The 111,646-nt window shown below is 60.3% G+C and carries 113 protein-coding genes and 1 tRNA gene (2 of these 114 running past the window's edge); 61 read left to right on the forward strand and 53 right to left on the reverse strand.

The window, feature by feature from the left end; all coding sequences use genetic code 11:
- From aroB to mtnK, 8 genes are all read left to right on the forward strand, one after another.
- On the forward strand, positions 1–184 hold the final stretch of the coding sequence (gene aroB, locus ABDK74_RS04490; protein ID WP_346002864.1) for a 3-dehydroquinate synthase. 1,508 nt of this gene lie to the left of the window's left edge; 184 of the gene's 1,692 nt are visible here — the last part of the coding sequence; the start codon falls outside the window, past its left edge; the stop codon is at positions 182–184.
- A 316-nt stretch (positions 185–500) separates the two neighbouring features.
- Positions 501–1,640, forward strand: coding sequence for an OmpA family protein (locus ABDK74_RS04495; protein ID WP_346002865.1), 1,140 nt, complete (start codon positions 501–503; stop codon positions 1,638–1,640).
- 170 nt (positions 1,641–1,810) lie between these two features.
- The gene (locus tag ABDK74_RS04500) at positions 1,811–2,374 is read left to right on the forward strand and encodes a GtrA family protein (protein WP_346002866.1); all 564 of its coding nucleotides are present in this window, start codon (positions 1,811–1,813) and stop codon (positions 2,372–2,374) included.
- Positions 2,375–2,456: 82 nt separating this feature from the next.
- Entirely contained in the window at positions 2,457–5,096 is a 2,640-nt protein-coding gene (gene alaS, locus ABDK74_RS04505; RefSeq protein WP_346002867.1) for an alanine--tRNA ligase, read from the forward strand.
- Positions 5,097–5,213: 117 nt separating this feature from the next.
- The gene (locus ABDK74_RS04510; protein WP_346002868.1) at positions 5,214–5,897 is read left to right on the forward strand and encodes a carbonic anhydrase; all 684 of its coding nucleotides are present in this window, start codon (positions 5,214–5,216) and stop codon (positions 5,895–5,897) included.
- A 47-nt stretch (positions 5,898–5,944) separates the two neighbouring features.
- On the forward strand, positions 5,945–6,757 hold the full coding sequence (locus ABDK74_RS04515; protein WP_346002869.1) for an endonuclease/exonuclease/phosphatase family protein: 813 nt from the start codon (positions 5,945–5,947) through the stop codon (positions 6,755–6,757).
- 72 nt (positions 6,758–6,829) lie between these two features.
- The gene (locus tag ABDK74_RS04520; protein ID WP_346002870.1) at positions 6,830–7,528 is read left to right on the forward strand and encodes a hypothetical protein; all 699 of its coding nucleotides are present in this window, start codon (positions 6,830–6,832) and stop codon (positions 7,526–7,528) included.
- Positions 7,525–8,712, forward strand: coding sequence for an S-methyl-5-thioribose kinase (gene mtnK, locus ABDK74_RS04525; protein WP_346002871.1), 1,188 nt, complete (start codon positions 7,525–7,527; stop codon positions 8,710–8,712). The genes ABDK74_RS04520 and mtnK overlap by 4 nt, the downstream gene beginning before the upstream one ends.
- Before the next feature lie 41 nt (positions 8,713–8,753).
- Here the strand turns inward: mtnK and ABDK74_RS04530 are convergent, their stop codons facing one another.
- The 3 genes from ABDK74_RS04530 to rpsD all read right to left on the reverse strand — a co-directional run bounded on the left by ABDK74_RS04530 (position 8,754) and on the right by rpsD (position 11,548).
- Entirely contained in the window at positions 8,754–10,301 is a 1,548-nt protein-coding gene (locus ABDK74_RS04530; protein WP_346002872.1) for a peptide chain release factor 3, read from the reverse strand.
- A gap of 187 nt (positions 10,302–10,488) precedes the next feature.
- Positions 10,489–10,767, reverse strand: coding sequence for a hypothetical protein (locus ABDK74_RS04535; protein WP_346002873.1), 279 nt, complete (start codon positions 10,765–10,767; stop codon positions 10,489–10,491).
- A gap of 163 nt (positions 10,768–10,930) precedes the next feature.
- Positions 10,931–11,548 (reverse strand): 30S ribosomal protein S4, encoded by a 618-nt coding sequence (gene rpsD, locus ABDK74_RS04540; RefSeq protein ID WP_194254326.1) that lies wholly within the window; start codon positions 11,546–11,548, stop codon positions 10,931–10,933.
- A 365-nt stretch (positions 11,549–11,913) separates the two neighbouring features.
- Between rpsD and ABDK74_RS04545 the strand changes: the two genes are divergently transcribed.
- Together ABDK74_RS04545 and ABDK74_RS04550 are read left to right on the forward strand one after the other, a co-directional pair.
- Entirely contained in the window at positions 11,914–12,384 is a 471-nt protein-coding gene (locus tag ABDK74_RS04545) for a BON domain-containing protein (RefSeq protein WP_194254325.1), read from the forward strand.
- A 99-nt stretch (positions 12,385–12,483) separates the two neighbouring features.
- Positions 12,484–13,698, forward strand: coding sequence for an MFS transporter (locus ABDK74_RS04550; RefSeq protein ID WP_346002874.1), 1,215 nt, complete (start codon positions 12,484–12,486; stop codon positions 13,696–13,698).
- On the opposite strand, the gene ABDK74_RS04555 is transcribed toward ABDK74_RS04550, so the two are convergent.
- A complete protein-coding gene (locus ABDK74_RS04555) occupies positions 13,652–15,049 on the reverse strand; it encodes an MATE family efflux transporter (protein WP_346002875.1) in 1,398 nt (465 codons plus the stop codon). The two genes, ABDK74_RS04550 and ABDK74_RS04555, sit on opposite strands and share 47 nt — an antisense overlap.
- Positions 15,050–15,134: 85 nt before the next feature.
- On the opposite strand from ABDK74_RS04555, the gene cysS reads away from it, so the two are divergent.
- From cysS to ABDK74_RS04575, 4 genes are read left to right on the forward strand one after another with little or no spacing between them, the layout of a single operon-like run.
- A complete protein-coding gene (gene cysS / locus ABDK74_RS04560) occupies positions 15,135–16,493 on the forward strand; it encodes a cysteine--tRNA ligase (RefSeq protein ID WP_346002876.1) in 1,359 nt (452 codons plus the stop codon).
- Positions 16,494–16,495: 2 nt separating this feature from the next.
- A complete protein-coding gene (locus ABDK74_RS04565) occupies positions 16,496–17,272 on the forward strand; it encodes an RNA methyltransferase (RefSeq protein ID WP_099285569.1) in 777 nt (258 codons plus the stop codon).
- Between the two features lie 4 nt (positions 17,273–17,276).
- Positions 17,277–18,269 carry an ion channel gene (locus ABDK74_RS04570; protein ID WP_228120905.1) on the forward strand — a complete coding sequence of 331 codons (993 nt, stop codon included), beginning with the start codon at positions 17,277–17,279 and terminating at the stop codon, positions 18,267–18,269.
- 13 nt (positions 18,270–18,282) lie between these two features.
- A complete protein-coding gene (locus tag ABDK74_RS04575) occupies positions 18,283–19,167 on the forward strand; it encodes an aldose 1-epimerase family protein (protein ID WP_346002877.1) in 885 nt (294 codons plus the stop codon).
- 49 nt (positions 19,168–19,216) lie between these two features.
- Here the strand turns inward: ABDK74_RS04575 and gltX are convergent, their stop codons facing one another.
- From gltX to alkB, 5 genes are all read right to left on the reverse strand, one after another.
- Complete coding sequence (gene gltX / locus ABDK74_RS04580; RefSeq protein WP_346002878.1) at positions 19,217–20,551, reverse strand: glutamate--tRNA ligase; 1,335 nt, start codon at positions 20,549–20,551, stop codon at positions 19,217–19,219.
- Positions 20,552–20,649: 98 nt separating this feature from the next.
- Complete coding sequence (locus ABDK74_RS04585; RefSeq protein WP_346002879.1) at positions 20,650–21,111, reverse strand: hypothetical protein; 462 nt, start codon at positions 21,109–21,111, stop codon at positions 20,650–20,652.
- On the reverse strand, positions 21,108–22,322 hold the full coding sequence (locus tag ABDK74_RS04590) for a nicotinate phosphoribosyltransferase (protein WP_206033143.1): 1,215 nt from the start codon (positions 22,320–22,322) through the stop codon (positions 21,108–21,110). The genes ABDK74_RS04585 and ABDK74_RS04590 overlap by 4 nt, the downstream gene beginning before the upstream one ends.
- Positions 22,322–23,710 carry a class II 3-deoxy-7-phosphoheptulonate synthase gene (locus ABDK74_RS04595; protein ID WP_206033432.1) on the reverse strand — a complete coding sequence of 463 codons (1,389 nt, stop codon included), beginning with the start codon at positions 23,708–23,710 and terminating at the stop codon, positions 22,322–22,324. The genes ABDK74_RS04590 and ABDK74_RS04595 overlap by 1 nt, the downstream gene beginning before the upstream one ends.
- A gap of 47 nt (positions 23,711–23,757) precedes the next feature.
- Positions 23,758–24,411 (reverse strand): DNA oxidative demethylase AlkB, encoded by a 654-nt coding sequence (gene alkB, locus ABDK74_RS04600; protein WP_346002880.1) that lies wholly within the window; start codon positions 24,409–24,411, stop codon positions 23,758–23,760.
- Positions 24,412–24,620: 209 nt separating this feature from the next.
- On the opposite strand from alkB, the gene ABDK74_RS04605 reads away from it, so the two are divergent.
- Complete coding sequence (locus ABDK74_RS04605; RefSeq protein ID WP_346002881.1) at positions 24,621–25,034, forward strand: hypothetical protein; 414 nt, start codon at positions 24,621–24,623, stop codon at positions 25,032–25,034.
- 66 nt (positions 25,035–25,100) lie between these two features.
- Positions 25,101–25,925: an alpha/beta fold hydrolase gene (locus tag ABDK74_RS04610; RefSeq protein ID WP_206033137.1), complete on the forward strand. Its 825-nt coding sequence runs from the start codon at positions 25,101–25,103 to the stop codon at positions 25,923–25,925.
- A gap of 6 nt (positions 25,926–25,931) precedes the next feature.
- Here ABDK74_RS04610 and ABDK74_RS04615 read toward each other — a convergent pair whose 3' ends face one another.
- From ABDK74_RS04615 to ABDK74_RS04625, 3 genes are all read right to left on the reverse strand, one after another.
- A complete protein-coding gene (locus tag ABDK74_RS04615; protein WP_346002882.1) occupies positions 25,932–27,971 on the reverse strand; it encodes an FUSC family protein in 2,040 nt (679 codons plus the stop codon).
- A gap of 80 nt (positions 27,972–28,051) precedes the next feature.
- The gene (gorA, locus tag ABDK74_RS04620) at positions 28,052–29,446 is read right to left on the reverse strand and encodes a glutathione-disulfide reductase (RefSeq protein WP_346002883.1); all 1,395 of its coding nucleotides are present in this window, start codon (positions 29,444–29,446) and stop codon (positions 28,052–28,054) included.
- Between the two features lie 29 nt (positions 29,447–29,475).
- Complete coding sequence (locus ABDK74_RS04625; protein WP_194254312.1) at positions 29,476–30,363, reverse strand: ferredoxin--NADP reductase; 888 nt, start codon at positions 30,361–30,363, stop codon at positions 29,476–29,478.
- Positions 30,364–30,498: 135 nt separating this feature from the next.
- Here ABDK74_RS04625 and ABDK74_RS04630 point away from each other — a divergent pair, with 135 nt between their 5' ends.
- Positions 30,499–33,006, forward strand: coding sequence for a helicase-related protein (locus ABDK74_RS04630; protein WP_346002884.1), 2,508 nt, complete (start codon positions 30,499–30,501; stop codon positions 33,004–33,006).
- Positions 33,007–33,045: 39 nt separating this feature from the next.
- Here the strand turns inward: ABDK74_RS04630 and ABDK74_RS04635 are convergent, their stop codons facing one another.
- The 10 genes from ABDK74_RS04635 to ABDK74_RS04680 form a co-directional block, all read right to left on the reverse strand.
- Positions 33,046–33,660, reverse strand: coding sequence for a helix-turn-helix domain-containing protein (locus ABDK74_RS04635; protein WP_194254311.1), 615 nt, complete (start codon positions 33,658–33,660; stop codon positions 33,046–33,048).
- A gap of 251 nt (positions 33,661–33,911) precedes the next feature.
- On the reverse strand, positions 33,912–34,691 hold the full coding sequence (locus tag ABDK74_RS04640) for an META domain-containing protein (protein ID WP_346002885.1): 780 nt from the start codon (positions 34,689–34,691) through the stop codon (positions 33,912–33,914).
- 12 nt (positions 34,692–34,703) lie between these two features.
- On the reverse strand, positions 34,704–35,966 hold the full coding sequence (serS, locus tag ABDK74_RS04645) for a serine--tRNA ligase (RefSeq protein ID WP_346002886.1): 1,263 nt from the start codon (positions 35,964–35,966) through the stop codon (positions 34,704–34,706).
- Positions 35,967–35,990: 24 nt separating this feature from the next.
- Entirely contained in the window at positions 35,991–36,776 is a 786-nt protein-coding gene (gene tatC / locus ABDK74_RS04650) for a twin-arginine translocase subunit TatC (RefSeq protein ID WP_346002887.1), read from the reverse strand.
- Positions 36,773–37,384: a Sec-independent protein translocase protein TatB gene (gene tatB / locus ABDK74_RS04655; RefSeq protein ID WP_346002888.1), complete on the reverse strand. Its 612-nt coding sequence runs from the start codon at positions 37,382–37,384 to the stop codon at positions 36,773–36,775. The genes tatC and tatB overlap by 4 nt, the downstream gene beginning before the upstream one ends.
- Positions 37,385–37,393: 9 nt before the next feature.
- Positions 37,394–37,993 carry an SMC-Scp complex subunit ScpB gene (gene scpB / locus ABDK74_RS04660; RefSeq protein ID WP_346002889.1) on the reverse strand — a complete coding sequence of 200 codons (600 nt, stop codon included), beginning with the start codon at positions 37,991–37,993 and terminating at the stop codon, positions 37,394–37,396.
- Positions 37,990–38,748 carry a ScpA family protein gene (locus tag ABDK74_RS04665; protein WP_194254305.1) on the reverse strand — a complete coding sequence of 253 codons (759 nt, stop codon included), beginning with the start codon at positions 38,746–38,748 and terminating at the stop codon, positions 37,990–37,992. Before ABDK74_RS04665 ends, scpB begins: the two co-directional genes overlap by 4 nt.
- A 10-nt stretch (positions 38,749–38,758) precedes the next feature.
- A complete protein-coding gene (locus tag ABDK74_RS04670; protein WP_346002890.1) occupies positions 38,759–39,913 on the reverse strand; it encodes an SPOR domain-containing protein in 1,155 nt (384 codons plus the stop codon).
- Positions 39,910–41,718, reverse strand: a complete 1,809-nt coding sequence (argS, locus tag ABDK74_RS04675; protein WP_346002891.1) for an arginine--tRNA ligase — start codon at positions 41,716–41,718, stop codon at positions 39,910–39,912. Before argS ends, ABDK74_RS04670 begins: the two co-directional genes overlap by 4 nt.
- Positions 41,719–41,761: 43 nt before the next feature.
- Positions 41,762–42,937, reverse strand: a complete 1,176-nt coding sequence (locus ABDK74_RS04680) for a deoxyguanosinetriphosphate triphosphohydrolase (RefSeq protein ID WP_346002892.1) — start codon at positions 42,935–42,937, stop codon at positions 41,762–41,764.
- A gap of 177 nt (positions 42,938–43,114) precedes the next feature.
- On the opposite strand from ABDK74_RS04680, the gene ABDK74_RS04685 reads away from it, so the two are divergent.
- Positions 43,115–43,459, forward strand: coding sequence for an iron-sulfur cluster assembly accessory protein (locus tag ABDK74_RS04685; RefSeq protein ID WP_346002893.1), 345 nt, complete (start codon positions 43,115–43,117; stop codon positions 43,457–43,459).
- A 4-nt stretch (positions 43,460–43,463) separates the two neighbouring features.
- Complete coding sequence (xth, locus tag ABDK74_RS04690) at positions 43,464–44,240, forward strand: exodeoxyribonuclease III (protein ID WP_346002894.1); 777 nt, start codon at positions 43,464–43,466, stop codon at positions 44,238–44,240.
- Between the two features lie 36 nt (positions 44,241–44,276).
- Here the strand turns inward: xth and ABDK74_RS04695 are convergent, their stop codons facing one another.
- Positions 44,277–44,549 carry a hypothetical protein gene (locus ABDK74_RS04695; protein ID WP_346002895.1) on the reverse strand — a complete coding sequence of 91 codons (273 nt, stop codon included), beginning with the start codon at positions 44,547–44,549 and terminating at the stop codon, positions 44,277–44,279.
- 338 nt (positions 44,550–44,887) lie between these two features.
- On the opposite strand from ABDK74_RS04695, the gene ABDK74_RS04700 reads away from it, so the two are divergent.
- Positions 44,888–45,439 carry a hypothetical protein gene (locus tag ABDK74_RS04700; RefSeq protein WP_346002896.1) on the forward strand — a complete coding sequence of 184 codons (552 nt, stop codon included), beginning with the start codon at positions 44,888–44,890 and terminating at the stop codon, positions 45,437–45,439.
- A gap of 89 nt (positions 45,440–45,528) precedes the next feature.
- Here ABDK74_RS04700 and aspS read toward each other — a convergent pair whose 3' ends face one another.
- The 3 genes from aspS to ABDK74_RS04715 all read right to left on the reverse strand — a co-directional run bounded on the left by aspS (position 45,529) and on the right by ABDK74_RS04715 (position 49,908).
- Positions 45,529–47,325, reverse strand: coding sequence for an aspartate--tRNA ligase (aspS, locus tag ABDK74_RS04705; protein WP_346002897.1), 1,797 nt, complete (start codon positions 47,323–47,325; stop codon positions 45,529–45,531).
- Positions 47,326–47,418: 93 nt separating this feature from the next.
- Positions 47,419–48,990: an FAD-dependent oxidoreductase gene (locus tag ABDK74_RS04710; protein ID WP_346002898.1), complete on the reverse strand. Its 1,572-nt coding sequence runs from the start codon at positions 48,988–48,990 to the stop codon at positions 47,419–47,421.
- A 144-nt stretch (positions 48,991–49,134) separates the two neighbouring features.
- Positions 49,135–49,908: a DUF2076 domain-containing protein gene (locus tag ABDK74_RS04715; RefSeq protein WP_346002899.1), complete on the reverse strand. Its 774-nt coding sequence runs from the start codon at positions 49,906–49,908 to the stop codon at positions 49,135–49,137.
- A 154-nt stretch (positions 49,909–50,062) separates the two neighbouring features.
- Between ABDK74_RS04715 and ABDK74_RS04720 the strand changes: the two genes are divergently transcribed.
- Positions 50,063–50,938 carry a glycine--tRNA ligase subunit alpha gene (locus ABDK74_RS04720; protein ID WP_346002900.1) on the forward strand — a complete coding sequence of 292 codons (876 nt, stop codon included), beginning with the start codon at positions 50,063–50,065 and terminating at the stop codon, positions 50,936–50,938.
- Positions 50,931–52,985: a glycine--tRNA ligase subunit beta gene (gene glyS, locus ABDK74_RS04725; protein WP_346002901.1), complete on the forward strand. Its 2,055-nt coding sequence runs from the start codon at positions 50,931–50,933 to the stop codon at positions 52,983–52,985. Before ABDK74_RS04720 ends, glyS begins: the two co-directional genes overlap by 8 nt.
- Positions 52,986–53,128: 143 nt before the next feature.
- Here the strand turns inward: glyS and rodA are convergent, their stop codons facing one another.
- The 5 genes from rodA to ABDK74_RS04750 form a co-directional block, all read right to left on the reverse strand.
- The gene (gene rodA, locus ABDK74_RS04730; RefSeq protein WP_346002902.1) at positions 53,129–54,316 is read right to left on the reverse strand and encodes a rod shape-determining protein RodA; all 1,188 of its coding nucleotides are present in this window, start codon (positions 54,314–54,316) and stop codon (positions 53,129–53,131) included.
- Positions 54,313–56,316, reverse strand: coding sequence for a penicillin-binding protein 2 (gene mrdA / locus ABDK74_RS04735; protein ID WP_346002903.1), 2,004 nt, complete (start codon positions 56,314–56,316; stop codon positions 54,313–54,315). The genes rodA and mrdA overlap by 4 nt, the downstream gene beginning before the upstream one ends.
- A 63-nt stretch (positions 56,317–56,379) precedes the next feature.
- A complete protein-coding gene (locus ABDK74_RS04740; RefSeq protein WP_346002904.1) occupies positions 56,380–56,997 on the reverse strand; it encodes a hypothetical protein in 618 nt (205 codons plus the stop codon).
- A complete protein-coding gene (mreC, locus tag ABDK74_RS04745) occupies positions 56,952–57,881 on the reverse strand; it encodes a rod shape-determining protein MreC (RefSeq protein ID WP_194254290.1) in 930 nt (309 codons plus the stop codon). The genes ABDK74_RS04740 and mreC overlap by 46 nt, the downstream gene beginning before the upstream one ends.
- 17 nt (positions 57,882–57,898) lie before the next feature.
- Positions 57,899–58,948 (reverse strand): rod shape-determining protein, encoded by a 1,050-nt coding sequence (locus ABDK74_RS04750; RefSeq protein WP_194254289.1) that lies wholly within the window; start codon positions 58,946–58,948, stop codon positions 57,899–57,901.
- Positions 58,949–59,280: 332 nt separating this feature from the next.
- On the opposite strand from ABDK74_RS04750, the gene ABDK74_RS04755 reads away from it, so the two are divergent.
- Complete coding sequence (locus ABDK74_RS04755; protein WP_194254288.1) at positions 59,281–59,535, forward strand: YMGG-like glycine zipper-containing protein; 255 nt, start codon at positions 59,281–59,283, stop codon at positions 59,533–59,535.
- Between the two features lie 47 nt (positions 59,536–59,582).
- Positions 59,583–60,089, forward strand: coding sequence for a hypothetical protein (locus ABDK74_RS04760; protein ID WP_194254287.1), 507 nt, complete (start codon positions 59,583–59,585; stop codon positions 60,087–60,089).
- A 25-nt stretch (positions 60,090–60,114) separates the two neighbouring features.
- Here ABDK74_RS04760 and ABDK74_RS04765 read toward each other — a convergent pair whose 3' ends face one another.
- The 3 genes from ABDK74_RS04765 to ABDK74_RS04775 form a co-directional block, all read right to left on the reverse strand.
- Positions 60,115–60,882 (reverse strand): sulfite exporter TauE/SafE family protein, encoded by a 768-nt coding sequence (locus tag ABDK74_RS04765; protein WP_346002905.1) that lies wholly within the window; start codon positions 60,880–60,882, stop codon positions 60,115–60,117.
- A 167-nt stretch (positions 60,883–61,049) separates the two neighbouring features.
- Complete coding sequence (locus ABDK74_RS04770; protein ID WP_346002906.1) at positions 61,050–62,621, reverse strand: 2-isopropylmalate synthase; 1,572 nt, start codon at positions 62,619–62,621, stop codon at positions 61,050–61,052.
- A 209-nt stretch (positions 62,622–62,830) separates the two neighbouring features.
- Positions 62,831–63,658, reverse strand: coding sequence for an N-acetylmuramoyl-L-alanine amidase (locus tag ABDK74_RS04775; protein WP_346002907.1), 828 nt, complete (start codon positions 63,656–63,658; stop codon positions 62,831–62,833).
- A gap of 568 nt (positions 63,659–64,226) precedes the next feature.
- Here ABDK74_RS04775 and ABDK74_RS04780 point away from each other — a divergent pair.
- Positions 64,227–67,046, forward strand: a complete 2,820-nt coding sequence (locus tag ABDK74_RS04780) for an Rne/Rng family ribonuclease (protein ID WP_346002908.1) — start codon at positions 64,227–64,229, stop codon at positions 67,044–67,046.
- Positions 67,047–67,138: 92 nt separating this feature from the next.
- Here the strand turns inward: ABDK74_RS04780 and ABDK74_RS04785 are convergent, their stop codons facing one another.
- The gene (locus ABDK74_RS04785) at positions 67,139–67,498 is read right to left on the reverse strand and encodes a hypothetical protein (RefSeq protein ID WP_346002909.1); all 360 of its coding nucleotides are present in this window, start codon (positions 67,496–67,498) and stop codon (positions 67,139–67,141) included.
- Between the two features lie 35 nt (positions 67,499–67,533).
- Positions 67,534–69,087 (reverse strand): exodeoxyribonuclease VII large subunit, encoded by a 1,554-nt coding sequence (gene xseA / locus ABDK74_RS04790; protein ID WP_346002910.1) that lies wholly within the window; start codon positions 69,085–69,087, stop codon positions 67,534–67,536.
- Between the two features lie 66 nt (positions 69,088–69,153).
- Between xseA and purD the strand changes: the two genes are divergently transcribed.
- Both purD and ABDK74_RS04800 read left to right on the forward strand, forming a co-directional pair.
- On the forward strand, positions 69,154–70,383 hold the full coding sequence (purD, locus tag ABDK74_RS04795; protein WP_346002911.1) for a phosphoribosylamine--glycine ligase: 1,230 nt from the start codon (positions 69,154–69,156) through the stop codon (positions 70,381–70,383).
- A gap of 7 nt (positions 70,384–70,390) precedes the next feature.
- Positions 70,391–71,389, forward strand: coding sequence for a hypothetical protein (locus tag ABDK74_RS04800; RefSeq protein WP_346002912.1), 999 nt, complete (start codon positions 70,391–70,393; stop codon positions 71,387–71,389).
- An 11-nt stretch (positions 71,390–71,400) separates the two neighbouring features.
- Here ABDK74_RS04800 and ABDK74_RS04805 read toward each other — a convergent pair whose 3' ends face one another.
- From ABDK74_RS04805 to polA, 3 genes are read right to left on the reverse strand one after another with little or no spacing between them, the layout of a single operon-like run.
- Positions 71,401–73,059 (reverse strand): ABC transporter substrate-binding protein, encoded by a 1,659-nt coding sequence (locus ABDK74_RS04805; RefSeq protein ID WP_346002913.1) that lies wholly within the window; start codon positions 73,057–73,059, stop codon positions 71,401–71,403.
- A complete protein-coding gene (locus ABDK74_RS04810) occupies positions 73,060–73,668 on the reverse strand; it encodes an SCO family protein (RefSeq protein ID WP_346002914.1) in 609 nt (202 codons plus the stop codon).
- Positions 73,669–73,681: 13 nt separating this feature from the next.
- Positions 73,682–76,501, reverse strand: a complete 2,820-nt coding sequence (gene polA, locus ABDK74_RS04815; RefSeq protein WP_346002915.1) for a DNA polymerase I — start codon at positions 76,499–76,501, stop codon at positions 73,682–73,684.
- A 146-nt stretch (positions 76,502–76,647) separates the two neighbouring features.
- Here polA and ABDK74_RS04820 point away from each other — a divergent pair, with 146 nt between their 5' ends.
- Both ABDK74_RS04820 and ABDK74_RS04825 read left to right on the forward strand, forming a co-directional pair.
- Entirely contained in the window at positions 76,648–77,577 is a 930-nt protein-coding gene (locus ABDK74_RS04820) for an alpha/beta fold hydrolase (RefSeq protein ID WP_346002916.1), read from the forward strand.
- Between the two features lie 86 nt (positions 77,578–77,663).
- A tRNA-Arg gene (locus tag ABDK74_RS04825) sits at positions 77,664–77,740 on the forward strand.
- Positions 77,741–77,746: 6 nt separating this feature from the next.
- Here the strand turns inward: ABDK74_RS04825 and xerC are convergent.
- The 8 genes from xerC to ABDK74_RS04865 all read right to left on the reverse strand — a co-directional run bounded on the left by xerC (position 77,747) and on the right by ABDK74_RS04865 (position 81,352).
- A complete protein-coding gene (gene xerC / locus ABDK74_RS04830; RefSeq protein ID WP_346002917.1) occupies positions 77,747–78,838 on the reverse strand; it encodes a tyrosine-type recombinase/integrase in 1,092 nt (363 codons plus the stop codon).
- Positions 78,835–79,074, reverse strand: coding sequence for a transcriptional regulator (locus tag ABDK74_RS04835; protein WP_346002918.1), 240 nt, complete (start codon positions 79,072–79,074; stop codon positions 78,835–78,837). Before ABDK74_RS04835 ends, xerC begins: the two co-directional genes overlap by 4 nt.
- Before the next feature lie 271 nt (positions 79,075–79,345).
- Positions 79,346–79,522: a hypothetical protein gene (locus ABDK74_RS04840; RefSeq protein WP_346002919.1), complete on the reverse strand. Its 177-nt coding sequence runs from the start codon at positions 79,520–79,522 to the stop codon at positions 79,346–79,348.
- A complete protein-coding gene (locus ABDK74_RS04845) occupies positions 79,519–79,767 on the reverse strand; it encodes a hypothetical protein (protein ID WP_346002920.1) in 249 nt (82 codons plus the stop codon). The genes ABDK74_RS04840 and ABDK74_RS04845 overlap by 4 nt, the downstream gene beginning before the upstream one ends.
- A 123-nt stretch (positions 79,768–79,890) precedes the next feature.
- Entirely contained in the window at positions 79,891–80,283 is a 393-nt protein-coding gene (locus tag ABDK74_RS04850; RefSeq protein WP_346002921.1) for a hypothetical protein, read from the reverse strand.
- Positions 80,280–80,486 (reverse strand): hypothetical protein, encoded by a 207-nt coding sequence (locus tag ABDK74_RS04855; RefSeq protein WP_346002922.1) that lies wholly within the window; start codon positions 80,484–80,486, stop codon positions 80,280–80,282. Before ABDK74_RS04855 ends, ABDK74_RS04850 begins: the two co-directional genes overlap by 4 nt.
- Complete coding sequence (locus tag ABDK74_RS04860; protein ID WP_346002923.1) at positions 80,483–80,821, reverse strand: hypothetical protein; 339 nt, start codon at positions 80,819–80,821, stop codon at positions 80,483–80,485. Before ABDK74_RS04860 ends, ABDK74_RS04855 begins: the two co-directional genes overlap by 4 nt.
- 87 nt (positions 80,822–80,908) lie before the next feature.
- A complete protein-coding gene (locus tag ABDK74_RS04865) occupies positions 80,909–81,352 on the reverse strand; it encodes a helix-turn-helix domain-containing protein (RefSeq protein ID WP_167383450.1) in 444 nt (147 codons plus the stop codon).
- Here ABDK74_RS04865 and ABDK74_RS15890 point away from each other — a divergent pair.
- Positions 81,351–81,590 carry a helix-turn-helix domain-containing protein gene (locus tag ABDK74_RS15890; RefSeq protein WP_408874466.1) on the forward strand — a complete coding sequence of 80 codons (240 nt, stop codon included), beginning with the start codon at positions 81,351–81,353 and terminating at the stop codon, positions 81,588–81,590. The two genes, ABDK74_RS04865 and ABDK74_RS15890, sit on opposite strands and share 2 nt — an antisense overlap.
- Complete coding sequence (locus ABDK74_RS04870) at positions 81,587–82,012, forward strand: hypothetical protein (protein ID WP_346002924.1); 426 nt, start codon at positions 81,587–81,589, stop codon at positions 82,010–82,012. Before ABDK74_RS15890 ends, ABDK74_RS04870 begins: the two co-directional genes overlap by 4 nt.
- Here the strand turns inward: ABDK74_RS04870 and ABDK74_RS04875 are convergent.
- Together ABDK74_RS04875 and ABDK74_RS15895 are read right to left on the reverse strand one after the other, a co-directional pair.
- Positions 81,975–82,265 (reverse strand): hypothetical protein, encoded by a 291-nt coding sequence (locus ABDK74_RS04875; RefSeq protein ID WP_346002925.1) that lies wholly within the window; start codon positions 82,263–82,265, stop codon positions 81,975–81,977. The genes ABDK74_RS04870 and ABDK74_RS04875 overlap by 38 nt on opposite strands.
- 103 nt (positions 82,266–82,368) lie before the next feature.
- Positions 82,369–82,683, reverse strand: a complete 315-nt coding sequence (locus tag ABDK74_RS15895) for a zinc ribbon domain-containing protein (protein WP_408874467.1) — start codon at positions 82,681–82,683, stop codon at positions 82,369–82,371.
- A gap of 92 nt (positions 82,684–82,775) precedes the next feature.
- Between ABDK74_RS15895 and ABDK74_RS04885 the strand changes: the two genes are divergently transcribed.
- From ABDK74_RS04885 to ABDK74_RS04920, 8 genes are all read left to right on the forward strand, one after another.
- On the forward strand, positions 82,776–83,225 hold the full coding sequence (locus ABDK74_RS04885) for a hypothetical protein (RefSeq protein WP_346002927.1): 450 nt from the start codon (positions 82,776–82,778) through the stop codon (positions 83,223–83,225).
- A complete protein-coding gene (locus ABDK74_RS04890; protein WP_346002928.1) occupies positions 83,222–84,433 on the forward strand; it encodes a hypothetical protein in 1,212 nt (403 codons plus the stop codon). The genes ABDK74_RS04885 and ABDK74_RS04890 overlap by 4 nt, the downstream gene beginning before the upstream one ends.
- Positions 84,430–84,987: a hypothetical protein gene (locus ABDK74_RS04895; protein WP_346002929.1), complete on the forward strand. Its 558-nt coding sequence runs from the start codon at positions 84,430–84,432 to the stop codon at positions 84,985–84,987. Before ABDK74_RS04890 ends, ABDK74_RS04895 begins: the two co-directional genes overlap by 4 nt.
- 225 nt (positions 84,988–85,212) lie before the next feature.
- Entirely contained in the window at positions 85,213–85,713 is a 501-nt protein-coding gene (locus tag ABDK74_RS04900) for a hypothetical protein (RefSeq protein WP_346002930.1), read from the forward strand.
- A 122-nt stretch (positions 85,714–85,835) separates the two neighbouring features.
- Positions 85,836–86,249, forward strand: coding sequence for a hypothetical protein (locus ABDK74_RS04905; RefSeq protein WP_346002931.1), 414 nt, complete (start codon positions 85,836–85,838; stop codon positions 86,247–86,249).
- A 182-nt stretch (positions 86,250–86,431) separates the two neighbouring features.
- Positions 86,432–87,283, forward strand: coding sequence for a tyrosine-type recombinase/integrase (locus ABDK74_RS04910; protein WP_346002932.1), 852 nt, complete (start codon positions 86,432–86,434; stop codon positions 87,281–87,283).
- A 42-nt stretch (positions 87,284–87,325) separates the two neighbouring features.
- A complete protein-coding gene (locus ABDK74_RS04915; protein WP_099286667.1) occupies positions 87,326–87,523 on the forward strand; it encodes a hypothetical protein in 198 nt (65 codons plus the stop codon).
- Positions 87,520–88,131 (forward strand): DUF3164 family protein, encoded by a 612-nt coding sequence (locus ABDK74_RS04920; RefSeq protein ID WP_346002933.1) that lies wholly within the window; start codon positions 87,520–87,522, stop codon positions 88,129–88,131. Before ABDK74_RS04915 ends, ABDK74_RS04920 begins: the two co-directional genes overlap by 4 nt.
- A 57-nt stretch (positions 88,132–88,188) precedes the next feature.
- Here ABDK74_RS04920 and ABDK74_RS04925 read toward each other — a convergent pair whose 3' ends face one another.
- Positions 88,189–88,812 carry a Bro-N domain-containing protein gene (locus ABDK74_RS04925; RefSeq protein ID WP_346002934.1) on the reverse strand — a complete coding sequence of 208 codons (624 nt, stop codon included), beginning with the start codon at positions 88,810–88,812 and terminating at the stop codon, positions 88,189–88,191.
- On the reverse strand, positions 88,809–89,240 hold the full coding sequence (locus ABDK74_RS04930) for a hypothetical protein (RefSeq protein WP_346002935.1): 432 nt from the start codon (positions 89,238–89,240) through the stop codon (positions 88,809–88,811). Before ABDK74_RS04930 ends, ABDK74_RS04925 begins: the two co-directional genes overlap by 4 nt.
- 116 nt (positions 89,241–89,356) lie before the next feature.
- On the opposite strand from ABDK74_RS04930, the gene ABDK74_RS04935 reads away from it, so the two are divergent.
- From ABDK74_RS04935 to ABDK74_RS04945, 3 genes are read left to right on the forward strand one after another with little or no spacing between them, the layout of a single operon-like run.
- A complete protein-coding gene (locus ABDK74_RS04935) occupies positions 89,357–89,512 on the forward strand; it encodes a CopG family transcriptional regulator (RefSeq protein WP_346002936.1) in 156 nt (51 codons plus the stop codon).
- A 51-nt stretch (positions 89,513–89,563) separates the two neighbouring features.
- Positions 89,564–89,776 carry a hypothetical protein gene (locus ABDK74_RS04940; protein WP_346002937.1) on the forward strand — a complete coding sequence of 71 codons (213 nt, stop codon included), beginning with the start codon at positions 89,564–89,566 and terminating at the stop codon, positions 89,774–89,776.
- A 23-nt stretch (positions 89,777–89,799) separates the two neighbouring features.
- On the forward strand, positions 89,800–90,018 hold the full coding sequence (locus tag ABDK74_RS04945; RefSeq protein ID WP_346002938.1) for a hypothetical protein: 219 nt from the start codon (positions 89,800–89,802) through the stop codon (positions 90,016–90,018).
- A 3-nt stretch (positions 90,019–90,021) separates the two neighbouring features.
- Here the strand turns inward: ABDK74_RS04945 and ABDK74_RS04950 are convergent, their stop codons facing one another.
- On the reverse strand, positions 90,022–90,447 hold the full coding sequence (locus ABDK74_RS04950) for a type II toxin-antitoxin system HicB family antitoxin (protein ID WP_346002939.1): 426 nt from the start codon (positions 90,445–90,447) through the stop codon (positions 90,022–90,024).
- 51 nt (positions 90,448–90,498) lie between these two features.
- Between ABDK74_RS04950 and ABDK74_RS04955 the strand changes: the two genes are divergently transcribed.
- From ABDK74_RS04955 to ABDK74_RS05005, 11 genes are all read left to right on the forward strand, one after another.
- The gene (locus tag ABDK74_RS04955; RefSeq protein WP_346002940.1) at positions 90,499–90,813 is read left to right on the forward strand and encodes an HNH endonuclease signature motif containing protein; all 315 of its coding nucleotides are present in this window, start codon (positions 90,499–90,501) and stop codon (positions 90,811–90,813) included.
- A 198-nt stretch (positions 90,814–91,011) separates the two neighbouring features.
- Positions 91,012–91,599 carry a terminase gene (locus ABDK74_RS04960; protein WP_346002941.1) on the forward strand — a complete coding sequence of 196 codons (588 nt, stop codon included), beginning with the start codon at positions 91,012–91,014 and terminating at the stop codon, positions 91,597–91,599.
- Positions 91,589–93,388, forward strand: a complete 1,800-nt coding sequence (locus tag ABDK74_RS04965) for a terminase large subunit (RefSeq protein ID WP_346002942.1) — start codon at positions 91,589–91,591, stop codon at positions 93,386–93,388. Before ABDK74_RS04960 ends, ABDK74_RS04965 begins: the two co-directional genes overlap by 11 nt.
- Positions 93,385–94,707 (forward strand): phage portal protein, encoded by a 1,323-nt coding sequence (locus ABDK74_RS04970; protein WP_346002943.1) that lies wholly within the window; start codon positions 93,385–93,387, stop codon positions 94,705–94,707. The genes ABDK74_RS04965 and ABDK74_RS04970 overlap by 4 nt, the downstream gene beginning before the upstream one ends.
- The gene (locus tag ABDK74_RS04975; RefSeq protein WP_346002944.1) at positions 94,700–95,518 is read left to right on the forward strand and encodes an HK97 family phage prohead protease; all 819 of its coding nucleotides are present in this window, start codon (positions 94,700–94,702) and stop codon (positions 95,516–95,518) included. Before ABDK74_RS04970 ends, ABDK74_RS04975 begins: the two co-directional genes overlap by 8 nt.
- A 66-nt stretch (positions 95,519–95,584) precedes the next feature.
- A complete protein-coding gene (locus tag ABDK74_RS04980; protein ID WP_346002945.1) occupies positions 95,585–96,805 on the forward strand; it encodes a phage major capsid protein in 1,221 nt (406 codons plus the stop codon).
- A 26-nt stretch (positions 96,806–96,831) separates the two neighbouring features.
- A complete protein-coding gene (locus tag ABDK74_RS04985) occupies positions 96,832–97,473 on the forward strand; it encodes a hypothetical protein (protein ID WP_346002946.1) in 642 nt (213 codons plus the stop codon).
- A complete protein-coding gene (locus ABDK74_RS04990) occupies positions 97,473–97,799 on the forward strand; it encodes a hypothetical protein (RefSeq protein WP_346002947.1) in 327 nt (108 codons plus the stop codon). The genes ABDK74_RS04985 and ABDK74_RS04990 overlap by 1 nt, the downstream gene beginning before the upstream one ends.
- Positions 97,796–98,218, forward strand: coding sequence for a hypothetical protein (locus tag ABDK74_RS04995; RefSeq protein ID WP_346002948.1), 423 nt, complete (start codon positions 97,796–97,798; stop codon positions 98,216–98,218). The genes ABDK74_RS04990 and ABDK74_RS04995 overlap by 4 nt, the downstream gene beginning before the upstream one ends.
- Positions 98,219–98,266: 48 nt before the next feature.
- On the forward strand, positions 98,267–99,226 hold the full coding sequence (locus ABDK74_RS05000) for a phage tail tube protein (protein ID WP_346002949.1): 960 nt from the start codon (positions 98,267–98,269) through the stop codon (positions 99,224–99,226).
- 51 nt (positions 99,227–99,277) lie between these two features.
- The gene (locus ABDK74_RS05005; protein ID WP_346002950.1) at positions 99,278–99,715 is read left to right on the forward strand and encodes a hypothetical protein; all 438 of its coding nucleotides are present in this window, start codon (positions 99,278–99,280) and stop codon (positions 99,713–99,715) included.
- Positions 99,716–99,918: 203 nt separating this feature from the next.
- Here ABDK74_RS05005 and ABDK74_RS05010 read toward each other — a convergent pair whose 3' ends face one another.
- Positions 99,919–100,095 carry a hypothetical protein gene (locus tag ABDK74_RS05010; protein WP_346002951.1) on the reverse strand — a complete coding sequence of 59 codons (177 nt, stop codon included), beginning with the start codon at positions 100,093–100,095 and terminating at the stop codon, positions 99,919–99,921.
- Here ABDK74_RS05010 and ABDK74_RS05015 point away from each other — a divergent pair.
- The 8 genes from ABDK74_RS05015 to ABDK74_RS05050 all read left to right on the forward strand — a co-directional run.
- Positions 100,094–100,738, forward strand: coding sequence for a hypothetical protein (locus ABDK74_RS05015; protein WP_346002952.1), 645 nt, complete (start codon positions 100,094–100,096; stop codon positions 100,736–100,738). The two genes, ABDK74_RS05010 and ABDK74_RS05015, sit on opposite strands and share 2 nt — an antisense overlap.
- Before the next feature lie 12 nt (positions 100,739–100,750).
- Complete coding sequence (locus ABDK74_RS05020) at positions 100,751–105,421, forward strand: phage tail length tape measure family protein (RefSeq protein ID WP_346002953.1); 4,671 nt, start codon at positions 100,751–100,753, stop codon at positions 105,419–105,421.
- Between the two features lies 1 nt (position 105,422).
- Positions 105,423–107,099, forward strand: coding sequence for a hypothetical protein (locus ABDK74_RS05025; RefSeq protein ID WP_346002954.1), 1,677 nt, complete (start codon positions 105,423–105,425; stop codon positions 107,097–107,099).
- 6 nt (positions 107,100–107,105) lie between these two features.
- A complete protein-coding gene (locus tag ABDK74_RS05030) occupies positions 107,106–107,861 on the forward strand; it encodes a hypothetical protein (RefSeq protein WP_346002955.1) in 756 nt (251 codons plus the stop codon).
- A complete protein-coding gene (locus tag ABDK74_RS05035; RefSeq protein WP_346002956.1) occupies positions 107,861–108,934 on the forward strand; it encodes a hypothetical protein in 1,074 nt (357 codons plus the stop codon). Before ABDK74_RS05030 ends, ABDK74_RS05035 begins: the two co-directional genes overlap by 1 nt.
- Positions 108,935–109,014: 80 nt before the next feature.
- On the forward strand, positions 109,015–109,359 hold the full coding sequence (locus ABDK74_RS05040) for a hypothetical protein (RefSeq protein WP_346002957.1): 345 nt from the start codon (positions 109,015–109,017) through the stop codon (positions 109,357–109,359).
- Positions 109,360–109,365: 6 nt separating this feature from the next.
- Positions 109,366–109,869, forward strand: coding sequence for a lysozyme (locus tag ABDK74_RS05045; protein WP_346002958.1), 504 nt, complete (start codon positions 109,366–109,368; stop codon positions 109,867–109,869).
- Positions 109,869–111,646, forward strand: the 5' portion of a protein-coding gene (locus ABDK74_RS05050; RefSeq protein WP_346002959.1) for a hypothetical protein. 1,072 nt of this gene lie beyond the right edge of the window; the window shows 1,778 of its 2,850 coding nt (coding positions 1–1,778); its start codon is at positions 109,869–109,871; its stop codon lies beyond the right edge, outside the window. The genes ABDK74_RS05045 and ABDK74_RS05050 overlap by 1 nt, the downstream gene beginning before the upstream one ends.

Consider the following 111,646-nt stretch of genomic DNA (forward strand, 5'->3'; position numbering starts at 1 on the left):
TGACTGGTTCAGGGACTCGTTCTCGGCGGAAATACTTCTGCACCACATGACTCGGGACAAGAAAATGCAGGACGGAAAGGTTGCGTTCGTCCTGCTGCGCGGAATTGGAAACGCCTTCTCCACCCGCGAAATTCCAGCAGAAACAGTGCGTAACCTGCTTGTGCGCGAGGGTTGCCGTCCGTGATGAATGTTAAAATTTCGTCATACCTCGACTAAATACCTGTTTTGCCACCACTTTTGCATAGCTGCTTTCTGCGGGAAGCTCTGGCGTCTGCTGGAGCCATGAGCTAAGGCAGCGTAGACGCGAGGCGTAGATCGTGAAGCGGGCGAAATGGATTGTGGCTTTTATGTCACTCCCCTTCCCCGAGTAGAGCTGGAACCCCCTGAGTGGCTTTGTCGCCGGGAACTCTGAGTTCTATATGCGCTTATGCATCGCGCTGGGTCCGTTGGTGAAAGCATTTTCCAACGGCTCGAACGTTAGTCACTAAGAGGACGAAAACATGCGTCTCCGCACGGCACTCCTTGCCATGACGTCGATGGTCGCCGCACCGTCGCTTGCCATGGCCAGCACGATCACCGGTCCCTATGTCGACCTGGGTGGTGGGTACAATCTGGTCCAGAACCAGCACGGTCATTTCTCGCCGACGACACAGGCTGATGGAACGAGCAACAATGCTGGTTCCCGCTCGCAGTACCGTCACCACGACGGTTTCACCGGTTTCGGTGCGTTCGGCTGGGGCTTCGGCAACGGTCTGCGCGTTGAAGTCGAGGGTCTGTACAACTACTCTCAGCTCAACCACCGCAACCACACGGCAGCAACGGGTTCCACCCGTGGCTCCGATCAGGCTTACGGCGGCCTCGTCAATGTCCTGTATGACATCGATCTCGCCAATTTCGGCCTGAACGTTCCTGTCACGCCGTTCGTTGGTGTTGGCGCTGGCTACCTGTGGCAGCACTACAACCCGACCACGACTCAGTACGACAACGGCAATGTGACCCGCATGGGCGGAACACAGGGCAGCTTCGCGTACCAGGGTATCGTCGGTGCAGCTTACGACATCCCGAATGTTCCGGGCCTGGCCGTCACGACGGAATACCGTTTCATTGGCCAGACCTTCGCAGACGGTCCGTATCGCGCCACGTCCTACAACGCTTCCGGCGTTCACAAGGGCAACGTGAACTTCGACCAGCGCTTCTCGCACCAGTTCATCCTGGGCCTGCGCTATGCCTTCGACACGGCTCCCCCGCCGCCGCCGCCGGTTCCGGTCGTTGTTCCCCCCACTCCGACCCCGGCTCGCACGTATCTCGTGTTCTTCGACTGGGACAAGTCTGACCTGACGGGCCGCGCTCGTGAGATCGTTGCCCAGGCAGCCCAGGCTTCCACGCACGTCCAGACGACGCGCATCGAAGTCAACGGCTACACGGATAACTCTGCTGCTCACCCGGGTCCGCGCGGCGTGAAGTACAACCTTGGCCTGTCCAACCGTCGCGCTTCCAGCGTGAAGGCTGAACTGATCCGTGACGGTGTCCCGGCTGCTGCCATCGACATCCACGGCTACGGCGAGTCCAATCCGCTGGTGCCGACTGGCCCGAATACCCGCGAGCCGCAGAACCGTCGCGTCGAAATCATCCTGAAGTAATTCAGACATGATCTGACGCCGGGGTTTTCGACTTCGGTTTCTGAGAAAGGCGCCCTTCGGGGCGCCTTTTTCTTTATGAAGCCATGCAGGCTGAAAACAGAACGCCCTTGCATGCTTCTTTCCCGGCACGCTAGAGCCACCCCATCCCGACATATCGGAGACATGGTCCTTTGCGACGCAGCCGTATCTTTTATCCGCGCAGCCGCCCGGAAATCATTGACCAGTTCCTGCGATTTGGGATTGTCGGGGCGCTCGGATTTCTTGTGGACTGGGGAACAGTGTCGCTGCTGCGCCCGCCAATAGGACTAGTCGCAGCAACCCTGACGGCATACTTCGTCGCGGCCACCGGAAACTGGTGTCTCAACCGCTTCTGGACTTTCCGGCTATCCGCTGCCGACAACCAGCATATGATCCTGCAGTGGCTCCGATTCCTGCTGGCGAATTCGTTCGGCTTTCTTCTCAACCGCGGAATGGTTTTCCTGCTTTACGCTACGGTTCCACTGACTTTACATTTTCCAGCACTGGCACTGGCAGCGGGCGCGCTGTGTGGCATGGTCGCCAATTTCAATCTTTCGCGACGCCTCGTCTTTCGTGCCCAGACACCGGAAACTCCGCTGGAACTCGTCCAGATGGCTGTAAAAATCCCTGCCGCCGGACTCACAGCACCGGAACCCGAACCCGATCTGTCAGGCCTGGAAAATAGTACCCTCAGAGCGCATGACCGCAATGACTGAAGGCCGCATTTCCAAGGCCGCGACAATAGTCTAGGACAGGCAGACGATTTCCATGCTTTTCCGGAACTGACGCTCCCTTATCATGACCAGCACCAACGATATCAGATCGGCCTTTCTCGAATATTTCGGTGCACAGGGCCACCGCATCGTTCCTTCGGCATCTCTCGTGCCCCAGAACGACCCGACACTGCTGTTCACCAATGCTGGCATGGTGCCGTTCAAGAACGTCTTCACCGGTCAGGAAACCCGCCCTTACTCTCGCGCTACTACGGCTCAGAAAGTCGTACGAGCGGGCGGAAAGCACAACGATCTCGACAATGTCGGCTACACTGCGCGCCATCATACGTTTTTTGAGATGATGGGAAATTTCAGCTTCGGGGATTACTTCAAGCCCGAAGCCATTGAGTTCGCCTGGACGCTGCTGACCCGCGATTTTGGGCTTCCCAAGGACAAGCTGCTCGCCACCGTCTATGCGGAAGACGAAGACGCCGCGCAACTTTGGAAGAAGATCGCAGGTCTGTCCGATGACCGGATCATCCGCATTGGCACGTCCGACAACTTCTGGCGTATGGGCGATACGGGACCATGTGGTCCGTGTTCCGAGATTTTCTACGACCACGGGGATAGCGTTTTCGGTGGTCCGCCAGGCAGCCCCGATGAGGACGGCGACCGTTTCGTCGAGATCTGGAACCTCGTGTTCATGCAGTTTCTCGATCAGCCGGATGGTTCGCGCGATTCCCTGCCCCGCCCCTCGATCGATACGGGCATGGGACTGGAGCGTTTTGCCGCGATCATGCAGGGCAAGCGCGACAACTATGATACCGATACAATGCGTGCGCTTATCGAAGCCTCGGCTGATGTGATGCATCAGGACGCGGACGGCGCTTTCAAGTCGAGCCATCGCGTTGTCGCCGACCACCTGCGCTCTACCGCTTTCCTGATTGCCGATGGCGTACTGCCGTCCAAAGAAGGGCGTGGCTATGTGCTGCGTCGTATCATGCGTCGCGCCATGCGCCATTTGCACATGATGGGCGCGAAGGAACCTGTTTTCTATCGTCTGCTCCCAGCGCTGATCCAGCAAATGGGCGCGGCCTATCCCGAGTTGGTCCAGCATCAAGCGCTTATCGCACAGACCATGAAGGGCGAAGAAGAACGCTTCACGGCTCTTCTGGAGCGTGGTCTTACGCTGCTCTCTGACGAGTTGGACCGCCTGGAAGAGACTGAAGCCCTTCCCGGCGATGTCGCTTTCAAGCTTTATGACACGTTCGGATTCCCGCTCGATCTGACGCAGGATGCCCTGCGCGAAAAGGGTCGTACGGTTGACGAGAGCGGCTTCGAGACCGCCATGGCCGAACAGCGCAAGCGGGCTCGTGCAGCCTGGGTCGGATCGGGTGATACTGCTGCCGAGACGGTCTGGTTTGATGCACGCGACAAGCACGGTCCCAGCGAATTCCTCGGCTATGTTTCGGAAAAGGCCGATGCGGAAGTACAGGGCATCTTCCGTGGTAATGACGAACTGGCTTCAGCTTCCGCCAGCGATGATACGGTTGCGATTCTGCTGAACCAGACGCCGTTCTACGGAGAGAGCGGCGGACAGGTTGGCGATCATGGAACGCTGACAGCCGCTGGCCTTCGTGTCGAGATTACAGACACGCAAAAGCGCAACGGCGATCTGATCGTCCATTACGGCAAGGTTGTCGAAGGCACGCTGAAACCGGGCATGGCGGTTCATGCCGAGATTGATCACGGCCGCCGCACGGCGGTCCGCGGCCATCATTCCGCGACCCATCTGCTGCATGAAGCCCTGCGCCGTCAGGTCGGGACGCATGTCACGCAGAAAGGCAGCCTGAATGCACCGGAGCGTCTGCGTTTCGATATCAGCCAGCCACGCCCGCTGACAGATGAGGAACTTGCCGCAGTCGAAGCCGAGGTCAATGCCCGCATTCGCGAGAACGCTCCGGTCCAGACACGCCTGATGACGCAGGACGAAGCCGTTGCGGAAGGTGCAATGGCGCTCTTTGGCGAAAAATACGGCGACGAGGTTCGCGTGGTTTCGATGGGCAAGGGCGATGACGATCGTACGGCCTATTCCATCGAGCTTTGCGGTGGCACGCATGTGGGGCGCGTAGGCGAGATCGGTCCGTTCCGTATTGTCTCAGAGAGCGGTGTCTCGGCGGGCGTGCGTCGGATCGAAGCTGTTTGTGGTCTGGCTGCGGAAGCACTGTCCCTGGAAACAGAAAGCCGCCTGAAACAGATTGCGGATCTGCTCAAGGTTCCCGTCACCGACGCGGCTGCCCGTGTGGCGGCACTGCTCGAAGAGCGCAAGTCCCTGACGTCGCAGGTTTCCGATCTTCAGCGCAAACTGGCGACCGGCGAAGGCACGAGCGCGACCGAGAGCATCAACGGCATCACACTTTCGGCACGCGATCTCGGTGATGTCAGCCCCAAAGAACTCAAGGGGCTGGCAGAGAGCATTTCCCAGCAGATCGGGTCCGGCGTTGTAGCCTTGATGTCCAATGCGGATGGTCGTGGCAGTATTGTGATTGCCGTGACCAAGGACCTGACGGCCCGTCTGGATGCGGTCAAGCTGGTCCGTGAAGCATCTGCGCTGATGGGTGGCAAAGGTGGCGGCGGACGGCCAGATATGGCTCAGGCCGGTGGACCGGATGCCAATGCGGATGCGGTCTTTGCAATGCTGCGCACGACATTGGAAGCCGCATAAGCAATCGCATCATGGTATGTCAGTGTAGTGACAAAGCATGGGTTTGACGGAATCATGCTTTACCTGTCCTGACAAAGCCTTCTAACTGCCCGGTAGTTCAAGATGAAGGAGAACACCATGGCCTGTGGTCGTGATACTCTGGCGAAACTGCTGGGCGGCGTCCGGAAATTCGAAACGGACGTTTATCCCGAGAGTGCGGAACTGTTTGAGAGTCTGGCCTCCAGCCAGTCTCCCTCCACCCTGTTCATCACCTGCGCAGATAGCCGGATCAGCCCAAGTCTGATTACCCAGACAGAGCCGGGTGAGCTGTTCATCGTACGCAATGTCGGCAATATCGTGCCCGCTTATGGCGAAATGCTGGGCGGTGTGTCGTCTGCGATCGAATATGCAGTTGGCGCGCTCAAGGTAAAGAACGTCATCATCTGCGGTCACTCCAACTGTGGCGCCATGGGCGCGCTGATGGATCTGAATTCCCCGAAGCTGGACAATCTGCCGACGGTCAAGAGCTGGATGCGCCACGGTGAAGCCGCCCGCGCAGCGCTTGGCAACCTGAAAGCAGAGGATGCCGGATCGGAAGACATTCGTTCCCTCGCCGAATACAACGTCATGCTTCAGCTTGTGCATCTTCGCACCCATCCTGCCGTTGTGCGGGCTATGGCACAGGGCGAACTGAAGCTGCAGGGCTGGTTCTACGACATTCCCAAGGGCGAGATCCTCATCATTGATGAGAGTACACGCAAGACACGCACCGTCGAGAGCGTGCTTGAGGAAATGCGCGTTACCGAAGGACAGGCCGCCTGAAACAGGCCACTGCTTCCGTGCTGGCCGGTCTTATAGGGATCGCCAGCATGGAAACGACTTCGGCGCATATTCTGAAACTCTCAACCTGGAACATGGACTGGCTGACCCTGCGCTCTACGGGCGATGGAGCACTGCCGGACGATGTTCCCGGTGGAGAGCATCGCGATTTTTCAAAACTCGCGGCATATTCCCGGCATCTGGACTCTGATGTCGTGGCTTTTGAGGAAGTGGACGGCCCGATCGCCGCTTCCCGGGTTTTCAACCCCAAAACATATCAGATTCTTCTGACGCCTGATGCGGTGGTGCAGAGAGTGGGCGTCGCCGTGCGTCGCGATCTGCATGTGACGGTCAATGAGGAACTCTCGGCCCTCAATGTCGCGGCACCAGATGCGCCCCACCAACTTCGCGGTGGTCTGGATGTCACCATCAGCGACGCACACGCCAGCCTGCGTCTGCTGGTCGTGCATCTCAAGACGGGGTGTTGGGATCAACCGCTGAACCAGCGGCAGCACTCCTGCCCCACCCTGTATCAGCAGGTTCGCGTCATGCAGGACTGGATGCTCGAACGACAGGACGAGGGCGACGCCTATGCCGTTCTGGGGGATTTCAACCGGCGCCTGACTCTGCATGATCCGCTAATGCAGCAGATCGAGACTGAAACGCCGGTGACGCTAACAACAGCGGGCAAGGCCAGTCCGTGCTGGGGCGGCGAATATTTCATCGACCATATTCTTCTCGGCAATGCGGCACAGAACTGGCTCGTGCCGAACAGCCTGCGGGTCATGACATATAAAAACGATACGACCCCTGAGGGTCTTTCAGATCACTGCCCGGTTTCAATCCGACTGGACATGCCCTGAAGGGGGCGTTGCGGACCCGAAAGTTCCGGTCCATGAAAGACTCCCCTTCCGCTGCCTCATCCGGAGCGACCGATGACTGATTTTCGATCTGCATGGCCCTTCACCCCTTTGGCCCCTCAGGTCGCGGTTCGGATCGCGCGGCCTATGCCGGACCTGTCTCCGGCGATCGAAAGTCGTGTGGCATCACACTGGAATGCCGCGCTTGCGAAACATCCCACGCTCTATAACGGGCGCGTTTTCTGTGCCGATGTCATCAACGCCGAAATCATCAGCGGGCACTGGTCGGAATACAGGCGGGTTCTGGCCCAGATGCGGGAGCCAGATCTGTATGGTGCGGATTTTCTGCGTCCACTGGCGGTCGTAGGCCTGTTGCGGACAACCGACGGGATCGTCATCGGGCAGCGTTCGGAAACATCCATTTACCTTCCCGGATACTGGCAGGGCGCTCCAGCGGGCAATGTGGAAAGCCGCGATGGGGAGGCGCAGATTGATCTGGCGGCCCAGTTGATGGCGGAATGTCTTGAAGAACTGGGGGTGTCTGAGACGGAATGTCAGATCGGAGGTTGTCTTCTGGCCTGTGAACACCCGCAGACCCATATCGTGGATGTCGGCATGGACATCATCGCCACGCTGGATTTCGAATCTCTGAAAGAACGCTGCAACCGTCTGGGTAATGCAGAATACCAGAGACTGATGTTGATCCGGCCCGATACGACACTGCCCACACCGCTCGTCCCTACATTATCCGCCATGCTGGAGCGAAACCGATGACCTACCGTATTCTGGATGCTTCAGGCTTGCGGGAGTGGCTTGCACAGCAGCCGGATCTGTCGGAGCGACTGGGAGGCGATGCTGCCAATTGGTCCATCCGTGAAGTCAGCGATGGCAATCTCAACACGGTGTTTCTGGTAGACGGTCCGGTTGGAGCGCTCTGCTGCAAGCAGGCTCTGCCTCATGTCCGCGTGGCGCCGGACTGGCCCATGCCGCTGGAGCGGGCGCTGTATGAATCGCGCTATATGCAGACTGTGGCGCCCGCCGCTCCGGGGTTGATGCCGGAATTTTTGGCTTATGATGCAGATCTGTTTCTGATCGTCATGGAATGCCTGACGGCGCATGAAGTTCTGCGATCGGCGCTGATCGCGGATCGTGCGGTTCCGGGATTTTCCGCCGTGATCGGGACCTATGTGGCCAAAACCGTGCAGGCGACGGGATGGGTAAACCAGCCGTTTGAGGCCGGAGCGCGCCTGCTGGAGCAGTTTTCCGGCAATACCGCCCTCACCCGCATTACGGTCGATCTGATCCTGACAGACCCGTACCGCGTTTGCGATCGCAACCCGGAACCGGAAGCCGGTCTGCGCGAAGACGTGAAAGCACTTCAGACCGACCGAACACTGCACCTCGCTGTCGGCCGGCTTCAGGAGCGCTTTCTGACGGCAAGGCAGGCGCTGCTTCATGGCGATCTGCACACCGGCTCGATCATGCTGGACGGTTCGGATGTCCGCGTCATTGACGGCGAGTTCGCTACGATGGGGCCGGTCGGGTTCGACTGCGGGCTTTATTTGGGCAATCTGGCGCTGCATCTCTGCGCCGCCCCCTACAAGGTTGCGTTCCTCAGAAGCGAAATGCTGGCCTTCTGGAAAAGCTTCTCAACAGAATTACGCTCCAGTCTCTCGAAAGACGGCGGCGATCTTTGGACACTCTCCGAACCTGCGGCCCGTCAGGATCTGATCGAGGCGTTCCTGAATAGTATCCTGCGCGATACGGCGGGATTTTGTGGACTGGAAATGATCCGACGGACGGTCGGGTTTGCACAGGTCGCCGACTACGAATTGTGCCGCACCGAAAAGGATCGTCTTTTGGCGCGACAGAAAGCACTCCAGATCGGACGGACACTAGTGGTGCAGAGTGCATCGCTACGGAGTTTTGCCGACATCCTCTCCCTGATGGGACTATGATAAAAAAAAACCCGCTCCTTTCAGAGCGGGGGTTTTTCTTGTCAGGCGGCTGACATGCCGATCTGTTTGATGTCATGAAACGTAAGATCGGGATTCATCTCGATGGTCCGGCGCATCATGAAAGAAGAGGTCGCGAGGAAAACCGGATCTCCATCCAGATCATCGGCCATAGCCGAGCGGTTCATATCCTGGAACATCTCGATCTTGGCGCGGTCACCCGTGATCCAGCGGGCCAGCGAGTAGGGCGTGCTCTCGAAGCCGATGGTCACACCGTATTCGCCCTGAAGACGGGACTGAAGCACGTCAAGCTGGAGCGTTCCAACCACGCCCACGATCGGCGAGAGGCCATCCTGCGGACGGAAAAGCTGCACCACACCCTCCTCGGCCAGCTCCACAAGGGCCTGACGCAGCTTCTTGGCCTTCATCGCGTCATCAAGACGGACACGGCGCAGAATTTCGGGGGCGAAGTGTGGCACGCCCGTAAAGCGCAGATCTTCGCTCTCGCTCAGCGTATCGCCAATCCGTAACGTGCCGTGGTTCGGAATACCAACAACGTCGCCACCGAACGCCTCTTCGGCAAGCTGGCGGTCACGGGCGAAGAAGAACTGCGGTGTATGCAGGGCAAACTGCTTACCGGTCCGGACATGCTTAAGGCGCATCCCACGGGTCAGACGGCCTGAACAGACGCGGGCGAAAGCCATACGGTCACGATGGTTCGGGTCCATATTGGCTTGAATCTTGAAAATCAGCGCCGTGACCTGATCTTCGGAAGCCTTGACCTCGCGTGTTTCGGTCTGCTGCGCACGAGGTGGGGGACCATAAGCCACAAGCGCGTCGAGCAGGTCCGTCACACCGATTTCCTTCATGGCCGAGCCAAAGAAGACCGGGGACAGATGGCCCGCGTCGAAGGAGTCCCGATCGAACAGGGGAAGTGCGGCTTCGGCAAGCTCGACTTCCTCGCGCATCTGGATGATGCGGGGATCGTCTTCGCCGACAGGCTCTTTCGTATGCACTTCCTGCGTCCGCAGATCGTAAGTGCCAATGAACTTGGCTGCACGCCCGATCGGCCATGTTGCCGGAGACGTGTCCAGCGCAAGCGTATTGGCGATTTCGTCGAGCAGCGCAAAACAGTCCTGCGCTTCACGGTCCATCTTGTTGATGAAGGTGACGATGGGAATGTCGCGCAGGCGGCAGATTTCGAACAGTTTGCGGGTTCGGTCTTCGATACCTTTGGCGGCGTCGATGACCATGACCGCGCAGTCCACGGCCGTCAGGGTGCGATAGGTGTCTTCGGAGAAGTCTTCATGGCCCGGCGTATCGAGCAGGTTGAAGACGCAGTCGCCATATTCGAAGGTCATGACCGATGTCACGACGGAAATGCCACGGTCGCGTTCGATCCCCATCCAGTCGGACTTCGTGCGACGACGTTCGCCCTTGGCGCGGACATTGCCCGCCATCTGGATCGCACCACCCGCTCGCAGGATGCGTTCGGTCAGGGTCGTCTTACCGGCGTCAGGATGGGAAATGATTGCGAACGTACGCCGACGAGCGATCTCGCGGCTGATTTCAGCGCTCTGCGCCTCTGACATGATGCCTCCGATGACAACAGCAAATCCGGGAGAAGTCCGGGACCGGCTCCCTCGCAGTGTCCGGGGTCAGATAGCACGTCTGACAACAGTGGGGGACACCCGGAAAATGTGCTTTTCCGTTGGGAGGCGCAATGTGGAGAAACCGGCTTTTTCCGTCAAGGGAGAAAGGCGCTGCTCCCGTGCGAACTTACCAGCGAAACCCCAGTGTATGCCCTGTGAGACTGCGAACGACATTACGCACGGAATCCACGGTCTTTCCCGCCGCCGTACGCTCCATCACAGGCGGAATGACCCGACAGCGTCTGGGCGTCCAGACAATGTTTCCATCCTTGCAGTGGACGGGATGCGGCCCCGCTGGTGGCGGATGATAGTGCATGTCGGGTGCAATGAAGGTGTTGATGCCGCGTGCCTGCGCAGAAACGCATACACCCGCGAAAATCAGAATGATCCATAGCCCAGACCGCATGTGCCTCTGCCCCACTCCCTGCGACACAGACAGCATCACTCGGCAACAGAACGATACACCACTACCGCCTCCTTCCAGCCAGAATAAAAAAATGCCGGATGGGAGAACCCATCCGGCATTTTCCGGTCGCATTCCGATCCGGGCCCAAAAGCCCGGTTCAGGATCAGCGGGAGTAGAACTCGACAACCAGGTTCGGTTCCATCTGCACCGGATACGGCACGTCCGTGAGAACCGGAATACGCAGGAACGTACCCTTCATCTGGCGGTGATCGACTTCAACGTATTCCGGCGTGTCGCGCTCACCCGTCTGCACAGCGTCGAGCACAATGGCGAGCTGCTTGGAGGAGGAACGGACTTCGATGACGTCGCCTTCCTTCACGAGGTAAGACGGGATGTTCACCTTCTTGCCGTTGACCGTGACGTGGCCGTGGCTGATGAACTGACGCGATGCGAACGGCGTGATCGCGAACTTCAGACGGTACACAACGGCGTCCAGACGACGCTCCAGCAGACCGATCAGGTTCTCGGACGTATCGCCCTTGCGACGGACGGCTTCGTCATAATACTTGCGGAACTGCTTCTCGCTGATGTTGCCGTAGTAGCCCTTGAGCTTCTGCTTGGCCATCAGCTGGATGGAGAAGTCGGACGGCTTCTGCTTGCGGCGCTGACCGTGCTGGCCGGGGCCGTATTCGCGACGGTTGACCGGGGACTTGGCACGGCCCCACAGGTTGACGCCGAGGCGGCGGTTGATCTTGTACTTGCTCTCAAGACGCTTTGACATGGGTTGACCCCTGTACTCATCAGAACCGCCCCATGCTGCATGGCGGTCCGTTTTGTTGTGCCGGTAGGCTCTCTCCCGGATTGGAAAGAGCGGGCGCGCACCCAGATGCCGAACCGGCGGGGTTGCAGACTCCCGCACTGATGGACCGGCCGGTACGTCCACGTTTCCGGCTGTGCCGTCGCGCCTACAGGAGTCCCCGGGCGGGGTCAATCAAAACCTGCTTGCAAGCGTGGTCATTTTCTTGCAGTGGGGACCAGGAAGTTGCGCAACCATCCCTCTTCCGGTTGCGCTGACTGTCCGGATCTCCCCTTCGCTTTTTTCCGAGCACTCCTGAAGGGGAGCAACACGATTTTTCGAGTTTCCGTATGAAAATCTACCGCTTCAATCCCAAGGCCGGCCGTATCGGCGAAGGCTCCCTCGAAGGACTGGTGCAGTCCCTTGATGCGCCCCTGCCCCCCAAGCCCGGGGAGAGCGTCATCAAGCGTGCCTTCAAGAGATTCGGTCTCGCCCAGATGCATATGTCCCATCTGGTGATCGATGACCGCACGATCTATCTGCGTGGCAAGGCGGACAACGCCAAGGACCGCGACCAGATGATCCTTGCAGCAGGCAATGTCGCAGGCGTCTCCGCAGTCGAGGCCGAAATTGCCGTGCCCGCCGGAACTCCGGACCCGGATTTTCTGGAGATCAAGACAAGCAAAACGCTCGATGAGGTTGCGGACAAGCTGCCGCAGGACATCACCGGCGATGAGTTGCTGGATGCCAATCAGCCGCTTGTCACGGCCAAGGATGACATTTATCCGGGTCAGACCATCCGCCTGCCCACCGAAGACTGACCTGTTCGTCGTGGCTCCTCAAAGATGGGGTGCCACGACAGCTTTTCAGAGCCCGGCAATGGCAGGACGGTCCTGACCCCCATTCCCGGAACTCTCCTCATGGACTCCATCGAACCTCTCGACGTCGAACGGGTGCGACCGCCCCACGGCGTCGGACCGGCCATGCTGTCCCTTATGCTGGCGACATTCACCATCGGCACCGGCGAATTCGCCATGATGGGTCTGTTGCCGGAATTTTCCCATTCCCTGAACATCACCATTCCGCAGGCAAGCTGGGCCATCTCGGCTTATGCGATGGGGGTTGTCGTCGGAGCGCCGCTGATTGCGATCACTGGCGCGCGTCTGCCGCGGCGCACACTTCTGCTCTGTCTTCTGTGCCTGTTCATCGCTGGCAATATCGGCAGCATTCTGATGCCGAACCTTGCTGGCATTGAACTCATGCGGTTCATGACCGGACTGCCTCATGGCGCGTTTTTCGGCGTTTCGGCTCTGATCGGCGCATCGATGGTCGAGCGTGCCCGGCGCGGACGGGCGGTCGGACGCGTTTTGTCAGGCATCATGATCTCGACCGTTATCGGATCACCACTGTCAACATATGCTGCAAGTCATGTCGGCTGGCGCGTCACTTACGGGGTTATTGCGGCACTGGGCCTCGTGTGTTTCGTGGGAATCTGGTTCTTCGCCCCTCGTGACAGGCCGCATCCGGGCGCAACCGCACTGACCGAACTCGGCGCGTTCAAACGGCCTCAGGTTCTGTTGACGCTGCTGACCAGCGCAGTCGGGTTTGGTGGACTGTTCGGAATCTACACCTTCCTCACAACCGGACTGACGGACATCACGCAGCTTCCGGGCTGGCTCGTGGCTGTCTATCAGGTCGTGTGGGGACTGGGCATGGTGGCGGGCAATGCGTTCGGCGGGGCCATGGCGGACCGTAGCATCGACCGGACGGTGATCGTCTCCCTGACGGTCAGCATTGTCTTCATGCTGGGGTTCTGGCTGTTGCTGCCCTCTCCTTACGCCATGTTGCCGATCACGTTCCTGGTTCCGGCCGGGATCATCATGCTCTCACCTGCCCTTCAGACACGACTAATGGAAGTCGCCGGGGACGCCCAGACACTGGCGGCCTCGCTCAACCACTCGGCTTTCAATATGGCCAACGCCTTCGGGGCCTGGTTTGGAGCCATGCTGGTCAGTTCAGGGTTCGGGCTGGGGTCCGTTGGCTGGGGTGGCGCCATCTTCTCGGCGCTGGGACTGGTGATTTACGGTCTTACGATGTGGCAGGCACGGGTTTCCGCATCACGCGAAGCAGCCTGATCCCGAAGGCCACGCAGGTCGTGGCCAGCGCCAGCGCCATGCCGATCCAGAGACCTTCAACGCCGAAATGCTGATGAAAAGCCAGCCAGCCGCCGAAGACCAGGCCGACCAGACCATAACTCGCCATGGCAATCAGCATGGGCGTCACGGCGTCTCCGCAGCCCCGGAGGGCACCATTGAAGACGCATTGCAGGCCATCCGCGATCTGGTAGAGCCCGGCAATCTTGAGGAGCGTCACGACAAGCGCCGTGGTTTCAGGGTCCGGCGTACGATTCGAGAAATAGAGCGGCAGGATCTTTTCCGGCCAGATCAGTAGCAGCGAGGATGTGGCAAGGCTCCACATCAGCACGATGCCCATTCCGGTCAGAGCCGCGCGACGCCCCTGCTCCATGCGCCCTGCTCCGCGCCAGTACGCCACGCGCACATTCGTCGCCTGACCGATCGCCAGACACACCATGAACAGCAGCGAACTGACATTGACCGCCACCTGATGGGCCGCAAGACTGGGCGTTCCGAGTTCACCGGCACGCAGACTGGTGATCTGAAACATCAGGATTTCAGCAGCAGCCCCCATCATCATGGGACCACCCAGCTTCAGAAGATCCTTCATGACGGCCCATTGCACGGGCGCGGGCTTCAGGACTGCCCTGACGCGCTCATGAGTCAGGCAGAGACCGAACAAAGCAAAACTGACGACCCAGCCAGTCAGGGTCGTCGCCGTTGCGGAACCATAAAGCCCCATGGCCGGAAGTCCCGCCCAGCCGTGGATCAGCGCTGCATTGGTCAGACCGTTGCAGATCGCCATGGCCGGCATGATCCAGAGCAGCAGCGTTTCGGCGCCCAGCGCCGGCAGTGCGACACGCAGCACCCCAATAACGGCCAGATCAGGCAGAAGTGACAGCAGCAGAATATCAATGAAGCGGCTGCCATGCGTGATCACTTCCGCCGGTTCGCCGATGGAAGCGAATATGGTTTTCGAAAATGCTAGCAGCAGGGCACACGGAATGAAGACCGCGATGGCGAGCGCGAGCGTCGCGCTCATGACGCTGCGCCCGTCATGGGACGTGCGACCATGATCCTGAGCGCCGCGCCCATGTGACAGAAGCACCCCTGCCCCGCCGAGAACGGCCTGGAACGTCACCATGGTCGTGAAGAAGAACGTGCTGGACAGACCACCAATGGCAAGTTCCGTCACACCCAGGCCACCGAGCAGGATGGTATCCGTGACACCCATCGCCATTTCAGAGAGCTGTGACAGGGCCAGCGGCAGCGCAATCCGCACGAGCGTTAAGGCATGATTGCGTGGCGTTGTCGGGTCAGACGGCGGATGACTGGAAAAGGTGCTGCTCATGCCTCCCTAATACAGGCGTCAAACCTGCCGACAAGAGTAACAAAGCCTGTTGCACCCGAACCAAGGCTGGCGCATTGATCGGCATATGGCCGATCCTGCTGCACACGTGCTCCGCCTGCACGATACCCATCTTCGCGAAAAGCGACCGTTCACGCCCCTCGATCCTGAGAATGTGCGCGTCTATTTCTGCGGACCGACCGTCTATGACCGCGCGCATCTGGGCAACCTGCGCGCCATGATGTGCGCGGATATCCTCATCCGCCTGCTGCGGACGCTCTATCCACGCGTCACCTACGTTCGTAACGTCACCGACGTGGACGACAAGATCAACGCGCGCGCAAAAGAGAACGGCGAGGACATTTCCGCCCTGACCGAACGCACGACGCAGGCCTTTCATGAAGATCTCGCGTCACTCTTCATTCTGCCGCCCGATATCGAACCCCGCGCCACCCATCATATCGACGATATGCTGGAGATGATCGCGCAGCTGATCGAAACGGGACATGCCTATGAAGCCGAAGGGCATGTGCTGTTTGCGGTGCGCAGTTTCCCGTCCTATGGCGCACTGTCAGGCCGCTCGCTCGATGATATGATTGCGGGCGCCCGTGTTGAAGTCGCACCTTACAAGCGTGATCCGGGCGATTTCGTGCTGTGGAAGCCCTCTGCACCGGATCTGCCGGGTTGGGACAGCCCTTATGGGCGTGGACGTCCGGGCTGGCATATCGAATGCTCGGCCATGTCGCACCGCTATCTGGGCGAGAGCTTCGACATTCATGGCGGCGGCGACGACCTGCTTTTTCCGCATCATGAGAACGAGCGCGCGCAGTCCATGTGCTGCCATCCGCATGGCAAATTCGCCACGCACTGGGTCCATAACGGGATGCTGCTGTCGAACGGCGAGAAAATGTCGAAATCGCTCGGCAATTTCTTCACGATCCGCGAAGTGCTGGACCGTTCGCCCGCCGAACCGCTGCGTCTGCTTTATCTGGGCGCGCAGTATCGCTCCACGCTGGATTTCAGCTGGGACAAGCTTGAAGAAGCCCGTCGGGTACTGGATCGGCTGTACCGGGCACTTGAACGCGGCGATGCGCAACCGGGTGCCGCTGTTCCGGCAGCGGTCATGGACGCGCTGTGCGACGATCTGAACACGCCTTTGGCCATCGCGGCCCTCCACCCGCTGGCGGACGCCGCCATGCAGGGCGATCAGGACGCGGCCTCCAGTCTTCTGGCTGCCGGAAAGATGCTGGGCCTGTTCAATGTCACCCCCGCCGAGTGGTTCCAGTCCGGTGTGGATGCCAGTGCGATCGAAACCCTGATCGAAGAGCGCCTTGCGGCCCGCAAGTCCCGCGATTTCGCCCGTGCTGATGCCATTCGTGCGCAGCTTGCCGCCGATGGCATTACCCTTGAAGACGGCCCCGGTGGCACAACATGGCGAAAGGCGTAATCATGACCGGACGTGACGGCGGGGCGGATATCGGCCCCCTTGGAGACTTTGATCCGGTTGTGATTCTGGTGCGTCCGCAGCTTGCCGAGAATATCGGCACGACCGCGCGCGCCATGGCGAATGGCGGCCTGTTCCATCTGCGCATTGTGGCACCGCGCGACGGCTGGCCGCAGGAACGCGCCTGGTATGCGTCGTCAGGCGCGGATCGGATTCTGGATGCGGCGCAGGTTTTCGAAACCGTGGACGACGCGGTGGCGGACCTGCACCGTATTTTCGCAACGTGTCCGCGCCCGCGCCATGTGGTCAAGCCGGTCATGACCGCGCGAGGTGCCGCGGCCGAACTGCGCGTCGCCTCCACCCGCGGCCTGCGCACCGGCATCCTGTTCGGACCCGAGCGCGCAGGGCTGGACAACGAGGACATGGCCCGCGCCGATACGCTGGTCCGCTATCCGCTCAACCCGAAATTCATGTCCCTCAACCTCGCACAGGCCGTGCTCATCATGGCCTATGAGTGGTTCCTGACCGAGGACATGACGCCACCGCGCGAACTCATGACCAATGAGACGCATGTGGCGACGAAGGGGGAGATGGAAAATTTCATGTCCCACCTCATCCGCGATCTGGATGAGACCAATTTCCTCAGAAACGAGCAGAAACGCCCCGGCATGGTGCGGAACCTGCGTCATTTCTTCACCAGAGGCGAAGTCACGGAACAGGAGCTTCGCACCCTTCACGGCGTTGTCAGCGAACTGAGCAGCGCCCGCAGGAACAGGAGCTGACCCCATGATTCACTGGCGCCACCGGAAACGGATGCAAGCCCGACCTGATCCGGGGGCGCCAGAATCACAGCACGGACATCCCACCGTCGTCGAGACGGTCAACAGGATCCGGGCGCATGTTCTCGAAGAGAACGGCCGCAGCGACATCATCCGCACCGGTCTGGATGCCGGGGTTTTCGGGGATCTCTACCACACCCTCATGACCATGAGCTGGTTCACGTTCTTCTGGGCGTCCATGGGGCTGTATCTGGTCATCAATGTCGCCTTTGCCCTGATGTATTACGTCATCCCGCACAGCGTCAGTGGCGTTCCGAACGGGGATTTCCTCGACGATATTTTCTTTAGCGTTCAAACCATTTCGACCGTGGGCTACGGCACCATGGCTCCAGTCGGACGACTGACAAACACCATCGTCTCGTTCGAAGTGCTGGCGGGCATGATGCTGAACGCGCTCGCCACAGGGCTGGTCTTCGCCCGCTTTTCGCGCCCCCGCGCCCGCGTCCTGTTCAGTCATGTCGCGGTCGTCTCCTATGACGACGTGATCCCCACTCTCACGATTCGCATTGCCAACCAGCGCCGGACCCTGATTCTGTCCGCCAATATCGAGATGACCCTCACGCGCCTGATGCCGGACGAACGCGGACGTCTGGTCCGGCGTTTCGACCGCCTGACGCTCGTGCAGTCCCACATGCCGATCTTCCGGATCAGTCTGAACGCAACCCATCTGATCGATGCACAGAGCCCGCTTTATGGCCTGTCCGCCGAGACGCTGATCGATCAGAACGCGGAAATCATCATCACGATGGACGGGACGGACGAAATCTCGTCCCAGACCGTTTTCGCCCGTCATGCCTACGAAATCGGACATGTGAAACACGGCTACCGTTTTTCGGATATGATCGCCAATCGTCCGGACGGGCGCGTGGAAGTCGATTTCCGTCGTTTCCATACGACCGAGCCGGGCGATACGCCGCAAACGCCTGATCCTACCCCCTGACAGGAGACATCCCATGACGGATATCGTGACGGACGACAGACATGATTTCGGAACCGGCCTGCTGAAAGCCTCGGTCAGAAGCCATGGCGCCGAACTGGTCGCCTTGCATAACGGGACGGACGATCTGCTCTGGAACGCAGGACCGGCATGGCCGAGACAGTCGCCGGTCCTGTTTCCGATTATTGGCCGCCTCCCCGAACATGAGATTACGCTCGATGGCACGCCCGTCCGGCTGAAACAGCACGGCTTAGCGCGTGACCGGGTCTTCCGCTGGATCGCACGGACGCCCGAGGGCTGCACACTGGAGCTGGTGGACGACGCCGAAAGCCGTGCGCTCTTCCCGTCCGCGTTCAAGCTGCGACTGGTCTATCTGATCGAGAACAACACTCTGCGTGTCTCGTATCATCTGCATAATCCGGACAGCACCAGCACGCTTCATGCCTCCCTCGGGGCACATCCGGCGTTCCGCTGGCCGCTGAAAGAGGGCGTGGCAAAAGACAGCTACAAGCTGGTTTTTGAATATGACGAGCCCCTGCCCGTCCGACGCATTGACGCTGACGGACTGCTTTTGCCGGAAAAACAGCATACGCCGGTCCGGGACAACGTGCTTGCACTGACGGATGCGCTTTTTGAAAAAGACGCGCTCATCATGGAGAAGCCCGAAAGCCGGTCCGTGGACATGGTCGGGCCGGACGGAGCGGGCATCCGGTTTGTCTGGGGCGGATTTAAAGAGCTTGGCCTGTGGACGAAACCGGGAGCCGATTTCCTGTGCATCGAGCCCTGGTACGGCTATGCGACACCGGTTGGGTTCAAAGGCGATTTTTCACAAAAACCCGGCCTGTTACATCTAAAGCCGGGCGAAAGCTGGACGGCGTTCTGGTCCGTCAGAGCGATCTGAAAAAATCAGCCCCGTCGTGCTTTTCAGAAAACACGACGGGGAGACAGGCTCAGGCCTGAATGGCGTCCAGCAAACGAGCAACTGTGCGTTCGCGCCCCATCAGGCCAAGCAGGACGTGCAATTCCGGACCTGCATCTTCACCAGTCAGGGCCAGACGCAGCGGCATGAAGAGGGTCCGCCCCTTGCGGCCCGAAGCCTCCTTGAGCGTATTGGTCCAGTCCTTCCAGGTGTCCTCGCCCCATGGCTCGGCGGGAAGGGTGTCGAGGGCCTGCTGAAGGAACTCACGGTCTTCAGGCTGTGAGGGCGGGACGATCGTGCCATGCACCACGTCCCACCAATGCGGGATCTCGGCGGAGAGGTCGACGTTTCCGCGCACGGCGTTCCAGAACGTCTCGTCGGCTTCCGGCGGCAGATGCGCCTTTGCAGCCTCGAACGGCAGACTGTGCAGCGCACGGCGGTTCAGGGCGAGAAGCTGCGTCATGTCGAACCGCGCGGCCGACTTGGAAACATGCGAGATGTCATAGGCCGCAATGGCCTCGTCCATCGTCATGACCTGCGGATCATCCGACGATCCCACGCGGGCAAGATAGGAGACGATCGACATCGGCTCCAGCCCGTCCTGACGCAGGGATTTCAGCGCGAGCGAGTCGAACCGCTTGGACAGCTTCCCGCCATCAGAATCCAGCAACAGCGGCAGATGCGCAAAGGTGAAGCGGTTGGGCTTCGCACCCAGCGCCTCGGCGATATCGATCTGCACGCCGGTGTTCGTCACATGGTCTTCACCACGGACGATATGCGTGATGCCCAGATCCAGATCGTCGATCACGGAGGCCAGCGTGTAGAGGATCGTGCCGTCCCCGCGTACCAGAACCGGATCGGAAATGGCCGTCAGCTTGACCGAGCACTCATCCATGACGAGGTCGTTCCACTTGCGGCTGCCATCGCTGAGGCGGAAGCGCCAGTGCGGGGTTTTGCCGTTGGCTTCGGCGCGGGCGCGCTGGTCAGCCGTAAGCTTGAGCATGGCGCGATCATAGATCGGTGCCTTGCCGCAGCGGATACGGGCTTCGCGCTTGGCGTTCAGTTCATATTCCGTCTCGAAACACGGATAGAGACGGCCTGTTGCCTTCAGCTTTTCAATGACTTCGGCATAACGATCCAGCCGCTCAGACTGGCGGACGTACTCGTCCCATTTCAGCCCCAGCCAGGACAGGTCCTTGCCGATTGCCTCTTCATATTCGGGCTTGCCACGGCTGGTATCGGTATCGTCGATCCGCAGCAAGAATTTTGCGCCGTTATGGCGCGCGAAAAGGAAGTTGGCGACGGCAAGACGCGCATTGCCAACATGCAGGTAACCGGTCGGAGACGGAGCGAAGCGCAGTTTCATGACGTCTTAATGCCGCATGATGCGCCGCGTTTCCAGAGCGGGTTTTCAGGAAGGGTCATGCAAAGAAGGGGAACATGCCCCTTCCCTGCATCAGGTGTTCAGTGGCGGATCACTTCGTGGCGGTTTTCGTCGTCCTCGTCGTCATCATCCGGCGGCCCGGCGATTTCCTCATCATCGACGAGGCGACGCGGATCAATGGCGCGCCAGTCACGCTCCATCGGGGTCGCGCGGCTGGCCGCGAAGTCCTCGAGTTCCGTGGAGGACTTCCAGCCATCCTCGCCAGCGTCCACAACTTCGGCGTTTTCGCCGAAAGCGAACCAGTTTTCGATCACTTCCTTGCTACTCGCACCCGGAGTGCGGCAGCGCTCGATGCTGTCGCGGACGTAAGCGCGGGCATAGGCGTTGGCGTGCATCAGGTCGATGAAGTCTTTGACCACCTCGACCGTGTCATCCTCGCCTTCCGAAGCGCCGGACAGGTCGATGATGCGTACGCTCCACGTTCCCGTCTGCGGGTCGTTTTCCGGGGCGCCTTCGACAGGGTCAATCGTATCGTCGGTCATGAAATGTCCTTGGATGTCTCGTGGCTGTCACGGACCTTCTGGAGCAGGAACTCGCGTCCGAGTTTGACGCGGGGCTGCCCGTCATAGGCCACGATATCAGCCGTTGCATAGGTTTCGGACCAGCGGTCGGGAATGAAGGACCCGCTGCCGATCACGTCGATCGGGGCATGAGCGTCCCGCATCGTCGAACATTTGGCGACGTTGAAGCCGGAAGAGGCAACAATCCTGACATGATGGAACCCTGCATGATCCAGAGCCTCCCTCATCCGCCAGATCGCCGCCGCCGACACACCCGTTCCCACCAGATCGCGCAGTTCCTGATCGGAACGATAGCGGCGGATGGTGCCCGGCGTGTGACGCTCAAGCACACCATATGAGGTCTGGGGGTCCAGTCCTTCAAGGAAGCGACCGCCATGCGTGTCCAGACGGACACTCAGATGACCCTTTGCAGCACGCTCGGGGAAGCGGCGGCAGACGGCGAGCGCGTCCGTGATTTCCTGACCAAAGTAATCCACCAGCACCGTCAGCGGATCGTTCGGATAGACCTCGTCATACATCTCCGCCGCACGCAGCGTGGAGCCTGCATAACCGATCAGGGCATGGGGCATCGTGCCCAGACCGGCATCAAGACCGAAGAAACCGGCCGTGGCATCATTAGCATTGCCGATGAAGCCACGAGCGCCTTCCTTGCGGGCCGCTCGGGAGCCGACGCCCGCCGCATAGGCCATCTGTTCCTGCATCTCAAAGCCCGCGCAGTGACGGGCGTCCATGGCGAGGAACGGAATGGAGGGGAGCGCCATGGCCATCTGATAGGCGTTATGGGCTGCCACGCAGGTCGAACCGATCCGCTGGAGCACCAGCGTTTCCAGCGGCGCCAGACGGCTGAAACTGCCGGTCAGGTACAGCAGCGGCTCGCCCGCCCCGACCCACTCGCCTTCGGCATACATTTCCCGGCATTGAAGATCGAAGCCCTGCGCCTCCGCCACGTTCTTCAGCCACTGCGTGACCAGACCGCACGCCGCAATCACCGGGCGGCGGATGAACACCGCATAGGTGACGCGGGAATCCCCGAAATGCTCCACGATATGCCGCGTTCGCCCGAAATAGGCGTCCGTCCGCGCTTCGATGGTTGTCTCGTCCAGCGGGCCGAGAGTACCAAGCGCGCGCCGGAGCGCGGCCTGTGGAGTATTCTGGGGATCGGAAGCGGTCATTATTTCTTTCCTGCTCGTCCCGTCAATTCCTGAGCAAGAAGGAAGGCCATTTCAAGGGACTGTTCCGCATTAAGGCGCGGATCACAGAATGTTTCATAGCGACCGGCCAGATCATCCTCGGTGAGGCACTGGGCACCGCCGATGCATTCCGTGACGTCCTGACCGGTCATTTCGAGATGGATCCCGCCCGGACGACGACCCGCTGCCTCGAACACATCGAAGAAGCCGAGCACTTCGCCAAGAATATTGTCGAAAGAGCGGGTCTTGATCTTGCTGGCCGTGGTCGTGGTGTTGCCGTGCATCGGATCGCACAGCCAGGTCACGGTGCGGCCCGTGCGGTTCACGGCATCAAGCAGCGGCGGCAGATGCTCGCGCACCTTGTCCTTGCCCATACGCGAGATCAGCGTGATGCGACCGGCCTCGTCATTCGGGTTCAGGATTTCGAGCAGCTTTTCGAGATCCGCAACCGTCGTGGTCGGGCCGACCTTGATGCCGATCGGGTTCTGCACGCCGCGCAGGAATTCGACATGCGCGCCGTCGGGCTGACGGGTGCGATCGCCGATCCACAGGAAATGCGCCGAGCAGTCGTAATAGGCACCGCTCGTGCTGTCCACGCGGGTCAAAGCCTGTTCGTACGGCAGGAGCAGGGCTTCGTGAGACGTGTAGAATTCCGTCTCGTCGATCTGCGAGGCCGAGCCGTCAAAGCCGCAGGCCCGCAGGAAGGAGAGAGTCTCGTCGATGCGGTGGGCCAGATCCTGATAGCGCGCCGCGAGCGGAGAACGTTCCACGAAGCCCAGATTCCAGCTATGGACCTGATGCAGGTTCGCATAGCCGCCATGCGCGAAAGCCCGGAGCAGGTTCATCACGCCGGCGGACTGGAAATATCCGGTCTCCATCCGGCGCGGATCAGGAATACGGGCTTCGGGTGTGAATTCGGGGCCGTTGATGATGTCGCCGCGATAGCACGGCAGCGTCACGCCATCGATCGTCTCGGTATTGGACGAGCGCGGCTTGGCGTACTGTCCGGCCATGCGCCCTATCTTCACGACCGGAACTTTGGCAGCGAATGTCAGGACCACAGCCATCTGGAGCAGGACGCGAAATGTGTCGCGCACGATGTCAGCCGTGAACTCGTCGAAGCTCTCGGCACAGGCGCCGCCCTGAAGGACGAAAGCCTCACCGCGCGAGGCTGCGGCCAGACGGGTCTTGAGGCGACGGGCTTCCCCCGCAAAAACCAGCGGTGGATATCGATGCAGACGAGCTTCGACAGCAGCAAGCGCCGCTTCATCCGCATAGGATGGAGCCTGGACGATGGGGCGGGAACGCCAGCTTGCAGGAGACCAGGACATCGTGTTGGTGGACGTCGGGGTCTGGCTCGAGGGGTGCATCAAATGCCCTCCGGAAGGATGTGAATGCAGGAGTTGCGGGGGGCTGGTTATGGCCGAAAAAGCGCGACGTTGATAGCGCGAAACGTCAGATTGTATCGCATGGCACCTGTCTGCGGATGGAATGTTTCGCGAATGCGGGAGACCCCGTGCCATGCAAAGCGCGATGCCCCACCCCAGACCACGACATCCCCGTCCAGAAGTTCGATGACGCACTTCGGATCGCCCCGGCTCGTACCACCAAACGCAAAACGTGCTGGGATCCCAAGAGAAACCGACACGACCGGCGCTTCCGGCCGCCCCTCGTCACGGTCCTGATGCAGCCCCATGCCCGCTCCCGGCGCGTAGCGGTTGATGAGGCAGGACGCTGGATCGAAGCCGTCATATCCCGCTTCCGCTGCTGCCCGGACAGCCAAATGACGAAGTGCGTCCGGCATAGCGGGCCAGAAAAGGCCGGTCTGTGGATCGGTTCGGGTGTAGCAATATCCCGATGGATCGGCAGTCCAGCCACAGGCGCCGCAGGAGGTCATGGCGGCGGACATCGGCCCCATGCGCGTGTAGAAATGCCGGAAGGGCGCGACGGCGCTCACATCCGCAATGGCCTGATGAAGCGCAGGAGCATCCGGCAACGCAAAGCCGGGCAACCATACCGCGCCCTCTGCCAGAACGGTTTTGGGGCGCAGAGATGCGAAAAGATCCTCCATCAACCTCTCTCCGAACGGCGATAAAATTTCCCGAATTTCGGCATGACCCTGCATATGGGAACGTTGCACAGGAAAAGAACTCTTGAACCCGGCTCAAAGCAGGCCGATTATAAAACGATATGCCGCCTTGCCGATGAATGTCAGACCATGACGTTATCAGAACTCTGCAAGGCAGTTTTGTTGTCATGATCGGCCAAGGACTGGATCACATGTTGTCCTCTTCCCGTTTCTTCTGCCACGCCCTGCTGGCGACTGCCCTGCTGGCAGGGGCGGCACAGGCCCAGACCGCGACGTTCGGTCAGCCGTATGCCTCCGGCACGACCCTTCCCGTGCAGCCGAATCAGGGGCAGACGGACGCCAAGCAGCAGGCCACGACAGGCGGCGAGCATTTCCGGGCACGCGGCCATCGCAAGCCGCCTCCGGGCTATTCCGATACGCCATCCAACGATTTCGAGCATGGTCCGGACCCGGATCATGAGGCGGGTGTGGAACGTGATTCCGTAACGGGCGCAAACCTCTCCAAGTTCGGATCGTCCTATCAGGGTAGCAACAACACGCAGTCCGGCCAGCTCGGCGACGCCACCGGCAACGGCTATGTCGCGCCGCGCGGAAACGGCTGGTAAGGCACGCAACCAAAACCCCGGCAGCAAGTTCTGGTCTTCGTATGACTTCCTTCGAGGATCAGAACCATGCCGTATATCACCGCCACTGATGGAACGAGCCTTCACGTCAAGGATATGGGGGCAGGCAAGCCTGTCGTCCTGATTCATGGATGGCCCCTCACCGGGGACATGTGGGAAAAACAGACTCTGGCACTGGTGGAGGCGGGTTATCGCGTCATCACCTATGACCGGCGCGGCTTTGGCCAGTCAGGCCATCCGGTCGACTGCTACGACTACGATACCTTCGCCGACGATCTGGCGGTCATTCTCGAACAGCTCGATCTGTGGGATGCGACGCTGGTCGGCTTCTCCATGGGGGGCGGCGAAGTCGCCCGCTATCTGAGCCGACATGGTCGCTCGCGCATTTCCAAAACCGTCCTGCTCTCGTCCGTCGTGCCGTTCCTGCTCAAAACGTCCGATAATCCTAAAGGCGTGGACATTGCCGTGCTCGACGGGATCAAGCAGAAAATCCGTCAGGACCGTTTTGGCTTCCTGAAAGATTTCATTCCAGACTTCTACGGCGTCAGCATGATCCATCACCCCGTCAGTCAGGGCGTGCTGGACTGGTCCTTCCTGCTGGCCAGCATGGCTAGCCCGATGGCCACGCTGGACTGCGTGGATGCTTGGGGCACGACCGATTTCCGTCCGGATCTTCAGGCCTTTACCGTTCCGACGCTGGTGATCCATGGAACAGGTGATTCAACCGTTCCGGCGGAAATTTCTGGCGAGAAGGCCGCAGCGGCCATTCCGGGTTCGACCTGGATTTCCTATGAAGGCGCGCCGCACGGGCTGTTCATGACCCATGCCGAGCGGGTGAACGAGGATCTACTCCGCTTTCTCGCCACACCCTGAGACGCGTCAGAACGCGCCTTTGAGAAACGCCCTGCTGACCGGCATTTCAGTGCGCACGATCAGCAGGGACCCGATGGCCAGAACCAGATCATGGCGGATCGACGGGTCCTGCGACTGGCGTTCCAGCGCATAGAGTTCGTCGAGGGTCGGGTCGATGGTCGCGGTTGTGTGCGTCAGAGGCAGCTTACGGCGGGACAGGTTGCGGACCAGCCCGTCCACTGCAGCCACCGCAGTGTCCGGCAGGCTTCCGTGCTGCGCGAGTTTACGCAGCATCAGAACGTTTCGTCCGACCGTCAAAACCGAAAGCGTTCCGCGCAGCATGGCCTCCGCCCGGTCGCTGGACAGGGAGCCCGCAAAACGCACGGCGCGCTCCATGCTCTGCGTACCTTCATTGATCCAGACATATTCGTCCATCACGACACCCGGCAGCGCCAGACGTCGCAGACTACGCTTGAGCTGATAGCGCAGAACTTCACCCGCACGGGCCGGGGTAAATGGCAGAACGGCACGGAAGATGATCACGCCCGCCCCCAGGCCCAGCAGCAGGGCAATGGTGGTGTTGAACCAACCGAGTTCGTTGATACGTCCCTGATTGTCCATCCCCAGAAGGAACGGAAAGAACGTGCCATAGGACGCCGCCATGACCGCCGTGGACGGATTGCGAGCGGCCAGACCGCCTATCATCATGAAGAATCCGACCACAAGGCAGAAGAACGGATAATTCGCCGTAACCGGCATGACGATGAAGACCGGGATGATGCTCGCCAGAGCCGCAAAAAACGCACCGTAGAAAAATGCGGAACTCAGCAGCACGGTGTTCTCGAAAGTTGCGAAACGCGCGCAGACCACAGCGATAAAGGTCAGGAACACACTCCCCTGCGGCCAGGCCGTGACTTCCCAGACATAGGCGCCGAACAGTAGCGCCACAGTCGTGCGGATACCGTTGCGCATGGACGCGCGCCAGTCTGGATTTCGGGTCAGGCGATGGCGCTCCGAGACCGGCGCTCCATCCACGCTGGCCCGATAGGACCGCATCGTCTCACACAGATCGGACAGCATGACTTCCACGCCCGTCAGGATGATGCCCTCGTTCAGGGAATCCTCGTCGTCGCGGGGCAGAACGGTCTGCATACGCCCGCGACACTCCGCCAGAAGGGCCTCGGCCTGCACCAGAGCACCAATTCCGCGACGATCCGTCACCAGACGCTCCGGCAATCCGTCCAGCGCATTGGCCATGTTTTCCAGAAACGGTCGCAGGGCTTCGGGCTGGTGCGTCACGGAGGTCATGCGGGTGCGCAAACCCAGTCCACGCGACAGGACACGCGCAACCAGCCCAAGCGTGACATAGGCGTGTTCGACCTCGTTGCCTTCGCTGCGGATCTCGATGCGGCTGAATTCAATCTGGTCGCTGGAAGCCTGAAGAGACCCCAGCAGCGCGGAGAGATCATCCGTCGCGCCCGTTTTCTGGCGCAGAACGGCCGTCAGCGCCGGGATGGCACGGCTCAGAATGGCCTGAAGACGGTTCCGCAATTCTTCACGCGCGCGTCCGGCGACATTGGGAAGCGCAATCATGCCCATCGCCGTCTCGCAGATCACACCGAGGAAAATATAGGTTCCCCGCGCCATTGCGATGTTGAAAACATGGTCAGGCTCTTTCACCGCTCCGAGTGCGATGATGGTGCAGGTATAACCCGCGAGCACGAGGGCATAACCGCGGAAGTTGTGTGTCAGCGTGGCCAAGCCGGCGCATAACCCCACCCAGATGGCAAGGGCGGGCAGGAACAGCCAAGGAGACTGTGGAAAAGCCCCCATGAGCACGATGGCCATCACCATCCCGATGACGGTACCGACCAGACGCCAGCGCCCTTTGGAAATACTCTCGCCGCGCGAATTCTGGGCAACGATCCAGACGGTCATGGCGGCCCATTGCGGCTCACCGAGTTCCATCCACAACGCAATCGCCAGCGCCAGAAGCGAGGCGACCGTAGTGCGGAGGGCGAACATGACGGACGTGATGGACGGGGCAAACAGCCAGCCAAACTTCATGCCCGGTCTTGCCCTTCAGAAATTCTGTGACGGCCCGACTGCCGGGCCTCCGTGAGACCAGTACGCGCCGTCATGATGTGTCAGCCTGCTTTTCGGGGAACGTGGCGTGTGAGGCTTCGCATGGTCACGAATTCCTCTGCGCTGGTGGGGTGCAGGCCGATCGTGCGATCGAAATCCCGCTTCGTCAGCTTTGCCGTAATCGCAATGGCAAGGCCCTGAATGATTTCCGGCGCATCCGGGCCAATCATGTGGGCACCGAGCACGATCTGGCTCTTTGTGTCCACGACCAGCTTCATCAGGTTCTTGCCCTTGCGGCCCGAAAGCGCCTGGCGCATCGGTGTGAAGGTGGACGTGTAGATGTCCACGTCATGATTCTGCACGGCTTCTTCTTCGGTCAGACCAACCGTTGCGAGCGGCTGGGAGAAGAACACGGCCTTGGGCGTCGTGGCGAAGGACCATTCACGCCCCGGTTCGCCAAACAGCCGCTCGGCGAGGATATGACCTTCGGCAATGGCGGTCGGCGTGAGGTTGTAGGTGTCCGTCACGTCACCGATGGCGTAGATGCCGGGCACGTTGGTCGTCGCATCATCGGGCTTGGCCGGAATACGGCCGTCCCATGTGGCCACACCCGCAGTCTCGAGCTTGAGCGGGGCCAGATTGGGATGACGGCCCGTCGCCATAAACACGCAATCCGTCTCGATAATCTCGCCGCCTTCAAGATGCAGACGGAAAGTCTCGCCAACCTTCTCGATCCGCTCCGGACAGCGACCGGGATGCGCCTTGATGCCGTTTAGCGGCAGCAGTTCGGAAAGATGGGCGCGCAGTTCATTGTCGAAACCGCGCAGAGGATGCGACTGGCGGAAGACCAGATCGACCTTCGACCCCAGCCCTGCAAAAATGCCCGCAAATTCAAGCCCGATATAACCGCTGCCGATCACGGCGACGCGCTCGGGACGATCTGCCAGATGGAAGGCATCGTCCGAAACAATGGCGTGTTCAGCACCGGGAATATTCAGGCGCGTGGGCGTGGAGCCCGTGGCAATCACGATGTTCCTGGCCCGGATACGCTGGACCGACGCGTCCGGTGCGAGTTCGGACGGGCCGATTTCAACCGTGTGGGCGTCCACGAAGCTGGCATCGCCCGTAAACAGCGTGACCCCCGCCTTTTCCAGCATCGAGACATAGATGCGGTTGAGGCGCTCGATCTCGCGATCTTTAGCGCTGATCAGCGTGGACCAGTCATGCGCGACCGGTGCGACGTCCCATCCATAGGACGGGGCATCGGCGATCTCGCGGCCATAATCGGCCGCATAGACCATCAGTTTCTTGGGGACGCAGCCCAGATTGACGCAGGTTCCGCCCCAGTGACGGCGCTCCGCAATCGCGACGCGCGCTCCGTTCTGGGCGGCAATGCGCGCGCAGCGCACCCCGCCCGAACCGGCACCAATAACGAACAGATCAAAATCCTGCATCATTCCGGCCTTTCGTACCCTGTTATCAAACCTCACCGCTCGGCGAAGGCCTTCTCAACGACATACGAACCCTGATGGCTCATATTGCCTTCCTCAAAGCCCATACGCTCCAGCAGGGCTTCGGTATCGGCCAGCATTTCCGGCGAACCGCAGATCATGACGCGGTCATGCTCGGGGTCCAGCTTGTCGATACCCAGATCTTCGAAGATCTTACCCGTCTCGATCAGCTTGGTGATGCGATCGGTCACGGCATAGTCTTCACGGGTCACAGCCGGGTAGTAGCGCAGCTTGCCGGCAACGAACTCACCGAGGAACTCGTGCTCCGGCAGTTCGTGGCGAATGTGGTTCTCATAGGCCAGTTCGCCCGAAATGCGGACGGTATGGCTGAGGATCACGTTCTCATAGCGCTCATAGGCCTCGGGGTCTTTGATGAGGCTCATGAACGGCGCCAGACCCGTGCCCGTGGATAGGAAATACAGGTTGCGGCCCGGCTTGAGGTTATCGAGCAGCAGCGTACCAACCGGCTTGCGGCCGATCAGAACCGTATCGCCCACCTTCACATGGCGCAGACGCGAGGTCAGCGGGCCATCGGGAACGGCAATGGAGAGGAACTCCATGTTGTCTTCGTAATTGGCGGACGCGATCGAATAGGCGCGCAGGAGCGGCTTGCCTTCGACTTCGATGCCGATCATCGCGAACTGACCGTTCTCGAAACGAAGGCCGGGGTCGCGCGTCGTGGTGAAGCTGAACAGGCGGTCCGTCCAGTGATGGACCGTCAGCACCTTGGCCGGATACAGATGTGCGTATTCCTTGCTCGGCTCGGCAAGGCGATACTGCTTCGGATGGCCTTCGAACGGCACCAGGCCGGTCAGAGGCTCGTCGATCTCGGGGGTGGGGGCGGCAAAAGTCGGGTTAGACATGTCTGGTTCTGTCTCCGGGGCGGAACGGATAACAGGTCTCGGACCTGATAAGGGTCGGGTCTTTTAGCCCAATCGTCACCGCTCGGGAAACCCATGCGCGTTGAAGCGCATGCCAGAATGACGCACAAGACTCTTATGACAGACGACTCCATGCCGGACGCCCCTCTTTCCGACACTCTTTCTCCGGCCGAACGCGCCCTTCAGCGGGCCGAGGCTGAATTCGGAACTTCGCTCGACATTACATCGCGCGAGCGTCCTGCCCTGCTGCGTCAGGTCGCACGCAGGCTGGAAGGCCCGGAAGCGACCCTGTCCCATGACGGGTTGATCGAGGCATTGTGCGTCGTGCGCCGCAAGACATGGGCGTCCCAGCTCATGAATCTGTGTCGCAGGGCCGGTGAAGTCTGGGTGAGCAAGGCCGACACGCAGGAGGCGGCGGCTCGCACCCATGACCCGCGCGCCGACATGCCTGCCCTGCGCCGGATACTGGACGATGTCCTGATGACGCGCTGGCAGGAGATGGGCGATTCTCCGCGCGCCGTTCTGGAAGATGTCCGCGCCGATCTCGCCGACACCGGACTGATCCTGTCGAGCGGTCAGCTTGAAAAACTCTCACAGAGCATTGCTGCCGCCTTCGGCAGTGTCGATCTGGGCTTTGAGGACGATCTGCGGATTGCGGAAGAACGCCGCGCTCGTGAACAGGCGGACATTCAGGCCCGCGCCGAAGAACGCAGGGCACGTGAGCTTGAACGACTGCGTCAGTGGGAAGATGGACTCGTCAGCTTCGACGATCTGCCCGGCGTCCTGCACTGCTCCCGCCGCGAGGCCCTGCGCTGGATTGCGGAAAACCGGATTCCCGTCGCCCGCCGCGAAACGCGGCCGGACGGAATCGAACTGTTCTTTTTCGATCCAACAGAACTCAAGCGGCTCCGGACCTTCCTGCCGCAATGGCGTAGCGGAACGAAAGACCGGCCGGAAGTTCTGGATCTGGGCAACAAGGCGGGCAATGCGGCCATTGCCCGTGTCGCAGCGCTGGACCGGTTCGCGGCTCATTTCCGCACAGCGCGCTCCCTGAAACGCCGCATCACGCTCGTGACCGGGCCGACGAACTCCGGCAAGTCCTATACCGCTCTCAATGCGCTGGCGAATGCCGAGAGCGGTCTGGCGCTCGCTCCACTGCGACTTCTGGCGCATGAATTCCGCGAGTCCCTGCTTTCACGCGGCGTTCCGGCATCCCTGTCCACGGGCGAGGAGCGGATTGAAATGCCAGGCGCACGCCATCTGGCCGCAACCGTGGAAATGTGTCCATTTCACAACCCGGTGGATGTGGCGATCATCGATGAAGCGCAGATGCTGGCTGATCCAGACCGTGGCGCCGCGTGGACGGCAGCCATCATGGGCGTCCCGGCACGGCATGTCTTCATTCTTGGCGCGCCGGACTGCATCCCCTTGGTCAAGCGCATCGCCGAACTTTGTGACGATCCGGTGGACGAGATCCATCTCGAACGCAAAAGCCCGCTCAAAGCGGGTGAGACGCTGCATCTCGATGAGCTGAAGCCTAGCGACGCCGTCATTGCCTTTTCGCGCCGCGAAGTGCTGGATCTGCGCGCGGAACTCATGGCGCGCGGACGTCGTGTGGCCGTGGTTTACGGCGCTCTGAGCCCGGAAGTCCGGCGTGCGGAAGCGGCTCGCTTCAACAATGGCGAGGCCGACATCCTCATTGCGACGGATGCAATCGGTATGGGGCTGAACCTGTCCATCCGGCGCGTGGTGTTCAGTGCGCTGCGCAAATTCGACGGACGTCAGACGCGCGATCTGGTCTCGCAGGAAGTCAAACAGATCGGCGGCCGCGCCGGACGCTACGGCAAGCATGAAAACGGACTTGTCTGCGTACTGGCTGGTGCGGGTAGCCCGACCTTCGTCAAAAAGATGCTGAGCGCGCCTCCTGAGGTCGTTACGGAACTGCGCCCTCTGGTGCAGCCGGATTCGGATATCGTCCGAGCTGTTGCCGAAGAAATTGCCAGCGACAGTCTCTATGGCGTTCTGACGCGAATCAAACATGCCGTTCTGCGTGCGGATGACCCGAACTACCGCCTCGCCGACATGGAACAGGCGCTGGAAATCGCAGCCGCTCTGGAAGGTGTGGAAAACCTCGATCTTTCGACACGCTGGACGTATGCCATGTGTCCGATTGACGAGCGGGATAATGGGATCCAGCGTCTTGTCCAGTGGGCGGCGGATCATGCGGCCGGACGCCCGGTTCCACCACCAGGAACAGGGCGCCTTCCACATCCTGAACAGGCGGGACGTGAGGAGCTGGAGCGGGCCGAGAAGCGGCACAAGCGGCTAGTGGCCTGGCGATGGCTCGCACTGCGCTTTCCGGACGCCTATCCGGCCCGTCAGGACGCGGAAATCAACACGTCCATCCTCAATGACTGGATCGAACAGGTTCTGCGGACTCAGAGCCGGATGCGCGAAAGCCAGAAGCAGCAGCGTGTTGGCGGGCGTCCGGGGCGTGGCGGAGAGAGATCCGTGGGTGGATCGGGAGACAGGAGTTCTTTTTCGGGGTCGAAAAAGTCCGGCGGCCGGACTTTCCCTGCGAAAGGCAATAAGCGCTCAGGGCCTTCGCGCAGGCGGCCCTCATAATCCGTCCGGCCAGCTTAAGATCAGGCAGGCAGCCGTTGATCAGACTGGCTTGGGTGGACGGGGGGGCTTTGCATTCTGCCCCTCACTTTCCTTATGACGGACGCGCCGCTCAATCCATTTCTGGGCTTGAAGTTTAATGAGCGGATCAAGCTGTCGGTAGAGAGTGACCATCGTACTTTCGTCTGGCGTCAGGGTCGCCTGAATAGCTTTGTAGGCCATCCCCGTCAGCAGCACTTCCGGTTCCACCCCCAGAACGGCGGCGAGACCTCCCAGATGCTTTCCGACATGGCCTGAACGGCCTGTCTCCCAGAATGCAACGGCTGAACGCGAAATTCCGACTTTTTCAGCAAGCTGCTGCTGACTCAAACCTGCCATTTCCCGCAGAAGCCGGATACGGCGACCAAGCTCAAGCCCTGGAGAAAGTTGTGCATACGGAATGGAATCTTTGGTCAATACGGCCTCTGTCTCTCTGATCCATGCCCTGTATGCTACTTCAGAAACCTGCGTTAGAGCGGCCGGAGATCCCTCAACCCTAAAACCGACATTCCCTTCAGAAAGCGTTATGATCTCCCTCACTACACCCGCAGCCTGATCGGGGGCAGCAACAAAGGACGTCCATTTCTGCCCGAGCCCGAGCTGGAGTGTCTTTTTCATGCCTAAACCTCCGACCTAATAAAAGCAGTGCGCTCCGTCCTGCGACAAACACTCTCCACTCATCAGAGTTCTCTCACCGTAACGAGAGATATTTTGCCTGCTTGATCTATTCAAAAAGAGAGCGATAGCTGGATCAGATTAGTCCTGTTTCCCTTTTCAGGGAAAGAGGGACGATACCCCCCTGCCCTTTTAAAAAACATGCAGGACAAGATTTTTACTGAAAATCAGTCTCTTAGAAGCTGAAAAAATGATTATTGGGCATCTTGTGGGACGAGTATCATCGCAGCGCCTTCGCCACGTCCATGCAGGACGAGATGATTTTCACCCTCCCGCGACCATGACATCACAGTCGGCAGAAACGCACTGATCTGCTGTCCGTGCGCCATGAGAGGCGGCAGGCAGGCCAGACGCGTCATGGCCAGTGGTTGAAAGCGGAGCGTCTGAGCTTCAAGCGTGAAATGGCCCATCAGACGGTTACAGCCATCCGTTCCGTAAACCGTGCCATCCTGTTGCAAAGTCAGACCCGGCGCTTCAGACGTGTTGGGGAAGTTCAGGTTGCCAATACTCTGGATTCGCCATGTTCCATAAGGCGCGCGGACGACCGTTTCCGCGACACGCCGCAGCAGAAGCTGCGGGCGGTCGAGGGGCGCGCCTCCATCCGGCGTAGCGAAGAGACGCCGTCCCTCGACCGTGATTTCCGCGTTCAGCACATAATGACCGCCCGACGGCAGCACGGGATAGGTCAGGGTATAGGGAATGGGTACGCCATGATGGATTTCTGAGCGCTGCTCGGCCATGACGAGGGGAGCGCCATGCGTGGCCCCCGTGTCTTCAATCCAGACACTCAGGACCGCGCCCGACGGCAGGGCCATGCGCTCACGGTACAGAGCCTGACCGTGCAGCGTGCGCATGGTATCCGCCTGATTCGTTGCCGAATTCGCCGCCGGACTGGCGGCGTAAACAGACGCACTGGACAGGAAACACCCTGCGACCAGCAGGTTCAGGGCAAAACAGCGGAGCGTGATCATCATGCGTCAGTGTCCTCAGCCGATGCGGTTCAGCCCGCCCATGTAAGGACGCAGAACCTCGGGAATATCGATGCTGCCGTCTTCGTTCTGGTAGGTCTCCATGACCGCGATCATCGTTCGGCCAACAGCAAGACCGGAGCCGTTAAGCGTGTTGACGAAGGCCGGTCCATTTTCTGCACGATAGCGCGCATTCATGCGGCGTGCCTGAAAATCGCGCGTGTTGGAGCACGAGGAAATCTCGCGCCATGCCTTCTGGCCCGGAAGCCACGCTTCCAGATCGAATGTCTTGGCCGCACCGAACCCCGTATCGCCTGCGCAAAGCAGCAACCGGCGGAACGTGATGCCCAGACGCTCCAGAACCGCCTCGGCGGCCTGAGTCATGCGTTCATGCTCGGCCTCGCTGTCTTCCGGACGCACGACCGATACCAGCTCGCATTTGGTGAACTGGTGCTGGCGCAGCATACCGCGCACGTCGCGCCCGGCGGAACCGGCTTCGGAGCGGAAACACTGCGAGAGCGCGGTCATGCGGATCGGCAGGGCATCGGCGGGCAGAATATCGCCCATGACGGACGCCGTGAGCGGGACTTCGGCGGTCGGGATCAGCCAGCGGCCATCTTCCGTCCGGAACGAATCCTCGGCGAATTTGGGCAGCTTGTCCGTGCCATACATCGCGTCGTCATTGACCAGAAGCGGCACGCTGGTTTCGCTGTAGCCGAACTCGGACGTGTGGATATCGAGCATGAACTGGCCCAGAGCGCGCTCCAGACGAGCCAGTGCGCCACGCAGAACCACAAAACGCGTGCCGGACAGTTTGGCAGCGGTTGGGAAATCCATCAGGCCCAGCGCTTCGCCGAGTTCAAAATGCTGTTTCGGCTCGAAGGTTAGTTCGCGCTTCTCGCCACGGACATGAACGACAACGTTGTCATCTTCGCTTCTGCCGTCCGGGACGGAGGTATCGAGACGGTTCGGCAGGGCTTTCAGTACATCGTCGATGCGGGTCTGGATCGTGTTTGCGCGCTCTTCCAGCCCGGCGATCTGGTCACGCAGGGCCACGGCCTTTGCCTCGATCTCAGCGGTGTCGAGGTTCTGGCGCTTGAGCAGGCCGATTTCCTTGGCGATCGTCTTGCGGGCGGCCTGTGCTTCCTGAAGCGCGGCCAGAGCGGCCCGGCGCTCCTCGTCTTCGCTGACGAGCTGCTGTCCCACGGGTGACAGGCCCCGACGTGCGAGAGCAGCGTCAAAAGCGGCCGGGTCGGCGCGCAGGGCTTTCAGGTCATGCATGGTTCAGGGCTCCGGCAGGTGTCATCAGTCTTCATCGACGGCCATCGGTTTCGGTTCCACGAACCGGGCCGTCAGGATGGATACCTCGTACAGTGCGACGAGGGGAATGGCGAGGCTCAGCATCGTAATCGCATCCGGCGGCGCAATAACGGCTGCAACCGCAAAGGACGCAACGACAGCATAGCGGCGGAAGCGCTTGAGCTGCGCCACATTCAGCAGCCCCACACGAACCAGCAGCGTCAGGATAACGGGCAGTTCGAAACAGACCCCGAAAGCGAGGATCATTTTCGTGACCAGCGTCAGATATTCCGACACCTTGGCCTGAAGTTCGATCTGCATGCCGCCATCGGTGTTCTGCGGCGTCTGAAAGGACAGGAAGAACTGCCACGCGTAAGGGAACACAACGTAATAGGCGAGTGCCGCGCCAATCAGGAACATGATCGGCGTTGCAATCAGGAACGGGGCAAAAGCGCGTTTCTCGCTGCGATACAGGCCAGGCGCGATAAAGATCCAGGCTTGGATGGCGATCATGGGAAAGGACAGGCAGGTCGCGCCGAAAACGGCCACGCGGATATAGGTGAAGAAGGCCTCATACAGCGCGGTGTAGATCAGGTGCGGCTGTTCACCGTTTTTGCGCATGATGTTGCCGAGCGGAGCCGCCAGAAAGCGGTAGATTTCGCCCGAAAAGTGATAGCAGATGGCAAAGGCGATCACGAAGGTCACGATCGACCAGATCAGCCGTTTGCGCAGTTCCACGAGATGTTCGAGGAGCGGCATCGGCGTGTCGTTGATGCTATCGGTGTCGGTCATTCGCCGTCCTTTCCGCTCGCGATGGGGATGCGCCGACCGGCATGGATGGCCCGGACGGGCGGCAGGATATCGGGCGCGCGCCAGCGGGACCGTTCATGCTGGAGACGCCGTGCCGTGCTGGGTGGAAGAATGGACGGAGCGCCCGCGACATCTTCGTTGACATCCGGCTCCTCCTGCACGGGCAGATCCACGGCTGGCTCGAACTGCGGGCGGGCATTGTAGGGCACCGTTTCCAGATCGGTCAGGGACGATGCAGGCGGCGGCGGAAGCGGCGGGGCGGGCGGGACCTTTGGCAGTGCGGCAGCGGACGCTTTCGTCGGCACATCCAGTTCCAGACTGCGGCGGATGGAATTATCGCCGTCGATGGCTTTCGTCACGCGGTCGCGCAGGTTGAAACTCTTCAGATCCCGGAACTGGTCCCGCGCCTCGGACAGATCGGCCTCACGGACCATCTCATCCACATGGGACTGGAACTCCGAGGCCATGCGCCGCATCGCCTTCAGCCCGTTGGACAGGGTGCGGATGGCAACCGGCAGGTCCTTCGGGCGGATGAACACCATCGCCACCATCACGAACAGCGCGATTTCCGAGAAACTGAAGTCAAACATGCGACATTCCTAGCCTGTCTGCTCCGTTCCGCCTACGGCAGAACCGTGCGGGGCATCGTCTTCCGCTTCCGTGGAGGCCCGATCCAGCAGGAAATCTTCCCTGCGCGGCAAACCGGCAAGATCCGAAAGGGCAAAACTTTCCAGAAAATGCGCCGTGGTGCTCCACAGGACAGGCCGACCGGGCACTTCCTTGCGGCCTTTTGGCGCGATCAGGCTGTCTTCCAGCAGGGCGTCAAGCACGGCCTGTCCGAGCGAAACACCGCGAATGGCCTCGATTTCAGCGCGGGTGCAAGGCTGGTGATAGGCCACGATTGCCAACGTTTCCATCGCCCCCCGGCTCAGGCGACGCGGTTTTTCCACGACTTTCGTTAGAGCCGAGGCATATTCGGGGCGAGTGCGGAACTGCCAGCCACCCGCGACCAGCACCATTTCGATGGCATGATCGGTATAGAGTGCACGGACCGCCTCCACGGCCTCATCTGTTGCCACGGCAACGGACTGGGCCTTCAGAAGCTCTGCAATTGCAGACGGTTTGACGGGTTCGGGACTGGCGAAAACCAGTGCCTCCACCAGACGGCAGGCCCGATCGAGGCTTTCGGAGTCGGTCATGATGCAGGGCGCCACTCAATGACTCCGAAAGCCTCGGGCTGACGCAGTTCAAGCGCCCCGCCCTTCGCCATTTCCAAACCGGCCAGCAGCGTCCCGGCCAGTGCTGCGTTGCGTCCGTATGGCCCTTCCTCTCCGTCCAGTTCGTCCGGGTCCGGCAGGAGGGAGGTCAGGGTGTGCCAGCCGACCACGCTGTCCGTTCCGAGAAGGCGTTTGAGGCGGGACAGCGCGTCCTGCACGCTCCAGTAGCGCCGGGCGCGAGGCGCATAGACCGTGCGGCGGCCTGTTCTGCGCCGGGCGGACAGATAGGCCGTAATCAGTGCGGGCATTTCCACACGCAGGCCCGAGCGATCGATTTCGGTATGGTCCTCGCCCTGCCCGCGCCGGAACACGTCCAGACCGAGCCGAGGTTGTGCGGCCAACCACTGGGCGGCGGCGCGCATCCGTTCGAGTTCGATCAGGCGTTCCTGAAGAAGCTCAATCGCGTCTTCGGCGTCCGGGTCTTCGTTTTCGGCTGGGAGCAGGAGTTTTGATTTCAGCCACGCAAGCCATGCCGCCATGACGAGCCAGTCCGCCGCCAGTTCCAGCCGCAGGCTCCGAGCTTCCGCACGGGCCTTATCCACAACGGCCAGATATTGCTCCACCAGTTGCAGGATAGAGATTTTCGCCAGATCCACCTTCTGTTTGCGGGCAAGGTCGAGGAGCAGATCCAGCGGCCCCTCGAACCCGTCAAGCGTCAGATGCAGTGTCTCGCTCAAACGCCAGCGCTCAGAACTGGGCTGGCGTACAGGCGACGGACTGCGCGTGCAGCTTCACACAATAGGCCCGCGCGGCTTTCAGATCCGCAAATCCGCCGATCCGCAGACGCACGAACGTATGGTCGCCACGCGTGGTCTTCTCGAACAGCGGCGTATGCCCGGCGAACAGGGCCGGAGCCTGATGGCGCAGGCTGTCCCATTCCTTACGGGCCGCAGCCTCACTGTCGAGCGCGCCCAACTGCACTTCATGCGATCCGGACGGGACATCCGCCTTGGAGGCCGTTTTCTCGGAAGCAGCGGTCTTTGGCGGCGCGACGCTTTCGGGTTCAGGCACGGGAGCGGGAAGCGGCTTTTCAACTGGGCGAGCCGCGTGATGGACGGGTGTTTCTTCCTTTTTCGGTGCCACTTTTGGAGCTTCTGCCGGAGTGTTCGCAGCAGTATTCGTCGGAGCCGAAGGCTGAGCCTGCGGTTTTTCCGGAGTCGTGGCAGGCGGTGTCGCGGGCTGGGGCTGTTCCGGTGTAGCAGATGCGGTTGCATCCGGGCTGTTCACAGGCGCCGTCGCAGAAGAGGTGCTGCCCGCAGTTGCGGGAGGGGCTGCGGAAGGCGCGGTGGCAGCCGGGGTCGCATCGGTTTTCGCGGGATCTTGCGCCGGCGTTCCCGGGGGGACACCATACTGACGGGCCAGGGCCTTCGTATCGGGCTGTTCGGGGCCGGGCGCGAGGTGCGCCTCGCCGTTGCCGGTCATGTCAGTTGCGCCATCGTCACTGCTCATGATCTGCATGCCGCCAGGGTCGGCGGGACGATCCTTCACGGGACCCGGTGGTGGCCCGATAATGGGAATGCCACCGTGATGGCTGCCCATAAGCGACCAGCCACCGACCGCCAGCATCAGCACGACGCCGATACCAACCGCACCGCCGACCAGCTTGCGCGTTGCGGGATCATTGCCCAGCAGGGATGTCAGACGTCCAGCACCAGCGGCAGTCGCGGGGGCAGCGGGGCGACGGCGCGGCGTGGGTTCGTCATCATAATCGTTGCTCATGCGCTCACGCTCGAAACGCTGCTGCGGGCGTGGTCCTGAAGCCGGGCCCGCAGGTTGTTTCGGGGTGCGGCCATAATCGCCGGGATCGGAGTTTCCGCGTCCCTGATCGTTTTCCGGGCTCATCGCATTTCCTCCACCGGCACGACGCCGAGAATGGTGAGGGCACAGCGCAGCGTTCCCGCAATCGCCGAGACCAGCGCCAGCTTGGCCAGGCTGGTGGCGCGGTCGTTCTCGTGCAGGAAGCGCAGTGTCGTGTCTTCGCGGCCCCGGTTCCATAGGGCGTGGAAGTCGGATGCCAGATCAATGCAATAGGTCGCGATCCGATGCGGCTCGCGGGCCGTAGCCGCGGCTTCGACACTGCGCGGGAAAGCCGCCAGACGACGCAGGACGGCGAGTTCGACGTCCGAGGACAGGTTGGAGAGATCGGCTTCGCACAGGGCTTCCGGCGTCACAGACTCTGCGCCGAACATTGTCTCTGCCGAGCGCAGGACCGAACGGCAGCGGGCGTGGGCGTACTGAACGTAGAACACCGGATTATCGCGCGTCTGGGCGACGACGGCGTCCAGATCGAATTCCATCTGTGCGTCGGCCTTGCGGGTCAACATCGTAAAGCGCACGGCGTCCTTGCCCACTTCGTCCAGCAGATCGCGCAGGGTCACGAACGTACCGGCGCGCTTGGACATCTTCACCGGTTCGCCGTTCTTCACGACGCGCACGATCTGGCACATCACGACTTCAAAGCCGGTCTTGCCATCCGTCAGGGCGGAAATGGCAGCACGCATGCGGGAAACGTACCCACCGTGATCGGCACCGAGGACGTCGATCAGGACGTCGGCATTTTCGGCCTTCTGGGCGTGATAGCCGATATCGTTGGCAAAGTACGTATTGGTGCCGTCGGACTTGCGGAGTGCGCGGTCCTGATCGTCGCCAAATTCGGTGGAGCGGAAGAGCGTCTGCGGGCGGGCTTCCCAGTCTTCCGGCATCTTGCCCTTCGGCGGCTCCAGTACGCCTTCATAGAGCAGGCCCTTGCTGTCGAGCTTGGCGATCGCGGCATCCACGCGACCGCTGGCCAGCGTCTCGGCTTCGCTGGCGAAAACTTCGTGCGAAATGCCCAGCGCTTCCAGATCTTCGCGGATGGCCGCCATCATCTGCGTCAGGGCTTCACGACGCACGGTCTCGAACCAGACGGACGGATCTGCCGGGCCACCTTCGGCATTGGCGAGCGCGCGGCCATGCGTTTCAGCAATGCTTTGTGCGACCGGGATCAAATAATCGCCCTGATATTGCAGACCGTTCGGAGTCAGGGCACCGAATTCGTCTGCCGGGATGTCCGTGCCGATGGCCTGAAGGTAACGCCAGTATGTGGCCCATGTCAGGGCAACGACCTGCGTTCCAGCGTCGTTGATATAGTATTCGCGCGTCACCGGGCTGCCTGCGGCTTCGAGCAGGTTCGCCAGCGCGTCGCCCACCACGGCGCCACGGCAGTGACCGACATGCATCGGCCCTGTCGGGTTGGCGGAGACATATTCCACGTTCACGCGCGTCCCCTGCCCCATCGTCGAGCGGCCATAACGGTCGCCCGCCTTGAGAACGGAAACGGCCACGCCCTGAAGGACTTCAGGCTTGAGCGTCAGGTTTACAAAGCCCGGACCGGCGGCTTCGGCCTTTGCGATCCCCGGAAGTTCGGAGAGTTTTGCGACCAATTCAGCCGCAATATCGGCGGGTTTGCGGCGCGCGGGCTTGGCGGCCAGCATCGCAGCATTCGTCGCCATATCGCCGTGGGACGGGTCGCGCGTGGGGGTCAGATCGACGCGCTGCACCACCTCTTCCGGCAGGCCGGGGACGACCGATCGCAGAGCGTCGCACACCTGAACCCGGGTGCGGGCAAAGAGACAGTCAGTCGTAAGGGTCGTGGTGTCAGCGGCCATTTCAGCTCGATTCCTGTAACGCGTCTTCAAATCAGAGGCTCTATCAGCCCAGCACGGAGAGGTCCGTCAACCGTCGATGTTCTTCCATCGCGAAACGATCGGTCATTCCTGCAATATAATCAGCCACCAGACGCCTGCGCTGCACGTCATCGGCGGCTTTCGCACGGCCCCGCAACGGATCGGGCAGAAGGCCGGGATCTTCGGACAGGATATCGAAAATTTCGCGCACGGCGATCTTGGCCTTCCGCGCCATGCGGTTGACACGCCAGTGCCGGTACATGCGGGCATAGAGGAACTTGCGGATGGCCTTGTTGGCTTCACGCATTTCCGGGCTGAACGCCACGACGGGATATCCGGCATGGCGGATATCGTCGGCCGATTGCGGATTGAGCGCTTCGAGGTTGCGACGCGTCTGGTTCGTCAGGTCGGTGGCGAGCTGGTTTATGACGACGCGAATGGTTTCGTGACGCACGCGCTGGGCCTGATCGGACGCCTCACGCCCGATCAGACGCTCCATCTCGCGAGACCGGCGCAGGGCGTCTCCGACCAATGGCAGGTCTTCGATATCCTCGAAAGACAGCAGCCCGGCGCGTAGACCGTCATCGAGATCGTGGCCGTGATAGGCAATATCGTCCGACATGGCGGCCACCTGCGCTTCGGCGGACGCATGACTTTGCAGATCCAGATGATGTTTTGCGTCGTATTCCACAAAATAGGGCGTCGGGCGTTTGACCGGGCCGTTATGTTTGGCCAGCCCCTCCAGCGCTTCCCATGTCAGGTTCAGACCATCAAAGGCGTGGTACCGGGCTTCGAGCGCAGTCACGAGGCGCAGGGACTGGGTGTTGTGGTCGAAGCCGCCCCAGTCCTTCATCGCGAGCGCAAGAGCGTCTTCCCCGGCGTGGCCGAACGGCGTGTGGCCGAGATCGTGGGCAAGCGCCACGGTTTCGGTCAGGTCCTCGTTGAGGTCCAGATTGCGCGCGATGGAGCGGGCGATCTGCGCGACTTCGAGCGAATGCGTCAGGCGTGTGCGAAAAAAATCGCCTTCGTGATTGATGAAGACCTGCGTCTTGTATTGCAGCGTGCGGAAGCCTGCGGAATGCAGCACGCGATCGCGGTCCCGTTGCCAAGGCGAGCGGCCTGGGCTTTCCACTTCGGGGTAGAGTCGGCCCCTGAAATCCGTAGGGGAGCCGGAATCCTGTACCGCGTAGATCGCTACCATCAAGACATGTCCTGCGTGAGCCGTCGGGCCGGGAGAGCGCCGTTTCGGGCGGCTTACGGAGGCATTCTACGCCAGCACCGTGCCTGTGCAAGCAGGACCCCTTTGCTCTGAGAGGCGCTCTGACGATATAATCAGGACCGCAGTTGTCTTTTCAGAAGAGTCCGGGAACCAGAACCCATGTCCGACACCGTGCCTTTCAGTGTTTCCGCCAGCGCAGCCACCCGCATCAAGGAGATCATTGCCGCGCAACCCGAACCTGAGGGGCTCGCGCTGCGCGTTGCGGTGCTGGCCGGTGGGTGCAACGGGTTCCAGTACCAGTTCAAACTGGAACGCGACCAAGCCGCGGATGATATCGTCATTGAACGGGATGGCGCGCGCGTGTTTGTGGATACGACCAGCCTCGACCTGTTGGAAAACGCAGAACTGGAATTCGTGGACAAGCTGATGGGCGCACATTTCACGGTCACGAACCCCAATGCTGCCTCGTCCTGTGGCTGCGGCACCAGCTTTTCGCTAGCCTGAGTTCATGAGCAACACGCCGTTTACCTTCGCAAGCTGGAACATCAATTCCGTCCGCGCCCGCGCCCATCACGTTCAGGACTGGCTGGAGCGCCACCCGGACTGCGATCTGCTGTGCCTTCAGGAAATCAAATGCGAGGACAGCCAGTTTCCGGCCGTGTTCGCAGAAGCGGGGCTGCATGTCGCGACCTCGGGGCAGAAAGCCTATAATGGCGTGGCCCTGATTGGACGTCGGCCCTTTACGGTGACGCACCATGCGCTTCCGGGCTTCGATCATCCGTCTGCCCGTTATATCGAGGCGGAGCTTGATGGAATCACGATCGGCAATCTGTATCTGCCCAACGGCAATTCCGGCGGTGAGGACGGTTACGCGACCAAACTGGCGTTTTTCGACGCTATGGCGAAACGCGCGCGTGTTCTGCTCGATGCCGAAAAGCCTTTTGCGTTCATCGGCGATTTCAATGTCTGCCCGACGAACGAGGATCTGGCGCCCGGCGCGCTGTCACCTGACGACGCACTGGTGCGACCCGAGACGCGCGCGGCGTTCCGCAGGTTAAAATGGATGGGGCTAACGGATGCCCTGCGCACCCTTCACCCTGCGGGCCGGCATTACACGTTCTGGGATTATCAGGCGGCGGCGTTCCAGCGAAACTCGGGGCTGCGGATTGACCATGCGCTTCTGTCGCCCCGCCTGGCCGAGCGCCTGACAGCTTTCGTGATCGACCGGGACGAGCGGGCGAAGGAAAAGGCTTCCGATCACGTTCCGGTTCTCGTCACGGTCTGAGAGCACAGGGGAACATATCGTCCCCTTTGCGTCCCATCATGCGTGACGCAGATTGGGTTTGCGACTGAGATGGCCCGATTGCCACTGATATCCGTTGCCGCTCCAGCGCCAGTAGCCCGGCACCCAGTGCAGGTCTCCGCGATGGGGCGGGATCGTCTCCGGCAGCGTATGCGGAGGCGGAGGCGGCTGCCGGTATGGGCCGCTATAGGGCACAAACTGGGCATGGGCTGTTCCCGACATCGGCGCAATCGCCATCGTACCTGCAAACAGGGCGGAAACAGCCAAGATCCCTGACAGATGTTTCAGCATCAATGCTCTCCTTCTCATGACGCCTTGTCACGGAAAGATGATGAGGGAGCGTCTTGGCGCGGCTGAGGCGCATCTGTGGCGGAATCCGGGCAGATCATGATTTTGTATTGCATGCATGAGGCCCTTCCCATTTTGTAACAGAAAGATACAGAAGTTGATCTGCGACCCAAAAGACGCACAATCGGCATGAAATTTATTTTCGGCCCTTGGATTTGATTATATTATATTGACTGTGCCTTTTAAGACACATCATTCGATACTCTGCCACATCTTGCACACCTCCTTCATGCGCCAGTACCGCAGACCCTCGTATCGCTTTTTTTGTTGAGGGTTTATCGATGGCTGCTGCGCCGCCTTTCTCGCCTGCATCTTTGGGCCAATCCTGCCTTCTGCGGTCCATCCGCACAGAGTGGCGACTTGCGGTCTGTATCCTTGGCAGTGTCTGGACCGCCCCGCTTCGCGCCCAGAACCCCGCTTATTTCATGCCCGCACATCATGCCGCACGGACACGAATGCCTCATCCGGATGCCCTCAGGACTCCTGCACTGCTGGACAGCATGACAGGCCAATCCGCATCAGGCAGATTAAGCTTTGACCAGACAGGAACGTCCCCCGTGGTGCGACGGGAGTGGATGAAGCTGGATCTGTCGAACCTGTGGATGAAGCTGGATCTGTCGAACCTCTCGAAGATCGGCCCTCTGGATGTCGAACGCGCGACACAGTCACCGCTGATGGAAGAAAAAGGCGTGACGACGACTTTCGCCTACCCGTTGAAATCGCTTCCGGGCGTGGACCTGACAGCGAGTTTCTTCGGAGGGCACCGCGACACCATTCAGGGTGCCGCAGGCGGCAGTGCAGCCGTCACAGGCGGCATCCGGGTGCATTGGTGAGAGCAAACGGCCACGCATGGCGTAAAAAAACCGGCACCTCCCGTTAAGGAGATGCCGGTCAGGTAGAGACAGGGAACTCTGCCTCGGAGTTACTTGCTGGCGGTCGGCTTGGGCTTCGGCAGGTCGAGTGCCAGATGAAGCTCCTTCAGACGGGCCGGTTCAACCGGGGCCGGGGCTTCCATCATCAGGTCTTCGCCGCTCTGGTTGAGCGGGAAGAGAATGACTTCACGAATGTTCGGCTCGTCGGCCAGCAGCATCACGATACGGTCCACGCCCGGTGCTGCGCCACCATGCGGCGGGGCGCCGTAGCGGAAAGCATTCAGCATGCCACCGAAGCGCTCTTCCACGACTTCGGGACCATAGCCTGCGATTTCAAACGCACGCAGCATGACTTCCGGCAGATGATTCCGGATGGCGCCAGAAGACAGTTCCACGCCGTTGCAGACGATGTCGTACTGGTAGGCGTTGATCGTCAGCGGGTCCTGCGTGTTCAGCGCCTCAAGCCCACCCTGCGGCATGGAGAACGGGTTGTGCGAAAAATCGACTTTCCCGGTTTCCTCGTTCAGCTCGAACATCGGGAAGTCCACGACCCAGCAGAAACGGAACGCGTTCTTCTCGATCAGGTCCAGTTCTGTGGCAACCTTGGTGCGAACAACGCCGGAGAACTTGGCGACTTCATCCCCCTTGCCTGCGGCGAAGAACACGGCGTCTCCGGCCTTGAGGCCACAGGCTTCACGGATGCTCTCGACGCGCTCGGCCTCAAGGTTCTTGGCAATCGGGCCCTTGCCACCTTCTGCTTCAAAAATGATGTAGCCCAGACCACCGGCACCGCTTTCACGCGCCCAGGTGTTCAGTTTGTCGAAGAAGCCGCGCGGACGGTCGCCCGCACCTGGGGCTGGGATGGCACGGATCTGGCTACCCGAGGCCGCGATCTTGGCAAACAGGCCGAAACCGGAATCGCGGAAGGCTTCCGTCACATCCTTGATGATCAGCGGGTTGCGAAGGTCCGGTTTGTCAGAGCCATAATCGCGCATGGAATCGGCATACGGAATGCGCGGGAATGCGCCGTCCGTGATCTTCCAGCCTTCAGGCGTGAACTCGTTGAACACGCCCGCGAGGACGGGTTCAAGCACCGTGAAGACGTCTTCTTGCGTGACGAACGACATCTCGAAATCGAGCTGGTAGAACTCGCCCGGGCTACGATCAGCACGCGAGGCTTCGTCACGGAAGCAGGGTGCGATCTGGAAGTAGCGGTCAAAACCGGCAACCATCGCGAGCTGCTTGAACTGCTGCGGAGCCTGCGGCAGTGCGTAGAACTTGCCCGGATGCAGACGGGCGGGAACGAGGAAGTCCCGCGCGCCTTCGGGAGACGAGGCCGTCAGGATCGGCGTCTGGAACTCGGTAAAGCCCTGCGCGATCATGCGCTGGCGCAGGCTCGTGATGACCTTGCTGCGGAGCAGGATGTTCTGGTGCATCTTGTCACGACGCAGGTCAATGTAACGGTATTTCAGGCGCAGTTCTTCGGGGTAGTTTTCGCTGCCCGCGACCTGGAACGGCAGGACTTCGGCGCTGGAGCGAACATCCAGAGATTCGGCCAGAACTTCCACATCACCCGTCGGCAGGTTCGCGTTGCGCTGCGATCCATGACGCACCACGACCTTGCCGGTCACGGTGATGACGCTCTCGACACGCAGACGTTCGACCTTTTCCAGCAGGTCCGTCCCCGAAGGAATGACGATCTGCGTGACGCCGTAATGATCGCGCAGATCGATGAACAGCAGGCCGCCGTGATCGCGCTTGCTGTGCACCCAGCCGGAAAGGCGGACGGTCTGCCCAGCGTTCTCTTCACGCAGGGCGCTACAGTCATGGGTGCGGTATGGATGCATGGCGGGCCTCTTCAACGTCCTGTGCGGATAAGTGGGCGCAGGAAGCCGGGACGGCCCTCTCATGTCAAGTTTTCTGCGACTTCAGGAGCGCGTTCAGGCTTTTTCCTTCATGAAACCATCAAAATCGACTGCGGCCCGCGCCATGGCTGCGGCATGCCCCGCCCCGGCCAGCGCGATGGGTTTGCCGTCCTTGAGATAGGTCGCAAGGAACCTGAAACCGCGAATATCGCCTTCCAGCGCCACATTGTCGAAGCTCTCGCCCCAGCCCAGAAGCTCGATTTTCTTGCCGAACTGCTGCGTCCAGAACCACGGCATCGGGACGTTCGGGGTATCGTGCCCCATCATCGCAAGCGCCGCGATCCGTCCCTGAACTTCGGCATGACGCCAGTGCTCGATTCGCCGTGGCGCACCATCATGAAAGACGGCGGATGCATCCCCGGCCGCATAAACACCGGGATAGGCCCCGACATCATCACCCCGCGTCACGCGCATCTGACCGTTCACAACTATTGCGCCGCTCTTGTCGCGCTCCAGCCCCAGAACATAATCCGTGGCCGGGATGACCCCCACGCCCAGCAGCACAAAAGCAGCAGGCAGACGGGTTCCGTCATCCAGTTCCACGCCCGACGCCGTGCCGTCTGCGCTTTCATCGGCATAGATTTTCGTGACCCGCGCATCCGAAACGAATGCCACACCGTTTTCTTCATGAAGCTGCCGCAGACGGATTCCGATTTCACGCCCAAACTGTTTTTCCATCGGAATTTCGTTGTCGGAAACAACCGTTACCCCTACCCCACGCTGACGCAGGGAGGACGCGGCTTCCAGCCCGATGAACCCCGCACCGACGATCGTAACCGCTAGATCGGGGTCAAGAATGGCGGCAATCCGTTCGGCATCTGCTTCGCGATGCAGCGTATAGACGCCCTTCATGTCCACACCCGGAATATCCGGCTTTTTAGTCACCGCTCCTGTGGCGATCAGGACGTGATCGGCTGTCAGCGTCTTCCCATCCTGCAAGGTCGCGGTACGGCTCTGCGGGTCGAACTGCGCCACATGGCCGCGGATGCGCGTGATGTCCCGCTCGGTATAAAACTCCTCCTCCCGGACCGGAGGCGCATGGGCCTTTTCGGATTCGCTGACGAGAACGGTTTTGCTCAGGGCCGTGCGGTCATAGGGAAGATCTTTCTCTTCGCTGACCATTGTAATCGTGCCCGCAAAGCCCTCTGCCCGGAGCGTTACCGCCGCACTGACAGCTGCGGCCCCGGCACCCAGAAGCAGGACGCTATCGTCTTCCTGTCGTTTCGCAGGCGCCATACGCTGCATTGGTTTCAGACCGACCAGAACGCGTCCATCGACAATCTGGGCGGGGTAACGCGGCAGGGGATCGAGGGCCAGCGGTTCGACGAGGCTTCCATCCGTCGCGTCAAAAACTGCCTTGTGCCAGGGGCAGACCAGCACGGTGCCTTTTTCGGTCCGGCAGAACGCCCCCTGTTCCAGCGGTGCCTCTTTGTGGGGGCATTTTCCCGCGAAGGCGTGAATTTTTTCACCATCGCGGATGAGGACGACTGGCGCTCCGTCCAGCGAAAACGGTGTAATTTTGCCGTCTTCCAGCGCATCGAAGGCAGAAAGATCGCGGAAATCGGCATTCGGAGCGGAGTGGGACATCGGATGGGGCCTCCCGATCGGGAAAGAGGTCAGTCATGAGAGCGAACGCAGCATAAGGCGCCGGGTTGGCAAACATCAAAAAACCCGCCCGGACATAATGGTCCGGGCGGGTTTTTGAAAATGCACTGTCTGACAGAGACAGGATCAGAACATGTCGTCGAATCCGCCGCCGCCGTCACCGCCGCCGAAGTCTCCGCCACCGGAATCACCACCACCGAAATCAGAACCGGAGAAGTTGCCGGCATCGGTGCCCGAACCGCCGAAGGGATCTGCGCTCGAAGCGTCACTGCCATAATTGTTGATGATGGTGTCGCCGCCCGTGCCCCAGCCACCGGCTGCGTCACCGCCGCCGCTATGATGGTCGGAGAACAGACCTTCAAGCGCGTTGGCAGCCATCATACCACCGGCCACACCCGCAGCCGTGGTCAGGGCCGAGCCGAGAAAGCCCGAACCGCCGCGCTGGAACATGCCCGGCTGGTAGCCCGGCGGGTAGGCGTATTGCTGCTGCGGCATGAAATTCGGCGGAGGTGCGGCCTGTTGCGCGCCCCAGCCCGGCGGCGGGGCAGATTGCTGCGGACGATTACCGCCGCTGAAAAGACCACCGAAAAGACCACCCGGTTTACCACCGCCCGACTGCTGCGCCTGTGCAAGCTGCTGCTGGGTCTGCTGGAGCTGGAATTCGAGCTGGCGAATGCGGTTCTGCGCCTGTGCAAGCGCTGCTTCCTGCACCACGGCCATCTGGGTGACACGGTAGCGGGCCTCCGGGTACTGCTGGAAGTTCTCGGCGATGAAGCGGTCCGCTTCAGGATCGACGGGCGGCAGGGGGGTGGCCGGTGGCTGGCCGGGTCCCGTGACCTGCGGCCCTCCCCCGACACGGGCGACGAAACGGGCGATCAGATCGCGTTCTTCGTTGTTCATCGTCATCATCCTTCCAGATGAAGAAATTGCTGAGCCTCCATCATATGATGCAGCCACGGCTACTCTACAAGATCAACCGCAGGAGGCTCCCTTCCGGTTCAGGACCTGTGCCTGTAAGGTGGGGGCCGATTTCTGCCAACCGGAGCCTATCGAATTGTCTGCGACCCGGCCGCTCTGTTTTCAGGACCTGATCCTGCGCCTTCATCAATTCTGGTCCGAGAAAGGCTGCGCCATTCTGCAGCCCTACGATACCGAACTCGGAGCGGGAACGCTCTCCCCTCACACCACGCTCCGCGCGCTCGGTCCCAAGCCGTGGGCCGCCGCCTATGTGCAGCCCTGCCGCCGTCCGTCGGATGGTCGTTACGGTGAGAACCCGAACCGTCTTCAGCACTATTACCAGTATCAGGTGCTGCTTAAGCCGACGCCGGAAGACAGCCAGCAGCTTCTGCTCGACAGCTATCGCGCCATCGGAATCGACCCCGAACTGCACGATATCCGATTCGTCGAGGACGACTGGGAAAACCCGACCATCGGCGCGTGGGGGCTGGGCTGGGAAGTCTGGTGTGACGGGATGGAAGTCTCGCAGTTCACCTATTTCCAGCAGGTTGGCGGCATTCCGACCGTCATGCCATCCACGGAGCTGACCTACGGGCTCGAGCGCCTGGCGATGTATGTGCAGGGCGTTGAGAACGTCTATGACCTCGATTTCAACGGCCGTGGCCTGACTTATGGCGACGTGTTCCTGCGTGCCGAGCAGGATTATTCGCGCCATAATTTCGAGCTTGCCGACACGCAGATGCTGCTGACGCATTTCAACGATGCAGAACGCGAGTCCATGCGTCTGTCCGAGGCCGGCGTGGCCCAGCCCGCCTATGACCAGTGCCTCAAGGCCTCGCATCTGTTCAATCTTCTGGATGCGCGGGGCGTGATTTCCGTGTCCGAGCGCGCTTCCTATATCGGGCGCGTCCGGGCGCTCGCCAAAACCGCCTGCGACGCCTGGCTCGCCGGTGAGGAGACGTCCCATGGCTGAACTCTTTATCGAACTGTTCAGCGAGGAAATCCCCTCCGGTATGCAGGCCCGCGCGGCGGACGATCTGGGATCGTTGTTGACCAAGGCGCTTGATGGCCTGAATCCGCGCGATCTCCGGACGTTCTTCGGGGCCCGGCGCATTGCAGCGGTTCTGAATATCGATGCTGAAATCCCGGCCCGCAGCGTGTCCGAACGTGGACCGCGCGAGGGAGCACCGGAGAAGGCTCTGGAAGGCTTCACGCGCAAGCATGGCGTCACACCGGCCGATCTGACGCTGGAAAACGGCTTCTGGGTTCTGAACAAGTCCCTCGATCCGGTGGGCGCGGAAAGCCGCGTGTCCGAAGCCGTGCCGGATCTGCTGTGGAAGTTCCCATGGCCGAAATCCATGCGCTGGGGCGCGGGATCGAACTTCACTTGGGTCCGCCCGCTGCGCCGGATCGCGTGTCTGCTGGACGGGCATGTCGTGCCGTTCGCACTCGCACGTGACGGAGATGATGCGCATGGCCTGAAGGCGTCCAACCTCTCCGAAGGCCATCGCTTCCTTGCACCCGGCGCGTTCGAAATTCTGTCCGCCTCGCAGTGGCAGGACGAGCTTGAGACGCGCTCGGTCATCGTGGACATGGACAGCCGCCGTGACATAGTCCGCACCGGTGTGGCGCGTCTGGCGGAACAGCATGGCATTACGGTCGTGCAGGATGACGGGCTGGTCGATGAGGTCTGCGGACTGGTCGAATATCCGGTCCCGCTTCTGGGCAAAATTGACGCTGCGTTCATGGATCTGCCAGCCGAAGTGATGCAGGTCTCCATGCGGATCAACCAGCGCTATTTCGCGTTGCGCAATCCGGATGGGAAAGCCGCGCCGTATTTCGCCTTCATTGGCAATCTGCCGTTCAAGGACGGCGGCACGCTGACCACGGCGGGCAATGAGCGCGTGCTCCGCGCCCGTTTTGCCGATGCGCGACATTTCTGGGATCTGGACCGCAAGACAAAGCTTGCCGACCGGGTTCCGGCGCTGGCGGCGGTCACGTTCCATGCAAAGCTGGGAACGCAGGCTGAACGCGCCGAGCGGATTTCGAAGCTCGCGGGCACCGTGGCGCAGGCCATGGGACTAGACGGCGCGCAGATCGCACAGGCCGAACGTGCGGGACTGCTGGCCAAAGCGGATCTGACGACCGGGATGGTTGGTGAGTTTCCGGAACTTCAGGGCGTTATGGGCGGCTATTATGCAGCGCATGATGGCGAAGACGAGGCCGTCTCCCGCGCCGTGGCCGAGCATTATCTACCTCGCGGACAATCGGACGACACCGCGAAAGCGCCGATTTCAGTTGCTGTGGCCCTCGCGGACCGGCTGGATCTGCTGGCCGGGTTCTTTGCCATTGGCGAAATGCCGAGCGGTTCGGGCGATCCGTATGCGCTGCGCCGCGCCGCCCTCGGCGTTATCCGCACGATCCGTGACAACGGGCTGCGTCTGAATCTAACGGCACTGTTCGCACAGGCGGCGAACGGACGTGCAGAGGGCGAACTGGCCAAGCTGCCGGACTTCATGGCCGAACGTCTGCGCGTGCAGCTTCGCAGCGAGGGCGAACGGCATGACGTTCTTGCTGCCATTCTGACGCACGGACTGGACAGCGATCTCGTCCGGCTTCTGGCCCGGACCTCCGCGTTGTCGGAAATGATCCAGACGGAAGACGGACGCAACCTGCTCGCCGCCGCCAAGCGCGCTGCCAACATTCTGCGTATCGAGGATAAAAAGGACGGCCCGCATACTGGCGCGCCCAATCCGGCCCTTTATACGCAGGACGAGGAACGTGCTCTGGCCACTGGTCTGGATCAGGCCGTTCCCGCAATCGAAACGGCCCTGAAGGACGAGCGCTTCACTGATGCGATGCAGGCCATCGCAGGCCTGCGGCCGACGCTGGATCGCTTCTTCGAGGCCGTGACGGTCAATGCGCCGGAGCCGGACGTGCGGGCCAATCGCCTTAAGCTGCTGTCCCGCTTCCGCGAGACAACGGCCCTGATCGCCGATTTCGGGCAGATCGAAGGCTGATCCTCAGGGACCGAAGGGCGTGAACGCCCTTCGGTTTCCCTTTCTGTCATCCCAATCCACCGCAGCCATTTTGTCCGCATTTAAGGCTGGATGGCGTATTCAAATTCTGCAGCTTTCGCGCAGAGATCCGACAGCGCAGATACTCAGTCCTCATCGTCCTCAGTGCCCGGATCGCGCTCGTTCCGATGTACCCAGGCGGACATGAGCAGGCCAAAGCCGAACATCATCGTCAGCATCGCCGAGCCACCATAGGAAATCAGCGGTAGCGGCACACCGCCAACCGGGATTGCGCCCATGACCATTGACAGGTTCACGGCGCAATACAGGAAAAAATCCATCGCAATGCCCAGACCCAGCAGCCGCCCGAACTGATTGCGGCTGCGGATCGCAATGAGCATTCCACCCATGACGAGCGTTGCAAGCAGCGTAATGACGGCGATGCCGCCGACGAAACCCCATTCTTCCCCGATCATGGTGAAGATGAAGTCCGTCTGTTTTTCCGGCAGGAAATTCAGCTGTCCCTGACTGCCATGCAGATATCCCTCACCCCACATGCCACCCGAGCCGAGGGCGATCTTGGACTGGATGATGTTATAACCCGCGCCGAGCGGATCATGTTCGGGGTGCAGAAAGGTGTCGATCCGGGCCTTCTGGTAGTCATGCAGATGGCTGTAGATCAGCTTTCCCATGAACGGCAGCGGCGCCACGAGCAGCAGGATCTGCCACAACCTCATTCCCGCCGCGAAGAACATCGTCGCCCCGATGACGCCGATGATGGTGGCCGTGCCGAGATTGGGCTCCTTGAGCACCAGCAGGACCGGCAGCAATGTCAGGAGCGCAGGCGGGATCAGGCGCAGCGGATTGCCCATCCGCTCGTTGCCAATCCGATGAAACCACGTCGCCAGCATCAGGACGAGGCCGATCTTGGCGAATTCGGAAGGCTGGAACTGCATGCCCGCCAGATTGATCCAGCGTTCCGCTCCCTTCCCCACATGCCCCATCCGCAACACAAGGGCGAGGAGCGTGACCGAGAGCAGATAGACCGGAACCGCCGCCATCCGTAGGATACGCGGGCTGACGAGCGAGACCGCAATCATCATGACAAGGCCGAAGCCGAACCGTACCATCTGCGGTCCGGCAAACGGTTTAGCCGACCCACCACCGGCGGAATAAAGGGCAATATAGCCCACGCCCGCCAGCACACAGACCAGCAGGACATACAACCAGTTGACCTGCAACAGACGCGCCATGGGCCTGAAATCAGGCTCGGCACGCAGGAGACGGCGGTCGGATTTGAGAAAGCCGAACGTGTTCAGGCCGTTACGTTTCATTGCGTCGCTCTCCGCTCCGGCTGATCGTCTGCAACGGGACTATCCGTGGGAGCAGAAACGCTGGCCTCGGCGGGTGCTGACGGCATTTGTGCCTCCGCTGGCGGTTGCGGAGCGGCAGGTCGGACGTCGCTGGCCGGGTCGCGCAGCAGGGTATCGGTCATGATGAGTTTGGCGAGCGGAGCCGCTTCGTCCGCGCCTGCATTACCATGTTCCACCACCACCGCGACGGCATATTTCGGATTATCGTAGGGCGCAAAGCAGATGAACAGCGCATGGGGGCGGTATTCCCATGGCAGGTTCATGGAGTTGAAATGCCCGGACTCACGCAGCGCACGCGACACGCGCCGGACCTGCGCCGAGCCTGTCTTTCCGGCCATCTGAATGCCCGGCAGATCCAGCCGTGCCTTGGGAGCGGTACCATGCGGTTCGTTGACGACCGCAAACATCCCGCCGCGCACGACATCCAGAAATTCCGCTGGAAGATCGACCTTTGGCACCGTCTCGTCCGAGGCCATGGCGGAAAGCTGGTCGTTGGTCGCCCGCAGCAGATGCGGCTGAACATTGCGGCCCGAAGCGATGCGGGAGGTATAGGTCGCAAGCTCGAGCGGCGTGACCTGTACAAAGCCCTGCCCGATACCCGCATTCACCGTATCGCCGCCATTCCAGTGAAAGCCATGCTTCTGCCGCCATTCCGGAGTCGGGATCACACCGGAACGGACATGAGGCAATTCAATGTCCGGCCTGACGCCCAGACCCATCGCGTTGCCAACCGCCTTGATCGGGTCCATGCCACAACGACGTGCCACTTCGTAGAAATAGACGTCGCAGGAGAATTTCAGACCCTCGCGCATGTTGATCATGCCGTGGCCCCAGCGGTTCCAGCAATGGAAGCGCACACCACCCAGATCGTAATATCCGGGGCAGTTGAAACGGTCCTGCGCCGTAACGGAACCGGATTTGAGGGCTGCGAGCGCTACGGCGGGCTTGAAGGTCGAGCCGGGCGGATAAAGACCAGACACGGCCTTGTCCACGAGCGGCGTGCGCGGGTCGCTCGCCCATTCGTTCCACTGGGCATGGCTCACGCCTGAATCGAACAGGGACGGATCGAAAGACGGGGTGCTGACCATCGCCATCACTTCGCCGTTGCGACAGTCCATGACGACCGCACTCGCCACACGGTCTGCGAGACGACCGAGCACCTGCTGTTGCAGGACAGAATCCAGCGTCAGGCGTACGTCCTCGCCCTGCTGCCCTTCCACGCGATCGATCTCGCCAATGACGCGCCCGACGGCGTTGACTTCCATCTCCACAGAACCCGGTTCGCCACGCAGGGAGGCCTCCTGCGTCTGCTCGATCCCGGCACGACCCACGCGCATTCCGGGCAGGGAGAGTGTCGTGTCCTTCGCCACATCCTCTTCGTTCGGAGGCGCGACATAGCCCACGATATGGGCGGTCAGCCCCTTGAACGGATAAAGCCGCGTCGAACCGACATCGACCAGCACACCCGGCAGAGACGGCGCGTTGAGTTCAATCCGGGCCATGTCGTCCCAGGACAGGAATTCATGCAGCGTGACAGGGACGTATTTGTGGACGTGTCGCAGATCGCGCTCGATACGCGCGCGGTCATGCTCATCCAGCGGTACGATCTGGGAAAAACGCTCGATGACGGCCGGGATATCGGTCGTCTCTTCCGGCATCAGAAGCGCGCGCCAGCTCACCTTGTTGTCTGCAAGCGCCACACCAAAACGGTCATGGACCGTCCCCCGGGCCGGGGCGAGGAGGCGTTTGCTGGTGCGGTTGCGTTCAGCAAGCTGGCGCAGATGGCCGCCATCCACGACCTGAAGGTTATACAGCCGCCGCCCGAGCACACCCAGAACTCCCGCCTGCACGGCCATGACCAGCAGAGCGCGGCGCGTGAAAACGCCACGCCCCGAACGCACAGGCTCAGCCTGACGTTTCTGGCGTATCCGCGAGCGGAAAGGGGTCTTTCGGGAAAACATCAGGGCAGGAATTCAGATCCGGAAAAGAAAACAGCCTTCGACGCGGCACGCAGAAGGACGCTGTCAGGCCTGATCGGGATTGGCAAATGTGCGGCGTCCCCAGACGAACAGCGCGGTCAGGCTGGGATAGATACCGATTGTCAGCGCTGCCTGAAAGAGGCCAGGTGCGGGAGAGAGCAGTGCGACGGCATGCAGGCACACCAGCGCCCATTGAAAAAAGGAGGCGATGACAGCGAAAATGCTGAAAATCAGCCACCCCATGAGAAATCCCAGACGCGACAGGCCATAGCGCCAGTGATGCGCCACGCCGTAGATCACCAAAAGCGACAGCAGCACTGTTCCCGGCGGCCCGAAGCTGAAAATCTCCACCACCAGTCCGCACAGGAAGACCGCCAGTGCGGGCATGGAGCGGGGTCGGCTATGGGCCCAGAACCAAACCGTACACATCGCGATCCCGAACTGAAGCTGCGCCTGTCCGGGGATTCCGAACGGCGCGGACAGCAGAATGGCGGAGAACATAATGAACAGGGACGGCATTGCCGCCCGGCTGGACATGTCGAGCGCGCGGCGGAAGGTCTGTTTGGGTTCAACCGCGGAATGCAGATGGGGCGTGGAGTTCTCGGCAACCATGGCGCTTACTGCCCTCCCCGTCCCGGCATGTCCGGCAGGTTGGGCAGCCATGAGAACGGCAGAGGCCCGGTGAGCGGATTCTGCGGCAGCTTCTTTACCCGCACGCGGCCCGGTGCATCCGGCGCCTGCGAATCGTCGTCGCCGTAATCGAACACGCGCACGATATCGAGCCGGTCCAGATCCGCATCCGGCACCACAACCGGACGGTTCGGCGCGCTGTAATGCACCGTCCCGACCGGCAACCCGGCGGGCATCGTGCTCTGGCCTCGCGTCTCGACGCGCTCGCCTTCAACGGGATGGTGGTCCTGCGGATAGAAGATCAGGCGCGGCGCGGCGGTGTCGTCCCCGGCCATGATCGCATCCCCGTGCGAGGAAGCCAGCGTGACGGGAATGCGGCTGGCATCGTCATTGATCATCAGAACACGCACCGTATGCGGCCCGACCTCTGTGACACGGCCCAGCAATCCGGCCGCATCCAGCGCAACGTCCCCGATCCGGACCTGATGGCCGCTGCCGACATCCAGCAGAACCGCGCGCGAATACGGACCGCCATCGTCGCGGGTAACGCGCCCGGTCACATATTGGGGAACGGTCTGTGGAATCCAGTGCAGACTGTTTTTCAGACGGCCATTTTCCGCCGCCAGCGCGACCGCAACATCGTACCAGTGTCGCAGGGCGCGGTTTTCATCCCGCAGACGAGCATTTTCCTTGGCCAGATCCGTCGCGCCGCGCAGATCCGTCAGCCAGACGGCTACACGTCCCTGCGGCCAGACCAGCCCGTGATAGGCCGGAGCCATGAAGTCCGTCGCCATCAGCCGCACGCCATCAACCGCCGGACGACGAACCAGTCCCAGAAGGACAAGCCCAACCGCCAGCAGGATCAGGATGGGCAGGATGGCCTTTGCAAGCACCTGCCGGGCATGGATGGACAGCATCCGGCGTCAGCCAGTCCTCAGTACATGCTGCTCAGAACGCTGCGTAGGCGACGCATTTCCTCAAGCGCCCGCCCCGTTCCGAGCGCGACACAGGAAAGGGCATTCTCCGCAACCGTCACTGGCAGACCCGTATAGAGGCGCAGCACCTCGTCCAGACGATACAGAAGCGCGCCACCACCGGAGAGAACGATGCCCTTGTCCACAATATCAGCAGCCAGTTCGGGCGGTGTATTCTCAAGGGCGGTCGTTACGGCATCGACGATCTGCATGACGGGCTCGGCCAGACTCTCGGCGATCTGGGCCTGGCTGACGACCACTTCACGCGGCACACCATTGATAAGGTCGCGACCCTTGATTTCCGTCAGCGGACCGTGGGGATTGGCAGGATCATCCGGCATCATGGCGGAGCCGAGTTCGATCTTGATCCGCTCGGCCGAGCTTTCACCAACCAGGAGGTTATAGGTCTTGCGGATGTAGGAAATGATGGCTTCGTCCATCTTGTCCCCACCTACGCGGGCAGAACGGGCATAGACAATGCCGCCAAGAGAAATAACCGCAACTTCGGTCGTGCCGCCGCCGATATCCACGATCATGCTGCCCGAAGGCTCCGTGACCGGAAGGCCCGCGCCAATGGCTGCCGCCATGGGCTCCTCAATCAGCATGACCTTGCGCGCGCCCGCGCTCTCCGCACTTTCCTGAATCGCACGCCGCTCGACCGCTGTGGCGCCGGAGGGCACGCAGATGATGATCTGGGGGCTGGCAAACGCACGGCGATTGTGAACCTTGCGGATGAAATGCTTGATCATTTCTTCCGCGACTTCAAAGTCCGCGATCACACCATCGCGTAGCGGACGGATGGCCGTGATGTTTCCCGGGGTCCGGCCAACCATCTGCTTGGCTTCATTTCCAACCGCAAGAACCTGTTTCTTGCCACGCACTTCGGCGATCGCCACAACGGAGGGTTCGTCGAGGACAATGCCACGACCCTTGACATAAACGAGCGTGTTGGCAGTGCCGAGGTCGATGGCCATGTCGGCAGACATGAGACCCAGCAGACGAGAAAACATCCAAAACTCCTGGAGCGGCTCTGTGCGGGTGACAGATAACGGATCGTGATTGCGGGGCGGCTCCCCGCGGTGGACTTAGCCAGACGCGGCAGGTTCAGCAAGGCCCGGAGACTCAATATAATGCGCGCTGTGAGAGCAGCGCGTCCATATCGCATCTTTATATCCCGTCACGATATCCTTTCATTATCCTTCCACCGGCCATGTAAAAAAATAATCGTGCGCCCTGATCCTGCCACCCTTCTGTCACGTTATATGTGTCTAGAAGCACGAACCCGTTCCATTCGAACCGATCATCGGACTGCGGATTGGAACGTCAAACAGGATGTTTTGTCATGAAGACCTTTACAACACCCCGCTTTCTGGCAGCTCTGGCCCTCTGTGGCGTCGCTCTCACCGGCTGCGGCAGCCCCTATGACAGTGGGTCCCGCGCAGGCTCCGGCGCACTGATCGGCGCGGGCGGCGGTGCGGCAATTGGCGCTCTGGCCGGTGGCGGTCGTGGCGCGCTCATCGGTGCACTGGCCGGCGGCGGCACAGGTGCAGCCGTTGGTGCTGCAACGACGCCCAACCGCCCACGCAACGGATATTGAGCTATAAGCAGCGCTCACTCCGTTAGAGACGATCAAGGATTCGGACTATGAGGACCGCTTTTTCCCATTCCGGCCTGCGCTGCACAGCGCTGGTCGGAGCATTTGCCACAATCATGGCTCTGGGTGGGTGCGAAGGGAATTACAGCCCTGGCTCCCGCGCACTGGGAGGCGGCCTTCTGGGCGGCGGAACGGGTGCTGCAATCGGCGCTCTGGCTGGCGGCGGTCGCGGTGCGGCGATCGGCGCTCTGGCTGGTGGCGTTCTGGGAGCCGGGACAGGTGCGATCACCACACCTAACCGCCCCAATTCCCAGAGCGGCTATGGCCAGCAGCAAGGCTATTACAACAATCAGCAGGGCGCTTACCCGCAGCAGCAGGGTCAGTATATGCAGCCGCAGTACCAGTACCGCTGCCCGCCAAACACGAACTGCCAGCAACCACAATATCCCAATGGTTACCCAAACAACACATACCCGCCTAATAGCGGATATTCCCAACAGGGTGGCTATCAGCAGCAGCCCCCGGCCCAGAGCTATCCGGGCAATTACGGCTACTGAACCGTAATACCTCGCCCTATCGGCCTCAGATCATTCTCAGGCCGATAATTGCCAGAAGGATCCCCAGAAACCATCTCTGTGCATCCTCTGGCAGCCGTCCTGCCAGAAGTGTTCCAAGCAGGATGCCGGGGATAGACCCCATGAGCAGTTCTACGAGCACAACGGAATCAACCGCACCCTGAAGCCAGTGGCCTCCGCCTGCCAGAAGAGCCAGCGGAACAGCATGCGCGATATCCGTCGCCACGAGTTCGCGCGTACTGACACGCGGATAGAGCACCGTCAGCGCGGCCATACCGATCGCCCCTGCTCCCACAGATGACAGGGTGACAAGCGTTCCCAGAACGGCACCCAGTACAATCGTCAACACATCCACCGTCTGCGGGCGCAGCGTTCCGGCATTGGCAGACCATTTCTGAAGCTTTGGCTTGAACAGAATGGCAGGCACCGTCAGCAGGAGCGCCACGCCCAGCACTTCAGTAATGAGCTTAGAGACGAACGGGCTCGGACCGAAATGACGCAGGAAGATCAGGCACAGCAGACCCGCGGGAAGACTTCCTGCCATCTGAAGAAAAACGATCCTCCAGCGTACAACGCCTTGGTGGCGATTAAGCGCCGTGCCGAAAATCTTGGTAATAGCGGCATAGAGCAGGTCTGTGCCGACCGCCGATTGCGGTTTAACGCCAAACATCAGGATCAGCAGCGGCGTCATCAATGACCCACCGCCCACGCCAGTCATTCCGACCAGGAAACCGACCAGGAGTCCTGAAAGCGTATAAAGCCATGAATGCGGCATGGAAGTTCCTTGTCCGGCCAGATAAGAAAACCATACCGATCGTGTTATATTTGTCTACCGCTTATATAAACTATTTTATATAGTTTATATTCCTTGGGCGAAAAAAACGAACATGCAGAGATCCTCCACATGCCCGCTTTTCTGAAAATAATGGTGTTCCTGACAGATCAGGACAGCGCTTCGGGTTCCTTGCGCTCACGCTTTGTCAAAAGCTTGTTCAGTGCGTGAATATAAGCCCGAACAGCGGACACCACTGTATCGGCATCTGCCCCCTGCCCGTCCACGAGCTTGCCGTTTTCCTGCAAACGTACGGTCGTGCGTGCCTGAGCATCCGTACCTTCCGTAACATTGGCCACCGAGAACAGCGCAAGTTCAGCCGTGTGTGGGAACGCTTCGCCAATAGCGCGAAAAGCCGCATCGACCGGACCGTTACCGCTGACCGCGGCATACTGGATGGCGCCATCCACGCTGATTTCGAGCTTGGCCTGAGATTTCTGCTTCGTACCGGATGCCAGTTCCAGCGAGATCAGATGAACCCGGTCATGATCGCGGCTCTCATCATCAACGAGCGCGCGGATATCGTCGTCGAACACGACTTTCTTGCTGTCGGCCAGATCCTTGAAGCGCGCGAAAGCAGCGTTCAGGGCCTCGTCTTCCAGCGGCGGGTAGCCGAGCTGCGCCAGCTTGTCGCGGAATGCCGCACGGCCGGAATGCTTGCCCATGACCAACGAGGTCTTGTTCCAGCCCACGCTCTCTGGCGTCATGATTTCGTAGGTCGCGGCATTTTTCAGGATTCCGTCCTGATGGATGCCGCTTTCATGCGCGAACGCATTCCGCCCGACGATCGCCTTGTTCGGCTGCACGTCAAAGCCCGTGATCGTCGCCAGCATCCGGGACATACCCAGCAGCTTGGTCGTCTCGATGCCGGTCACCTTGCCGTACTGGTCGTGACGGGTCCGCAGGGCCATGACGATTTCTTCAAGCGCGGCATTGCCCGCGCGCTCGCCGATGCCGTTGATCGTACATTCGATCTGGCGCGCCCCGCCCTCGACGGAGGCCAACGTATTGGCGACGCCGAGGCCCAGATCATTGTGGTTATGGGCGGAGAAAATTACCTGATCTGCGCCCGGCACACGCTCGCGCAGCATGGTGAAGATCGCCCGCATTTCTTCCGGCGTGGCGAAGCCGACCGTGTCGGGAATATTGATCGTGTTCGCGCCATTGCGGATCGCCATTTCGACGCAGCGGCACAGGAAGTCCGGATCGGTTCGTGAGCCATCCTCGGCTGACCATTCCACGTCATCCGTGTACTGGCGCGCCTTCTGGTTGCCGGACGCAATGATGTCCAGAACCGTTTCCGGCTCCATCCGCAGCTTGTACTTCATATGCAGCGGAGAGGTGGAAATGAAGTTGTGGATGCGCGGGCGTTCAGCCTTTTTCAGCGCCTCACCACAGGATTCAATATCGCGCTTGCCACCACTGCGGGCCAGACCGCAGATCACCGAACCACGGACATCCTCGGCAATCCGGCGCACACTCTCGAAATCGCCTTCGGATGCCACGGGAAACCCGGCCTCGATCACATCTACACCCAGAGCGCTCAACGCATGAGCCATGCGGAGCTTCTCTTCAAGGTTCATCGAAAAGCCGGGAGACTGCTCGCCGTCGCGCAGCGTGGTGTCGAAAATGATGACGCGGTCGTCAGCAATATTGCCGAAGGACGGGTGCTGGAAAGTCATGATTGTGATCGTCTCGTCTGGTTCAGGGTGGTTTTCGGTCTGTTATCCCCTGAACGCAACGGAGCGCTGTCCGCCTAGGATAAGGCGTTCAGGGGCCGATAAGTCGAAGCGAGAGGATCGAAAGAAACGTCATAGCTGCGTTAAATGACCGATTCTTGCGTCATGCGCAACCCGCATGATCATAAAGTCTCCCCTGCACGGAAAGCGGATCAGCCGGTCATGACGCCGGAATGCGTTGCGAAATAACGGTCTATGGCGGTCTTCATGGCGCTGGCGACCTGTGTGCGATGCACCGCCTGGCGCAGGGCGGCTTCATCCAGCCGGTTCGACATGAACCCCATCTCAACCAGCACTGACGGGATTTCAGAAGATTTCAGAACCACGAAGGCCGCATGACGTGATGGGTGGGTCAGGAGTCCAATTCTATTTCGGAACGAATTCACAACACTAGCCGCCATATGGGCCGACCCCCGACGCGTTTCTTCGGAAACAAGGCTCGCGAGGATCTGTTGCACATCGGGCGACATTCCATGAAAGGCCGGTCCGGCAAAGCGATCGGCACTGTTCTCCGTCTTTGCAAGGGACGCCGTCTGCGCGTCCGAGGCGCCGCCTGAAAGTGTATAGACGCTCGCGCCCCGCACATCCCTGTCATGCAAGGCATCAGCATGCATGGAGATAAAGAGATGCGCCTGATGGTGCTGCGCCAGTTCGACACGTCCTTCAAGCGGAATGAACCGGTCTTCAGAACGGGTCATGGCGACGCGGTACTGGCCCGAAACGAGAAGCTGACGGCTCAGTTCGGAGGCTGCGGCTTCGGCAATATGCTTTTCATAGGTGCCTGAAACCCCGATAGCGCCGGGGTCCTTTCCGCCGTGTCCCGGGTCCAGCATCACGAGGGGTTTTGGCGGCAAAGCCCCACGGTGCACGGCGGGAGCGTGCAGCTTTCCGTGAACCGGGTGACGCCCGAAAGCCGTCAAGGGTGTCAGCAGAGACACCCCCGAAAGACCGCCGAAAGCCATTATGCGTCGCGTCAGCATCCCTTGTTTCCCGGTTGCAGCGGTGAATGACAAAACAACTATACAGCACGAAACCCTGTCAGGAACATGGCAGAAGGCTTCGGGCGATCCACACCCACGCAGAAATGAAAAATACCGCTTCCACCCCGCACTTGCCACAGACAACAGTTTCGGTCATCCTGCGCGACAGGGACCTGTAAAGTGCGGTCCGACCGGATACGGGCCTTAACCTTTCCCGTACCGCTCCCGCCTTTTCCTGTCCCCACCACGACGTCCCGTCGTTTGACAGATGCGCGACTAGCCTTCCGCACCCTGTCCTGACCGGATCGAACTGGTGATATGTCACTCCGGTACAGGCCAGACGCCCGTCCGGATCAGGTTTTTCATCCGGCTCCAGATTTCTGGACCGGCCGTCTGTTCAGGGGACGAATGTCACTCAACGTGCTCGCAGCCAGCAACCTCAGCGAAACGGGACTTAAGATGTCCCGTCGCTTTGCGTTCGGACTGCGCCGTTCCCTCCACCCCACACAATCTGACGTTCCCCCCGGCCCAGGCAGCCATTGCGGAGCGTCGTGGAGTTCAGTGTTCCATGACCAAGCGTATGCTCATCGACACCACACACGCGGAAGAAACGCGTGTTGTGGTCATGGATGGTGACCGCGTCGAAGATTACGACGTCGAGACATCGACCAAGAAGCAGCTCAAGGGCAATATCTATCTTGCCAAGGTCATTCGCGTAGAGCCGAGCCTTCAGGCCGCTTTCGTCGAATATGGCGGTAACCGCCACGGCTTCCTCGCTTTCAGCGAAATCCATCCCGACTATTTCCAGATTCCTGTTGCAGACCGCGAAAAGCTCATCGCACTCCAGGAAGAGGAAATTGCCGAACGTGGTGAAGCCGGAGATGAGGGCGACGCCGAAACGGTCTCCGAAGACGGCGTCGACGGCGAAGACGGTGACAACCACGACCGTCGCGCTCCCGAAACCGTTGGTGGCGAGCATGATACGGGCGAAGAAAGCGCGTCGTCGCGTCGCACGGCCCGTTTCCTGCGCAACTACAAGATCCAGGAAGTCATCCGCCGCCGTCAGGTGCTGCTGGTGCAGGTCGTCAAGGAAGAGCGTGGCAACAAGGGCGCGGCCCTGACCACGTATATCTCCCTTGCGGGCCGCTACTGTGTTCTGATGCCGAACGCCCTGCGCGGCGGTGGCGTCTCACGCAAGATCACGTCCGATGCCGACCGCCGCCGCCTGCGCGACGTGATTGCGGAACTGGACCTACCGAAGTCCATGGCGATGATCGTCCGGACTGCTGGCGCCGGCCGTCCGGCACAGGAAGTGACACGCGACTGCGAATATCTGCTTCAGCTCTGGGACGACATCCGCTCCCACGCCCTGTCTTCGGTCGCGCCCACGCTGGTTTATGAGGAAGCAAGCCTCATCAAGCGCGTGATCCGCGATCTGTTTTCCAAGGACATCGAAGACATCCTCGTGGATGGCGAAGCCGCCTGGAAAAGCGCGCGCGAGTTCATGCGCCTGCTGATGCCGAGCAACGCCCACAAGGTGAAGCTTTGGCAGAACCGCGGCCAGAGCCTCTTCGCCCGTTATAATGTCGAAGGCCATCTGGACGCGATGTTCTCGCCGACGGCCCGTCTGCCGTCGGGTGGCTATCTGGTCATCAACCAGACCGAAGCCCTCGTCGCCATTGACGTGAACTCCGGCAAGTCCACGTCCCAGCGCAACATCGAGGAAACGGCCCTGCGCACGAACCTCGAAGCCGCCGAGGAAGTGGGACGCCAGCTCCGACTGCGCGATCTGGCCGGTCTGGTCGTGATCGACTTCATCGACATGGAAAGCCGCCGCCACAACGCACAGGTGGAAAAGCGCCTCAAGGAAGCCCTGCGCTCCGATCGCGCGCGCATCCAGGTCGGGCATATTTCCCATTTCGGCCTGCTGGAAATGTCCCGTCAGCGTCTGCGTCCGTCCATTGCGGAATCCGTCCTGACGCCCTGCCCGCACTGTCAGGGTACCGGCTTTATCCGTGGGACGGAAAGCTCGGCCCTGCATGTCCTGCGCGCCATCGATGAGGAAGGCGCACGTCAGCGTTCGGCCGAAATCGAAGTGCATGTCGGCTCGGAGATCGCGCTTTACATTCTCAACCACAAGCGCTCTTGGCTTGCGGATATCGAACGTCATCATCGCATGCAGGTGATTTTCCGCACTGAGGAAAATCTTGCTGCGGCGGATATGCGGATCGAACGCCTGCAGGCCCAGACTCCGGCTCCGGCACAGCAAGTCCGCGCTCCGGAACGGACGGAACGTGCCGTTGAGCGCGCGCCTGAAAACGTCCGCACGATCGAGATCATCGAAGAACAGGCTCCCGTCGCCCTGCGCACGGAAATGCCGGTCGTCGATGCGGAAGTCATCGAAGATGTTGTGCCGTCTGAAGGTCACGAGGACAGCAATGACGGTCGCCGCCGTCGTCGTCGCCGTCGCCGTGGCGGTCGTCGGGAGCATAACGGAGACGTCGCAGCGGACGCACCGCAGGATCATAACGTCCATGCGTCCGAAGAGCGTGAGACCCCGGTTGCGGACAATGTCGACGAGAACGGCATCATTCCGGGCCGCCGTCGCACCCGCTTCAAGCGCGTCATCAAGGAGACCGAAGGTTCCGAGGCTCCGCATGCAGAACCCGCGGCCGAAGCCCGCGACGTAGCGCCCCGGCGTCCTGCTCCGGCAGCACGTCCTGCCGTTCCCGTAACGCACAATCCGCGCCGTCGTGACGAACGCGAAGAGCGTCCTGCACAACATCGTTATACAGGTCCGACGCCTGCCGATCCGTTCGGCGGTAGCTTCGACATCTTCGACGTGATCGAACAGGCGGAGTTTGAAGGGACAACACAGGCTCTTCAGACCGGGATCAGCATCCCCACGGATGTCGTGATCGAGCATGTCCCGGCTGTCGAAACGACTGTTGTCGTGGAAGAACCGAGAACGGAAGACGCTCCGAAGCCCCGCCGTGGACGTGGACGCCGTCCGGCCCGTGCCAAGACGGTAGACGCCGCTTCTGCTGAGACGGTGACCGAAGCTCCTGCGGCAGAAGTCGCTCCGTCTCCGGTTGTGGAAGAACCTGTGGCCGAAGAGGCTCCCAAGCCCCGTCGGACCCGGGCGCGTCGTGCACCGAAAGCACAGGGAGTCGAAGCTGAAGCCCCGGCTGAGCCCGCTGCCGAAACCGTGCCTGCTCCCGTAGAAGCCACAACGGAAGAAGCCGCCAAACCGAAGCGTGGCCGGACCCGTCGTGCACCGAAGGCCGCTGCGGTCGAGGCTCCGGCCGAGGATGGGAACGTTCTTCAGCCGGTGAACATTGATGAAGTCGCCCCAGCGAAGCGTCGTGCAGGATGGTGGAAGCGCTGATCCATCAGCGTCTTCCACAACCATGAAAAAGGCCGGTCAGGACATCCTGACCGGCCTTTTTTCTTTGGTGCTGGGTAAACCAGGGCCCGGCTTCAGCGACAGACGCTCTGCGCCCCGGTTGCCGCGATATAAGTACCGGTCAACGGCTGGAAACAGGCATTACGCGGGCAGGAACTCGTGCTGGCCAGACTTTGTGGATACAGCGCTGCTCCAGCCTGCGCCTGCTCCCGAAGTGCTGTGCCGCAAAGCGGTGTGTTCAACGGCGCAGATGGATCGTTGAACAGCTTCTTCTTACCGTCCTCGGGCGCTTCTTCCACCAAACCCGGCGCAAAATCCTGCGGCGGAATCCGGACCTGCGTCGCAGAGGCGGTAGAACGCGCAGGGGCCGTGGGCTGCTCGGCACAAGCTGCAAGCAGTGGCAGGGCAACGAGACTCAACCAGAACGAACGCATGCAGACTCCGGATCGCAGATCAGATGGATGAAAGATTAAAGCCCAAGATCGCCCTGCGGCGACAGGCTGTCCAGTTTTGCGCCACGATCTCCATCCGCGAAAGACAGAACGACGCGATCAGCAACAGGCCGGGCCTCGGCGCTCATAACGGGTTGTCCGTTCACGTCCTGCACGAGCACATAGCCGCGACTGAGAATGGCGCGGGGCGAGACGGCTTCAAGATGACTGCCCAGCCCCTGAATCCGCGCCTGCTGAAGACGGATGGCGCTTCTGAGAACATCCGGCGACAGGCGCTGACGTTCGGTGCGCAAATGGAAGGTCTGGAGCGACCGCTGCCATGAGGCGTCCAGACCGCTGGAAACCATCCGCAAGGCGGCACGGCGGCGTTCGATCAGCAGTTCAGGATTCGGAAGATGTGTGGCTGGTGCATTCAGACGGGCTCGTGCACGGCTGACGAGAAGTTCTGGCGCGGGCAGACGCAGGGCTTGCAAACGTGCCTGACTGCGCCCGATCAGAAGTTCGGGTGACGGCAGATGCATCCCCGGCGCATCAAGCCTGTTGCGGATGCGCATGACAAAGGACGGTAACGCCAGATCAAGGCGCTGTCCGCGATCTTCCAAGCGCATCCGAGCGGAATCCAGCAGCCCGGGCAGGTCCGGCAGACGGGCGGCGGCCTGATCCAACCGCGCCCGGGCCGTCTGGATGATGCGGGTCAGCGCACCTGTCAGACGCGCATTCCGGTGCGCCATGTCCGCGACCATTTCCGAACGCAGCGGCACGGCCATTTCGGCAGCAGCGGTTGGCGTGGGGGCACGACGGTCCGAGACAAGGTCGATCAGCGTCGTATCGGTTTCATGCCCGACTGCGGAAATGACCGGAACGGGACAGGCCGCGACGGCGCGAAGGACGCGCTCGTCGTTGAACGCCATCAGGTCTTCGAGAGAGCCACCGCCACGCGCAACGATCAGCACATCCGGCGTGCGCGGACGGCGGACGGACATGCCCTCGATGGCGGCAGCAATCTGAGCCGCCGCCCCTTCGCCCTGCACCGGAACCGGCCAGAGCAGAACATCGCGTGGGAAGCGGCGGCTGATCGTCGTGATGATATCGTGCAGGACCGCACCGGAGCGCGACGTGATGACGCCCACGAGAGACGGCAGGAACGGGATGGCCTTCTTGCGCTCGAGGTCGAACAGTCCTTCTTCGAGCAGTTTGCGGCGCAAGCGCTCGATATTGGCGAGAAGCGCCCCCTCCCCCGCAAATTCCATGCGGTCGATGACGAGTTGATAGCTGGAGCGTTCGCCATAGGCCGAGACACGTCCGGTTGCGATAACCTCGTTGCCGTTCTCTGGCGCCATACCCAGCCGGGAGACACTTCCGCGCCAGATCACACCCGCAATCTTGCCGCCTTCATCCTTGAGCGACAGGTAGATATGCCCGGACGGATAGCGCTTGAGTTCCGTGATCTCTCCACGCACGCGGACACGTCCGAATCCGCTCTCCAGAGTGCGTTTAATCGCCCCCGAAATCTCGGAAACCGAATATTGCGGTACATTCCCGCGGATCGACGCGCCATCACTCTCCATCATGGCGTCAGTCTATGCTACGCACGCCCTCAAACGAAGCCCATGAGTGCAGAATAAAGGATAAGCGGAATGCGCGTTTTGCTGGTCGGTTCCGGAGGGCGCGAACATGCCCTGGCTACATGTCTTGCGCGCTCGCCGAGCCTGACCGCTCTTTATGCGGCGCCGGGCAATCCTGGCATGGCGTCCGTTGCTACACTCGTTCCGCTGAAAGCCGACGATGTTCTAGGTCTGGTCCGGTTCGCACAGGAACAGAAGATCGACCTGATCGTCCCCGGCCCGGAAGCGCCTCTGGTGGCCGGACTGGCGGATGCCTGTGCCGAAGCGGGCATTCCGTGCGCTGGTCCGACGAAAGCTGCGGCCCTGCTGGAGGGTAGCAAGGCGTTCACGAAGGATGTGGCGGACGCAGCCGGTATTCCGACCGCGCGCTGGGAGCGCTTTGAAGACGAGGCGCCGGCCATCGAGTTCGTGCGTCGTCGAGGTGCGCCCATTGTTATCAAGGCGGACGGTCTGGCCGGTGGCAAGGGCGTCGTCGTGGCGCAGAGCGTAGACGAGGCTGAAAACGCCATCCGCACGCTCGGTATGCCGCTCGTGATCGAGGAATGTCTGGTGGGCGAGGAAGTCTCGCTTTTCGCATTCTGTTCGGACGACAAGGCTGTTCTGATCGGTGCGGCGCGCGACCACAAACGTCTCGGAGATGGTGATACCGGCCCGAACACCGGCGGCATGGGAGCGATTTCGCCTCCCCCCGCTTTCGGACGCGAGATGCAGGAAAAGGCACTCGACATCATGGTGCGCCCGATGCTGGCCGAGATGGTCCGTCGTGGCACGCCATTCCGGGGCGTGATCTTTGCCGGGCTGATGCTGACGACCGAAGGGCCGAAGCTGATCGAATATAACGTCCGTTTTGGCGACCCCGAAGCACAGGCCCTGCTGATCCGTCTGCAATCGGATCTGCTGCCGATCCTTGCCACACTGGCGCAAGGCAATCTCGAACACGCTGCCGCCGAGTTCTCGGACGAACATTCGATCTCTCTGGTTCTGGCCGCCAACGGCTATCCGGATGCCCCGAAAAAAGGGGGCCGCATCAGTGGAATCGAACGTGCCGAGGCCGTTCCGGGCGTTTCGGTTTTCCATGCTGGGACGAAGCTGACGGATGGTGTTCTGGTTGCCGATGGCGGCCGTGTCCTGACGGTCTGCGCGAAAGCCGCAACCCCGGAAGACGCCCGCAAACTGGCCTATGAAGGGGCGTCTGCAATCCAGTGGGAAGACAAGATTTTCCGCAACGATATCGGGCTATGAAGACGCAGTGAATTCCGCGGCACGCATAAAGTTTCAGAAGCGGTTTCTGTTGTGTCTGGCTTTGTGCAGTCCCGCCATCGCACATGCTGCGCCAGAAGGGCGTGTCATCAGAACTGCCTTCGAGGCTGGGCATTTTTATGCGACGCCGCTCACCTCGGGAGGCCAGACGATGCGATTTGTCGTCGATACCGGCGGTGGCGGGATCGGCGGCCTCTATACGGTCAAATCATCTGCGACACAGCGTCTTGCTGTCCACACTCTCCAATGCAAAACGCCTGGCTTCACGTTCGATGCCGTTCGGGCATTCCCTTTCTCCACGGGGACTGCTCTGCCTGTCCCATCAGAACCCCGACCGTGCGGAGCGGTGGCGATGGTCCTGAACGATCCTCATGATCTCGGACATGACGGCATACTCGGAGCCGCCTATCTCTCAAATTTCATCTGGACATTCGATTACCCTGAGCAGCACTTGGTTCTGGAACCGCCGACATGGCAGCCAAATGGGCCCTCACAACATGTCCCTCTACTTTTCATCCATAATTCTACAGGAAAACGCGGCAGCGATTTCCCTGCTATTGTCCTGAAGATAGATGGTGAGGCTCTGCCCCTCCTGCTGGATACAGGCGCAACCGCGATGCCGACTTCTGCCGGACAGACAGCCCAACATTTACCGACCGTTAACGGGATCGGGGTCACCTCCTACATCACCCGAAGCATTCTTGAGAGATGGCACGCCCGGCACCCCGCATGGAAGGTGGTCTCAAATGGTGATCGCCTCCTGCCTAATACACGTCTGATCGAAGTGCCGAACATCGAACTCGGCGATATGCACATAGGTCCCGTCTGGTTCACCGAACGCCCGGACGTCAATTTTGGTCCCACGCGCATGAGTCTGTGGATGGGACAAACGGTTGTCGGGGCGGCAGGGGCGAATATTTACGGGCAGTTCAGGATCACCATTGATTACCCGCACGAAACCTTATGGATTGTCGGCCAGAAACTGTAGTTTGGCGATCCTCATTGCACCCAGACATGCGAAAACAGCATGTGGTTCAGAAGGGTCGAATAATAATTACCCAGCCGTTTTGAGACGAAATCGACCGTTTTCATCTGGATCATTGGCGCACCAGGCATCTGCTGCATGATGGCATGGCCTGCGTCCTGCCAGATCGGGGCGGCTTTTGCAGGGTCTGTCTGATCTTTTGCCTGATCGAACAGAGACTGGATGTGCTGGTCGCAAAAACCGGTAAAATTCGGGGAGATGGCTGAGTTCGGGTGGTAATTGTCGCAGCCGAACAGGTCGTCGAGGAAGGTTGAGGCGGAGGGGTAGTCCGCAAACCAATAGGACAGCGCGATCTGCACATGATTGGCGGTGTTCTGTTCGTAGGACTCCGCAAGGCCCGCCGTGATGGGCCGAAGCTGCGCGTTCAGGCCCACCGCTTGCAGAGCGTTACGCAGATAGGTGCCCATGCCGAGTTCCATGGCCCGATTGGGAACAACCAGCGTGACAGACGCCCCCTCTGCTCCGGCTTCACGGATCAGACGGCGCGCACGCTCTACGTCCTGCGGACAGTCCAGCCCCAGATCTGCGCCGGGAATGCCGTGCGGCACCATCTGACACAGGGGGACGGAGATCGCGCTACCACCGAACAGGATCGTCATGGCATGGCGGTTGACAGCCATGCTGACGGCCTGACGCACTCGCACATCGGTGAAGGGTTTTTCGTGCGTGTTCATCGCCAGATAATACAGACCCAGCAGCGGCTCGATATGGACCTGCGCCGTGTATTGCGCGCCGAGTTCGCCCAGTCGGTCCCCGGGCTTAGCGTCCAGCATCCAGTCATACCGGCCCTGCTCGACCGCCGTGACCTGTGCTTCATCCGAAAGGCCGAAATCATATTCGATACGGTCCACGAAGCCGTCCGTCTGAGCCTGTGGATTCCAGATGTGGAAATACGGATTGCGTTCCAGAACCATGCCGTGTCCGGGATCGTACTGCGTGATCCGGTACGGCCCGGTGCCCGGAACCGTTGTTCCCCCCATATCGTGCGCAGGGGTTGCGGCGGGCAGGATCACGGCATGGGGGAAAGCCAGTTTATAGAGAAATTCGCCGTCCGGTTTCGTCAGATGAAAGACGATTTCGCCGGTCTCCGGATGCCCCTCAACGCCGGGAAGCGTACAGCGGTCCGGCTTTGCCAGACAGTCTACAGCCCCCTCGATACCGCCATAGAAAGATCCCGCAGTCGGGCCTCCAGCACGATAGATCCGGCGGAAAGACGCCACCACGTCTTCCACGCGCACGGAGGACCCATCGGAAAAATGCAGGCCGGAGCGGAGATGCAGCCGCCATGTCAGACCATCGGGGCTGATGACGGGCATGGCATCGGCGAGGTCGGGCACCACCTCCAACCCCGCTGCTCCACGTGCCAGACGGAACGTCAGCAGCGGGTCATACATATTGACGAACACCTGCATATATTGGGTGCCGTAATTGATCTGCGGGTCCAGCGTGCCGCCCGGACCATCAGCCGTCAGATGCAGTGTGCCGCCACGATGGGGGCTGCCGAGCGTGATGCCATTCCAGTCCGGCGGGGTCTCGTCCTGTGCACGGGCCTGAAAAGCCCCCAGCCCCAGAAACAGACCAGCAGCAAGAAGCGTAGCCCCCCGCCGCGTCATTCAGCGCTTCGCGAGGTCACGCAGACGCGCAATCAGGGCGTCCGCATTGCCATCTGCCGGGATGGTTCCGGCATAGTGGGCGTTCGGGTCCATGATGACAATCTGCGGTGCGGGAACGAAATGATCCCCTTCTTTCTGGAGCGGCGCATGATATTCTTCCGTCATGGCCTTGATCATGTTCGGGGTGCCGGTGAAAGGCATGACATGGGGAGCGATGGGCAGAACATATTCCCGAAGCGGATCAGCCTCGTCGAACGGATTGAGCGATACCGCGAGCGGTGAGACGCGTATACCCTGCGCACGTAGCGTCACCAGCGCCTGATCCATACTCTTCAGCACAGGCTGGCATTTTTCAGCAGGGCAGTTGGCGTCGAAGAACCAGACCAGCATCCAGGTATTGTGGAAATCGCCTTCGGTCACAGTGCTTTCGCCCAGCGAGTCCAGACGGAAACTGCCGCCGACTTCATTGCCGTTGGACTGGACCAGAAGGGCCGGCCCACCATTGGACGCAAAGTGGAAGCCGACATATCCCAGAACAGCCGCCACGGCGAGAACGCCCCAGATGATGCGATTGCCGACCCGCTTGCGGCGTTCGTGATTGGTCTGCATGACCTTCCTGTCTTTAATGTGCGTCGGCCCAGCTTGGGCCGATACCGGTTTCGACTTCAAGGGCCACGTCAAGTGTGGCGGCCCCTTCCATTTCCGTGCGGACAAACTCCGCCAGTGCCTTCGCGTCCTGCTCCTCGACTTCGAAGAGCAGTTCATCGTGCACCTGAAGAACCATTTTCGCCTTCAACCCCGTTTCGGGCAGGCGTCGTGCCAGATGAACCATGGCGCGCTTGATGATGTCCGCAGCACCGCCCTGAAGAGGTGCGTTGATGGCCTGACGTTCCGCATACGCACGCCGGGCACCATTCTTCTCCGCAATACCCGGCACATAGCAGCGACGCCCGAACGGCGTCGTGACATAGCCGTGCTTTTTCGCTTCTTCCTTGGTCCGTTCCATATAGGCGCGGATACCGGGATAGCGGGCGAAATAAGCATCGATATAGGAGCGTGCCTCGCCCGGCGAAATCTGGAGCTGCTGCGCCAGACCGAAGGCCGAAATGCCGTAGATAATGCCGAAATTGATGGCCTTGGCCCGGCGACGGGTCAGCGGGTCCATGCCTTCAAGCGGAATACCGAACACTTCGGACGCTGTGCGGGCGTGAATATCCTGTCCCAGACGGAACGCCTCAAGCAGCGGCTCGATCTGTGCGACATGTGCCAGAAGACGCAGTTCGATCTGACTGTAATCCGCTGACAGCAGCACGCAGCCGGGAGCGGCTACGAACGCCTTGCGGATGCGCGCGCCTTCTTCGGTGCGGATGGGGATATTCTGAAGGTTCGGCTCGTTGGAAGACAGACGGCCCGTCGTGGTGATGGCCATCTGAAAGGACGTATGTACGCGCTGCGTGTCCTGATCCATCTGCTGGACCAGCGCATCGGCATAGGTCGATTTTAGCTTGGCGAGTTGGCGCCAGTCCAAAATCTTGCGCGGCAGGTCATGTCCCTGCTCGGCCAGCGCTTCCAGAACGCCGGAATCCGTGCCCCAGCTTCCGCTTTTCGTCCGCTTCCCACCGGGGAGGCTCATTTCGTCGAACAGGATCTCACCAAGCTGTTTGGGAGAGCCGACATTGAAGCTCCGTCCCACCTGTTCGTGGATGCCCTGCTCGATCGTTCCCATCCGTTCGGCGAAATCGACGGACATGCGGCGTAGTTCGGTGGCGTCCACCTTGATGCCGACGTCTTCCATATCCGTCAGGATCTGGATCAGGGGTCGTTCGATTTCTTCATACAATGCCAGTGCCTGACGGGTCCGCAACTGCGGGCGTAGCACCTGCCATAGACGGAGCGTGACGTCCGCATCCTCGGCGGCGTAATTGGTGGCTGCCTCGATCGCGACCTGCGCGAACGGAATGCGCTTGCGACCCGTTCCCGTTACGGAATCATAAGTGATGGGCGCGTGGCCCAGATGCAGTTCGGACAGCTCGTCCATCCCCTGCCCGTGTTCACCGGCGGATTGAGCGTAGGAAATCAGCATCGTATCGTCGATCGGTGTGATTTCGGGCACGCCCGCGCCACGAAAGACTGTCAGATCGTATTTCGCGTTCTGAAATACCTTGAGGACGGACGCATCCTCCAACAGAGGCTTCAGACGCTCCAGCGCCTCGGTGCGATCCAACTGACGGACGGCAGCTTCTCCAGTCGAATCCTCTTCCAGAAGGTCGCGAACGGTTTCGTGCAGGAACGGCACATAACAGGCTTTCCCCGGCGCAACCGACAGCGACAGCCCGACCATATTGGCCTGACGCGCATTCAGGCTGTCCGTTTCGGTATCGACAGCCACCACACCCGCCATCCGGGCTTCCGCGATCCAGCGGTCCAGCGTCTCCAGATCCGTGACGGTTTCGTAGGGGCCATAAGGCGCGTCGGGGATCGCGACAGCCGCAGCTTCGTCGCGTTCCGCGGCCTTGTCCTCGGGCCGGACGATCTGGCGCGTGAAAGGGCGCGGCTTTGCGGCCAGACCAAGCCCCATACGCTGGATGGTGGAATGGAAACCCATTTCCTCCAGCCAGTCCCGCAGGGTCTCGCGCACCGGCTCGCGACATCCCAGTTCGCTGATCGGCTGCGGCATCGGCGCATTGTCGTCCAGCAACACCAGCTTGCGGGACATACGCGCGGCCTCGGCATGTTCGATCAGGTTGTCACGCCGCTTGGACGCTTTCATGCCCGGCGCGGCAGCAAGGATCTGCTCCAGCGTGCCGTATTCGTTGACGAGTTGCGCCGCACCCTTCGGACCAATTCCGGGAACGCCGGGCACGTTGTCCGTCGAATCTCCCATCAGCGCCTGAACGTCTACAACCTGATCGGGACGCACACCGAATTTGGCTTCGACCTCAGCATCGCGGATCGGCTTCTGCTTCATTGGGTCCATCAGTTCGACGCCGGGCCGCACAAGCTGCATCAGGTCCTTGTCGGACGAAATGATGGTGCAGCACCCGCCTTCCGCCACGACTGCCTTGGCATAGGCGGCGAGCAGATCGTCCGCTTCCCAGCCCTCAAGCTCAATTGACGGCACATTGAAGGCGGCCGTGGCATCGCGGATCAGACCGAACTGCGGGCGCAGGTCTTCTGGAGCTTCCGGCCGGTGCGCCTTGTATTGCGGATAGATCTCGTTGCGGAACGTCACGCGGCCTGCATCAAAGATCACCGCCAGATGCGTGCCCACATGGTCTCGCAGCAGGCGCGTCAGCATGTTCGTAAAGCCATAGACCGCATTGACCGGAACGCCCTGCGGGCTGCTCATCGGCGGTAGAGCGTGGAATGCGCGGAAGATAAAACCAGATCCGTCGATCAGGACCAGATGGGGCTTTCCCGAATCAGGCTTTTCTGGCGGCACGAATGTCTCCCTTCTCGCCCCGAAGGAGCGGACGTTCTAAAATCCGTGTGATGATAGGCCCATTCCCTTCCGTTTCAAACCGCCTCACACGTCTTTCCTGCGGGCTGATTAGCTTGCTGGCTTTACAGGCCTGCACAACGCCACATATGCCCGACCTGCATCCGACGGCACGGGAGACGGCCCTCATCCTCCCAACACTGATGCTCGACATGTCCGACGGCGCCCGTATTCCGCTGCGTCTTTATCCCGCCGCCACATCAGAACCACGCGGCATCATCCTCGCACTGCACGGATATGGCGACAGCCGGGACGCATGGGAATTCGCAGCGCCAACCTTCACATCCGCAGGCTTCGCGCTCGCCGCCCCGGACATCCGCGGCTTTGGACAGGCCCCGAACCGTGGCGGATGGAGCAGTACAGCGAGACTGGTGCAGGACGCCCGCGAACAGGTGTTCTGGCTGCACGCCCGTTATCCGCACGTCCCCATTCACATCATGGGAGAAAGCATGGGGGGTGCCATCGCCCTGCTGCTGGCGACCACCGACACACCACAAATCAGCAGCACCATTCTACTCGCCCCAGCCGCCCTGAATATCGGTCAGCCTTGGGAAACAGTCCTCGGCGGTATGGACTTTCTTGCCCCACACTGGAAGCTGGACGGCTCAGCAGTTCCGGGCCACCGCATCGCCAGTGACAATCTCCAGGCGCTGCGCCGGATGTATTTCGATCCCCTCACCTTGCATAGTTCGACGATTCATCCGCTTTACGGTCTGACATTGCTGATGCGAAACGCCTACGAAGCCGCTCCGAAAGCACGGACAGCACTGCTCATTATTTTTGGAGGCCGAGACCAGTTCGTCCTGCCGCCCTTCACGGCGCGACTTCTCCGCAGATTGCCGGTTGGCACGCGAATGGACGAACTGCCGGGCGCGCATCACCTTCTCAGCCGTGATCGCAGAGGCGCTGCACAGGATGCGGTGTCATGGTTGACTGAACCGGACCACTTCCTGCCCTCAGGCGGTGATATCGCCGCCGCTGCGTGGCAGGCCACGGCCCAGACACAGAGTTTTCCATAATCACTGCGCAATCACAGGTCTGAACAACAGAACTTGCAAAAAGAGGGCTGGCAATCTTCCGCCGAAGCAGTTATCTGAACCCACATGGACCTGTAGCTCAGCTGGATAGAGCGTTGCCCTCCGAAGGCAAAGGTCACGCGTTCGAATCGCGTCAGGTCCACCACCAATCTTAAAAATCGCTATCTTCCGCCAGTTTTTCAGTAGGTTTGACACCTTCCGGGACAGGTTTGACATTCGTCCTTAGCCTTGACATCGCCGAACGTGCCAATTCCATCTGCTCGGCAGCACGGGTATAGCGGGCGACTTCGCTCAGGCTCCGGTGCCCTGTGATGGCAGCGATCTGGTGGGTTGTGCAACCTGCTTCTGCGAGCCTTCGGGCTGCAGCTTTTCTCAGACCATGCGGGCTGCATCCAGGCGGAAGCCCGGCTTCACGGCACCAGTCGATGAACTGATTGTAGAAATTGTTGACGGACATCGGGCGGCCTTTATCGGTCGCCAGAAACATCCCTCCCCCGTTCGGCTGCCACTGGTCCAGTTCGATACGCAACTGCTCGTGAATAGGGATGACCAGCTCGGTGCCCGTCTTCTGCTGACGGAGGTGAATGCCGTTCGCACTTACGGAGATCGGCCCCATCTTCACCACGTCGCTTCGGCGCTGCCCGGTATAGAGCAGCAACGCCAATGCCAGCCGCTCTTTCGTGCCGCTTGGCCAGCGGGCTTCGTATCGGGCAATTTCATCGTCCGTCCATGAATGGATGCCCTCACTTTTGATCTTCATGCGCGGAACGCCAGCCGTGGGATTGCTCTCAGCCCAGCCCATATGGATGGCATGCTCCATCAGCATGGAGAGCAGTCTCAGCATCCGATTCGCAGTCGTCGGCGATTCGTTATACCGGCTCATGATCATCCGCACGTGGCGGCTTTCCATGAGCAGCACGGGATTGGCTGCGTAGTCCGCGCCTCTCATGCGTTCCAACAAGCGCCGATAAACAGCCTTCGTGCTCTCTTCGAGCGTCTTGAAATGCGCGGTGGCGTACCAAGACTCAATCACGTCTCTCAGGCTGCCGGTAGGTGTCACCTGTGCTGCGTCGAGCCCTCGCGGCTCCGCACCTGAAACCGCAGCCTGATAGGCCGCGATGAAACCCGGATCGCGCAGATCCGGCAGCGCCATGCGCTTCTGCCCCTTCTTACGGAAATAATATCTGACCTTTCCGTGCCGATCCTTGAAACGCTGGATGTACGGCAGTCGAAGAGTGGTCAACTCATCATGTCCCAAGGGTTCGCGGAGGCTACCAGCTCTATTCCGCCGCCAGCCTGCTGATCGATCCAGCGGTCCAGATCCGAGACCAGATATCCGCGCCGACGAGCTGATAGGGCAATCTGGCGCACATGGGGGAGGACCTGAGTTCTAAACGTCCCGACCGACATCGCCAGATAAGATGCCGCGTCGCCAATATCGAGGACACGCGGCGACATCTGAACAATTTTCCCGCTCATCCCCGTTCCTCCGCATCCATGGCTGCATTCAATGCGTCTCGCAGGATTGGACCACTGCCCAGTTTGCGGCATTGGTTTCCCGAACAATCCCAGATAATCCAAGTATTAAGTCGACGGTTTGGCTCTCCCCCGAACTGATGGAAACCAGCCAAAAGTTTGTTAGTCTCCAACCAGTCCAGCCGCTCAGTGTCTGTGCGCTGTTTGCGCGCCAATGCATCTTCGAGTTCTTGCTTGGTCATCGTCATTCGGAATGATGCCAGTCGCCGTCCCCTCATCCCCTCTCCTCCGCATCCATGGCTACATCAATCGCGGCGCGGAATGAGGCACGCCAATTACCGCCCCGAACGTCCCACTCCACACTTTTGGTGGAATCATTCCATCTTGATCGGGCGCGGGCGCAGTTCTGATCGAACCAGTCCAGTCGTTCCGTGTCGGTGCGCTCACTCATGCGTAACGGCTCCCGAAGTCCGTCAGGTCCACCGAGATCTTCCCGGCGAAAGACGGGGCGTTGACGGTAGCGACCAGGCGTTTGCCCAGATAGATGTCGTGGGCGCAGATCGTGCGGCGCGTGTCTTCTTTGGCGCGGCGTTCGGCGTCCCGGTATTCGGCAAAGCCCTGATCCCGCTGTGGGCTGGGGCGCATCCCCAACAGAGTGACGCGAAAGAGGTCCGGTGATCGGGATGACGCTCTCATGGCGCCTCCTTCGGGCCAAGCCCCTGCAACCACGCGTCAGCCTTGGCGATGACGAGCCCGGTGATGATCCCTGCCCCATACAACCCGGCAACCAGCGCGCACGGGAGGAACACGTCCATGACTTCAGTGGACATCGCGCCCTCCCGGAAGCAGGTCCGTGCAGAAGCGCAGGAAGCTCGCGATACGAAGACCGCGGACTTGCGGGACGGAATGCTCCAGCAACTCGTCCAGCGACTGCGGGCCGGCCACAGCAGGCGGTTCCGGAAACGGTACCGGATCGACCGGGCGCGTGGCATGAAGCAGCGCCACCAGGTCGTCTTCGACCGCCTCGGCCGTTTTGGTGTAAGCGGCGGCAATGCCGGAATTCGGAGCATCCTTGGCGCGCTCGCGGGCATAGATCAGACACACGCGACGTTCGCGGGCCTTTTCCTGCACTGACTCAGGACGGTCGGAAAGGAATGCGGCGAAAGACTGGTCCGTATGACCGCGCAGGAGAGGATGAAGCTGGCGCATCATGCTGCCCCCTCTCGACGCGCGCGCGCCTGTTCAGCAGTCTCGCCTTTGCGCGGTCGGCCACCAGTACTGTTAGACCGCATGCCCATCACGAAATCGGCTTGATAGCGCTTCAACGTCAGTTCCCACTGGGCGCACTCAACTACCTTGCCGGTAGCGAAACCGAGGACGAACACGGCCGTCAGCTTGAGGATCTGGAAGATCATGCTGCTGCTCCCATGTCATGGGTCAGCTGGCGGGACGGAGCGCGGCAGCGCCATGTTGTGGCGATATCCTGCATAATCGTGACGAAAGCCCATCTAAGGCTACCGGGCAGCATCGGATCGAAGTGAGAACGAGCATAGTCTGCGGCTCGATCCCAATGATCAGCCTCAGAAAGCATCATGAAAACAGGGACGCGCGCGCCGGATGCGGCGTTCTTCAGGCGTGTGAGGTCGCGGAAGCTACCGGGCATGTTGTGGCGCAGGATGATGAGCGCTTTCGCAACGTCGAAACTGATGACTGTGTGAGACTGGCGCGCCTCACCTGCGGGCAATGACATATCGATCTCCATCGCGTTCGTGCGATGGAGATAGTTTCACCAGAAGAAACTTATTGGTCAATAAAAAATTTCATTAGAAGAAATTTCTTATTTTCCTTTCATTGCTTTTCCAGCATTGATCCACGCATCAAATGCTCCAGCATCCAAGCTAGCTGCCAATGCAGCGGCCTCTTTATATCGCTGTGACATATCGAGCTCAGAAGGATCGAAGAGAAGGGACTCCGGGGTAGTTTCAAGAATTTCTGCTACCCGCACGAATTGCGATAACGTCATATTAACCTTGCCATTCAGCCATTTAGAGACTGACGGCTCGGACATATCTAATGCTTCAGCCAATTTCCGTTGCGTATATCCCTTGAGCTTCATCCATGCCTTAACAAACCGAAGAGTGTGACGGTTTTTGGCGACTTCTTGAGGGGAGAGCTCTTTCTCGATCATGCTGCCATTTTGGCGGCTAAAGCGAAGGAGCGGGATACCTCCACATGAAAACTTTCTTGACCTGAAAGTTTCATCAGAATAAATTTTCTGCATGTCGCTGAAAGCTATCCTCATCGAGCGCGGGATCACCCAGACTCAACTGGCTGCACAAGTGCAAATGAGCGAGCCGACCGTATCCCGGTGGGTGAAAGGGGCTTCGTACATCCCCACGCACAAGCTGAGAGAAGTCGCGTCAGCTCTGAATGTCTCACTGGACGCTCTCGTGCCGCTTCCTTCGACAAGATCCAATAACGATCCGCAGCAAAGTTCGACTAGGGGAGCAGCAGCATGAGCATCCTTCATACCCTCAAACGTAAACTCCGCTCACGCCGCCGTCAGCAAGATGGTGTCTTGAAGACGTTCAATGAAGCACTCGAACAAGAGGCCCAACGGAAAATTTCTTATCTAGCCAAGGAAATTTACGGTCTTGTAGAAACGAAGTGCATTTGGGATGCCACCCCCACCAGCGCAGAGAAAAGGGCTTATGAGAAACTCTCTCTTGTAGAGAAGATTTCGCTGGTTAACGGAATGTTCGCGCGTGTCCACGAGCTTCGGACTTGGTATGCGCCAATCAGCGGGCTGCCGTTACACGAGACGAACGAAGGTTTGCAAATCTGGATTACAGACCTTCAAGAAAACGACGCCATGCCAAAGGTCCAACATGGCGTCGCGCCTATCAGCGAAGCGCGTTCTGCTTCTCGTAAGCCAAAATGATGGACTGTTTTCTTTCTTCCTTGAGAAATTTAATTTTCTCAAGGCGAGCAGCGATGCAATCTTGTGCTTCACACAGAATACGCTCTTCTTCGTGGCCGAAATCTAACTCCCTTGCAGCAAAACCCTGCACGGTCGCTGTCAGAACAAGATCGTGGATGCGAGAAGAGTCCGTTGTTTCGCTCAAAGCGATTTCAAAATCATATTCGTGCGGAGAGGTGCGGGTAATCGAAAGAATACCGACTTCGTTCGTCATGGAATCGTCCTCTGTTGGTTGTGACAGACACAGAATGGACGATCACAGTCGAGGGCGCGAGTCCTCGACTGTGTTTACTGATGAGGCTCGGCGAAAGCTCATTTCAGCTTGGAAGCTGGGGTGGGATCGTTGCTTGAGCTGGCTGAGTGTGGTTTCCGGCTCCCTCGAAATCGTACCGGCAAAAACGACAAATTCTCGCATCAGCCTGCACCGTTTCAGCGCACTGCGGGCATTTTTTGGTGTGGGAGGCTGGACCTATCGGGGTGTTGTCAATGGATTTGATGCACAGGACATGCACTATAGCCACAATGAAAAGTGCCATTCCATAGATAAACCAAGGGAAGAAAGATCTTCCTTTAGAGTTTGCTATGATGCCGACGATACAGCCCAGAATAATGACGATAATCAGGAAGAACATGGATACAACTCACGCAAGTTAGTGTTTCCATCGACGTTACTTGATTCAAATAGAAACTGCGAGTCCTCGGCTACAGCAACAGGAGGGCGCGCATGACTCTGCTTTCCCGTATCAAGACAGCGACCCAGATGGCCGTCAAAGCCATTGGTGGTGTCGATCCTGCGGCCGAGGCGTCCCGCGTCAGCCGCGCCCGGATCTCGGAGTATCAGAAGCGGCATAGCGCGTCGGTCATTCCGGTCGATGTTGCCGTCGCTCTGGATGAGTTTGCGCAGGAACCGCTGATCCTCACAGTCATGGCCCAGCACCTTGGATACGTCCTGGTGCCGATCCATGTCGGGGAAGGCCATATTCCTGCCAGCATGGAAGAGGTCGCGCGCCGATCTGGTGAAACCATGGCGACGACAGTGCGCATCATGGCGGACGGCGTCATCGATGACGAAGAGGCCGTCGAACTGGAGGCTGATCTTTGCAAACTCCAGACGGCAGTGAGCCACGGGTTGCGTGCTGTTCGAGCGCGGATCAAGTCAGGAGCGTCGGCATGATGCTCCAGATCCCCGCCACTTTCGATCGTGACGATGTTCCATCCATGGCGTTCCTGAAGGTTCTGCCGGCCGAGCTGCGTGGCGTTTTCCATTCCCTGATGGACGCCCTGAAATCTGCCCGTGACGTGGTGTTCCGCGTCGGCGGTCGCGCGCTCGATGACGTCCAGGTGGCGCAGATGGCGTGTGAGAACGTCGAGGTGTTGCGCCGCAACCTGCCGGAACTCGAGTTCACGCGCTTCATTCTTCGGGACGAAGACGGCGCGCTCTACAGTCCTCACCTCGTCGCGCGGCAGATCCGGCGCGCAGAGCGCGCTGCGGCCCGTGCAGCGCAACCTCGCAGGCTGGAAGAGTTCAAAGCGCGTCAGGAGGCCGGAGAATTCGCTCCCGACGCGAGTGTGAAGGCTATGACGTCCCGCGCGAATGCCTTCAAGGGCGGACGACCGCGCAAAGGTGAGACGTCAGAGCAGGCACGGGAACGTCGGGAGCGTGCAGAGCATGAGGCTATCCAGCAGCGGGAAATGCGTCTGCTGACGTCGGTGCCTGGGGGGCGGAATTCCGAAACCAAAAACCAAAACCAGTTTTTGGAAACGGTTTTGGTTTCCGGCGATTTAGGTTCCGAAACCGGTTTTGAGTTTTCCGTAGATCTAGAATCAGAGAAAGATATATCCCTTCTAAATTCTAAATCTACGAAACCGGCAGAAACCAAAACCGACAAACCGGTTTGCGAGGTTTCAGAGACGCTGATCTCCCAGACCGTGGCCCGCGTCATCAAGATTGGGCGCCTCCCGGACCGTCAGGCCGGGTTTGCCAAGAGCATCTGCGGGCGTTTCCTTCGGGAAGGCGTTCCGGCCGATGTTCTGGTTGAGGCTGTAAAGCAGCACGCTGAGAAAATGGCCCTGAACGGTGACACTGCCAATAGGATGGGCGTGTTCTGTAAACCGATCGAACGGTTCTGGGCCGATCATCAGGCGGGAGTGTCAACCGCTCCTAAGCCTGAGCCCGTTCCGCTGGAAGACTGGGAAGAACGGGCACGGGCAGCCTTTGCCAGGGCGCAGGAAGTCTGGAACGAGGCATTCCGCGAAAAGCGGGACTTCTCCGCGGTGCAGCGGGCATGGCCGGATCTGGCGCAGGCCTATGACCTTCCTCCCTGCCCTTACGATCGAGCGGCCTATATGGACTGGCATCGCCCGCAGGAGCAGGCAGCGTGAGGGCTTCAGGGTACGAACGGCAGAAGCACAACTGGTATGTTGAAGAGCAATGGGCAGTCGAAGCGCTGCTGGATGCCGAGCGTCCCTTTTATGGAAAGGTGATGGACCCATGCTGTGGTAAGGGTACGATACCGGATCTTGTGGCGAAGCATCCATCATGTAGCCGTGTTCGCAAGTGTATCGGAAGTGATCTCATCGACAGAGCAGATGGGCGTTTTCGCATTGGTGACTACGGCATCACGCTTGCAGCCATGAAGCCCGACAACGTGATCAGCAATCCCCCTTACGGCGGCGAAGAGCGGGAATTCATTGAGACAGCGCTGTCTCACACGGTCGATCGTGTCGTCGTTCTTTTGCGCCTCGCCTTTCTGGAGGGAAGAAAAAAGAAGGTTTGGTTTCAGGATAAGCCGCTCGCCCGTGTCTGGGTCTCAAGCCGTCGCATCTCGATGCCACCGGGCGGATCTGGCGTGAAGGCGAAGAACGGCTCAGTCGCCTATGCTTGGTACGTCTTCGAGCATGGCTTCACCGGCAATGCTGCCCTGGGCTTGATCTGACGCATGATACTCCGCCGCGCTCTTGCCCGCCTCACCCATTCCGAATTCGATACTGTCCGCCTCGAACGCGACCAAGCGCAACAGCGCGCTGACACCATGGCCAAGACAGTAGCGAATCAAGCCCTGGAGATTGTCACTCTTCAGGCCCGTCTAGCCCAGCTCACATCGAACCGGGACGACAACGGCCGATTTTGTAAACGCAACCCCACATGATGTGGAATGCAGATGACTATTGCCTCCAAGGCGACTGAAGAAGTTAGAGAAGACATTGTCCCGCTTGTCGGGGCTTGGAATAACCGTTTCACCTTTACTGAACTGGACTTAGGAAAAAACAGAAAAATCGAGGTCATACGGCGTGGTGTTGGGCTGTATAGTCTTCTCCGGAATGGGAAAATCAAACAGTGCCATGTCAACGTCGCCGAACAATGGGCGCGGGATTTTGAAACTGGGATCATGGGCGCAGCAGATCCAGAACGGCGTTCAACTGGACAAGGAACGCTGGAAGACATGCTCCTGGCACGCTCCGCAGCGGTCACGCGTTGTGAAGGCGTCCGGAGGGTTCTCGGCCGGTATGCCGCAGATCTTCTGGTCCTTCTCGTCCTGGACGGCCTGTCAGTTTCCAAGATCGCAGAGCTGTATGGGAAGGATCGCCACGGGATGGGCGGCGCAATCGAATTGCTGCTCGAGCAGCTGGCCGATTACTATGAGGGAAAGCTAATCACTTAAAACCTGTTGACTTGGAACAGGAACGGACAGTAAACATCTAGGCTCTACGAAGGCGTGCGACCAATGAAGGTCCACGCCTTTTTTATTGGCGTTTTCGCCTCCTTCCCAAAAGCGAATCAGAAATGCGGACACTCGCCCCTGCGAGCGCAGGCGACGTGTGCCGTCGCGGCGCGCAGCACTATTTTGTGCTCGCGGTCGAGGGGACGCGGGCGCTTTGCGTGCCCGTCATCTTCAACCGCACATTCATTCATCGCGCTGATGTCTTCCTCTGGGACAGCCGACGCGAAAAATCGCTTCAGCTTTCAGGAACAACGGTCGTTCGTTGCACAGACCATCACTGGCGCGAAAATGGCTGGGACAACTGCACTTTGCGGGTCAATCCTTCAGCCATGCGAAAAATCCTCGCCAGTTTGGGCAGGGACATCGAAGCCCAGGCAATCGAGGCTGGCGGCTCAGGATTGTATCAATCCACGCTGGCGCGCGGACCCAAGCTCGGCGATCGCGGCCGGAAGAAGGGTGGTTCACCATCCGACTGACAGGCGCGAAAAGCGACACGATAACCCGGAGTTATCCGACAAGCCCGAAAGGGCAGACTGTCAGATAACCCGCCAGAAGGGTTCATAATCCGTCAGATAATCACGGTTATCTGACGGTTTTTCAGGGTCTCCGCAGGATCGGAAACCTTTATAATTCAATGACTTGTCGGAGAACTGGGCTAATGGCACCAGCAACGGTCGCGAAAACGCCCCGTATCTCTGATGACGATCGCCTCGTGAATATGTGGCTTCATAATCGCTCAGCGAACACGGCCCGCGCCTATCGTGCGGACGTGGACGCCTTCCGCCAGTGGGCTGGCAAGCCTCTGGCAGATGTCGTTCTGGACGACTTGCAAGGCTGGTTTGATAGCCTCACGGGATCGGATGCCACACGCCGCAGAAAGCTGGCCTCCGTCAAATCGGCTCTGGCCTTCGGGGTCCGCGTTGGTTTTCTGGATGTGGACGTTGGCGCGGCGCTGCGCCTCGAGCGTGGGCGAGATCGTCTCAGTGAGCGCATTCTCACGGAAGAGGATGTGCGGCGCATTATCGACCAGGAGCCGTGCCCACGAAAGCGGGTCGCGCTCCGGGTTCTGTACTTCATGGGGCTGCGCATTTCTGAAATGTGCGCCCTCATCTGGCGAGATATGACACGGCGTCAGCAGGGAGGCGTGGCCTCCGTGTTCGGCAAGGGAAACAAGACACGCCATGTGCTTGTGCCCGCAAAGCTGTGGAAAGAGATCGTGGCCGTGAGAGCTGACGACTGGCGTCCTGAAACGCCTGTTGTCCCCGGCCACGATGGGAGCCCACTTCACTTGAGAGCTGCACATCGCCTCGTGAAGCGGGCGGCGAAGCGTGCCGGATTGCCAGATGCCTCGGCGCACTGGTTCCGGCACGCCCACGCCTCACACGCTCTGGACAATGGCGCGCCCGCGCATGTCGTCCAGCAGACTTTGGGACACTCCGACCTGAAGACCACGACACGATACGCCCACGTCCGCGAAGGCGACGGTGGCGGCAATTACCTGAAAGACTGACGCCTCACGAAAAGGCGGCGTCGGCCATTATTGGAGAGCGAAATGAGCACTCGATACCGACGCCGACCTGAAACGCCTGAACAGATCCGGGCCGAGCACATCGATTTCTGGACCCGGACTGCCGAGCGATACGAGCGCACGGCGCAACATGCACGGATGCCGGGAATGAAGATCTGGGCCGCAGCTGAAGCACGCCGCGCCCGCGCAATCGAAGCCGATCGCAAGCGAGAACAGGCATGAGCCACAATCCCGACGATTACATGAAGGATTCCGCTGGCCGTCTGGTGCCACGGGCGAACGTGAAGCCGGAAGACCTGTTGCAGGACGAGCTGGTGCGCAAGCTGTTCGAGCGTGCGCGCTCCATTCGTGAAATCATGCGCCAGTTTCGTGAGGATGCAGACAGCGATATTCGTGCCTTTCTGGATCTTCTGGCTGACCAGTATGGAGCCAAGAAAGGTGGTGCCAAGGGCAATCTGACGCTGGCGACCTATGACGGCTGCGAGCGTGTGACCATTGCCATCAGTGACACCATCACCTTCGGCCCTGAACTTCAGATCGCCAAAGAACTGGTGGACAGCTGCCTGACGCGCTGGACGGAAGGCGGCAACGCCAACATCCGCGCCGTCGTCACCGATGCCTTTGACGTTGGCAAGGAAGGCAAGCTGAACGTGTCCAAGATCCTCGGACTGCGCAGGCTTTCGATCGACGACGATGAATGGAAGCGCGCCATGCAGGCCATCACCGACGCGGTGAAGGTGAACGCATCGCGCAGCTATATCCGGTTCCACGAACGCGCATCACCGGACAGCGCGTTCATTCAGGTGCCGCTAGATATCGCCAAGGCCTGACCTCTCGCCATAGTCGAAAAGGGGGTGGTGAAACGCCACCCCCTTTTCAGCCCTTGGTTAACGGCCCTTTTTCACGCTTCGGGTAATGGTGACACGTTCCTGTACGACTTCAGGCGGGGCTTGGATCGGCTGAGGACGGAAGTGGTTGGCAATGGCCTGTTCCCGCGTCATGCCTTCGGTCATGCGCTGGATCTGCTCGATTTCAGCGCCCCATTGCGGCGGTTGCGGAAAGCCCATCTGCTCCCACATCCACAGCGCATCGGGTTCGCCAAAGATCTTGCGCGTTTCCTGCACCATCGCTAGACGCTCCCGCCAGTTTTCCAATGTCCACGGCGGCGGCGCATAGGACACCTGATCGGCCCGATAGCCGCCAGTCTTGCGGATCTGCGGCAGAACCTCGGACGTAACCCATTTCTTGAAACGCTTGGCGGCGGCCTTTCGACTCGTGAAGATCAGACTGTAGAGACCGCTTTCGTTGATGACCGTCACTTCCTGCGGTCCGCCAAGGGTGTTCATAGTATGAATACCCTTTTCGTCATCATCCAAGCGTGAAGCTGATCTCGCAGGATTCACGATTTCAAGAACACGACAAACATCGGCCAGCACCCACCATGGCTGACCATTACGCATGACCACCCGAACGTCATGGCTTTCGAAGCTGAAGGGAACCAGATCCGTCATGACAGCACTCCGCAGGTCAGGTCACGAAGGAGTGCCTGCAACATGCGCGCAGGCACAGGCCCGAGGTGATCGCTCAAAACACGCGGCTTGAGGAGATCGACGGCGTAAAGCGAAAGAGATCGCGCCCTTGCCTGATGTCCCTCTGGCGTCAGGGCATTGAATGAGCAGATCGTGTGCAGCAAAGGCTCTCGAGCCGCATCGATCCGGGCACATTCTGCATCGGAGAGATCGTCATCATCTGCGAAAGCAGGATTATCGAAGATCGCCACATATTGCCGCTCGTAGTCATCGAACTTCTGGCAGGCTTTGATGAGTTCAGCATCTGGTGACACTGTGGCTGAATGGACTGAACCTGTCATAGACAGCGTAACAAGTCCGGCGAGCATCGCGCGCCGGGATGTGGTAGAGGCTTGGATAGCCTTTGACATGGGGTGCATTCCCTTGTTCTAGGTTAGGGAGGCTTGCGGTTGCCAGACTGCTTGCCTCCCGAACTTTTTGCGGGCATAAAGTTGGAATGTCAACACTTTATGCTAGCAAAAAGAAAATGGGGCGACCTCGCGTGGATAGCGAAGAGGTCAGTGCACGCATACAACGGGAATTATTGCAGCGCCTTGAAGACTGGGCTGCGAAGCATGAAATTCCCCGTGCGGAAGCCATCCGCCGCCTCATTCAGATTGCGCTCGAAGCTGACAGCGAATAGAAATCTTCTGTGACAAACCGTCACGGTCAGATTCTATTGAAGAGCAATTTCATGAAGTTCAAAGCCATTGTCCCCGCGCTGTTTGTTGCATTCGCAGTATCAGCCTGCACCAGTCAGGCTGGTCCTTTCGTCACCAACATCAGCAGCGATGGACGTGGTGGCCTGAACGTCGAGAAGTGCATGGTCAAGCTGGATCGCAACATCAACACGGTTGAAGCGTCTCAGTGCACCAATACGAACATCACGCTTTCCCGCCCAATGTGATCTGACCAAAAGGATAGAAACACATGGCCGGAATGCTTCAGATACTGACGTATCTGCTCTCCTTTTACCTTTTCATCAAAGGTATTGAGGTTCTTCAGATCGGACTGGCTTCAGGTCGGTCAAATCGTGGCTGGATGATCTTCATCGGTGCTGCCACCTTGTGTGCTTGCATCACAGCGGGTGGTTACTTCAGCTACATTCAGGATCAACAGGCAGAGTCTCTGAGCCGACATACGAACTGAGCATCAGTTTGCAGGCAGCTTTACTCTGACGATAAATGCCACACCCGATGCATTATTCGGGTCTTGCATAACGGTTTCGAAGGATGATGGAGCAGGAATGTCCCATCCCTCCTCAATCATTCCTTCGATGTGAAACGTCAAAGCCTCGTAGGCCATGACGCGTGCTTCTTCCAATGTGCTGCCAGCCGTTACGCATCCCGGAAAGTCCGGGAAACTGACACCGTAATCGCTTTCGGGGTCTTTATGGATTATGGCTATGTAGTTCGACATTCCGGCATTGCCTTCGGTCTCTGCGCAGTCTGACGGTCTTTGCCGCACGACTGTCTCACCCTTTCGAAATGTCGCAGCTTCGAAGAAAGCATCAGTGAGTTCCGGAATGTCATCCGGATCAATCCACTCTGACTTCCCACTGTTGTTATCTGCCGTCATGGGCTCACCTCATGGAGTTAGGGTAACCACACATAACAGGCGAAAAACGTCATGGCACTGCTGCGTTGCATCAACAGCGGGCTGGCAGTGCTGGACACCAGCATCGCCCGCGAACCGCCTAAGCGTGCGGACGCGTTCTATGTCTCGAAGGAATGGCGCACCCTGATGGGCACCATCCTGAAGCAGCGTGGACGCGTCTGCGAGCGTTGCGGCCGCTCAGGCTGCCGGATCTTCGGTGATCACGTCGTCGAGCTGAAGGATGGCGGCGCGAAGCTGGACCCGAAGAACGTCCAGCTGCTCTGCGGCTCGTGCCACACGGCCAAGACGGCGCGGGCAAAAGCGCAACGAGCTGCGAAAAACTGGTGAAAAACGGCAGAAAATGGCGGAAAACTGCCGTTTTTTCCATTTTCGACCCAAAAGACGACTGAAATGGTCCGAATTGCGGGGGGGCGGGTCGGATCTTCAACCCGTCGCCCGGGGCGTAACCGCGCCAGTCACACGCGTGAAAAATTTTCCTGAAATTACGAAATGAGGTGCGCACCATCCTGCGCAGGACGGTCAAGAATGTCGAAAAAACCGCCCGCAAACTGGGAGGAGATTGCCAGCGCCTACTGCGTAGGAAGCCTGTCAAACCGCCAGATTGCCAAGCAATTCGGAATTGCCGAAAGCACCCTGCGCAAGCGTATCGCGTCCGAAGGATGGGAGAAAACAGGTGCGCAAAAGGTGCGCACTCGCACCCCAAAAGTGCGCACCGCTGCGCACTCAGGGCAGCCTGCGCAAAAACGTCCCTCCCCGATCGTCGCAGAAGCTATCCCGGAAGATATCGAGGGTCGGCTGCTCTGCTTGGCAGAACGGATGACGGACGAACTGGAGCAGATCACGGCGCACCATGCTGAGATATCGGAAGCCATCGAAATTGAGACGGCAGACGACAAAAACCCGCATCGGAAAGCTGCGATGGAGAAAGCCATCAGCCATCCAGTCCGGACAAATTCTCTCAAGACGCTTGCTCAAGCGGTCGCACTTCTAGGCGGCAAAGGTGCCAGCAAAAAGGGCAAGAAAGAGCAGCTGAAGGACGCGGCAGAAACAGCATCCTCCGGCCGCTTTTCTCCCATGCACCAGCCCAAACTCGTGGTGAACAATGGCAAGTGACGGGACGGTCAAAACCACCTCTCGGGCACGGAAAACGCCAGCCAGGCGAACGGGGATAAAGAAAGCGGTCAAGCAGGCCGCCGCCATTGCGGCGGCCGTTGCGACGCTCACCTGGTCAACGGCGTGCCCTACCTGGGAAAAGCGCATTGTTGCCGGCGAGAGCATCATCCCCTGCCCGCCGCTTTTCCCGGCAGCGGCCAAGCAGGGCATGGACGTCTTCAATGCCCTGAAGCTCGTCGATGTGATGGGCGAACCGACGATCGGGGAGTCCTGCCGGCCCTGGCTGAAGGACTTCGCGGAATCCTTCTTCGGATCCTACGATCCGGAGACCGGTGTCCGGCACATCAGCGAGTTCTTTCTGCTGGTCAGCAAGAAGAACACCAAATCGACCATCGCGGCTGGCGTGATGCTGACTCAGCTGGTGCTGAACTGGCGGCGATCGGCTGAATTTCTGATCCTTGCACCAACCAAGGAAGCGGCCGACAACGCCTTCAAACCCGCACGGGACATGGTCCTGAACGACCCGGATCTGGACGCGATCTTCCACGTCCAGCAGTACAACCGCATCATTACGCATCGGCAGACGGGAGCCACGCTCAAGGTCGTGGCCGCTGACGGCCAGTCAGTGGTCGGCAAGAAGGCGACCGGCATTCTGGTCGACGAACTCTGGGAGTTCGGCAAGAAACTGACAGGCGAGAACATGCTCATGGAAGCCATGGGCGGCATTTCGTCTCGTCCTGAAGGCTTCGTCATCTATCTTTCCACCCAGTCGGATGAAGAACCGGCCGGCGTCTTCAAATCGAAGCTGGAATATGCCCGCTCCGTGCGGGATGGAAAGATCCAGAACCGGAAGTTCTTTCCGGTCATCTATGAGTTCCCGGCCGCGCTGATTGAAGCCGAGAAACATAAAGATCCCGACTACTGGTACGTCACCAACCCGAACCTCGGTCTGTCGGTCGGGACCGAATTTCTGCTCAGCCAGTATGACCAGCAGAAGGAAGCCGGCGAAGGCCCTTTGCGGGTCTGGATGGCCAAGCATCTCAATGTACAGGTCGGGCTTTCCCTGCGAGAGAAAGCCTGGGCCGGTGCGAAATACTGGGAGCAGCGAGGGGATCCCAACCTCACTCTGGACGACGTGATCAGACGCTCCAGTGTCCTGGTCATGGGGATCGACGGTGGCGGCCTGGACGATTTCCTGTCCATGGCCGTGCTGGGATGTGATTCTGAGACGGATGACTGGCTGCACTGGCAGCGGAGCTGGGTGTTCTGTGACGTTCTGACAGCCCGAAAGGAAGAAGCGCCCCGCTATCTCGATTTCGAGAAACAGCAGGACCTCGTACTCGTCACGACCATGGCGGACGACATCATTGAGCTGGGCGAAATCGCCGCGGATCTCAATCGGTCGGGCAAGCTGGCGCTGATCGGGCTGGACCCGGCCGGCGTAGCGGAGATCGTCTTCGAGCTGCGTCGGCAGGGGATCGAGGAAAGCCAGATCGTCGGTGTCAGCCAAGGCTGGAAGCTCACCGGCCCGATCAAGACGCTTGAGCGCAAGCTGGCAGATGGGTCTTTCCACCATGGTGGTCGGCCGATCATGGCCTGGGCCGTTGGCAATGCGAAAGCCCAGGCCAAAGGCAACAACATCGAGATCACCAAGCAGCTGGCAGGCGGAAAGAAGATCGATCACCTGCTGGCGCTGTTCGATGCCGTGGCCTGCATGTCCAAAAATCCGAGCCCGCCCAAGAACGGGCGTGTCGATGACTTCCTGAAAGGGGGAATGCTCAGCGCATGAAAATGCCAAAAGCCCTCACCGGGCTGCTCACCAAGGCGGCCAATGCGATGGCTCTGTCCATCACGGGGGTCAGTCTGACGGATCTGCGTCTCGGGGCGTTCATGGCGGGCGGCCCGACGCATTCCGGACAGATGGTCACAGTCGACACGGCGATCCAGCTAGATACGGTCTGGGCGTGCATCCGGCTTCTGTCGGAGACGATCGCCTCGCTGCCGTTGAAACTCTACCAGCGAGAGACAGAGAACACCTCCAACGTCGCACGCTCACATCCTCTCTTCTCGATCCTGTACGATAAGCCGAACGCGGACATGACGGGCGTCGAGTTCTGGGGCTGTATGGTGGCCTGCCTACTCGCTTGGGGGAATGCTTTTGCCCAGGTGGTGAGGCGTGGCGACGGAACGATCATCGCGCTCAATCCGCTTCGGCCGGATCGCATGACGGTACGGCGTGATCCGAACACGGGCGCGCTGATTTACACCTACGCCTGGCAGCAGCAGATCCTGACGCTGTCCGAAACAGAGATTTTCCATATCAAGGGGATTTCGTTTGACGGTCTGATGGGGCTGTCGCCGATCACAGTCGGGCGGCAGAGCCTTGGCACGGCCATGGCGGCGGAAGAAACGGCCGGGAAAACCTTCCGGAACGGTCTTCAGACCCAGAATTACATCAAGGCTCCCGCCTATCTGACGGACGAGCAGCGCAAGCTGGCGAAAGCCTCCCTTCAGGACTATGCGGGTGCGATCAATGCCGGGAAAACGCCCCTTCTGGAGGGGGGATGGTCCGTCGAAAGCATCGGCCTGAATCCGGAAGCGGCGCAGCTGCTCCAGAGCCGCACTTTCAATGTGCAGACCATCTGCCGGTGGTTCGGTGTCCAGCCTGTCATGATCGGCAGCATGGAGAAATCCACGGCCTGGGGAACCGGTCTGGAACAGATGAACCTCTGGTTCCTGCAATATGCCCTGATGCCCTGGCTGGTTCGGATCGAGCAGGCCATTTCGCGCTGCCTGCTGAGTCCGGTCGACCGTCTCTCTTACTTCGCCAAGCACAATGTCGATGCCCTGCTGAGGGCAGACACCGCAGCGCGGACGGCCTTCTACATCGCGGGGCGGCAGAATGGCTGGTTCACGGCGAATGAGGTTCGGGAGAAGGAAGAAATGGCCCCCATGGATGGCGGCGACATGCTGACCGTTCAGGCGCAGATGATCCCGCTGTCAGATGTCGGGAAATCAGCCGTGCAACCCACGCTGAAGCCCGTTGCAGGCGGCCAGCCCCCACCAGAGCCGGCACAGTCCGGCACCACAGGAGATCCAGATGTTTGATGGCGATTTCCTCGCCGCGCCTTTTGAGGTGAAGTTTGCCGACAATAGCGCGCCGGGAACCTTCGAGGGTTACGGCAGCGTCTTCGGGAACGTGGACGCCCATGGCGATATCGTCATGCCGGGAGCGTTTGCGGGCTCACTGGCCGAGCGGAAAGCGCAGGGTCGGAACATCGCCATGCACGTCATGCACGGCTTTTACGGCGGGGACGGTCTTCCTGCCGGTGTGTGGACAGATGCTTCGGAAGACAGCAAGGGCCTGCACCTCAAGGGGCGGCTGTCCGGCATGGATACCGATTACGGCAAGCGGCTGTATGGCCTGGTCAAGGATGGCGCTCTCGGCGGTCTCTCGATTGGCTTCAATGTCCCACCAGGCGGGGCTGTGAAAGCGGCCCAGGGCAGCGGGGCACAGCGGCAGATCAACCGGGTCAACCTGCATGAGGTTAGCCTCGTGGATGATCCGTCCAATGCAGCGTCCCGTGTGACCGAGCTGAAGCGCCGCATCGGGGTTTTCGGGCTGAAAACGGCTCTGACGCCGGAAAAGGCCACGGATGCGGTGGCTTCTGCCATCGCCTTGCATCAGGCGGCTCTGAAAGGCGGCCATCCTCCGACACAGGAGGAATGCGACACCATGCTGGAGCATCTTCAGGCCGCTCATTCTGCCCTGACAGGCGCTCCGCTGGCACTGACGAAGAAAGCCCCGTTCTCGGATGACTTCCGGCGGGTGCTGGACACGCTTTCCGGACTGGGGACGTCGTCTCCATCCCTGGCTGGCTTCACACTTCCGGACCTGACCGGAGCCTCCGGCCTCTGAGCCGGCTCAACTGATCACACTGCAATGCAAGGCACCCTCGGGTGCCTTTTTTTATGGGAAATACGGATGTCCACCGAAAACGAATACAAGCAGGCCGTTGCTGATCTCACGAAGGCGACGGACCAGGTCAAGAATTTTGCCGAAACGGCCCGGACGGAGCTGAAGAACCTCGGCGACGTCTCGCGCGAGACCAAGGCCAGTGCTGACAAGGCCCTGACCGAAATGAACGCTCTGGCAGCGCGTGTGACAGAGATGGAGCAGAAGGGTGCGCGCGGTAATGGCCTGGAAGACCAGAATGCGGGCCTGTCTCTGGGGCAGCGCTTCATCCGTTCGGACGTGGTGAAGGCCGCCATGGCTGAAGGCAGCGCCTGGCGCGGCAGTGTGAAGCTGGACGTGAAGTCTATCACTTCTGCCAGTTCGACGGGCGTGTCGGCCACGACGGGTCTGGTCGTTGCCGATCGTCAGCCCGGTATCGTTCAGGTCGTTCCGAACCGCTCTCTGGTCATCCGTGACCTCCTGATGCCTGGAAATACGGCATCGAGCGCAATCGACTTCGTTCGTGAAACCGGCTTTACGAACAATGCCGCGATCGCGCCCGAGACGACCCAGAAGGCGGAATCCGATCTTCAGTTCGATCTTCAGAACCTTCCGGTTCGGACGATCGCACACTGGGTCCAGGCCTCGACCCAGATCCTTGCCGATGCGCCGATGCTCCAGAGCTACATTGACGGTCGTCTGCGCTACGGTCTGGCATTCGTCGAGGACAACCAGCTGCTAAACGGCGATGGCACCGGCACGAACCTCAAGGGCCTGATGGTCCAGTCTTCAGCCTATGCCAAGCCTGCCGGGGTGACGGTCAAGGGTGAGACGATGATCGATCGTCTGCGTCTGGCCATGCTTCAGGCGGTCCTGGCGCAGTATCCGGCTACGGGTCACATCCTGAATCCAACGGACTGGGCCTCGATTGAGCTGACGAAGGACGCGCAGAGCCGCTACGTCTTCGCCAACCCAATGGGACTGACCGGCCCTGCCCTGTGGGGTCTGCCTGTCGCTGAAACACTTGCCATCGCGGCAGGCAAGTTCATGACGGGGGCCTTCCGCTATGCCGCGCAGATTTTTGACCGTGAAGATGCAACGGTCATGATCTCCACCGAGGACCGTGACAACTTCATCAAGAACATGGTGACGATCCGTGCGGAAGAGCGGGCTGCACTGGCCGTCTACCGTCCGGAAGCCCTGATCAATGGCAGCTTTGCCGACCTGACGGCAGCACCGACTGGCGGCTGAACCTGAACGTCGCTCTGGAGGCAGGTATGGCGAGCCAGACTGACGGGACACAGGCGGATCTTCCGCTTGTGTCCCTGCAAAGCCTGATGGACTCCTTGTCCATCACAGACGGAAATGCCGGGGGCACGCTGGCCGATATCCTGCTGCGGGCGTCTCAGGCTGTCACCAGCTATATCGGACGGCCGCTGCTGATTGCTGATCGTGAAGAGACAATCAGGATCCGCCCCGGTGACACGCTGCTGTCCCTGCGGATGGCAGTGCGGCCCGTTTCCGGGATTACCGCGGTCATGAGGGATGGCAACTCTCTGCCTGCCCCAGAGGACGGCTGGGATTATGATGGAGGATGTGGGCTGCTCTATCCGGCAGCAGGGGCATTCTGGGGACCAGGACGGTATGTCCTACAGTATCGCGCGGGATGGGTCGCACCGGATCAGGTGGGTGATGACGGCAGCGCCATCATATCCACTGTGCCGGCTGATATTCGGTCCGCCGTTCTGACGACCGCCCGTGCTTTCTATTATGCCGAGGAGCGTGATCCGCTTCTGAAGTCAGAGAGCGAGCAAGGGGTCGGTTCATCCTCCTGGGCAACGCCCGACGCCGGAAACGGCGGTCTCCCAGCTGATGCTGCCGCGTTTCTGGAGCGCTACCTTCCCGGAGGGCTCTCCTGATGGGGCTTCGCACTGATCGACGGCGACGGCAGATCCGCAAGAAAGGTCGGCTGATGACACTGTCACGGCCGAGCGAGGCCAGTCCGGTCACGCTGATGGCCTATGCCGCGCCGCCCGCGACGGCCGCACTGGAATCAGGCGTCTCCGTCATGCCTTTTGTGGCGGAAACCCTGAACGACGAGCTGGCGGCAGTGGGCTACGGACAGCCCCGGAATGCCGACATCCTGACGGATGGCGGTCGTCAATACGCGCTGACAGATGCCACGCCCGTCTATGACGGCAGCATGATCTGCGGCTGGAAACTCATTGCAGCAGGTGGAACATGACCTCTCCCGTCGTCTGGCAGGATGCCTTTGATCGCGCCACGGCCGCCGCCACGCCAATGGGATTGGTGGTCAAAGATGCGCTTGCGCAGGATCTTGAGACGAACACCAGCCCATGGGTCTATTTCGAGACAGCGAGTGCCTCTGCCGGCCGCCTGGGCGTAGGTGAGATCGTCGACGAAGAAACCGGCCAGATCTGGCTGCACCTGATGGTGCGGCGCGGAACAGGCGCGATCGACGCCATCACAAAACGCAAGGCCCTGTCGGTGGCCTTTCGGGTGCCGGTCGCGCCGCTGCCTGCCGGTCTGTTCTATGACGATCAGGGCTTCGACCCGCCTGATGGCGATCAGACCGGCAACTGGGTCCGCTTCTCTCTGATGGTGGATTATCGCTACCAGGACATCGTCCTGCCGGCATCCTGAAATTCCTGACACAGCCACCTCCGGGTGGCTTTTTTTATGAGGTGAGACATGGCCTTTACCGGTGCCACGGCAGGCTATCAGGCCGCCGCGCAGGCAAATGATACCGCCATTTCCTATGCCATGGAGACGACTTACGGCGTTCCGGCTACGGGAAATTACCAGCGCACCCGCTTTACGGGTGAGAACTTCAAGCCGACCGACACGACCCAGCGTCCGGATGAGATCAATGCCGACATTGAGGCCGCTCAGGCCGTCCTGACGCAAAGGTCCGCGGCGGGCACGCTGTCTGGCGCGCTGTCCTATGGCACCTATGACGACATGCTTGCAGCCGTCGTCGGTGCGGACTGGAACAACAACGTCGTGCAGAACGGCGCGGTCGTGAAGACATGGACGATCATCGAGAAGTTGAATGACAAGTGGGTGGTCCGTCCGGGCAGTTACTGCACCCAGGCGCAGCTGACCTTTGCCCAGGGCAGCTTTGCGTCAACGTCTTTCGACTTCTCCTGCAAGCAGCAGACGCTTGCGGATGCCGATCCGGCCACGACCTACACTGCTGCTCCCACGGGGCGTGTCTTCAACACGGTCGACAACTTCGTCGGCATGACCGTGAATGGCGTGGCGCCGGATGGCTGCGTCAAGCAGGTGCAGATCACGCTGGCCCGTGATGGTTCGGGGTCGGATTACGGCATGGGCCATGCCGATGCCTGCGGCATCCGTCCCGGTCAGATCCTTGCCTCCGGTTCGACGCAGATCTTCTTCAAGACCTGGGACATGTATCAGGTCTGGGCCAATGGCACGCAGGGGCCGATCGCCGTCACGGTGAAGGAGGCAGATGGCAACAGCTATGTCCTGACCTTCCTGAATGCGGCGCTGCGCAACCCGGTGATCAATGCCGGCAGCAAGAACACCTCGATCGTCGCCACCTTCGACATCGAGGGCAATCCGCAGGCTGGCGGTGGCACCTTCAAGATCCAGCGCATCCCGGCCGCTCCGCCCGCTGGCGGCTGATCCCCGGATTTCTGCGCTCTTCACCCCTCATTTCAGACTGGAAAAATTAACATGGCCAAGCTCTCTGCTTTTTCGCGCGATCTCAGCAAGGTTTCCGAAGGTGAGGAAATCGAAGTCGGTCCGGAAGGCAATACCTTCTTCATCACCACGCGCGGCTTCACGCCGGCTTACCGCGATACGCTCTATGCGCTGCGTCTGGAAGCAGCCCGTGAGCTGAACCGCTCCCAGCGTGCCGGTGCCAGTTTCTACGCTCCCGACGCCCTGCCTCCGACGACGGATGACGTCTGCCAGGGCAAGGCCATTGCCCGCCAGTGCGTTCTGGGTGTGCGCGGGCTTGATAGCACAGATGATCAGCCTGTGAGCGTCGAGACTTTCCGCGGCATGCTGGAGAGCGGCAACTACCCCGCCCTGACCACGCTCGCCATCATGGCAGCCGGTCGTGTCGGCAGCGATCGCGCCGATCAGGCCAAGGCCGCAGCGGGAAACTGATCGCGGCGCTCCAGTGGGAACTGGAATGGGGCGCCTTTACCGGGGAGAATGAACTCCCCGAAATCCGGGAAACGGCTCTGCAATACCGGGTCCTTCCCGATCCCTGGAACGAAGTCCCCTGGCGGGCATGGCATGAACTCCAGCATGACCGTGCCTGGACCACTGACGGGGTCGGCGCATCCATGGGCATGATCCGCATTGTCTCACGGCCAGGGCCAATCTCCTGGCTGTCCATCGACCGCTGGTGTGAAGCCAACCGCGTGACAGACGAGGAACGGATCTACGTCCATGACCTGATCCGTGCCCTCGATGCCGTGTTCCTGCAGTTTCGCAACAACGCGATCTCCCAGGACATGCAGACCCTCATGAGGAAATGACATGGCCTCTCCGCGCAGTGTGGCCCGCAATATCCGTCTGTTCCGGGACCAGACTCTCTCACCAGCCGCGCAATCCGCACGGCTGGCATCTGTGGCCATCAAGGCGCGCGATCAGGTGGTCCGGAGCGGAGATGCGCCACCACACTGGGTGACGATCGTGGATGGCCGGCAGGACGCGCCAGAGACGGACGTTCGGCCGGACGGTTTCATCCTTTACAAGTTCAACGTCATGGGGCTGGCAGCGCAGGCAGCGCTCCAACTGTGCAAGGATCGCTCTCCGGTGCGATCCAGGCACTACCGCGACAGCTGGATGGTCGTCGTCGATGGCAAGCCCTGGATGCAGGATATAGCGGACATTCCGGAAGGCGTGTCGGTCATGATCGTCAACCCGCAGCCCTATGCGCGCAAGATAGACACGGGCGCGATGAAGAAAATGTCCGTGCCTCCGGGCATTGTCGATGCCGTGCGCAAGCTGGTGCAGCGCAAATTCCCGACCGTGAACGCAGCCCGCGCCTTCGTCACCATTCCGTCTGGTCTGGTGAAAAATGCCCCTTACATTCTGCGCCGCAACAAGGGGCGCAGCAAAAGCCGGGCTGCCGGAACAGCTATGACCTATCCGGCAATGATCCTGACAAAACGCCTCTGAAGGAACGCGACCATGGCAACGGTTGAAGAACTCGAGATTTCCTACCGTAGCCAGATCGCCTCTCCGGCCCAGGCAGATGCCGCTGCGCTCGATGCGGTTGCGGACGGTCTGGAAAAGGTTTCCGACAGCATCGAGGTTACGGACGCAAAGATCCAGCGCAGCACCAAAAGCGCCACTGGATGGGTCAACACCCTTGATACGGTCACAAAGTCGACCAATGCCCTGCAGAACGCGCAGAAAAAGCTGGTTGAGGTTACGCAGACCGTTTCTGACGGCGTGCGCCGTGGTGAGATCACGCAGGCAGAGGCTACTCGCACGATCGATGCGCAGGCCGCAAAAGTCCAGAAGCTGACGCAGGCTCACACGGATGCCGTGCAGGCTGCAAAAAAGGCAGGCGATGCCCTGGAAGAAACAGGCCAGAAGGCTGGTCTATCCAGCCAGAAGATGGGCATTCTGGCGGACGAAGCGCACAAGTTCTTCGATCAGGTGATGGCGGGCGGATCTGCCTTTCAGGCCGCATTCTACCAGCTGCCGAACATGATCCAGATCATGGGCGGTTTTGGTGGTGCTCTTGAAATCGTCGCGGGATGGATGGTGGGCCCTGCCGGTCTGGCTGTCGCAGGTGCGGCAGCGGCGGCGTCCGTTTACAAGCTCGGCTCTGCTGCCGAAGCGGAACAGGAGCAGCTGGCGACGCTGTCGCAGCATCTGCGGGCCACGCGGGACGATTATACCGCCATGGCTGGCGCTGCCGATCGCGCAGCGCGTCAGCTTTCGGCCGGCAGCGGTCTTTCTCTTGATGACAGCCGCAGCGCCACCACGACCTTTGCGGCCGTACCTACGGTTGACAGTTCCAGCCTGACATCCCTGACGAAGGACGCACGGGATCTCGCGGAAGTCATGGGCGAAACCGTGCCGGAAGCTGCCAAGGAAATGGCCAGTGCCTATGCCGACCCGGCCAAGGCGGCTCAGGACTTTGCCGACAAGGGTCTGCTGGGCGTTCATCAGGGACTGGTCATTCAGGTCAAGGATCTTCAGGACAGCGGCAACCGGATGCAAGCCTGGCAGCTGCTCATGGGCCAGCTTGAATCTGCCACGCGCGGCGCTGTGGATCAGGGACTGACGCCATTTCAGCAGGCGGTCCGGAATCTCAAGGATGCCTGGGCCGGTCCGATGGAAGGCGTAGAGAACTTCGGCAACAAAATTGGGGATTTCCTGGTCTCACAGGCGACCAAAAGTATCGACGGCCTGACGGGTCTGATCAACAAGGTCAAAGAACTCAAGGGCTGGATGGACAGTTTCCAGCCTGCTCATGTCGCCTATGAGGCGCAGCAACAGCAGGTCCAGCAGGGCACCAGTTCCGGCATGTCGGGGCTGATTGATACGGTCGGCCAGCAGATCGGTGCGAACTCGGATGTCATCGCCCTGGCGCACCGGATCCAGCCGGTTGAAAGCTCAACCGGGCAGTATGGCCGCAACGGCGCAGTCGTGACGTCCTCGGCTGGCGCGATTGGCGGCATGCAGGTTATGCCGGCGAACGCTGCCGGCAATGACCTCACGGATCCTACCGGAAACGTCACGGCAGCCGAGCGTCTGCTGGTGCGGCTGTATTCCAAATACAGCGGCAACGAGCAGCTGGTCGCCATGGCCTATAACTGGGGCGAAGGGAACGTCGACAAATACCTTCAGGGGAGAACCACGGTCCCGCAGTCCGTGCAGGACTATGCCCAGAAAGTCACGGGCGGCCAGATGTATGGCGCAACAACGCTCGCCACCATGCAGGGCAAGGTCGATGATGCTCTGAAGACCTCGGACGGCTCGACGGCCTCACAGGTGACGGATCAGACCAACGCCATCAGGCAACTGACCTCTGCCCAAGAGGCGCTGGATACGCTGCACAAGGCTGGCGCTGTTTCGGATTCCGATTATGCAGCACGAACGCAGGACCTGACGCAGCGCCTGATGGCGCATAAGGGCGCGCTGAACGATCTGCGGGATCCGATGCAGGAACTGGCGCGCCAGCAGCAGCAGGCAACAGATGCCGCCTGGGCCGGAACGGCCGCGCAGAAGGCCATGGTCCAGGTCGACCAACAGACCGAAGAAGCAGCCCGCAAGCTGGGTTACGCCCACGCCACGGCAGCCCAGCTCCTGAAAGCCGAGTCAAACGAGCAGCAGGCTCTGACAGGTCAGTTCAACAGCTCGATCGATGCGATGGACCGCAAGACGTCAGCGCAGAATACGCTGTTGTCGTCCTATGATGCCTCCAAGGGCAGCCTGGACGATTATCTTCGCTCGGTCGAAGCCTCGGACACGGTCCAGGCAACCTCGATCGCCGGCACGCAGGAACAGGCCCGCCAGACGGAAGTTCTCACGGACGCGCTCAAGCGGCAGGCTGCTGCACAGGTGGACATCATGACCGCCCGCAAGGCGTACAGCCAGAGCCTTGATCTCAGTTATATCAAGGCCGAGACCGACGCGATCGGACAGGATGCCGATGCTGTCTCCGTACAGATGGCCGTCCTGAAGGAACGCAACACGCTTCTGGAAAATGGTGCGGATCTCACGTCAAAAGCCTCGCAGACCGATCTGGAGAACGTCGCGGCGATCCAGACGGCCACGAACGCCTATCAGAAGCAGCAGGATACGTTGAACGAACTGACCAGCGATATCTCCTCGGCGGCAGACACGCTGTCGAGCAGCTTCACGCAGGCTCTGGTCAACGCCTCGAATGGCGGAATAACGTTCAAGTCCGCCATGCAGGGCGTGGAAAGCCAGCTGATCTCCATGATCGCCAAGCTGGCGCTGATCAATCCGCTCCTGAGCGCGATCGACGGCAAGAGCCGCACGACACTGGGCGATGTCTCGTCCATTCTGTCGGGCAGCTCTTCGTCCTCAATCAGTTCTGGCGCGGCTGCAATCAGCAAGGATTCCGGTGGCTGGGGATGGAATCCCCTGACGGCAACGGGCGGCTCTGGCGGCTCCACGTCCTGGCTGTCTTCCGGTCTCAAGACCAACCTGTTCGGCACGGCCACGGTGGGCAACCTTCTGGGCGGGATCGGCGGGGGTTTCGGAATCGGGTCTGCGCTTTCCGGCATCGGTGGCGGGACGAAAACCAACGGCATGATCGGCAGCGGCGTCGGTGCGGCAGCAGGCGCTGCGGCCGGATCGTTCATCCCGGTGGTTGGCACCATGCTGGGCGGTCTGATCGGTGGCGGTCTTGGCGGGCTTCTGGGTGGCCTCTTCGGGCACAAGAAAAACCCGTACACGATCGACCAGGTCATGACGACGGGAGGCTCACTCTCGCTCGGCAAGACATGGGATCAGGCCCAGACGGACCAGATCACGGAGCAGCTCAAGTCCGATATCACAGCGTTCAACAAGGTCCTGTCCTCTGCCAACGTCACGATCGGCGGCGGCAATGGTGGGCTTCTGGGAACGGTTCGCGATGACAAGAACAACAAGGACAAGTCCCTTCAGTCCGTCTCGCTGACGGATCTGCTGAAACAGGCGACCTACAGCACGTCGGACGCCACGTTCCAGCAGGCTCTGCAACAGGGGCTGCCGAGCGATGCAACATCCGTCTCGGATTATGCAACGGCGATCGCCAACCTGAAGACCATGGCCGACACGGTTGACCAGCTGGGCGTGGCCGTCTCGAAGTTCAATTCGGACGGCACGGTCACGGTCGGCAGCTTCACCAAAGCCACGGGCGATCTGAAAACCGCTCTGGACACGGGGCTCGATGGCAAGTCGCTATCGACCTCGGATCTCCAGAGCCAGATCTCCACCATCACGACCTTCGTCGACACGACGATGCCGGGGCTGCTCAAGGCTACGGTCTCGGGACAGCAGTCCTGGGTGGATCAGATGGCCGCACTGAAACAGACCTATGAGGCAGCAGCCTCGCAGGCCAATCAGTACGGACTGGACGGCACCCAGCTGAATGCGAAGTACCAGTCGCTTTACGACCAGGGCTTCGCCTCGCAGCTGGATACGCTGCGGCAGAGCGATCTGTCGGTTCAGGCGCGGTACCAGACGGCGACGGGCAATGATGAAGGGGCCGCGCTGACGAATTTCGATATCAGCGCGGATCAGCAGCGCCAGCAGCTGGCGGACAACTGGAAGAACTTCCTCGGGGACGCCTACACGTCCCAGAAGGAATATATCAGCCAGTCGGCCGACCTCGAAAAGACCCTCTCGGCCGAGCGCCTGAAGATCCAGCAGCAGTACAATGATCAGGCGCTGCAAAGCGCTGAAAGCGTCATGTCCAGCCTGGAGACCTACGGCGCGGGTCTGGCCACGTCGGATGCCTCTCCGCTGTCAGCCGCCGATCAGTACAAGGTCGCGAATGACAACTTCACGACCGATCTGACGGCTGCCCAGGGCGGCAGCTTCACGGCGCTTCAGGCGATGCAGGGCGACATGCAGACCCTGCTGGCCCAGAGCAAGACCTTCAACGGGTCAGGCACGGCCTACGCTCAGGACTATGCCCGCGTCATGCAGGCGCTCCAGAGCCTGGGCAGCATCGGCACGGACGACCTGACGGCCTCCGTCATGAAAGAGGCGCTGAAGACGTCCACCGACACGCTCAACACGACGCTGGCGCAGCTGGTCGAGCTGGCCACGAAGCAACTGGGTGAGACCCGCATGCAGAGCATGAAATCCACCACCGGAAAGGCAGCATGACATGACAGTGATCCGGGCAGTCGAGATCGACCTGGTCGATACCCTGGCTGTCCAGGTCGATGATCTTCCGGCCCATGGCAGCCGGCCTCGCGGAACGCTGCGGCGGAACGCGGGGTCGCTGGAGACGGTCGAGACCCTGCGCTTCTCCGACATGGGGTATGTCGATGAAAATCACGTTCCCTACCTCCCGATCGTCACCCAGGCGTTCGATCTGGACCGCGGGATTTCCCTGACTTCGGACGCGCTCGGTGGCACGTCGTCATTCGGATCCGTCACGCTGATCAATGACGGCTCCCTCGATGCGCTCGTCGCCAGCCGAACGAACGATCATCTACCGGTGCGGATCCTGAGCGGGCGCAAGACGCTCGATCGGGACCGGGGGATCTGGCAGGACCCGAAGCGTGCGGATCTCCAGCCGGTCTTTGCCGGTCTGGGGACGCTCTGGCAGGCGGGACGACGGACCCTGACCGTTCCCCTGCTCGGGGCACTGTCCTGGCTCGATGTCACCATGACGGGCCGGATCTATGGAGGCACGGGCCGTCTGGACGGGGATGCCAACGTCTCCGGCCGCATCATGCCGACCCTGCGGGGCACGGCGTGCAACATCACGCCCGTCCTGATCGATGCGGTGAATTATGTCTATCAGGTCAGTGATGCGCCGGCCGAAATCTCCGCGCTCTATGAGGGCGGCTTTGCGGGCGGTATCGCCTTCGGCGGCCTGGTCGCAGATCTCTATGCCCAGTCTCCTACTCCGGGCACTTACCAGATCCAGAGAGGGGGAACCGGAACATGGATCCGGCTGGGAACACGGCCCGTCTATGGCATCACCGTGGACGCGGTCGGATCGTTTCCTTCCGGTGCGTCCCCGCAGAACGTCCTGGACATCCTGCGCGCGATGCTTCTGGAGGACTTCGTCCTTCCGGAAACCTACATCGATGCGCAATGGCCCGCGCAAAGTCCGCTGGCCCCCTGGCGGGCGGGGTGGTTCTGGGATGGAACAGAAACGGTCACGGGACAGGATGTGGTCCGGACCCTTCTGTCGGGTCTGGCGATCTCGATCGTGCCGACCCGGTCGGGCACATTACGCCCCGTCCTGCTGGCAGCCATTAACAGCCTGACGGCCTCGACCCTGACGCTCGATACGAACGTCATCACCGAGATCGAGCCTGTGTCCCTCGACGCCTCGCTCAGTCCTCCGACATGGCGCTGGCGCATGGGCTGGCAGCATAATTTCACAGTCCAGACGGCAGGCTCGGGTCTGCATCCGCAAGCCCCGGCTGACCGGCAGGCCCTCATCGCCGCGGCCGATCGCAATGCCGTCTGGTCGGATGCAAGCCTGCGGATGCGCTGGCGGGTTCCAAGCGATCCGACGCCAGTCGTCACGGCGCTGGCGTCATCCGGGGATGCCCAGACGGTTGCTGATTCGCATGGCGGCCTGTGGGGCACTCACCGGACGCTCTGGGCTGTCACCATCCCGGTGGAACTGAGCTGGCAGGTCGACCTCGGGGACACGATTACGATTCAGGCACCTGTCCCGGAACTGGCCAATGCCTGCCTGGGCATTGTCGTCGCAGAACATGTCCGGGGCGGTGATGCGACGGCAACCCTTCAGGTCCTGACGTTATGGACCATTCCGCAAGGCCTCACCGGTGGTGATTTCGGGCCAGACATTATGTGAGACTTCATGGAAAACTGTGGACTTGGCTATCGGAACGCGGTGCTTTCTGCCGTCCTGTCGGCCGACAGCGCCGCAGCGCTTCTCCCGGTCACGAACCTGACCTCCCCGCAGGGTAATCCGGCCTATGCCTGGCGGGCTGATATCACGACAGCGACCCTGACGGTGGCGCTGTCGCAGCGCGGGGGCGTTCGGGTCGTGTCGGTGCATCGCACCAACCTGACGGCGCAGGCCAGCTGGCGGATCGTCGCCAGCAGCGCAGGCAATGTCCTGCATGACACGACCCAGCCCATGGCGACCGTGGCAGGTCAGGCGGTCTATGTTCTGCCGGCTGAACTGTCCTGCGATGTCGTGACGATCACGATCGCGGATCCGGGCAATCCGGACGGGTACCTCTCAATCCCGCTGGCCTATGTCGGGCCGATCTGGCAGCCGGTCCGCAATTTCTCAACTGAAAGCAGCTCAGGCTTCAACCTTGGGGTCGATGAGGTGACAGCGCTGTCTGGCGCGGAATTTCCGCAGATGCGCTGGATCCAGAGAAAGGCCTCGATCGCGCATCAGTCCTATGGCGCGGCGGAGACTGCAACCTTGCGGGAGATCCAGCAGATCGCGGCATCTGGGAAGAATATTCTCTTCCTCCCGGATCCGGGGGCTGCGTCGCAGGAGGAAGCGCTCTTCGGGCGCCTGAGTGGCGGCGACATTGGCAACCCTTACGGCCCTGCCGATCGGCGGAGCTGGACCTTTACCCAGACGGAGCGACTGTGATGACCATGCTGGCCAATTTTGTTCTGGAGACTGCCAGCAGTCCGGGCGTCGGCAGTTTCGTGCTGAACGGCGCAGTTGCGGATCGGAGGGCATTTTCTCAGGCCTTTCCGAGCAGCGGCCGGATCTTCTATTTCGCGGATGACGGGGCGCAGGCGGAATGGGGCGTGGGAACGCTCACGATCGGCAATCCCTGCACGCTCGCCCGCAGCCGGGTGATCGGCAACACGCAGAACACCACGGATCTGGTGCGCTTCTCCGGTGGCGTGCAGGTCTATAACGAAATCCCGGCCGAGTTCCTGGTCCAGCTGGATGAAAATGGGGCCGTGAGCCTCAAATCGCTGACTGTGCTCTCCGAACTCCTGGTCCCGCAGGTTTCGGACTGGACGTCTTATCAGGCTGTCGGTGCGGCGCAGGCGGATGGACGTTACGTCCAACAGGTCATCGGGGACTATGGCAGCATCGTTGGCGCAACCATCGATAATACGACCCAGAGGCTAGCTTTCCAGTCCTCCAAGGGGCCTTGGTACTATGCGCAGCCGTCTGGCGATTATGCGACCACGGTTCAGGTCAACACGGCGTTGTCGGCGGGAAATTCTGCCCAGGGGACTGCGAACTCTGCGCTGGCGGCCGCGAACAATGCGAACGGCAACAAGCTGGACATCACCGATGGAACAGCTACCCGCATGACGGTAGATTATGGCTCCATGCGGGCGCAGTTCCAGGGCGACGGAAATTTCGTTCTCTACTCTGGCAACGAGCCGGTATTCAGTGTCAGCCCGCAGTCCATCAATTGGAACAGCCATAGCTTCGCCTTCATCGACAACCTGCCGATGGGCGCCAGTAAAAAGATTGTGGAATTTCAGGTAGCGCAGGTTGCGACCCAGACACGGATCAATTTCCCGGAAGAGTTCTCAAATCCGCCACGGGTCTGGCTGACGGCCGTGGTGACGGACAGTCAGAATGCGGTCATCCCCGTCGTTCCTGCCAATGTCGATACCAAAGGATTCACAACACATAATTTCAGCAGCACAACAGTGCCCTTCCTGAATGTGTTGGCAATCGGGGATCGATGACCTCGCCTACCTCCGACTGATTCCAAAATCGCCCGACAGTTCCAGCCGCCTTCAGGGTGGCTTTTTTTTATGGAAAAACGATGCCTGATTCTCAGGCGGCCACCATGGTCGCAAGCCTGCCTGCTGCTCTGTCTCCCGAAGATCGGATCCGCGTTCTTGAAGATCGATGCCTGACGCTGGAGACGCAGCTTTCCAGCGTTGGAAACAGCCAGTCTGATTTACGGGCCGAGATGCGTCAGGAAATCGCGTCGTTGCGCAGCGAGATTGAGGCGCTGGCGAAATCAATGGAAAGCAGCAACCGGCAGATCAACGGCAAGCTCGACCGTTTATTCGGCGCGCGAGCTGTGGTCACGGCTGCGATCACTCTGCTGACCTCAATCCTTGGATCGGGGGTCGTCCACCTGGTCGTCTCGATCGGAAAGTGATCCCCCATGCATGACACTGCCATCGTTCTGGCCACGGCGCTGCTGCGGCGCCCGGGGTTCGAGGGCTTTTGTGCCACGCCCTATGTCTGTCCGGCCGGGTACTGGACGATCGGCTATGGCAGCCGGTGGCTGGCCAACGGACAGCCCGTCACGGCCCGGACTGCTCTCATCGATCGGGCAGCCGCTGACAGCCTCCTGCTCCGGACGGTGGCGACGCTTGATGCCGCACTGTCCCGCCTGGTCCGGGTGGCGCTGTCAGACGTCCAGCGCGCGGCCCTGCTGTCCTGGCAATACAATATCGGGACCGCCGCCGTCGCAGGCTCGACCCTGCTGCGCAAACTGAATGCCTCAGACTATGCCGGCGCGGCCGACGAGCTGCTGCGCTGGGACAAGGCCACCGTGCGTGGCCAGCTGGTCGAACTACCCGGCCTGAAGACCCGCCGTGCCCGTGAACGCGCCATTTTCCTTGGCCTCGCAACTCCCATGACACTGAAGAACGGAAACGTCTGATGGTCCAGAATTTCACACCGCCTTGGAAATCTGTCATCGACACAGGGAACAAGGCCAATCTGGTCAAATCCACACAGGTCGCGGCAGCCCTTGGCAATAAGGTGGATGCAGACGGCGGTCAGTCGATCCGTCAGTCGATCCAGTCCGGTACGATCGATGCTGACAGTACGCTCGACGGCGCAAGCGCCGCTGACATCGTGGCTTCCAGCGTCCGGGCGAGCGTGGCCTCCATCACGCAGTTCCGGGCGCTAAAGACGTCCCCGGCTGCTATCATGCTGACGTCCTGGGACGGGACAGATCTGACGCGGGGAGCCGCAGGCATCTTCATCCGTGCCGAAGGTAGCGATACGCCTGATTTCGGGACGATCATCGTTACGGCCGGAGGCACCACCTACCGGCGCGTCTATCAGGGCGGCCTCAACCCGCAATGGTTCGGCGCAGTCGGTGACGGCAACAGTCACCGGCTGTCCAGTTTCTTCCCGACACTAGCCGAGGCGCAGGCGGTCTTTCCGATTGCCTACAGTCTGGATCAGGAGATTGATTTTGTCGCCATCCAGACCGTCAGCTATTCCGGAAAAGGCATCAATTCTCCTGCGCTTCATTACATCATGTGCAACGACGCGGTGGCTCTGGACGACAATCCCCTGATCTGGATCTCGGGAACTACTTTTGGTGATTTTACAAACTCGACCCTAGATTTTACTGCCCTTAGAGCCGTCAATACTGTGGTCGAATATATAGATGATCCGACATTTCAGACGGGAAATTCCAGTGGGGCTTTCCAGAATGCCAGTGTCTACTCTCCAGCACAATGCACCGATGTCGTATTCGAAAAAGGAAAAGTGACCTACACAGATCCGCCAAATGCCACTCAAATAACAGGATCTGTTTCTGGGGGAGTATTGACTGTATCAAAGGTTACGGGAACTCCTGATCTGGCTATTGGAGACACCCTTTATGACTCTCAATGGAAACTTGGAACAGATACAAAAATAACCGGATTGGGAACAGGTGCCGGGCGCGCTGGCACGTACACTATTTCCAATACTGACGCAGTAATTAATGCTTCTGACAACAACAATATGTCTACTGCTACTGGTCATTGGAACCAGTGGGGGCAAAAACTCACCTTGCCCAAGGGAGCATATATGTTCAATCTTGAATACTCCTGCACTTTGGGGGGGTCATATTCACAGGGGAATTACCAGCCTGGAAGCATTGGGGCTGGCGTAAATGGGGATAGTCCTGGCTCTGGTCCATCAAGTTGGGTTATGGAAGGGCCTTCCAATCAGATATCCAATCTTTCCGTTGATACGCCCGTTACAGGATCAATAAGCGTTCCTATTTATGTGCCTGAAGAAAGTACCTCATGGGTTGTTGTGGCAATATCAGGATATGTGAATGTTGAATTCACAAAGTTTTCAGTCACAAAGCTAAACAAGAATTCTGCCATTTCTTCCACGAGAGACGGCGCAACCCTTCATTATCCAATCCCGGTGATTACGGAAGGGTTTACGTTAAACGGCCCTGGAGCGCAGTCTGGGGTCACGGGGATATGGTATAATTCCTATCAGGATATAGACGGGACCATTCAAAACTTCGGAACCGGATCAATCCAGAACTTCCAGATCGGTATGAATTTTGGAAGTGGTGCTTATCTGTCAGAGTATTGGGATTTCAGCGTAAGCGCATGCGGGATCTGCGTTCAGTTCCTGCCCGGCAGCGTCAATGCGGGTGAAAACTTTCGGTTTTATGGCGGGGGATTAGGAAATTCTGA

It is taken from the genome of Gluconobacter sp. OJB, assembly GCF_039638275.1.
Lineage (GTDB): Bacteria > Pseudomonadota > Alphaproteobacteria > Acetobacterales > Acetobacteraceae > Gluconobacter > Gluconobacter cerevisiae.

Excerpts from the sequence above, each read along its gene's own strand:
- ABDK74_RS04495 (WP_346002865.1), top strand. The coding sequence starts at position 501 with ATGCGTCTCCGCACGGCACTCCTTGCCATGACGTCGATGGTCGCCGCA.
- alaS (WP_346002867.1), top strand. The coding sequence starts at position 2,457 with ATGACCAGCACCAACGATATCAGATCGGCCTTTCTCGAATATTTCGGT.
- ABDK74_RS04510 (WP_346002868.1), top strand. The coding sequence starts at position 5,214 with ATGGCCTGTGGTCGTGATACTCTGGCGAAACTGCTGGGCGGCGTCCGG.
- ABDK74_RS04515 (WP_346002869.1), top strand. The coding sequence starts at position 5,945 with ATGGAAACGACTTCGGCGCATATTCTGAAACTCTCAACCTGGAACATG.
- ABDK74_RS04520 (WP_346002870.1), top strand. The coding sequence starts at position 6,830 with ATGACTGATTTTCGATCTGCATGGCCCTTCACCCCTTTGGCCCCTCAG.
- mtnK (WP_346002871.1), top strand. The coding sequence starts at position 7,525 with ATGACCTACCGTATTCTGGATGCTTCAGGCTTGCGGGAGTGGCTTGCA.
- ABDK74_RS04530 (WP_346002872.1), bottom strand. The coding sequence starts at position 10,301 with ATGTCAGAGGCGCAGAGCGCTGAAATCAGCCGCGAGATCGCTCGTCGG.
- ABDK74_RS04535 (WP_346002873.1), bottom strand. The coding sequence starts at position 10,767 with ATGCGGTCTGGGCTATGGATCATTCTGATTTTCGCGGGTGTATGCGTT.
- rpsD (WP_194254326.1), bottom strand. The coding sequence starts at position 11,548 with ATGTCAAAGCGTCTTGAGAGCAAGTACAAGATCAACCGCCGCCTCGGC.
- ABDK74_RS04545 (WP_194254325.1), top strand. The coding sequence starts at position 11,914 with ATGAAAATCTACCGCTTCAATCCCAAGGCCGGCCGTATCGGCGAAGGC.
- ABDK74_RS04550 (WP_346002874.1), top strand. The coding sequence starts at position 12,484 with ATGGACTCCATCGAACCTCTCGACGTCGAACGGGTGCGACCGCCCCAC.
- ABDK74_RS04555 (WP_346002875.1), bottom strand. The coding sequence starts at position 15,049 with ATGAGCAGCACCTTTTCCAGTCATCCGCCGTCTGACCCGACAACGCCA.
- cysS (WP_346002876.1), top strand. The coding sequence starts at position 15,135 with ATGGCCGATCCTGCTGCACACGTGCTCCGCCTGCACGATACCCATCTT.
- ABDK74_RS04565 (WP_099285569.1), top strand. The coding sequence starts at position 16,496 with ATGACCGGACGTGACGGCGGGGCGGATATCGGCCCCCTTGGAGACTTT.
- ABDK74_RS04570 (WP_228120905.1), top strand. The coding sequence starts at position 17,277 with ATGATTCACTGGCGCCACCGGAAACGGATGCAAGCCCGACCTGATCCG.
- ABDK74_RS04575 (WP_346002877.1), top strand. The coding sequence starts at position 18,283 with ATGACGGATATCGTGACGGACGACAGACATGATTTCGGAACCGGCCTG.
- gltX (WP_346002878.1), bottom strand. The coding sequence starts at position 20,551 with ATGAAACTGCGCTTCGCTCCGTCTCCGACCGGTTACCTGCATGTTGGC.
- ABDK74_RS04585 (WP_346002879.1), bottom strand. The coding sequence starts at position 21,111 with ATGACCGACGATACGATTGACCCTGTCGAAGGCGCCCCGGAAAACGAC.
- ABDK74_RS04590 (WP_206033143.1), bottom strand. The coding sequence starts at position 22,322 with ATGACCGCTTCCGATCCCCAGAATACTCCACAGGCCGCGCTCCGGCGC.
- ABDK74_RS04595 (WP_206033432.1), bottom strand. The coding sequence starts at position 23,710 with ATGCACCCCTCGAGCCAGACCCCGACGTCCACCAACACGATGTCCTGG.
- alkB (WP_346002880.1), bottom strand. The coding sequence starts at position 24,411 with ATGGAGGATCTTTTCGCATCTCTGCGCCCCAAAACCGTTCTGGCAGAG.
- ABDK74_RS04605 (WP_346002881.1), top strand. The coding sequence starts at position 24,621 with ATGTTGTCCTCTTCCCGTTTCTTCTGCCACGCCCTGCTGGCGACTGCC.
- ABDK74_RS04610 (WP_206033137.1), top strand. The coding sequence starts at position 25,101 with ATGCCGTATATCACCGCCACTGATGGAACGAGCCTTCACGTCAAGGAT.
- ABDK74_RS04615 (WP_346002882.1), bottom strand. The coding sequence starts at position 27,971 with ATGAAGTTTGGCTGGCTGTTTGCCCCGTCCATCACGTCCGTCATGTTC.
- gorA (WP_346002883.1), bottom strand. The coding sequence starts at position 29,446 with ATGATGCAGGATTTTGATCTGTTCGTTATTGGTGCCGGTTCGGGCGGG.
- ABDK74_RS04625 (WP_194254312.1), bottom strand. The coding sequence starts at position 30,363 with ATGTCTAACCCGACTTTTGCCGCCCCCACCCCCGAGATCGACGAGCCT.
- ABDK74_RS04630 (WP_346002884.1), top strand. The coding sequence starts at position 30,499 with ATGACAGACGACTCCATGCCGGACGCCCCTCTTTCCGACACTCTTTCT.
- ABDK74_RS04635 (WP_194254311.1), bottom strand. The coding sequence starts at position 33,660 with ATGAAAAAGACACTCCAGCTCGGGCTCGGGCAGAAATGGACGTCCTTT.
- ABDK74_RS04640 (WP_346002885.1), bottom strand. The coding sequence starts at position 34,691 with ATGATGATCACGCTCCGCTGTTTTGCCCTGAACCTGCTGGTCGCAGGG.
- serS (WP_346002886.1), bottom strand. The coding sequence starts at position 35,966 with ATGCATGACCTGAAAGCCCTGCGCGCCGACCCGGCCGCTTTTGACGCT.
- tatC (WP_346002887.1), bottom strand. The coding sequence starts at position 36,776 with ATGACCGACACCGATAGCATCAACGACACGCCGATGCCGCTCCTCGAA.
- tatB (WP_346002888.1), bottom strand. The coding sequence starts at position 37,384 with ATGTTTGACTTCAGTTTCTCGGAAATCGCGCTGTTCGTGATGGTGGCG.
- scpB (WP_346002889.1), bottom strand. The coding sequence starts at position 37,993 with ATGACCGACTCCGAAAGCCTCGATCGGGCCTGCCGTCTGGTGGAGGCA.
- ABDK74_RS04670 (WP_346002890.1), bottom strand. The coding sequence starts at position 39,913 with ATGAGCCCGGAAAACGATCAGGGACGCGGAAACTCCGATCCCGGCGAT.
- argS (WP_346002891.1), bottom strand. The coding sequence starts at position 41,718 with ATGGCCGCTGACACCACGACCCTTACGACTGACTGTCTCTTTGCCCGC.
- ABDK74_RS04680 (WP_346002892.1), bottom strand. The coding sequence starts at position 42,937 with ATGGTAGCGATCTACGCGGTACAGGATTCCGGCTCCCCTACGGATTTC.
- ABDK74_RS04685 (WP_346002893.1), top strand. The coding sequence starts at position 43,115 with ATGTCCGACACCGTGCCTTTCAGTGTTTCCGCCAGCGCAGCCACCCGC.
- xth (WP_346002894.1), top strand. The coding sequence starts at position 43,464 with ATGAGCAACACGCCGTTTACCTTCGCAAGCTGGAACATCAATTCCGTC.
- ABDK74_RS04695 (WP_346002895.1), bottom strand. The coding sequence starts at position 44,549 with ATGCTGAAACATCTGTCAGGGATCTTGGCTGTTTCCGCCCTGTTTGCA.
- ABDK74_RS04700 (WP_346002896.1), top strand. The coding sequence starts at position 44,888 with ATGGCTGCTGCGCCGCCTTTCTCGCCTGCATCTTTGGGCCAATCCTGC.
- aspS (WP_346002897.1), bottom strand. The coding sequence starts at position 47,325 with ATGCATCCATACCGCACCCATGACTGTAGCGCCCTGCGTGAAGAGAAC.
- ABDK74_RS04710 (WP_346002898.1), bottom strand. The coding sequence starts at position 48,990 with ATGTCCCACTCCGCTCCGAATGCCGATTTCCGCGATCTTTCTGCCTTC.
- ABDK74_RS04715 (WP_346002899.1), bottom strand. The coding sequence starts at position 49,908 with ATGAACAACGAAGAACGCGATCTGATCGCCCGTTTCGTCGCCCGTGTC.
- glyS (WP_346002901.1), top strand. The coding sequence starts at position 50,931 with ATGGCTGAACTCTTTATCGAACTGTTCAGCGAGGAAATCCCCTCCGGT.
- rodA (WP_346002902.1), bottom strand. The coding sequence starts at position 54,316 with ATGAAACGTAACGGCCTGAACACGTTCGGCTTTCTCAAATCCGACCGC.
- mrdA (WP_346002903.1), bottom strand. The coding sequence starts at position 56,316 with ATGTTTTCCCGAAAGACCCCTTTCCGCTCGCGGATACGCCAGAAACGT.
- ABDK74_RS04740 (WP_346002904.1), bottom strand. The coding sequence starts at position 56,997 with ATGGCTGCCCAACCTGCCGGACATGCCGGGACGGGGAGGGCAGTAAGC.
- mreC (WP_194254290.1), bottom strand. The coding sequence starts at position 57,881 with ATGCTGTCCATCCATGCCCGGCAGGTGCTTGCAAAGGCCATCCTGCCC.
- ABDK74_RS04750 (WP_194254289.1), bottom strand. The coding sequence starts at position 58,948 with ATGTTTTCTCGTCTGCTGGGTCTCATGTCTGCCGACATGGCCATCGAC.
- ABDK74_RS04755 (WP_194254288.1), top strand. The coding sequence starts at position 59,281 with ATGAAGACCTTTACAACACCCCGCTTTCTGGCAGCTCTGGCCCTCTGT.
- ABDK74_RS04760 (WP_194254287.1), top strand. The coding sequence starts at position 59,583 with ATGAGGACCGCTTTTTCCCATTCCGGCCTGCGCTGCACAGCGCTGGTC.
- ABDK74_RS04765 (WP_346002905.1), bottom strand. The coding sequence starts at position 60,882 with ATGCCGCATTCATGGCTTTATACGCTTTCAGGACTCCTGGTCGGTTTC.
- ABDK74_RS04770 (WP_346002906.1), bottom strand. The coding sequence starts at position 62,621 with ATGACTTTCCAGCACCCGTCCTTCGGCAATATTGCTGACGACCGCGTC.
- ABDK74_RS04775 (WP_346002907.1), bottom strand. The coding sequence starts at position 63,658 with ATGCTGACGCGACGCATAATGGCTTTCGGCGGTCTTTCGGGGGTGTCT.
- ABDK74_RS04780 (WP_346002908.1), top strand. The coding sequence starts at position 64,227 with ATGACCAAGCGTATGCTCATCGACACCACACACGCGGAAGAAACGCGT.
- ABDK74_RS04785 (WP_346002909.1), bottom strand. The coding sequence starts at position 67,498 with ATGCGTTCGTTCTGGTTGAGTCTCGTTGCCCTGCCACTGCTTGCAGCT.
- xseA (WP_346002910.1), bottom strand. The coding sequence starts at position 69,087 with ATGATGGAGAGTGATGGCGCGTCGATCCGCGGGAATGTACCGCAATAT.
- purD (WP_346002911.1), top strand. The coding sequence starts at position 69,154 with ATGCGCGTTTTGCTGGTCGGTTCCGGAGGGCGCGAACATGCCCTGGCT.
- ABDK74_RS04805 (WP_346002913.1), bottom strand. The coding sequence starts at position 73,059 with ATGACGCGGCGGGGGGCTACGCTTCTTGCTGCTGGTCTGTTTCTGGGG.
- ABDK74_RS04810 (WP_346002914.1), bottom strand. The coding sequence starts at position 73,668 with ATGCAGACCAATCACGAACGCCGCAAGCGGGTCGGCAATCGCATCATC.
- ABDK74_RS04820 (WP_346002916.1), top strand. The coding sequence starts at position 76,648 with ATGCCCGACCTGCATCCGACGGCACGGGAGACGGCCCTCATCCTCCCA.
- ABDK74_RS04835 (WP_346002918.1), bottom strand. The coding sequence starts at position 79,074 with ATGAGCGGGAAAATTGTTCAGATGTCGCCGCGTGTCCTCGATATTGGC.
- ABDK74_RS04840 (WP_346002919.1), bottom strand. The coding sequence starts at position 79,522 with ATGAGTGAGCGCACCGACACGGAACGACTGGACTGGTTCGATCAGAAC.
- ABDK74_RS04845 (WP_346002920.1), bottom strand. The coding sequence starts at position 79,767 with ATGAGAGCGTCATCCCGATCACCGGACCTCTTTCGCGTCACTCTGTTG.
- ABDK74_RS04850 (WP_346002921.1), bottom strand. The coding sequence starts at position 80,283 with ATGATGCGCCAGCTTCATCCTCTCCTGCGCGGTCATACGGACCAGTCT.
- ABDK74_RS04855 (WP_346002922.1), bottom strand. The coding sequence starts at position 80,486 with ATGATCTTCCAGATCCTCAAGCTGACGGCCGTGTTCGTCCTCGGTTTC.
- ABDK74_RS04860 (WP_346002923.1), bottom strand. The coding sequence starts at position 80,821 with ATGTCATTGCCCGCAGGTGAGGCGCGCCAGTCTCACACAGTCATCAGT.
- ABDK74_RS15890 (WP_408874466.1), top strand. The coding sequence starts at position 81,351 with ATGTCGCTGAAAGCTATCCTCATCGAGCGCGGGATCACCCAGACTCAA.
- ABDK74_RS04865 (WP_167383450.1), bottom strand. The coding sequence starts at position 81,352 with ATGCAGAAAATTTATTCTGATGAAACTTTCAGGTCAAGAAAGTTTTCA.
- ABDK74_RS04870 (WP_346002924.1), top strand. The coding sequence starts at position 81,587 with ATGAGCATCCTTCATACCCTCAAACGTAAACTCCGCTCACGCCGCCGT.
- ABDK74_RS04875 (WP_346002925.1), bottom strand. The coding sequence starts at position 82,265 with ATGACGAACGAAGTCGGTATTCTTTCGATTACCCGCACCTCTCCGCAC.
- ABDK74_RS15895 (WP_408874467.1), bottom strand. The coding sequence starts at position 82,683 with ATGTTCTTCCTGATTATCGTCATTATTCTGGGCTGTATCGTCGGCATC.
- ABDK74_RS04885 (WP_346002927.1), top strand. The coding sequence starts at position 82,776 with ATGACTCTGCTTTCCCGTATCAAGACAGCGACCCAGATGGCCGTCAAA.
- ABDK74_RS04890 (WP_346002928.1), top strand. The coding sequence starts at position 83,222 with ATGATGCTCCAGATCCCCGCCACTTTCGATCGTGACGATGTTCCATCC.
- ABDK74_RS04900 (WP_346002930.1), top strand. The coding sequence starts at position 85,213 with ATGACTATTGCCTCCAAGGCGACTGAAGAAGTTAGAGAAGACATTGTC.
- ABDK74_RS04905 (WP_346002931.1), top strand. The coding sequence starts at position 85,836 with ATGCGGACACTCGCCCCTGCGAGCGCAGGCGACGTGTGCCGTCGCGGC.
- ABDK74_RS04910 (WP_346002932.1), top strand. The coding sequence starts at position 86,432 with ATGGCACCAGCAACGGTCGCGAAAACGCCCCGTATCTCTGATGACGAT.
- ABDK74_RS04915 (WP_099286667.1), top strand. The coding sequence starts at position 87,326 with ATGAGCACTCGATACCGACGCCGACCTGAAACGCCTGAACAGATCCGG.
- ABDK74_RS04920 (WP_346002933.1), top strand. The coding sequence starts at position 87,520 with ATGAGCCACAATCCCGACGATTACATGAAGGATTCCGCTGGCCGTCTG.
- ABDK74_RS04925 (WP_346002934.1), bottom strand. The coding sequence starts at position 88,812 with ATGACGGATCTGGTTCCCTTCAGCTTCGAAAGCCATGACGTTCGGGTG.
- ABDK74_RS04930 (WP_346002935.1), bottom strand. The coding sequence starts at position 89,240 with ATGTCAAAGGCTATCCAAGCCTCTACCACATCCCGGCGCGCGATGCTC.
- ABDK74_RS04935 (WP_346002936.1), top strand. The coding sequence starts at position 89,357 with ATGGGGCGACCTCGCGTGGATAGCGAAGAGGTCAGTGCACGCATACAA.
- ABDK74_RS04940 (WP_346002937.1), top strand. The coding sequence starts at position 89,564 with ATGAAGTTCAAAGCCATTGTCCCCGCGCTGTTTGTTGCATTCGCAGTA.
- ABDK74_RS04945 (WP_346002938.1), top strand. The coding sequence starts at position 89,800 with ATGGCCGGAATGCTTCAGATACTGACGTATCTGCTCTCCTTTTACCTT.
- ABDK74_RS04950 (WP_346002939.1), bottom strand. The coding sequence starts at position 90,447 with ATGACGGCAGATAACAACAGTGGGAAGTCAGAGTGGATTGATCCGGAT.
- ABDK74_RS04955 (WP_346002940.1), top strand. The coding sequence starts at position 90,499 with ATGGCACTGCTGCGTTGCATCAACAGCGGGCTGGCAGTGCTGGACACC.
- ABDK74_RS04960 (WP_346002941.1), top strand. The coding sequence starts at position 91,012 with ATGTCGAAAAAACCGCCCGCAAACTGGGAGGAGATTGCCAGCGCCTAC.
- ABDK74_RS04965 (WP_346002942.1), top strand. The coding sequence starts at position 91,589 with ATGGCAAGTGACGGGACGGTCAAAACCACCTCTCGGGCACGGAAAACG.
- ABDK74_RS04970 (WP_346002943.1), top strand. The coding sequence starts at position 93,385 with ATGAAAATGCCAAAAGCCCTCACCGGGCTGCTCACCAAGGCGGCCAAT.
- ABDK74_RS04975 (WP_346002944.1), top strand. The coding sequence starts at position 94,700 with ATGTTTGATGGCGATTTCCTCGCCGCGCCTTTTGAGGTGAAGTTTGCC.
- ABDK74_RS04980 (WP_346002945.1), top strand. The coding sequence starts at position 95,585 with ATGTCCACCGAAAACGAATACAAGCAGGCCGTTGCTGATCTCACGAAG.
- ABDK74_RS04985 (WP_346002946.1), top strand. The coding sequence starts at position 96,832 with ATGGCGAGCCAGACTGACGGGACACAGGCGGATCTTCCGCTTGTGTCC.
- ABDK74_RS04990 (WP_346002947.1), top strand. The coding sequence starts at position 97,473 with ATGGGGCTTCGCACTGATCGACGGCGACGGCAGATCCGCAAGAAAGGT.
- ABDK74_RS04995 (WP_346002948.1), top strand. The coding sequence starts at position 97,796 with ATGACCTCTCCCGTCGTCTGGCAGGATGCCTTTGATCGCGCCACGGCC.
- ABDK74_RS05000 (WP_346002949.1), top strand. The coding sequence starts at position 98,267 with ATGGCCTTTACCGGTGCCACGGCAGGCTATCAGGCCGCCGCGCAGGCA.
- ABDK74_RS05005 (WP_346002950.1), top strand. The coding sequence starts at position 99,278 with ATGGCCAAGCTCTCTGCTTTTTCGCGCGATCTCAGCAAGGTTTCCGAA.
- ABDK74_RS05015 (WP_346002952.1), top strand. The coding sequence starts at position 100,094 with ATGGCCTCTCCGCGCAGTGTGGCCCGCAATATCCGTCTGTTCCGGGAC.
- ABDK74_RS05010 (WP_346002951.1), bottom strand. The coding sequence starts at position 100,095 with ATGTCATTTCCTCATGAGGGTCTGCATGTCCTGGGAGATCGCGTTGTT.
- ABDK74_RS05020 (WP_346002953.1), top strand. The coding sequence starts at position 100,751 with ATGGCAACGGTTGAAGAACTCGAGATTTCCTACCGTAGCCAGATCGCC.
- ABDK74_RS05025 (WP_346002954.1), top strand. The coding sequence starts at position 105,423 with ATGACAGTGATCCGGGCAGTCGAGATCGACCTGGTCGATACCCTGGCT.
- ABDK74_RS05030 (WP_346002955.1), top strand. The coding sequence starts at position 107,106 with ATGGAAAACTGTGGACTTGGCTATCGGAACGCGGTGCTTTCTGCCGTC.
- ABDK74_RS05035 (WP_346002956.1), top strand. The coding sequence starts at position 107,861 with ATGACCATGCTGGCCAATTTTGTTCTGGAGACTGCCAGCAGTCCGGGC.
- ABDK74_RS05040 (WP_346002957.1), top strand. The coding sequence starts at position 109,015 with ATGCCTGATTCTCAGGCGGCCACCATGGTCGCAAGCCTGCCTGCTGCT.
- ABDK74_RS05045 (WP_346002958.1), top strand. The coding sequence starts at position 109,366 with ATGCATGACACTGCCATCGTTCTGGCCACGGCGCTGCTGCGGCGCCCG.